This is a genomic window from Listeria costaricensis, from assembly GCF_900183385.1.
Taxonomy (GTDB): Bacteria; Bacillota; Bacilli; order Lactobacillales; family Listeriaceae; genus Listeria; species Listeria costaricensis.
In genome coordinates, this window is the sequence record NZ_FXUT01000006.1 from 120,876 (window position 1) to 233,957 (window position 113,082).

The following is a 113,082-nucleotide window of genomic DNA, read 5'->3' on the forward strand; positions in this document are numbered from 1 at the left end:
GGTGAAAAGAAATGAAGATAACAGAAATCGCTATTTTAGGCTACGGGAAATGGCAGAACACCACCTTTCGCGATATTCAAGCATTTCAAATGATCTATGGCGAGAATGAGGCTGGCAAGTCTACAATTATGGCGTTTATCCACAGTATTCTATTCGGTTTTCCAACGAAGCAGCAATCCATCCCGCGTATGGAGCCCAAAAATCAGGGCCCTTATGGCGGCCGGCTGACACTTTCTGAAACCAGTCTTGGAACGGTTGTTGTCGAACGACTGAAAGGAAAGGCGACAGGGGATGTCAATCTATATCTGGAAGACGGAACGATTGCTGGGGAAGAGCGACTAGCTGAAATTCTAGCAGATATGGACCGAGCTAGCTATGAAGCCATTTTTTCCTTTGATATTCATGGCTTGCAGCAAATCAACCAAATGAAACAAAGTGAATTTGAAAAATATCTGCTGCAGGCGGGGACTATTGGTTCCGATAAATTGCTGCGGGCAGTGGCCGATTTGGAAAAACAAATGGATCAGCTATTTAAACCTAGCGGACGCAACCCGGTAATCAATCAGCAGCTACAGCGTACAAAAGAAAGCCACCAAGCATACATACAGGCAAAATCAGCCAATCAAAAGTATCAGCAGCTGAAAAAAGAGCTGAATGAGATGGAGCAGCAATTGCATGAGAATCAAGCGGCGGCTACAGCCAATCAGCTGCAAAGGCTTGATTTAGAAACCTTGCGGCGCAAATGGCCGGTTTATGAGGAATGGCAAGGCCTGAAAAGTTTGACTGAAGCATATGGCGAGCAGGAGTTTCCAACAGATGGGGTGATTCGACTGGAGCATCTACTGACAGAACTGGGGCAGAAACAAAATCGACACATGCAGTTGAAAGAACGCCAGCAGACGCTTAAAGAAAACCCTGCTTTTGAACAGAAGGAAGAGGCAGATGCGCTTCTTATTCAGATTGAGACGAGCTTAAATGAATGGCCGCTTTATCAAGATAAAGCAAAGCGACGTGAAGAGCTAAAAAAACGTTTACGCGAAGAAACGATTCTTGAAGGACAATTGGCGAAAGAGATAGGCTTAACCGACTTTGATATTGATGTATCTCAAACGGCGTTACAACAGGCAGAAGAATTAGCAGTTGCAGAGCAAAAATATCAACAGCGGGCAGATCGGCTGAACACACAAAAAAGTGAGAAGGAACAGTTGATTCGCAAAAAAGAAATACAGCTTGAAAGAATCGAAGCTGAACTATGGCCTGCCGACAAGATCGCGCATTTTGAGGCAGAATATCAATCACGGCGGCGAACCAAAGCGATGCCACCAAATGGGCAAAAAGGCGCGATCATCAGTGGGGGAATGGGTGTCATCCTGTTGATTATGGCCAGTTTTCTTTCAGTATGGTGGCTCGGTCTGATTGGCGGTCTCGGTTTGTTAGTCAGTGCAGGCTTCTTTTTCAGCAATAGACCGAAAAGTGGGCAGGAAACAAGTCAAGTTGAAATGATGGCCTATTTTGAACAAAAACAAAAACGGCAGAATTGGCAAAATCTCCTTGCTGAAACGGACGAACTAGCCTTGGCGCTTGCAGAGTATGAAAAAGAGGCCGATAAACTAGCAGCAGATAGCCGAAAGCATCAAGTAGCTGAGCAACAATTTTTGGCTTCGTTAGGACTATCAGCCAAGGGGGAAGATTCACTTGTGCTGATCGCCCAAAAACGTCTCTCCTGTCAAGAATTCCATAAACAAAATCAGCAGAGACGGAAGGAGATTGAGCAAATAAATCTCTTTCAAAAAGAATGGGCGGCTGTGGTATCAGGTCTGTCTGTGACAACAACGAACGCACCTATAGAAGAGCAGGTAGCAGAAATGCGTCATTTTCTCAAACGAAATCGAGCTGAAGCGGAAGCTGGTATTAAAATCCAAGAAAAACTGGAGCAAATTGAGCAGGACATTCAATTGCTTGAACGAGATATGGATAGCTTGCTGGCCGCAAAACAGGCACTTTATCGTGATGCGAAGGTAAAGGATGAAACGAGTTTTCGACAAGCTGCAAAACAGGCACAGGATTATCTCCAAGCAAAAGAACGAATGCAGCTCTTAAAAGGCCAACTGCCCGATGAACAAGTTCTTCAATTGAGTCAGTATGATAGGCAGACAGAGCTTGAAAAACAGGATTTAGCACTTGCCGAGATAGCGAAAAGCTTGGCACAGGAGGAACATGATTTACGCAATGAGCGGATGAAAAACGTCCATCAAATCGAACAGCTAGAAGAAGGCGGAACATACAGCGAGCTAGTGCAGCACTACTATATGGAAAAGAATGAACTGCAGGAGTTAGCGGAGCAATGGATGGAGCTTAAGACGGCACAAGCCCTAATCTACGAGACAATGAACCATCTGCAGGAAGATAAATTTCCGAAAGCCCGCCAGTTTGCTGCCAACTACTTTGCAGAATTAACGAATGGCGCATACAAAGATGTCCGATTCCAAGATGAGAAGCTCGAAGTCGTGCGACAAGATGATCTTCATTTTCGACCGGAAGAATTGAGTCAGGCGACCAAAGAGCAGCTTTACCTAGCTGTACGCTTTACACTGATCGATATCATATCCGAAGACTATCCACTACCACTGCTTATTGATGACGGATTCGTTAATTTTGATGCCAAGCGACTTGATGCAATTATGAAGCTGCTAGAAAAACGCAAAGGAAAGAACCAGATTTTATTTTTCACTTGCCATAAGCAGGCAGATAAATATTTTTCCGAACAAGAGTCACTCGTGCTATACTAAAAGATGAAACCCAGCATGATATAGAAAGAAGGCGATGCAAATGGAAAAGAAATTACTTGATTATGAAGTAGGGGCTGGTGTGGATCTGTTTTTACTGATCAAATCCAGCATAAAAGGAATTGCAAGTAACGGGAAGCCATTTTTAAGTTTAGTTTTACAGGATAAATCAGGAGAGCTGGAAGCCAAACTGTGGGATGTATCGGATAACGATGAGACGAACTACGCTGCACAACAAATTGTTCATATTGTAGGAGACATACAAAATTATCGCGGTCGCAAGCAGTTGAAAATTCGGCAGATTCGGCAAGCGACTCCGGTTGATCATGTAAAGCCCGGTGATTTCATGGAAACAGCACCGATCGATAAAGATGAAATCGCAAATGAAGTGATGCAGTTTATCTTTGAAATGAAGAATGCCAATTTGGTTCGCATTACACGTTCTCTTTTAAAGAAATATCAGGATCGATTTTATGATTATCCAGCGGCCGTTCGACATCATCATGAATTTGTTTCGGGGCTTAGCTTCCATGTTGTGTCCATGCTTCGACTGGCAAAATCCATTGCCGATCTATATCCGACGGTCGACCGTGACTTACTCTATGCAGGTGTCATTCTACATGATCTTGGCAAAGTCATTGAGCTTTCGGGACCAGTTTCAGCTACCTACACACTTGAAGGGAATTTGATCGGTCATATTTCGATTGTAGTGGAGGAAGTAAGCAAAATGGCCGAAGAACTACAAATTGACGGAGAAGAAGTTGTCGTATTGAAGCATGTCCTTCTTGCACATCATGGCAAAGGAGAATGGGGAAGTCCCAAACCACCACTTGTTCGTGAAGCAGAAATCCTACATCAAATCGACTTGATGGATGCAACAATGAACATGATGGACAAAGCTTTGCGTCATACCAAACCGGGTGAATTCAGTGAGCGCGTTTTTGGTTTAGATAATCGTTCTTTTTATCGTCCTAATTTTGATCAGGAATAAAAAAATTATATAAAAAAATAAGAGCTTTGACATGCAGGTTCTAACTGTCCCGCATGCCAAAGCTCTTTTTTCTTGCATAAGAAAACCCCGGTCTCTTTTAGGGAGACCGGGGGAAGAAAAAGCTTATTTGCTGGAAGAACTGTCGTCACTCTTAGAGCTGTCATCGCTCTTAGATGAGCTATCGTCACTCTTTGATTTGGAAGAATCGCTAGAAGAGGAAGAGCTGCTAGTAGATGTATATTGGCTAAGAGCATCTTTCAAATCTTCATCTTCAATCTTCACGTTGGCTTCTTTTAGTTCTTTCGAGATTGCTTTTTGCATGTTTTCAGTCGTTAATTGACTTTGAACATAATCTTCTTTGACTTGTTTCTTATCTTTGTCATACGTTGTTTTTTCTGCTGGTTTGTCCATTTTGATGATGTGCCAGCCGTAAGAAGTTTGAACTGGGTCACTGATGTCACCTTTGTTTTTCAAGCTGTAAGCTGCTTTTTCAAAGGCTTCATCCATTTGTCCAGGACCGAATTCAGGCAATTTACCACCGTTGTCTTTAGTGTTGGTATCCGTAGAATATTCTTTTGCAAGATCATCCCAGTTACCGCCATCTTTAAGTTTTTGTTCCACTTCATTCGCTTTATCTTCACTGTCGACTAGAATATGAGAAACCGTAATTTTTGGTTCCCAAGTTTCATAATATTTTTTCAGTGTTTTGTCGTCAGTCTTCACATTTGCTTCAGTTGCCTTTTGAATTAACAAATTATAGCGGATGTTATCTTTGAAAGTCTCTTCAGTCAAGCCACTTTGTTGAAGAACCGCGCTGAATTGATCGCCATATTGTTTTTCGTATTCTTTGTACTTCGCATTGACTTCATCATCTGTCACTTTGTATTTATCAGAAAGGACTTTTTCGATAGTCAATTGTTGAACGGTTTGTTCACCGTACTTATCTTTCATTGCATCGTACATTTCATCTTTTGTTACATCTCCTGCGTCGGTTTTAACAACAGTACCGCCGCCCCCGCATGCAGCGAGTGAGAACATTGCCACAAGCATGACAAGTCCAAGTGCTAATTTCTTTTTCATATAAAAAAACACGCTCCTTAGTTGATTGGGAATAATCTCCATAAACACATAAATACTATACCATAAAAATCATGGAAAAAGAAAAGATGTTAAAATTTTAATCATATTCTCATCTCTAATCTGAGATTAAAATAGAGAAACCTCGTTCAGCATCTTCCACAAAACAGTTTCTTGGCATGTGCCAAAGTTTGCGAATGTGGATAAAGTCTGGATAACTCATGCCGATATGAACAGAAAGCAAAATCAAGAAAATCGGCGTATTATAGAGCGGATACACAACCATAAGACCAATCAAACACACAGAGATTAGGACGAATGGGAAAATGAGCGAGGCAATATAACGCCACTTTGGAATGATCCGGTGAATCCGTACTTGCATACATGGCATGATATAAAAGTGGCGTTTGAAATGAACAGCCACTCCTGCACGATATTTCCATGCAGCCAGGATGTGAAGCATTTTATGCAGCGGATAAATCAACAGTAAACCGATAAATGCCAAAAGGTTATACTTGGTTGAAAAATCATCATGTGTAAAGAAATTTCGAGCTAAAAAGATGATACAGAGTGCAGCAAGCCAGATTAACAGGCTTTTCAAGAAACGGCGGTTAAACTCATCGCGTCTCTCCGTATTCACCGATTTTAAGCAGCGCATTAAAAACAGTCCTCCGATAACAAGCAAAATTCATCTGCTCCCGCAAATGATACCATCATATTGTAGTATCATAGAACCGACTTTTCAACCTTTTTTTCCAAAAAAATAAATCTTTGGCGAAAGTGTAACAATTTCTTCATAAAAAAAACAGAAACTCCGTAAAAGGAAAACAAGTCCTTTTACAGAGTTTCTATTATTTTGCATCTTTTTTTAATGTTTTTTCAAGGTCAGAAATAGTTTTCTGCATGTCCTTGATTTCATCTTTCAGTCGCTTTTTCTCCGGCTCCATTTCTTCATTCCATTTGGCAACAGAATCTACAATATCGCTTGAAACGTCTTTCAAAAGTGTAGAGCCTTCATTGCCGAGAACTTGAATGGATTGAACCAGTTCATTGGCGTTGTATGCGAGTTCCTTTAAAATAACGCCAGCTTCACCTGATTTTTGTGCGAGATCTTCGCGCAATTCGCGTCCGGATTTCGGTGCAAATAGTATTGAAGCAGCAGCACCTGTTGCAGCACCTGCCAGAATTCCAAAAATAAATGATTTTTTATCCATAAGAATCACTCCTTAGAAAATATGAATCCATAAATAACCGATTGAACGGATCTTGTCTCTGAGCACTACTGAATGTGGGCAGCGATTGATTCAGCCAATTCCTGAAAACTCTCCTGTGTATAGGAACCAGAATTGTCCTTCCATTTTAAGCCAAAATCATCTTTTGCGGAGTAACGCGGCAACAAATGAATATGGGTATGGAAAACAGATTGACTTGCAACCTCTTCATTGTTATTCAAAACATTCAAGCCTTCCAGAGCCAATGTTTCTTTTAATGCATTCGCGATTTTAGGCACGCGGCGGAACACTTCAGCAGCCTCATCTTCCGGCAAATCAAAAATATTGCGCGCATGTGTTTTGGGAATGATGAGCGTATGTCCTTTTGTTACCTGACTAAGATCAAGGAACGCATAGACTTTTTCGTCTTCATAAACTTTAGCAGAAGGGATATCGCCCTTTGCAATCTTGCAAAAAATACAATCATCCATTAAAAAGGCCACCTCTCATTTCATATCTCTCCATTTAAATGTACCATACTTAGAGGCTAAAATCATTCCTCGAAGCTAAAGTTTTGGTAAATTTTTAGGGAAAAGATTCATTTTATGCTATGATGAAAGAAAACACCTGCATGCAGCTTGCAAAAAGCAAAGGAGGAAGTCGGCAGATGACTTTATTAGAAGTAGAACATTTAACGGGCGGCTATACAAAGCGACCGGTCCTTCAGGATATTTCCTTTTCACTCGATGAGAAGCAGATCACGGGTCTGATAGGGCTTAATGGCGCTGGTAAAAGCACGACAATCAAACATATAACCGGTCTGATGCAGCCAAAAGATGGAAGCATTAAGATTGAAGGGATTACACTTTCAGATGATGTCGAAGCGTATCGTTCTAAATTTGCTTATATTCCAGAAACCCCAGTGTTATATGAAGAATTGACACTAAAAGAGCATTTAGAGCTGACCGCGATGGCTTACGGTCTAACAGAAGAAGAACTTGAAGCAAGAATTCGACCGCTTTTGAAAGAATTCCGTCTTGAAAGTAAACTCAACTGGTTTCCGGCACATTTTTCAAAAGGAATGAAGCAGAAAGTGATGATCATGTCTGCTTTTCTTATTCAGCCGAAACTTTATATCATTGATGAACCGTTTGTGGGTCTTGATCCGCTTGGCATCCAATCGCTATTAGACTGGATTAAAGAGATGCGGGACAATGGGGCAAGCATTTTGATGTCCACGCATATTCTTGCTACAGCAGAAAAATACTGCGATCGTTTTATCATTCTTCATCAAGGCAGAATCCGAGCGGAAGGAACGCTGCGAGATTTGCAGGAACAATTCGGGATGAGCGGGGCATCTCTGGATGAAATCTATATTCAGCTGACGAAAGAAGAAGCCAATGAAACTGGAATTTAATAGTCGAGAGTTTTGGAAAAAACGGTTTTCCACCTATTCGGATGAAGTGGTCAAATATCTCCGCTATATTTTTAATGACCACCTGTTATTCGTTTTGATTATCGGCGTGGGGGCACTTATTTTCTATTACTCGGCATGGGTCAAAACTTTGACACCTGTTTTCCCGGCCATTCCTTTAATGGTCGTCATGCTGACCGCTGCTATTGTATTTGGCTCTGTTGCCACACTTCTCAAGCGTCCAGATGCCGTCTATCTGATTGTGCAGGAAAAAGAGATGGCGCACTATTTTAAAAAGGCCCAGATGACGAGCTTTTGGATGCAAGCTTATTTGTATATACTGGTTCTTTTGGCAGCCATGCCGATGTATGCGGCCGTGACCGGTTTTTCTTACGATCGTTTTTTCGTGCTGGTCGTCATGTTGGGACTTTTAAAATTATGGAATATCTTTTTTAGCTTTCAGGCGAGTAAACTTGAAGCAAGCGACACCGGCTGGCTATATTTCCGCGTATTGCTGACCGCACTGATTGTCTATTTGTTACTGGGTTTTTCGTTCATTTGGACGATTCCAGTGACGCTCGTATTGCTGTTCTCAAGCTATTATATGCTGCTGACTAAAACGCGGGAGCTTACGATTCGTTGGGAATACTTGATTGATAAAGAAGAGGCGCGGATGAACCGGTTCTACCGCTTGGTGAATTTGTTTGCGGATGTGCCGCATTTAAAAGGAACGGTCAAACGCAGAAGCTATTTGGATTTTCTTTATCGGCCGATTCCTTATGCAAAACGAAAAACATTCGCCTATTTGTTTAGCAGGACCTTTGTCAGAACGAATGAATATGTGGGGCTTTACGTGCGGCTCACCATTATTGCGGCCATCCTGATGATCTTTATTCAGGGATTTTATCTGAACATTTTATTCTCGCTCATCTTTTTATATCTGACGGGTTTCCAATTTATTCCGATGCTGAAACATTTTGACGGTCAGTTGATGTTGAAACTCTATCCAATTGATGATGCCTGGCGCAGTCGGAGCTTTATTCATTTTGTGCGGATTTTGCTTGCTTTTCAGGCAATCCTATTCGGCATCATTGGCATTGCTCAAAACGACTCCGTTAGCGGGCTGATTATTCTAGCCATCAACCTAGCATTCGTAGGGCTTTTTACTTTCTTGTATGTGCCATATCGTGTGAAAAAATTATTAGAACAATAGTGAAAAGCGCTGAACAAGATAGACAAATCGTCTGTCCGTTCAGCGCTTTTTTTGTATAGCTGAGAGGGTATGGCTCCCAGTCTTTTTCTAGTATCATTTGCTATCATGTGAGAATTCAGGGAAGTGATAGATATCAATGTGGGAGAAACCAATCTGTGAATTATTTTGTGTCATAATCTGAATCACTTCTTTATGGTATTTGGTTCCTTTCCACAGTTGATAGTCCCGCTCTGAATGCCAGAAAGTAACGACTAGAAATTTATTGTTTTTGGTGGACTGACCGAGTATCAAGGCCTGGAAACCAGTAGCGTCACGTAAATGCAAACGCAACCCCTGCACTGTTTTTAAGAAAAGAGGCGTTTCTTCATCGCGAACCATGATATATTCAAAAACGACGGTGCCAAATCCACGGATATCCCCTTGGCGCTGCAACTCACGATAGGTGGCTTCTTCGCGAAAAACACTTGGCCCGGCTGATTCGTGAAAGAGCAGTGACTGATGGAAGTTTTGCAGTAGAATAATCGGCTCATTCGGATGCTCTTGCAAAATTTGGCGAAGATAGTGTTCCGTTCCTGTCGTAATATACATATTTTTCATGATAAAGACTCCGTTCTGTTTATAAAATAATTAAGGATAATCCCATGATAACATTTATCTGACCCTTCTTTTCCACATTTGGTAGATTATAAACTTTTGCACAAGCAACATGTTTGGTTTTGAGTAAGGATTCTAGTATCCTAGTACTGAAGTAATCAGTAGAGATATGTGTGAAACTGAACATAAAGGAGCGAGAAGCTTTGGCAAAAAAAATCACCAATGATCTGTTTTTAAGAGCGGCGAGAAAAGAAGCGGTCGAACAGATTCCTGTCTGGTACATGCGGCAAGCAGGACGTTCTCAGCCAGAATATCGGCAGTTAAAAGAAAAGTACTCATTATTTGAAATCACACATGAGCCGGAATTATGTGCTTATGTGACGCGACTACCTGTAGAAAATTACGGGGTGGATGCGGCCATTTTGTATAAAGATATCATGACGCCGCTTCACGGAATTGGTGTAGATGTTGAAATTAAAAGCGGGATTGGGCCGGTGATTGGGCATCCGATCCGTCAGCTTTCAGATGTGGAAGCACTTGGCACGCTTTCGCCCAGTCGGGATGTTCCCTATATTTTAGAAACCATTCGTTTACTTGCAGAAGAGCAGCTAAATGTGCCGCTGATTGGCTTTGCTGGCGCTCCTTTTACGCTGGCCAGTTATTTGATTGAGGGAGGCCCGTCTAAGAATTACTACCAGACCAAAGCTTTTATGCACCAGGATCCATCTACTTGGCAGCTTTTAATGAAAAAACTGGGCACGATGACGACGGACTATCTGCTTGCCCAAATTGAAGCGGGGGCCAGTGCGGTCCAGTTATTTGATTCATGGGTGGGCGCTTTGTCGGCGGCAGATTATCGTACCTTTGTCCAACCAGTGATGACAGAAATTGTCGCGTCGATCAAGCGGGCGCATCCGGAAACACCTGTCATCATGCAGGCGGTTGCGTCTGGCCATTTGCTGACCAGTTTTAACGAGTTGGCAGTTGATGTCGTTGGCTTTGACTGGCGGACTTCTGTTGGGGATGCTCGGAATTTACTGCCTGACAAGGCGTTACAGGGGAATCTAGACCCGGCACTTTTGCTTGCTCCTCAGGCGTGCTTGGCGGAAACAGATCGAATCTTGCAGGAGGCAGTTCGACAACAGGGCTTTATTTTTAACTTAGGACATGGTGTTTTTCCAGAAGTATCTCCTGAAATGTTGAAAAAATTAACGGATCATGTACATCGTAAAAGTGCTGATTGGTTGCGGAAAGGTGAAGAGTCATGAAAAAAGTAGGCTTACTTGTAATGGCATATGGAACACCCTATCAGGATGCGGATATCGAACGCTACTATACGGATATTCGCCACGGACACAGACCCACGGAAGAAATGATTGCAGATCTGCGAGGTCGGTATCAGGCGATCGGCGGTCTATCTCCGCTAGCAAAAATTACAGAAGCGCAGGCAACGGGACTTGAAAAGGCGCTCAATGCGTATCAAGAAGAAGTCGTTTTCCACGTGTATATTGGATTGAAGCATATTGAACCATTTATTGAAGACGCGGTTCAGAAAATGCATGAGGATGGAATCACGGAAGCCATCTCCATCGTTCTCGCGCCGCATTATTCGAGCTTTAGTGTGGCCGCTTATAATAAACGGGCAAAAGAAGCTGCTGAAAAATTGGGAGGTCCTTCAATCAAAACGATTGAGTCATGGTATCAAGAGCCGAAATTTATTCAAATGTGGGCAGACCGGATCAATCATATAGCGGGGACGCTTTCAAAAGAGGCATTAGAAAAAACAGTGCTTGTTGTATCAGCACATAGTTTACCGGAGAAGATTAAACAGTTTGGTGATCCGTATCCGGACCAGTTGAAAGAGACGGCGGAATGGATTTTTGAGAAAACCATCGTGCCGCATTATGCACAAGGCTGGCAAAGTGAAGGGAAAACGGGCGAGCCGTGGCTTGGGCCGGATGTGCAGGATTTGACGCGTGAGCTATTTGAGACGCAGCATTATGAACATTTTATTTATGCGCCAGTCGGTTTTGTCGCCGAACATCTGGAAGTTTTGTACGACAATGATTATGAATGTAAAGTTGTAACGGATGAAATCGGTGCGAGCTATCATCGCCCGCCGATGCCGAATGCCGATCAAGAATTCTTAGAGCTTTTACGGGATAAAGTGTGGCAAGTTTATAAAGGCTAATAAAAGAAGATGATCAGAACTTTTCTGGTCATCTTTTTTTGGCGGAGACCCTTGAAAATCGCGGGGAATGTCTGATTTGTAAAGCGCTTCCAAAATTATTACCGTAATACTATTTGATTTTAATCACATTCTCATTTTCGATGGGCATAATAGAAAATGTAAAAACGAACGGGAGGTTCGGAAAATGAAAGTACTATCAGAAAAACAAAGAATCGCTGATAATGTTGCCATATATATAAAGTTAAATGCTTATACAAATAGAACGTTTGCCAAGGCAGTGGGTTTGTCGCAGAGTAATGTAACAAGTATTGTAAGTGGTAAGATGAGAAATGAGAAGAAATTTGCGAAATACATACGAACAATGACGGAACAACTAGGACTGGAAGAAAATTATTTCGTACAGCCGACAGAAAAAATTACTTCGCAGCCAATTAATTTTAGAGATACGGCTAAAATTGGCACAGATGATTCAAAACTTCAAACAGGCAATGAAAAATTCAATGCACTCAGCTTGATGTTGAAAATTGGCGAAATTCATTATGAATGACGACTAAATTAATCATGCTGGAGTCAGACGATCGTTTGATTCCAGCATGATTTTTTTGTATGATGAGAGAACCTATAACAGAGAAGAGGGACAAACTAATCATGAAGGTGAAAAATCTAGGGGATTTTGAGCATGTGCCGGATATTCTCCAGGCTATTTCCGCAGAAGATATTTTGCAGCTAGAAAAGAAACAGGCGGACGGCTGGGATATTTTGGCAGAAATCGAGCTCGATGAATATACAATCTATACGCCCGTCAATTTTGCGATTATGATGGATTGCTTTGCAGTCGTCAAATGGCTTGTGGAACGAGGGGCTGAACTAAATAGCAAAAAAGAACCGAGCTTTTTATTAGCAGTTCGATATAGTGAAAATGAGGCGATGATCCGTTATCTGGCAGATAAAGGGGCTGACATTCATGCAGTGAATAATGTGAAGTCAGAAGCATTTACAGAAGCTATCTACGGCAAAAAATTTCACAATCTGCCACTCATTGAAGCGTTAGGTCATTCAGTCGCTAAATACGGCGGAAAGGCATTTCGAAGTGCTGTGAGTGACAGAAATTATTCGCTGCTGGATTTCTTTATTGCGCACGGAGTAGACGTGGATTTTAATCAACCGGATATGGTTTATTCTTTTAAGCCGACTCCGCTTTGTGTGGCAGCAAGATATGTTGATTTAGAAATGTGTCGTTATCTGGTGGCGAACGGGGCAGATGTGAAATTGGCGGAAAAAGATGGCATGCGGCCTTATAGCATTGCTGTTGAACGCGGCGACGAAGAAATGGCCGCTTATTTTCGTGCACTGGAGCCGGTGGAATTTCATCAAAAAGAAAATAAGCTCTTAGCGCTGAAAAGTTATCGCTTGTCAAAAGATGTGAAGGAATTTTTACAAGGGGAGCAGCTGCATATCGAGTTGGAAGGGGATGTGGCGTTTGTTGACTTTTTTACCCTAACAGATACGATTGAAATGAAAATTGGACGGAAAAAATATTTACGGATTTCCAAAAAAGTCGATAATTATTCAGATTTGCACTTTCTTTGGAATCCCCGTACGAAAAAGATCGCCTGCTATGATGAGGAGCATTTAGAAGTAGTAGATATGGCACCTTTTTCCGCATTCATTCAGGATATTTCAGGGCTGATTGAGCGGCTATTTATGGGTGAATTTGACAACTGAGGCAGACGTAAAAATAATATTTTAAACGTGTAAGGGCTTTCTTTGAGAACAGCTATGACTTTGACGTTTTTTTAAAGTCTCGGTGCTTATTGACTAATCGGCTGTTTTCAACTAAAATGAAATCAATTTTTCCGTAACTATTCGATGAGGAGTGAAATCACTTGATTAAAAAGCTAACTGCATCAAATGAACAGGAAGTCATGGATTTATTGAAACCGGAGGCCTTGCAAAATTTATTTATTTTAGGAGATCTTGAAAATTTTGGCTATGAAACTGATTTTCTTGAACTTTGGGGAGACTTTGACGAAGCAGAAAATTTACGTGCCTGTATGTTGCGCTTTGGAAAAAATTTCTTGCCTTATTCGAAAGAGGATTCATTTGATGTGGCCGGTTTTGCAGAAATCATTAAAAATCGTGAAAATACCCCTCTCAATATTAGCGGTATTCCGCGCGTAACCAGTCAATTTGAAAAGGAACTGCCGGAGCTCGTATCGATGCGGCAGGATTCTCATTTTTGTAAGTGTACGAATGCAAGTATGATGAATGCGAATCGTGAAGTCATCATCCGATCAGCAAAGGCCGACGATGTAGCGGCCATTATCGAAATGCGTAAAGGGATTGAAGAATTCGGCGAGCGCAATGATAATGAAGCACTCATTATTGAACAGCTTGAACAAGGATCGAAACGAATCTATACCATTGAACAGCGCGGCGAAATTGTCTCGGTGGCAGAATCGTCTGCAGAAAACAGCTTTTCTGCAATGGTAACAGGTGTAGCAACACGCAAAGAATATCGTGGTCAAGGCTTTGCCAGTACGATCATGAAGCGGCTCTGCTGTGATTTGCTGGCGGAAGGGAAAACGCCTTGTTTATTCTATAACAATCCCGTAGCCGGAAAAATGTATCATCAAATCGGCTTTGAAGATGTCAGTGATTTCGTGCTGTATCGCTAAAGAGTAGCCTTTAAAGAAAGGGAAGAGGATTGTTGAAACCAGAAGCAATTTGTTTTTTTGATATGGATGGGACATTGCTGACTTCTGCATCGACCGTTTCAGCAAAGTCACTTGAGGCGCTGGACATGATGCGCCAAAATCGTGTTTTACCAATGATTGCGACAGGACGGACACTGATTGAGATTGATCATTTGATGAATGAAACGGGCATCGACTCGGCTGTGATCATGAATGGACAGGCAGTTATTTATCAAGGGGAAAAGGTGTATCAGGATGTTTTGGAGGAAGAATTGCTCGGCCGTTTGAAAGTGGCAGCAGATTCCCAAAATGTTCCGTTATGTTTTTATAATGAAACGAAAATCCGAGCAACACAAGATGGAGCGGCACTTGATAAGCACTTTGACTATCTGGGACAGCCTTCCCCAGCAGTTGATCCGAGTCTTTATTTAAAAGAAGAGATTAATATGGCACTCTTACTGCTTGAAAGCGGCGACGAATATTTCCCTGAGCGATTTCCTGAATTGCAGTTTGTACGAAATACGCCATTCAGTAATGATGTTCTTCGGAAAAATGGCTCCAAGGCACAAGGGATCACAGCAATGCTCGATGTGCTGGGGTATCAGGATGTTCCGACTTTTGCGTTCGGCGACGGCTTGAATGATTTGGAGATGTTCCAGGCGGTCGGCTGTGGGGTGGCCATGGAGAATGCAGTGCCTGAATTGAAAGAAAAAGCAACATTTATCACAAAAAATAATAATGAAGAAGGAATCTATTGGGGACTGAAACAGGCAGGACTAATTTGATACCTTTGAAAAACCCGTTTACTAGATGAACGGGTTTTTTTATGCTTTCTTTTGGCGTTTAGCTGAATTTTATTCTGAAAACGAAACTAAAACACGTACGAAAAAACGAGATGTGCAATAAATATTCGACTTTTTGCCAAAATAGGCTTGACTTCACTTTTGAATCTCTTTATCATAAGAAGTGGATTTAAAAAAGGCAAGGAGGATGAAGATGTTTTTCAAAGAGCAGTTTGCGGAAATGCAGACAATTGCTGAACAGATTTTCCATAATCCGGAATTAGGCTACAAGGAATGGAAAACCAAACAGTTAGTCGAACAGTTTCTGAAAAGTAAGAATAGTCAAATTGAATTAACACATTTTAGTACAACTGGCATAAAGACGTATCTATCGAAGGATAAACCCATGACAATGGCCTTTATTGCAGAACTTGATGCGGTTTATGCACCGACACATTTTTGCGCAGATAAAGAAACTGGCGCGGCACATAACTGTGGGCACTTTACACAAATTACGACCGCGCTTTCGTTATATGCCTACTTGGTTGAATCAAAAGCATACGAAAAATATGATTTCAATATTGCCTTTGTTTTTGTACCAGCGGAAGAATATCTCGATCTTGACTACCGGGAAAGCTTGCGGCAAGAAGGAACCATCACCTACTATGGTGGGAAACCGGAAGCGATGAAGCTGGGCGTATTTGATGATATTGATTTTGGGGTTTGTGTGCATTCGATTGGTGAAACTTTTGATGAACCGACGATCGAAATCGACTGCGACTTGGCGGGCTTTCTGTATAAACGCTATCATTTTGAAGGAAAAGCCACACATGCAGGGTTCGATCCATTTAGCGGCGTGAATGCCTATAGTATTTCCACATTATTCAATGTCACGCTTGGCCTTTTACGGCAGCAGGTGCGTGATGACCAACTAGTTCGTTTTAACCCGATCGTGATGGGTAGCGATATGTCGACCAATGTGATTCCCAATCGCATAACTGTAGGCACTGATTTGCGGACAAAAACGGTCGAATATATGCAAGAAACGGCGAAAAAATTAGATCAAGCAGCTATACATAGTGCAGCAGCGCTTTCTGGAACCGTTGCTACAGAGACCCAGATGGGCTATCTGCCATTTGTTCAGGATCGCTATTTAAATACTTTTGTCAAACAAGCTTTTGATAAAAATACAGAAATTACAGGGTTGATTGATGACCGCGGCGGCATTGCAGCAGCTGGCGATATTGGCGACCTGGCCTTTCTCTTCCCATGTATTCAAATTAGTTATGGCGGTTTTACAGGAGCCATTCATGGGGATGATTTCAGAATGATCGATGATCGTTTCGTGCTCGAACAATTTCCACGCTTTGTCAGTCAGGTGCTCGAGGAAATGAACGGACAACTGGACACATCGAAATTTTATAAACGAAGCTACCAAGAATATGAAAAATTGATCCAGTCGATCACAGAATAGGGAGGAAAAGATGAAAAAAGGGTTTATCTATTTAATTGCAGCAGTGGTAGTAATTATCACGATTTCAGAAATGATCGGTCTCCAAACGCTTCAATTCGGCAAAGTGACGGTCACGGTTTTGCCGCTAGTTTTTGCCGTGGCTATCGGAATGATCTTTGGGATTCCATTTTTCCGAAAAGGGATTTTGAAAAAAATCTATAGTAAAGAAAATGTTGGCTTTTCCGGGCAGTACTTGATTATCATCATGCTGCCACTAATGGCGCGTTACGGTGCGGATGTGGCGCCTCATATTAAAGAAATTCTTAGCATTGGCTGGGTGTTCATCCTGCAGGAATTAGGAAACCTAGGAACGGTTATTCTGGGCCTACCTGTTGCCATCATGTTGGGTCTTCGCCGCGAAGCAATCGGAGCGACACTAGGGCTAGGTCGTGAAGGGGAGCTTGCTTATATCTCCGAAAAATACACCCTTAATTCTCCAGAAGGACGCGGCGTTTTGTCTATCTATTTGATTGGGACATTGTTCGGTGCAATCTTCTTTAGTATTTTTGCGCCATTCCTGCTTTATTTAGGCTTTGATGTCAAAGCACTAGCGATGAGTTCAGGGGTTGGCTCTGCGAGTATGATGACAGCCGCTTCTTCTACATTGGCTGCGCAGGTACCAGATCAAAGCTCGACTATTTTATCCTATGCGGCGGCAAGTCAGCTTTTGACCAGCTTCCTGGGGACCTATACAATGGTCTTCCTAGCTGCGCCATTACAAGGATTTATGTATCGTACCCTAACTAGAGGAGGCAAACGTCATGCAGAACGAAACGCTTAGTCGTAAATATATTAAATTAGGTCTGATTTTAGTACTGAGTCTTGCACTCATCCTATTTACACAAGAAGTAAAATTATGGAAAAATCCCGCAAGCACGCCGATTACATCCGATACACTGATTGGACTGGTAGTTTTATGGTTGTTTGCTTTTCTGGGGATTATCATTTCAGATGTCATGAAAAAAGTGCCTGTTGGCTTTTTACGCAACTTTCCTGTGCTTGGCTGGGTGTCACTCGTGTCACTGATTTTCTGCTTAATGTCAAATTTCTTTGTTAATGCAATTGCTGCGGTGGATTTCTTATCTATCACAACACCAATTTTAGCTTTTGCGGGAATCTCCGTTGCCGATCATCTGGTAGACCTTTCCAAGACTTCATGGAAAATCGGCATTGTAGCCGTCTTCGTCTTCATTGGGACATACCTTGGCAGTGCGATTCTGTCACAATTTGGTCTTTGGGTGACAGGTTCTTTATAAGAAATACTTTTAAAACGTCAAATTTGTGCTTAATTTAAGCACGAATTTGACGTTTTTCTTCGTTCTCTGGTCGGATTGGCGAATGGTGGGATATTTGTTATACTTAAGGACAATAAGGATGTACAGGCTTTGTAGAGGAGTGAAGGAAAATGAATGAAACGAGTCATTCAAACCACCAAGCGATGCAAAAAGATCGCGTACAGGCGACCAAAGCAGAAATCATGCAAAAGACACTGAACTGGTTTGTTGTTTCGCTGTTAGTAGCAACGATTGGGGTGGCTTTTGGGAATCAATTGAATCCGGCGTGGTATTTGCCGCTTGTTATATTGGAGTTCGTCTTTTTGTTTGCGGCAATTTTTGCACGGCGCAGTGAAGCAGGGAAAAGGTTTGGCACTCCGCTTCTACTCGGCTTTGCCTTTGTGACGGGAGTGATGACAGGTCCAACGATTGCTTATTACTTGAACGCCGGGGCGGCTACAGCCGTTTTGCTGGCCTTTTCAACCGCAACAGTCACTTTTATTGTACTGGGATTTGTAGGTGCAAAAATCAAAACAGATTTACACTTTATGGGAAAAGCACTGCTTGCTAGTTTACTCATTTTGATCGTGATTTCCTTGTTTACCTTATTTGTGCCGATCAGTGGAGCATACACATTGATTGCTGGGGCGGGTACACTGATTTTCTCACTTTATATTCTGTTTGACTTTAATCAGATGATGAAGCGTGACATTACGATGGATGATGTGCCAATGCTTGCACTCAGTCTTTATCTCGATTTTCTGAATTTATTTCTGTATTTGTTGCAATTACTTACAGGCAGAGATTAAAAAAGCAGTTAATCACCAAAGGGGGCTATTCTTTGGTGATTTTTTTGTTTAAAAAACGTGAAAAAGGGAACATTTTTCATTGGACAAAGAAGGTCAGAAATTCTATAATAAGGTTAAAGGTCAAAAAAGGTCAAACTCATTAAAATGAAACTGTTTATGAAGAAAAAACCTTAGATTTGAGGAGGTAGACAGATGGATATGCAAAAATTTACACAACAAGTTCAGCAAATCATCGCTTCTGCTCAACAGTTGGCAATCCAAAAAGGACATCAGGCGATTGACGTTGCGCACGTCTTTCAAGCGCTGTTAACGGAAAGTGATTTTGCCAAGCGGGTATATGAAGTAGCCGAGGCAGACACAAAACGGCTGGAACAAAAAATAAAAGAAGCGATGGAAAAAACGCCAATCGTCTCAGGCACGAATATTGAATATGGCGCTTCGATGAGTCAAGCGCTGTACCAATTAATGATACATGCAGAACAAGAACAAAAAGAATTAGAAGACGAATTTGTATCAACGGAACATTTACTTCTGGCTGTGATGGACGATAAGAAAAATCCAGTGGCAGAAGAACTTTTAGCCCAGGGGATTTCAAAAAAGAAACTTCGTGAAGCAGTGTTGCAAATTCGAGGAGGGAAAAAAGTGACAAGTCAAAATGCAGAAGAAAATTATGAAGCTTTAACAAAATATGGCCGCGATCTAGTAGCGGATGTCCGCAGCGGCAAAATTGACCCGGTTATCGGTCGTGATACTGAAATTCGGAATGTCATTCGGATATTATCCCGCAAGACAAAAAACAATCCCGTATTGATCGGAGAACCCGGCGTTGGGAAAACAGCGATTGTCGAAGGGCTGGCTCAGCGGATCGTCCGTAAAGATGTGCCAGAAGGACTGAAAGACAAAACGATTATTTCACTCGACCTCGGGGCACTCATTGCAGGAGCCAAATATCGCGGTGAATTTGAAGAACGACTCAAAGCTGTTTTGCAGGAAGTCAAAGAATCGGAAGGACAGATCCTGCTGTTCATCGATGAAATCCACACGATTGTTGGCGCTGGAAAAACGGATGGCGCTATGGATGCCGGCAATATGCTGAAACCAATGCTGGCACGCGGAGAGCTCCATTGTATCGGGGCCACGACGCTTGATGAGTACCGTCAATATATTGAAAAAGATGCAGCGCTTGAAAGGAGATTCCAAAAGGTTCAAGTAGCTGAGCCGACTGTGGAAGATACCGTTTCGATTTTGCGTGGCTTGAAGGAACGCTTTGAAATCCATCATGGCGTCAATATTCACGACAATGCGCTGGTTGCTGCGGCCACATTATCGAATCGTTATATTACAGACCGTTTTTTACCGGATAAAGCGATCGATCTGATTGATGAGGCATGCGCGACGATTCGGGTTGAAATTGACTCGATGCCGAGTGAACTGGATGAAGTGACGCGGAAAGTCATGCAGCTTGAAATTGAAGAAGCGGCTTTAAAAGAAGAAAAAGATCCGGCAAGTGAACGGCGCCTAGAAATGTTACAGCGCGAACTGGCGGACTATAAAGAAGAAGCTAATAAGATGAAAGCCAAATGGGAAAGCGAAAAAGGCGAAATTAGCAAAATCCGTGAAATGCGGGAAGAGATCGATCAGATGCGTCATGATCTGGAAGAAGCAGAAGGCAATTATGATCTGAATAAAGCAGCTGAATTACGCCATGGCAGAATCCCGGCAGCTGAAAAAGCATTAGCCGAATTGGAAAAAGAAAACCGTGAAAAGGCTGCTACGGAAGAACGGCTCCTGCAAGAAGAAGTCACGGAGAATGAAATTGCAGAAATCATTGGCCGCTGGACAGGCATCCCCGTTGCCAAACTTGTCGAAGGCGAACGCGAAAAACTGCTTAAATTGGGTGACGCCTTGCATGAAAAAGTGATCGGTCAGGATCAAGCGGTTGAACTTGTCAGCGATGCGGTGTTAAGAGCGCGCGCCGGTATTAAGGACCCCAAACGACCAATCGGTTCATTTATTTTCCTGGGTCCGACAGGTGTTGGGAAAACCGAACTGGCTAAAGCACTGGCTTATAATATGTTCGATTCGGAAGAGCATATGATTCGGATTGACATGAGTGAATACATGGAAAAACATGCGGTATCTCGGCTGGTTGGGGCACCTCCCGGCTATATTGGTTACGAGGAAGGCGGCCAGCTGACAGAGGCTGTAAGGCGCAATCCTTACTCGATCGTACTGCTCGATGAAATCGAAAAGGCGCATCCTGATGTTTTCAATATCCTACTGCAAGTGCTTGATGACGGTCGGATTACAGATTCGCAAGGTCGCGTGATTGATTTCAAAAATACAGTGATCATCATGACCAGCAATATCGGTTCGACACTGCTACTTGAGCGGACAACGGAAGGCGAAATTTCCGAACAGCTGGAACAAGACGTCCTGCAAGTGTTGCAAGCTTCGTTCAAACCAGAATTTTTAAACCGTGTCGATGATATTATTCTCTTCAAACCACTCACACTTGAAAATATTAAAGGTATCGTAGAAAAAATGGTTGCAGAGCTGCAAGAACGTTTGGCCGCGCAGGAAATCACGATTACGATTTCTGAAGAAGCAAAAGCATTCATTGCCGAAGAAGCGTATGATCCAGTTTACGGGGCTCGGCCACTGAAACGTTACATTGTGCGTCATATTGAAACACCACTGGCACGTGAAATTGTAAAAGGAACAGTTTTACCGCATAGTAAGGTGGAAATCGGTCTAGAGGATGGCATTTTTACCTTTAACGTTTAGAATCAAGAAAGCCGGAAATCTAGCGGAGGCTATCCATTAGATTTCCGGCTTCTTTATGCTTGCCTGAATTTTTCTCTTAACTCTGTCAGCCATTCAGTCGCATTTTCATCGGGAAAAAGTTTTGCTAGAATTTCTTCGGTAAATGGTGTACCGTTCTGTAATTCTTCAAGTATACAACGGTGCCATTCAATCTCATAATAATCTATCAGCCATTCTTGATAAACTGTAAGATCACCAGCAAGCGCTAAGAAATCATCACTTCCATCAAATGTATCAAGTGTTTTCGGAACGGTTGCAAATTGCCAGTTCTGCCCATTAGATGTCCAGGTAACAAAAGTTACACATTCGGGCTCCAAAGCGGGATTCATTACGTCATCTTTTAACTGATCAGGTAAGCCAAGGAAAAAGTCGTGATTAAGCATCCACTCAGGACGGTGTGGGCAGTAAGGCGAGAGGGGACTTTCATGCGCAAATCCCATGATGACAGCAGCATCCTTTTCCATCAGCACATGAAAATGATCACCACTTCCATTATCTATTCGTATATAATCACCGTCAGTAAGCCAGTTTTTATCATCATAATGGTAGTAGGCATCCGCTTCGTTTTCTATGTTGAGCAAAAAATCCAGTTTGGCATAGAGCATCAACCTTCGACGGAGTGTTTCTAAGTTGGGTATTGATGTATAATTTTGAAGGATATTCATATTTTCATCTCTCTTTCAAATTGATTTTAACATAATCAGGTTTACTTTTAAAAGGAAATGGGAAAAATTTGAACGATGGAGAAAACAGGTATATGATGAAAGTATTGAAAAGATGGAAGGATGAGGAAAATGAAACTAGTATTAATTCGTCATGGACAAAGTGAATGGAATAAGCTAAATCTTTTTACAGGCTGGCATGATGTCGACTTATCAGAAGAAGGCGTTGTTGAAGCGCAAACAGCTGGTAAACGGATCAAAGAAGCAGGCCTTGAATTTGATCTCGCCTATACATCTGTTTTGACTCGGGCGATCAAGACTCTTAATTACGTGTTAGAAGGCTCCGATAAGCTTTGGGTGCCTGTATATAAATCTTGGCGGCTTAATGAACGGCATTACGGGGCGTTGCAAGGACTTAACAAGCAGGAAACGGCTGAAAAATATGGCGCAGACCAAGTGCAATTATGGCGTCGTAGCTATGATACATTGCCACCTCTTTTGGAAGAAAATGATGAACGTCATGCGAAAAATGATCGCCGCTACCAACTTTTAGATACACATGCTATTCCAGCAGGTGAAAATTTGAAAGTAACATTGGAACGTGTGATTCCGTATTGGATGGACACGATTGCACCTGAAATTAAGTCAGGTAAACGCGTGGTTATTGCAGCTCATGGCAATAGTTTGCGTGCACTGGTCAAATTCTTGGAAAACATTAGTGATGATGACATTATGGAAGTTGAAATTCCAACAGGTGTGCCACTGGTATATGAACTAGATGATGATTTAAAACCAGTGAATAAATATTATCTGGACAAATGAATCAAAGCGGCGGGGATGTAAACCTCTCCGCTGTACAAAAAAGGAGCGGCTCAATCAGTTGAGTCGCTCCTTTTTTCTTAGGAATGCTTATTTAATATCGTAAATCTCACTGTCTTTCGGCATAAGCAAAGGAATGATTATCATAAAGATAGAAATTCCTACTGTCAAAATAATTCCTCTAGTGAAATCGAATGGAACATATAGCATGGATGATAGAACAAACTCGGCCATCATGGACAAGAAGAACACCCAAATTACTGTTACGATATAACGCATTGCCAACACCTCATTTCACATTATCACGCAATAATTTTAGCACAAATTTCACCTAAATACCAGCTTCAATCATTGGCAAGTCACTTGAAACATTCATAAACTTGTCACATTTTTGTTGTAAGCGCTAAACATAAAGAATGGACTTGATCGATAGGTATAATTAAATAAAAATGAATTTATTTGCAATCTTTTTATCATTTATTCATGTTATTTATCTGTTAAACTAGCAAAAGTTAAATAAACAGGCAGATAAAGGATGTGTACCAAGCAAGAATGAAAAAAATCAAGCAACTAGTTTTGACAACTTCTGTGATTGGCTTATTATTTTCTCCGTGGACTTTTACAACAGTGAATGCGAGTGAAACAGAAGACAAACAAGTAGCAGTAAATTTGACGCAATTTTCATCCAGCCAGGCAGCATTTGTTCAGTCAATTTTACAAGAAGCCCAAGAACTTGAGCGACAAGAAGGAATTTTGACAAGTGTAACGCTTGCGCAGGCAATTTTAGAATCAAATTGGGGAGAAAGCGGCCTATCAGAACAAGCCAATAATTTGTTTGGGATTAAGGGAAGCTATCAAGGAAACTCTGTGGATATGCAAACGACCGAATATGTGAATAATGAACCCATTCAAACGGAAGCCACTTTTCGGGCGTATCCAGATCGAGCGGCCTCTGTAGATGACCATGCGCAATTATTCGTGAATGGTATCTCTGGTAACACGCAGCAATATGCAGAAGTTCTTGGTGAAAAGGATTATAAAAAAGCAGCCCAAGCCATACAAAATGCTGGTTATGCAACAGATCCAGCGTATGCGGAAAGTTTGATAAACACGATTGAAACCTATCATCTTGATCAATATGACCAAGTGTATGATGCAATTGAACAAGATCAGCAGCTGCTAGCCTATGCGACCATTTCAGAGCCAGATGATCATCAAATCTGGTCGGCGCCTTACGGAACAGAAGGTGCTACATTACAGGGCGACGCAGCTGATTATGCAGGGCAACAAGTCGAAATGATCGAAAAAGCGGTCACTAAACGAGCTACTTGGTATAAAATTGTGCAAGGAGATCGTGAAATCGGTTGGATAGATGCAAAGGCACTAACGATTTTCTATACGCCTGATATGGAACAAGCTGTAAAGCAGAAAAAATATGTAGCCAAAACGGAACAAAAAATCTATCGTTTGCCGGTGGAAGATCCTGCACTTGTAACAGGGGAGCTGAAGGATTATCAAGGCAAGCGAATGAAAATCGATCGTAAAGCAGAAGTTAGCAATGAAACGTGGTATCGAATCACCACGAATAATGGGCAGGAAATTGGCTGGACAAAAGCGGATGACCTTTCTAGTCATAAATAAATGAAAGAAACGGTTTGTGGGGAGCAAACCGTTTTTTTCTGATGTGAAAACTGAAATTTGCGTAAAGATGCTTTATCTGTTAATATTATGACCAGGTACTAATAATTGTGTCACTAAGCATAGGATTATAGGACATAGATGGAGGAGAAACAAATGAATGCAGGAATTTTAGGCGTTGGAAAATATGTTCCAGAACGCGTTTTAACCAATTTTGATTTAGAGAAAATGATGGAAACTTCTGATGAATGGATTCGCACAAGAACAGGCATTGAAGAGCGCAGAATTGCACGGGATGATGAATATACGCATGATATGGCTTATGAAGCTGCAAAAAAAGCAATCGAAAATGCAGGTTTGACGCCAGATGATATTGATTTATTTATCGTGGCGACAGTTACGCAGGAATCGACTTTTCCTTCAGTTGGGAATATCATTCAAGATCGATTAGGTGCAAAAAATGCAGCGGCGATGGATGTGGAAGCAGCATGTTCCGGCTTTACTTATGGCGTTGTGACGGCTTCTCAATTTATTCAAACAGGGGCTTATAAACATATCGTAGTTATCGGGGCAGACAAACTATCTAAAATTACGGACTGGGATGACCGCAGTACAGCCGTTCTATTTGGTGACGGTGCAGGGGCAGTCGTGATGGGCCCGGTTGCAGATGACAAAGGGCTGCTTTCCTTTGTGCTAGGTTCAGATGGTTCTGGTGGGAAGTACCTTAATTTGAAAGAAGAAAATGACAAACTTTATATGAATGGACGTGAAGTCTTCCGCTTTGCTGTGAGAAAAATGGGCGATGCTTCGATGCAGGTTCTTGAAAAAGCGGGACTTGAAAAAGAAGATTTAGATTTATTGATTCCACATCAGGCAAATATTCGCATTATGGAAGCTTCCCGTGAACGCTTAGGTTTACCAGAAGAAAAATTAATGAGAACGGTCCATAAATATGGCAATACATCTTCTTCATCGATTGCATTAGCGTTAATTGATGCGGTAGAAGAAGGGCGAGTTCATGATGGCGATAATCTCCTGCTAGTCGGTTTTGGTGCGGGGCTTACTTGGGGTGCACTTGTACTTCGCTGGGGAAAATAATGCAAAAAGAATAGGCGACATAAAAAGGTAAGGAAAACCTTGCCTTTTTATGCTATAATGTAGGCGACGCTTTTTTTGCTTCAGCGTTTGCTTAAATTGAATGAGGAAGGTGTACCTTTCGATCGCCATTATTTATATTTCTTTTTTGAAGCAACAATACTAGAATTGCTTTTGCCTAAAGGGGCAGAAGTTATTTTTTCGTGAGTCCGAAACTAAGGAGATGAAAACATGGAAAAGAAGAGAGTAGTAGTTACAGGGATTGGCGCTGTCACACCAATTGGTAATGACGCAGAAACATCTTGGGCAAATGCCAAAAAAGGTGTGAATGGTGTTGCAGAGCTGACTCGTTTAAATCCAGAAGAGTTTCCAGTGAAAATCGCTGCTGAGCTCAAAGATTTTGATGTTGAACAATTCATCGATAAAAAAGATGCACGTAAAATGGATCGGTTCACGCAATATGCCGTTGTGGGAGCAGACATGGCTCTTAAAGATGCGAATTTTACAATTGATGATTCAAATGCTGAACGTGTAGGGGTCTGGATCGGTTCAGGAATCGGCGGCATGGAAACTTTTGAGAATCAATTTGAAACCTTTTTAAACCGCGGCTTACGTCGTGTCAGCCCATTTTTCGTACCAATGATGATTCCAGATATGGCATCAGGTCAAGTATCCATTCGTTTTGGCGCGAAAGGAATCAATACGACAACCGTGACAGCTTGTGCAACCGGTACGAACTCGATTGGTGATGCCTTCAAGGTAATTGAACGCGGAGATGCCGATGTGATGATCACAGGTGGAACAGAAGCTCCGATTACACGTATGAGTATCGCTGGTTTTTGTGCCAATAAAGCCCTATCGCTAAATCCAAATCCAGAAACGGCTTGTCGTCCTTTTGATGTGGATCGTGATGGCTTTATCATTGGTGAAGGTGCCGGAATTATGATTTTGGAAGAATATGAGCATGCAAAAGCGCGCGGTGCAAAAATTTATGCAGAAGTTGTCGGTTATGGTGCGACAAGTGACGCTTACCATATCACGGCACCAGCTCCAGGCGGTGAGGGGGCAGCTCGCGCAATGAAAATGGCATTACAAGATGCAGATATGGCACCAGAAGCCGTTGACTATATCAATGCCCACGGTACAAGTACCCCGTATAACGATGATTATGAAACACAAGCTGTGAAAACAGTCTTTGGCGATGCAGCTTATAAACTGGCAGTCAGCTCGACAAAATCGATGACAGGTCACACACTAGGCGCATCTGGCGGCATCGAAGCTATTTTCTCTGTCTTGTCGATTCGTGACAACATTGTTCCTCCAACGATTCATTTGAAAAATCCGGATCCAGTTTGTGATCTTGATTATGTGGCGAATGAAGCACGTGAAAAAGAGGTTAAGGTTGCAATGAGCAATTCATTTGGATTTGGTGGACACAATGCAACACTTGTTTTCAAACAAATCGAAGAATAAATAGGTAGATTTATAACAGTATTTGGCGCATCATGACAATGTGATGGCAGCTAAATACTGTTTTTTTAATCAGCATAATGTTGCATTTACAACAATATTCGTTATAATAAAAGAAAGAGCGACACAGAAGAGGTGAAAGAATTGCAAGAAATCTTACGAGAAATTGGAAATATTGCGAGAGCTCTGGATTCCATCAGCAATATAGAATTTAAGGAATTTGATTTAACAAAAGGGCAATATTTGTACTTAGTCCGGATATGTGAAAATCCCGGTATCATACAGGAGAAGTTGGCTGAACTTGTACGAGTGGACCGGACGACAGTTGCAAGGGCAGTGAAGAAATTAGAAGTAAATGGTTTTATCGAGCGAAGAAGTGATCCGGCAAATAAGAAAATCAAAAAAATTTATCCCACGCAGCTTGGAAATGAAGTTTTCCCACATATTAAAGATGAAAATCATTACTCCAATCAAGTAGCGCTTCAAGGATTTTCAGAGGAGGAAATCGACCAAATCTATGCCTTGCTGCAACGGGTAAGCAGTAATATACAACAGGACTGGGAGTATGTAAAAAAGGGCAATAAACGAAATTATGGAACGAAAGCAGGGGAAATCATTGAGCATGATTAAAGAATGCCGGTTGGCGGAAATCGACCAGTTGCGCGCAATCAGTATAAAAACTTTTTCAGAAACTTTTAAAGAGCAGAATTCAAATGATAATTTGACCGCCTATTTGGAGGAGGCTTACAACCTGGAAAAATTGCAAAAAGAGTTATTAGAGCGCGAATCCAGCTTTTATTTTATTTTTGATAGCGAGTGTCTGGCCGGATATTTAAAAATTAATTGGAATGACGCACAAACAGAAATAATGGGTCTAAAGATGCTGGAAATAGAAAGGATCTATATTTTATCTGCTTTTAAAAGAAAAGGACTTGGACAAAAGCTTATTAACAAGGCTATACAACTGGCCAAAACAAAGAAAAAAGAAGCTGTTTGGTTGGGGGTTTGGGAAAACAATCAGTCGGCATTAAAATTTTACGAAAAAAATGGTTTCAAAGTGGTAGGCGCCCATTCTTTTTGGCTAGGGGATGACGAACAAACAGATTTCATCATGCAAAAGCAGCTTTTATAATAGTACATTCTTTTGCAAGGATGGTAACCAAGAAATCTAATATATGCTTTGAAAGAAGCAATATACTTATTTTATAATAGAGAATTAGTAAGAATAATTATAACTTTCTTCTTTCTTAAAGGTCTAAAATTTAAAAAAGAGGGTAAATAAATCAAAGCAACGGCTATTGGTGAAATGTAGCATGTCATCCATAGCTCACATGAGGATGTTACCTGATGACGAAGGCCAAGTGAATTTTTGCAAAGAAAGTAGGAGGAAAAAGCATGAAAAAATTATACGAAACGACAATCGTCAATACAGGCGGCAGAAGCGGAGAAGTACATTCGCCTGATAATGTCTTTTATTTCGATATTTCAGCACCGAAAGAACTTGGAGGAGAAGGTGGCGGCGGAACGAATCCTGAGCAACTATTTGCAGCGGGGTACAGTTCATGCTTTAACAGTGCACTAGAACTGGTACTTGGAAAAGAAAAAATCGATGCCAAAAGTACTGTTACAGCAACCGTTTCTTTATATAGCGATCCGGAAGACGGCGGCTTTAAAGTTGGCGTAGTTTTAGAAGTCGAAATTGATGGTGTGGAAAAAGACAAAGCAGAAGAGCTGGTCGAAAAAGCGCATCAGGTTTGTCCATATTCTAAAGCTACACGCGGTAATATTGATGTGGAACTGAAAATAATGAATTAATGCGTATAAAAAAAGCTGGACGGCCTGAATGGATCAGGTTATCCAGCTTTTTTCAGTGATTAACGGCGTTTTCTGCCAAGTCCCATGGCATTTTCCATTTTGCGTAATGTTTTATTCGCCACGCGAGACGCTTTTTCAGCGCCCTCATCTAAAATAGTATCAAGTTCTTTCGATTCAAGAAACGCATAGTAGCGCTCTTGGATTGGCGCAAGTTCAGCAGCAACAACTTCAGCTAAATCAGCTTTGAAATCGCCATAGCCTTTTCCGTCATAAAGGCTTTCAAGCTCTGCAATGCTTTTACCAGTTAGCGCGGAATAGATCGAGAGCAGATTTGAAATGCCGGGTTTATTTGCCTTGTCGTATTTGACGATACCTTCTGAGTCAGTCACGGCACTTTTGATTTTTTTGATGATGGTGTTTGGCGGATCAAGAAGATAAATGGCACTCTTTCGATTTTCATCAGACTTACTCATTTTTTTCGTTGGTTCTTGTAAAGACATCACGCGCGCGCCTTGTTTTGGCACATAGATTTCAGGAATGGTAAAGACTTCATTGTGTTTTTTATTAAAGCGTTCAGCTACATCGCGTGTCAGCTCGATATGCTGCTTTTGATCTTCTCCAACAGGTACCAGATCTGTCTGATAAAGCAGGATATCAGCAGCCATAAGCGGCGGATAAGTTAAGAGTCCCGTACTGACACCGGCCTTGCCAGCAGATTTATCTTTAAATTGTGTCATCCGTTCCAACTCGCCAATATAAATGTTACATTGGAGAATCCATGCGGCTTGGGCATGTGCAGCCACTTCTGACTGGATAAAAAGGGTCGATTTGGTAGGATCAAGCCCGACAGCCAGATAGAGAGCGGCGAGACTTCTTGTTTGCTGACGAAGCTTCAGCCGATCCTGAGGAACTGTGATGGCATGCTCGTCCACGATACAGTAATAGCAGTCATATTCATCCTGAAATTGTCCAAACTGCTTTAACGCCCCAATATAATTGCCAAGTGTCAGATCACCGCTTGGCTGAATGCCAGAAAAAATAACCTTTTTCATTTTAAAAATTCCTCCCTCTAATGGACTGATAAACGTGAAAAAACCGCCCATCCCTATAAAAAATAGGGACGAACGGTTTGCCGCGGTGCCACCCTAATACTCTTTGAAGAAGAGCACTCGGAAAGATAACGGTCTTTAGCCGCCAGTTGCTACTTATCGCGTTCACAACCAGTCCTCGGAAGTCCATTCATCATTTCATGCTTGATTGCTCTCACCAACCGCAATCTCTCTTAAAAGCAACGAAAATGATTACTACTCTTCCTCATCACGCATCAGTTATAATTAATTTTATTCTAACAATAGAATGTAAAAACGTCAATTACAGGTAATAAAAAAGCAGCGCTATTAGACAAGTTGCTAAAACAACTAGCGCACTAAATAAAATAGCATGGTAGCCGATTCCAACAAGCTCGGAAAGCATCATATCTGAGAAATCTGTTTCCTCCTCATCTTTCCGGCGCAAAATTTTCCGAAAGCTGTCATGTGTTCGATCCAAAAAACCGCTTTTCATAACATAAATGATTAATCCAACTAAGAAGAAGAAGAAGGAGACGCCAAAAGAGATATTGATATAGTGGAATAGAGAAACCTGACCTTCTTGAATCAACATCCAAATGAAAATTAAAACTTCTTGAATACCTGCATAAAGTAAAATACGTTTTAGCAAAATGGTTCACCTCAAAAATTCTGTTCTTACATACTTTACCATAAATGAAAAAAGTTGACTATTGGAGAGCGATCAAAAAAAGATTATGCAATATTAGGGTGTATTATTTTCCGAAAAATTAAAATAAAAGGGAAAAACGAACGATATTTTTGTTTCAACGCAAAAAAGTTCGTTCTTAGAGCGAAAAAAATTTAAAATCCGTAAAGACCCATTCTATCAGGCTTTCATTAGAAAATTAATAGATTTAAATAAATTTTTGGTGTTTTTATCTAGACAAAGCGCGAAAAAAAGTATATAAATAAATATAATCCTAAAATTTTTAGAGGATTAAGTCGCTTGTTGTTATACTTTTAGTTTTTTGTTTTTGCAATTCAAACTTGCCATTGACTAAAATGGAGAAGCAAGTTGTTAGACTAAACTGAACTTATTTTCAGAAAACTTAATTAACATTTTTCTGGAAATGATTCAGGAAATGAGTTGCTTGATTTGTTTAAGTGTTTATTCAGACTTTTCAAGGAATAATCTCATTGGTCACTAGCAGCCTACTTTATTTGTTTTAACCATATGCTTGTTTGATTTACAAAGAGGAAAAATTTAGAGTATAATAGTGATCGAACAAATTTTTCAGAAAAATAAAAAAGGAGGTATACTTAGTGAAGAAATCTAAATTATTTTTGACACTTGGATTTACACTATTACTAAGTTTAGTCTTAGTAGCATGTGGCGGGGGCAGTGATTCTTCTTCCGACTCAAAAAGCTCTAGCAAGGACTCAGGAAAACCATCAGGAGAGCAAGTACTTAATTTAGCTGAATCAGCTCTAATTCCTTCAGCAGACAGCTCAAAAGCGGATGACCAAGTTGGTTTGAACGTACTCAACCAAACGAATGAAGGTCTTTATGCACTTGATAAAGACGGCATTCCAGCAATCGCCGGAGCCGCTGAAGAACCAAAAATCAGCGATGACAAAACTGTTTATACCTTCAAATTACGCGAAGATGCGAAATGGTCGAACGGTGACCCTGTAACAGCAAATGACTACGTGTTTGCATGGCGTCGCGCTGTAGACCCAGCAACAACAGCAACATATTCTTACCTGTTTGATGCAATCAAAAACGGTTCTGAAATCGTAGCAGGCGAGAAGAAACCAGAAGAATTGGGCGTTAAGGCTGTAGATGACTACACATTGGAAGTTACTCTAGCTAAACCAACTACTTACATCAACTCGTTGTTCGCATTCCCAACATTCTTCCCATTGAATGAAAAATATGTAACTGAAAAAGGCGACAAATACGCACAAGATAGCGACAGCATCCTTTATAACGGTCCATTCGTATTAGAAGATTGGACAGGAACAAACAAAAAATGGACTTACAAGAAAAATGATAACTACTGGGATAAGAAAAACGTAACATTGAAACAAATCAATGTACAAGTTGTTCAAGATTCCGGTACTAGCTTGAACCTATACAACACTGGCAAGATCGATCGTGCGCTTCTAAGTGCTGAATATGCTGCACAAAACAAAGACAACAAAGACTACACAGTTGTGAACGATTCTTCTACTTTCTACATCAAATTTAACCAAAAACGTGATGGTAAAGCTACACCACTTGCAAACGAAAATATTCGTCGCGCATTGGCTCTTTCCATCGACAAACAAGCTTATGTAGATACAGTGCTTCAAAATGGTTCCACACCAGCAAATAACTTGGTGCCACCAGAATTCACATTTGATCCAGGTAACAAAGAAGACTATGTGAAAGAATCTGGCGCTCACCTAGAATATAATAAAAAAGAAGCTCAAAAATATTGGAAAAAAGGACTGGAAGAACTTGGTGTAGACAAGTTGGAATTGGAATTCACTTCTGATGACACTGAAAATGCGAAGAAATCTTCTGAATTCCTACAAAACCAATGGCAAACAAATCTTGAAGGCTTGTCAGTTAGCTTGAAGAGTGTACCATTTAAAGTACGTCTTCAAAATGACCAAGACCAAAACTATGACATGTCTATGAGCGGATGGGGACCTGACTATCAGGATCCATCGACATTCCTAGACCTATTTAAAACAGATGGTTCTCAAAACAGAATGAGCTATTCGAACAAAGATTATGATCAAATCCTTGAAGATGCTTCTGTAACTTATGCTGCAGATGATCAAAAACGCTGGGATGAAATGGTCGGCGCTGAAAAAATCCTTCTGGATGATGATGTAGCCATCCAACCACTTTATCACCGTGCAAATGCTTACCTTCAACAAAGTTACATCCATAATCTGCAGAAGAATCCATTTGGTCCAGACTATACTTACAAAAACGTATACTTGACTAAATAAGAATCTTTAAGAAATGCTTGATTTTAGAGAGAGTATATTTCGATATACTCTCTCATTTTGCTGATATTTTAGGCGGATCATTATTAGACAATTTAATTTCTATAATTTGACAATAAATGATAAAACTTAACTTAGAAAAATCGTTTGGTTTCAACTGGTTTCGCGTACGCCCGAGTATTGGGAAACAAGACGAGCCTTGAAATAAACTTGCGATATAAAAAATACTTAGGAGGTGTCGAGATAGATGGTAAAGTATACATTAAAAAGGCTGCTTTATATGTTCATTACATTGTTCATTATTGCTTCTGTTACGTTTTTCCTGATGAAGTTCCTACCCGGGACACCTTATCGTAATCAGGAAAAAATGAGTGATGAACAAATTCAAATGATGAATGAACAATACGGCTTGAATGATCCACTACCAGTTCAATATTTCGACTATATGACAGGACTACTGCATGGTGACTTAGGTGTGTCGTTCCAATTGGATAATCGTCCTGTATCAGAAATTCTTGGAGACTTGATTGGACCTTCCGTTCAACTAGCTCTAGAGGCAATGGTGTTTGGTCTTATTTTCGGGGTGATTCTCGGGATTATTGCGGCCATGTATCAAAATAAATGGCCGGATTACACCAGTACATTTATAGCAATTATCGGTAAATCGGTTCCATCGTTTGTATTCGCAACAGTCCTTCAATACTGGATTGGTGCCAAACTGCAATGGTTGCCAGTAGCTGGATGGGATGGTTTCTTATATACAATCCTACCTGCATTTGCACTGGCCATGTTCCCACTTGCAACAGCAGCTCGTTTTATGAGAACAGAATTAATTGATGTATTTGCATCTGATTATATCTTGCTTGCAAAAGCGAAAGGGAATAGCAAAATGTCGATTGCATTCAAGCACGCCCTTCGTAATGCACTCATTCCACTTATTACTGTGTTAGGACCACTTTCAGTATCCCTGATGACTGGTTCACTTGTTATTGAAAATATCTTTAGTATCCCTGGGATTGGTAGCCAGTTTGTTTCCTCGATTCAAACGAATGACTATCCGGTCATCATGGGAACTACTTTACTATTTGCGGCAATGCTCGTTGCGATTATTTTCGTAGTCGATGTATTGTATGGATTGATTGATCCTCGTATTCGTGTGTCAGGAGGGAAGAGCTAATGGCAGAACATAAGATTGCAAAAGAATTATTTCAGCCTGCTCACCTGCAGGACTCAGAAGCAGAAAAAATTCAACGTCCCAGTCTGACTTTCTTACAGGATTCATGGCTTAGAATTCGTAAAAATAAGGCAGCACTGATTTCCATCATTGTATTAGCGATAATTATTCTAATGGCTATTTTTGCACCAATTTTTCGCGGGCATGGTATTTATGATGAAATGGTTAATACCAATGCCAGCTTGCCGCCTAAAGTGCAAGGCTTTGAAAATATGCCTTTCTGGAACGGGAAGCAAAATATTGGCGGGACAGAAGTAGACGTATATAAACAAAAAAATATCGATAGTGATGTTTATTACTGGCTTGGAAGTGACACGCTCGGTCGTGACCAATTCTATCGTATTTGGGAAGGAACACGGGTTTCATTGCTGATTGCAGTAGTGGCGGCTCTTTGTGACCTTGTAATTGGGGTTGCATACGGCTTGATCTCTGGCTATGTTGGCGGTCGTGTGGATAACTTCATGCAGCGTGTTCTGGAAATTATTTCTGCCATACCAAACCTTGTAGTTGTTATTTTGATGCTACTCGTGCTCGATCCGGGGATTGCGTCGATTATTATCGCCATTGCCATGACCAGCTGGATAACCATGGCCAGGGTTGTGCGGGGGCAGGTGCTCAAACTCAAGAATCAAGAGTTTGTCATGGCTTCCGTTACACTGGGTGAATCTGCACCGAAAATTTTAGTTAAACACTTGCTACCGAACGTATCAGGGATTGTGATCATCAATGTCATGTTCAGTATTCCAAGTGCCATTTTCTTCGAGGCTTTCCTAAGCTTTATCGGATTAGGGCTTCCGGCTCCAGCAGCATCGCTTGGTACGCTCATTAATGATGGGTATAAGACGATGCAGGTGCTACCGTATATGGTTCTATATCCGTGTATCGTACTTTGTTTGATTATGATCGCTTTCAACTTGATTGCTGATGGCCTTCGCGATGCGTTCGATCCGAAAATGCGTGACTAAATGAGAGGTGAGGAGAAATGGAAAAACTATTAGAAGTGAAAGACCTGAATATTTCTTTCCACACATACGCGGGGGAAGTAAAAGCAATCCGTGGTGTGAGTTTCGACCTCTTTAAAGGGGAGACTCTCGCGATTGTAGGAGAATCAGGTTCTGGTAAATCCGTTACAACAAAAGCCATTATGCGTTTGTTGCCGGAAAGTAATTCAAAAATTAAATCGGGACATATTTTGTTTGATGGAAAAGATTTGGCTACTGCATCAGAAGCCCAAATGCAAAAGATTCGCGGGAAAGATATTGCGATGATTTTCCAAGATCCGATGACATCACTCAATCCAACGATGACAATCGGCAAACAAATTGCTGAACCGCTTATTAAACACCAAAAAATCAGCAAAAAAGAAGCGCATAAAACAGCACTTCGCTTGCTTCAACTTGTTGGGATTCCAAAAGCAGAAGAACGTATTAAACAATACCCGCACCAATTCTCTGGTGGTATGCGTCAACGGGTAGTTATTGCGATTTCACTTGCTTGTAATCCACAAATATTGATTGCTGATGAACCAACCACTGCGCTGGATGTAACCATTCAAGCACAGATTCTTGACTTGATGAAAGATTTGCAAAAGAAAATTGATACGTCAATCATCTTTATCACCCACGATCTAGGGGTAGTTGCGAATGTGGCTGACCGGGTAGCTGTTATGTATGCTGGTAAAATCGTGGAGATTGGTACAGTGGATGAAATTTTCTATAATCCGCAGCATCCATATACATGGGGACTCATCAGTTCGATGCCGACTCTTGATACGGATGATGAAGAGCTATTCGTTATTCCAGGTACGCCACCAGATCTATTGAAGCCGCCGAAAGGGGATGCATTTGCACCGCGTAACCAATATGCCATGCAAATCGATTTAGAGGAGCAGCCGCCAATGTTTAAAGTGTCTGATACACATTTTGCGGCAACTTGGCTTTTGCATCCGGATGCGCCGGAAGTAACACCGCCGGAAGCTGTTCTTAGACGGCAGGAAGAGTTTGCAAAGCTTCACCCGGGAATGCAAGCAGTTCATGCAAAGGGGGTAGAAGTCGATGAGTGAACGTGAAAAATTAGTAGAGATTCATAATTTGAAGCAATACTTTAATCAAGGGAAACCGAATGAAGTGCGTGCTGTTGACGATATTTCCTTCGATATTTATAAAGGAGAAACGCTGGGCTTAGTAGGTGAATCTGGTTGTGGGAAATCGACAACTGGTCGGACGATTATTCGTTTGTATAATGCCACTGGTGGAGAAGTCCTTTATAAAGGTAAAAATGTTCATGGGAAAAAATCGCGCAAAGAGATGCACGAATTCCGTCAAAAAATGCAAATGATTTTCCAAGATCCGTATGCGTCCTTAAATCCGCGGATGAAAGTTCGGGATATTATTGCTGAGGGAATCAATATTCATGAGTTGGCCAAGACGAAAGAAGAGGCAGATCAGCAAGTGTATCGCCTTTTAGAAACGGTTGGCTTGAGTAAAGAACACGCAGGTCGTTATCCACATGAATTTTCAGGTGGTCAAAGACAGCGGATCGGGATTGCCCGTGCCCTAGCTGTTCAACCAGATTTCATTATTGCAGATGAACCGATCTCTGCACTAGATGTGTCTATTCAAGCTCAGGTGGTCAACCTTTTGAAAGAGCTCCAAAAAGAAAAAGGCCTGACCTACCTGTTTATCGCCCATGATTTGTCCATGGTAAAATATATCAGTGATCGAATTGGTGTAATGTATTATGGTAAACTGGTTGAACTGGCAGATGCTGATGAACTTTATCGTGCGCCGCTTCATCCGTATACAGAATCGCTTTTGTCGGCGATTCCACTACCGGATCCTAATTATGAACGGACGCGTGTTCGGAAGACTTATGATCCGACTATTCATTCTTATCAAGAGAATGAAGAAGTTAAAATGCGAGAAGTTTCTCCAGGACACTTTGTTTTCTGCTCAGAAGCTGAACTTGTCACTTATAAGGAAAAACACGCTTCGCTTATTGCAGCGCAGCAAAAATAAATGGAATGGCATGCTTGGAAAATCTCTAAGCATGCTTTTTCATACTGTTTTCATTTATTTCTCATGATTTTCTCATTTTAAATGAAATTTTTTCATGTAATTCTCGTTTAAAGTGAGTATAGTAGGGGTAAGTTATTACTAACGGCTTACCTAGACAATTTCTGCATATTTAGGAAGAAATTTAAAATTAGTATATTTTATTTCACAAATTTAGTGTATAATGAAGGAGTGAATTCTTCTTTATTCTTCCAAATAGAGAAATGGATAGAATTTCGTTAAATGAATGAAACAATAAACCCTTATAAGGAGTGTGAATGTCTAATGGTAACGTTATACACTTCACCTAGTTGTACATCTTGCCGTAAAGCACGTGCATGGCTAGAAGAACACGAAATCCCATATAAAGAAAGAAATATTTTTTCTGAGCCGCTTAGTTTGGATGAAATCAAAGAAATCTTACGTATGACTGAAGATGGTACAGATGAAATTATTTCAACTCGTTCAAAAACCTTCCAGAAATTAAATGTCGATTTAGACAGTTTACCACTACAAGAATTATTTGAACTGATTCAAAAAAATCCTGGCTTGCTTCGTCGTCCAATCATTATTGATGAAAAACGCTTGCAGGTAGGGTATAACGAAGATGAGATTCGCCGTTTCTTGCCACGCAAGGTGCGTACTTATCAACTTCGTGAAGCTCAAAAATGGTTAATTAAATAAATAGTCGTTAAAGCTGTCGATTTCATAATTGGCAGCTTTTTTTTACTGATAAAAATTTTAAGCGGATATTCTTGTAATTTTAATTCTTTTAGTCTATATTAGGTTTCACCAAGGTTGCTGATAACTTATGGTGGTATAAATCCCAATTTTAGGCTACAATGAAAGAAGAAATAATATTTACCCTTCATTGTCAATGACTAAAGAGGAAGGGAGAGTGTGACGATGGAAATTGAACGCATTAATGAAGATACGATCAAGTTTTACATTTCTTATCTGGATTTGGAAGAGCGTGGCTTTAACCAAGAAGATGTCTGGTATGACCGTGAGAAAAGTGAAGAACTTTTCTGGGAAATGATGGATGAACTGAAGTATGAAGAAGAGTTCGCTCCTGAAGGTCCGCTCTGGATACAAGTACAAGCGCTGAAGCATGGTCTGGAGGTATTCGTTACAAAAGCCAGCATTGCAGGTAAAGCGGAAGGCGGTTTTGATATAAATATGCCGGAAGCTGGTGGTATGGCTGATGAGCGAATTGAAAAGTTGCTTGAAGAAAATTTCAATCCAAACAAAAAAGAAGAACCGGATGAAGAGGACACGCTAGAGTTTATTTTAGCGTTTAGCGATTTTGAAGATATTATCACGATGAGTCAAGCAACAGGTTTAAAAGGTATCGCTTCAAAACTCTATCATTATCAAGATAAATATTATCTGTATGTAGAATTCCCAGAAGCACAGTATGATGAATCAAACATTGACAATGCGGTAAGCATCTTACTAGAATATGGAGCCGAGTCGAATTTGACTGGTTACCTGCTAGAAGAATATGGTAAAGTTATTTTTGCTGATGAAGCTTTAAGCCAAATTCAGCAGTATTTTGGAAAATAATTCATTTTGACCCGATTTTTGCTTAGAAAAAAGCAGAAATCGGGTCTTTTTTTAACTTTGGCAAATTTAGAAGGAAAACAAAAAGAAAGGGGGAATTAATAAAGTAAAAGGAAAAGAGGCGAAGAGATGTTTACAGCACAGGATCATCAAGGCAGGTCTTATACGGTAACACGCGCGAATGTGGCCTATTTGAAGACGCAACAGAGTGCCTATTTTTGTCAGGCGTGTCAGGAGGAGCTAGTGATTAAGGCGGGGCCGCTTAAGACGCCTCATTTTGCTCATAAGCGTTCTTCAAAGTGCAGTTTTGCTTCGGAAGGAGAAAGTGAACGACATTTAAGCGGGAAGTGGTTGCTAGCGGATTGGTTTTTACGGCAAGGGCATGAAATTTCCTTGGAGCATTATTTGAAAACCATTGCGAGACAGGCGGATATATTAATTGATCAGAAAATAGCGATCGAATTTCAATGTGCGACAATTCCTATTAGCCAATTGATCGATCGGACACATGATTATATGCAAGCTGGACTTCGGGTTGAATGGATTCTTGGACAACCGCTTGAAATGTGTAAGGGTCGCTATCATTTAACCGCTTTTCAAAAGGCGTTTATTCGTAAGTCTGATGAGTGGGGGTATTATCTTTGGAGCTTCTCTGTCAGCGAGCAGTGTTTACGTCTTTATTATCATTTAACTTATGAAGGGGGCAACCGTTTTTTTGCTTCGGTGATGGATTTGCCGCTCGATTGGTGCGAGACGGATATGAAAAAAGCAGTGGGACGAATCCGGTTTCGTCAATTTTACTTAAAACAGAATCTGCAACTGGAGCGTCAAAAAACTTGTTATTACTATGCAAAATATAAAGCTAGAGGAAATTTTATGCGCACTTTATATGCAAGTGGCTTGACGCTGCATAGTTTGCCAAAAGAAATAGGCGTACAGTTAAATAGTCAATTTTTGGTTATTACTCCTGCAATTGAATGGCAGTATCAGCTTTATAGTCACTTTTTTGAGCAGTTATCCGCGGGAAATATTTTTACGAAACGACAGGTTGGGGCATGCTTTCAAAAAATTGTTCAGCCGATTAAAACCATTTATTTATCGGAGCGGGCTTGTTGGTCTTTGTTAGAAGAATATCTGCTTTATTTGGAGAAGCAGCAGGTGCTTGTGCAAATAGATGATGAGCAGTATTTGTTTAAAAGATTGATACAAAGAGCGAATTGGCATGCTAGCAAGTGAAAAATTCTGTTTTTTTGCAATTTCGCGTGTTTTGGCTCATAATTAATGAGAATATTGTTGTAGGGGAGTGATCGGCTGATGGCTGAAAACAAGGCAGCAGCTCTTCCATTGCGTGAAGAGGTGCCGGAAAAGATGAAATGGGATTTAACGCCTATTTTTGCTACAGATGAAGCTTTTGAAGAGGCTTTTAAACAAGTAGCAGCAAAAGGTGAAGAAAGCGCCGAGTGGCAAGGTAAACTAGGCGAAAGTGCAGAAAATTTATTAGGTGCACTAAAGTTTCGCGATGAGCTGTATGATCAGCTGGAAAATTTGTATGTTTATGCCCATTTGAAAATGGATCAAGATACGACGAATGCGGTATATCAGGGCTTGTACAGCCGAGTAGGCAGCCTTTTTACCAAAATTATCTCGGGTCTGGCTTACTTTGATCCAGAAATTTTAGCAATTGATGAGGCGAAGCTAGATGGGTTCTTAGAGGAAAATGAGGATTTACGTCTTTACAAGCATCTGCTGGAAGATTTAAATCTAAGTCGGCCTTATATTTTGAGTGAAAAAGAAGAAGCGATACTGGCAAGTGCTGGCGAAGTGATGGGGAATGCATCAAAGACTTTTAATACATTGAATAATGCGGATCTGAAATTCCCAACAATCAAAGGTGAAAATGGGGAAGAGATTGAGATTACACATGGTCGTTATGGAAAATTAATTGAAAGTAGTGATCGTCGGGTTCGTCAGGATGCTTTTAAAGGTATGTACGAGGTGTATGAAGGACTGAAAAATACATTAGCCTCGACACTTAGCGGTCAAGTGAAGAAATCTAATTTTTACGCATCGACAAGAGGCTATAAGTCGGCTAGGGAGGCAGCACTTTCTGGCAATTATATTCCAGAGACGGTGTATGATGCGTTACTGGATTCGGTCAATCAGCATATGTCGTTACTGCATCGGTATTTAAAATTGCGGAAAGAACTTCTGGGGCTAGAAGAGTTGCATATGTATGATCTCTATACGCCTCTTTCTAGTGAGGTTAAGATGGAATTCACTTTTGAGGAGGCCAAAGAGCTTGTTCTAGAAGGTTTAAAACCTCTTGGGGACGAATACCAGCAAATTCTTAGAAAGGCGTTTGACGAGCGCTGGATCGATGTAGTGGAGAATAAAGGAAAACGTAGTGGGGCCTATTCATCGGGTGCCTACAGTACGAATCCGTATATTCTGTTGAACTGGCAGGATAATATTAATAATGTGTTTACGCTGGCTCATGAGCTGGGACACAGTGTTCACAGCTACTACACGAGGAATTATCAGCCCTATATTTATGGGGATTATTCGATTTTCTTGGCAGAGATTGCTTCTACGACAAATGAAAACTTGTTAATGGATTATATGCTGAAGAAATATGAGGACAAAGAAGTTCGGGCTTACTTGTTGAATTATTATTTGGATGGCTTTAAGGGAACGGTTTTCCGGCAGACGCAATTTGCCGAGTTTGAGCATCAGATCCATGTAGCAGACCAAAATGGTGAGGCGTTAACAGCTGAATATTTAACGAACACGTATTTTGAAATCAATAAGAAATATTATGGGACGGAATCAATGACCTATGATGATGAAATAGGATATGAATGGTCGCGGATTCCTCACTTCTATATGAATTACTATGTATATCAGTATGCGACAGGATTTTCAGCTGCTTCGGCTTTAAGTGCCAAGATTTTGTCAGAAGGTGAACCGGCTGTGACTGGGTATTTGAATTACTTAAAGGCGGGAAGCTCAGATTTTCCAATCGAAGTTATGAAGCGTGCAGGGGTGGATATGTCGAAGCCTGCATTTGTTGATGATGCTTTGAAGGTTTTTGAGCAGCGTCTGGAAGAATTGGAAAGCCTCGTGAAATGATTGTGAAAAATATTTTTTTAGTAAAAATATGAAAAAAAGATAGCTACTTTCCAATGAAAACTGAGACTTTCTAAATGAGAAGTCTCAGTTTTTTTATATTAGGGGAATCTATTGTTATGATTTGAAATGGAGAGTGAAAAACACTTTTTTGGCTATTTAATGGATTGAGATGGAGTGCTGTTTTTTTGTTTTGAGATGAGGGTATAACAGTTGGAGGTTGTAGTAGTGATTTCTTTTTGATAATTGGAGTAAAATGCTAAGAATTATTAATGTTGGCTTTCAAAAAAAAGTTTGTGAAGTATTGAGTTTGTAAGGGAAATATGATATATTAGTACCGTGAAATAAATCACAAACAAATACCCCCTTTATTTGATTGTGTGAATTTCTCCTTTTGATTGCGCTGAAAGAGGCTGTGCCATTTGGTACAGCCTTTTTCGTTGTAGATGGATTGTTCTGTGTCACGAAAGAATTTAAACCGCTGTTTGAGGAAGTCAGGATTTCTCTCAAACAGCGGTTTTTTTAGATTTCATGATGATCTAGAACGACAAAGCTTCTAGTGTCATAGCGATGGCGTGAACGGGAATATTCAATTGGTCGGCCGTCTTTCAGATAGACGACTTGCTCAACTTCGAGAACCGGATCGTGTTCATCACAGGCTAAAAACTTTTGATCATAGTTGGAGGGTTTATCTGCGTTGATTTTTCGGAAGGCACCGCTCATTACAAGGCCTAAACCTTCTTTCAGATAAGCGTAAATCGAGCCTAAAAGAATGTCAGGGGTCAGATCTGGCACAAGATCCACTGGCATATAGGTGTGTTCCAAAACATATGGCTGACTGTCTAAAAGGCGTAATCGAATGAGGGAATAGACGGGCTGGCTGGTTTTGATGAGTAGTTGTTCGGCGATTCGCTCGTCGGGAAACAAAACGTCAAAACGAATGATTTTACTGGTGATGTGTTCTTTGCCCATCATTTTTGTCAGGCCGTTATATTCACGTAAGGTAATGTCTTTTTTATTGGCAAGCGCATTTTTCATGACATAAGTTCCTGAACCGCGCTGTCTGTATATGAGCCCTTCCATTGCCAAAATATCAAAGGCTTTTTTGATGGTCATTCTGCTACAGTCAAAAGTCTTGCAAAGAGTCAACTGATCAGGTAGCAGAGCTTCTGGCGGGTAGTAGCCTGAGTAAATTTTTTCACGAATATCAGCTGCGATTTGTTCGTATTTCACCATATGCTATCACCTAGCTTTCCGTAAGTTCATAAAATGTCTAGTCTTTTCTAGGCAAATTATAGCATAGGGGATTAAAAAAGCAACTATTTATCGTTTTCTGCAAGGGTCTCACGGGCTAAATTCGTTTTGTCGAGCACTTTTAGGAATGGATACCAGATGATAAAGACGATGAGAAAATCGACAATTTGTAATGCTCCGCCAAGCCAAGAGTTGGTGGCTAAAATACCATTGATGACGATTGGAACCGTCCAAGGAACGGAGACACCTGTTGGCGCTGGAACGAGTCCAATGCTCATGACAAAGTAGTTGAGTGCAGTGACAACTAGTGGCGCTAGGACCCATGGAATGAGGATGGTGGCGTTTAAAACGATTGGCAGGCCGAATAGGACGGGTTCATTGACATTGAAAAGTCCGGGGCCGAGTGCAAGTCGACCGATTTCTTTACTTTGTTTGCTCTTCATGAAGAAAGCAAGTGTAATCACGACGGCCAGTGTCATGCCTGAACCACCTAGTCCAACAGTGAAGACTTCCAGGAAGGGTTTTGAAATGATGTGCGGCAGTGCATCACCTGCTTTATAGGCGTCTAAATTTTCAAGCATTAGGGTATTCCAAATCGGGTCCATAACAGAGTTGACGATAATTTGTCCATGCAGACCGAAGAACCAGAGTACTTGGACAAAAAACAGGGCAATCAGTGTTGGAATGATGCCAGAACCTAGGCCAACGAGCGGTTTTTGGATGACAGAGTAGACGACATCATGCAGATTGGTTTGAAATCCAGCTTGGACAATAAAGTTGATGAGCAGGAAAATGGAAAGGGTCAATATGGCAGGAACGAGTGCTGCAAAAGATTTGGCAACTGCTGGCGGAACACCATCGGGCATTTTGATTGTCCAATTGCGGCGAACGAAAAAGCGGTAAATCTCAGCTGAAACAAATGCGGACAGCATGCCGATAAACATGCCTTTTGCACCCAAACGGTCGAGTGAAAGTGCGCCTGTGATGACTTCACCGTTCGGACTGTCAAAGTAAAAAGGTGTCAGAATAAGAAAACTGGCAAGGGCGATGGCACCGCCGAAGATGGCTTCGACATGATAATATTTGGATAAGTAATAGCCAATCCCGAACACAACGAATAGCGTCATAATGCTCATGGTGGCATTTTGGGCGTTTCCTAAGTATTGATTGAGTGTTTCGCGAAATTCATCACTCCAAAATGGCAGGTTGATCAAGACGACCGCAATGGATCCAAACATTGTCAGTGGAAATGCGAGCATGAATGCATCACGTAAAGTGCTGAGATAGCGGTTCTCTCCAAGCTTTGCTGCAATGGGCATTAATTTGTTTCCAAGCAGCTCCATAAATCGATTCATTTTAAAACTCCCCCAGTCAAGATAATCTGAAAACGTTTTCTGTTATAATTATACTCATTTATTTTTAAATGTCTAGTCTTTTTGTTTTTAATGAGTGGACAATTTTAAAAAGGGATAAAAAAAACAGAACTTTACTTGATCAAATTGAATGATCAAATAAAGTTCTGTTTGATGTGCTAGATTATTCGCGAACGATTTATTTGCCGAGAACGGCTACTGCTAGTGCTTTGTGGATATCATCTACATGTTTATCTTTAGAAAAAGTAAGGACTTCTGCTGGTTCAAGAGCACTCGAAATCCAGATTTTTAGTTCAGCGTCCAAATCAAAATGACCAGTTGTTTCTACGCTGAAACGGCTGATGCTTTTGAAAGGAATCGATTTATATTCTGTTTTCTTGCCTGTAACGCCTTGTTTATCAATCAAAATTAAACGATGATCGGTAAAAATAATCATATCTCGAACAAGTTTGTACGCCATTTCCACGTTCTCGCCGGGAATTAGTACATCTTTCAGTGCTTCTTCGGCATCATGAATCTCCATTCCGCCTGCGTTGCCTAATATGCTGTTAAATAAACCCATAATTGAAAAGCTCCTTTTGTGAAAAATTTAGATTACTGTTTTATTGTAGTGCAAAGAAGGCATGGGTGCAACTATTTGCCAAACAGATTTTTGACTGAATCGAGCAGTTCACCGGCTCCGTTCAGCTGGTCACCGGCTCCGTTCAGCTGGTCACTGGCTTGATCTGCTACTTGGCCAAAGTGATTCGCTGCTTGATCGATATAGGAAGTGGGATCGAGTTGGTCCTTCATTTGGGAAGCTCCTTCTTCGATGCGGTTGGTGAATTCTTCGGGGGGAAGCTGGTCGGTCAGATTTTGTGCTTCCTCAGTTACATTTGTTGCGGTATCTTGGATTTTTTCACCGCTGCTGTTCATAAAATCAGTCATTTTTTCCCCAGCCAGATTTTTGAAAAGGTCGAATAGGGGCATTAGAATTCCTCCTTTGGACTTTTTTTCATTATAGAGGAAATGGAGGAGCTTGAGGAACTTTATGCAAAGTTGTTAGTAATTGTAATGAAATTGTTAATAAATTTACAAAAAATAAAAAGAACCCCAAATCGCGTTGGACAATTTGGGGTGGGATATCTAATTAACGGATTCCTTCGCCTTTTTGGAAGTAGGCAATTTGAATAGTGTTAACAAAGTATGTGAGGTCGTATTTGGTCAGTTCAATGCATTTTTGGGCGAACAGCGCTTGAATTTGTTTATTTGTAAGCTCATGGATGAATGTGCCGTCAATTTTTGCATCATCGTCAAGGCGAATGGATTCACCGTTTGTTAGATAGATTTCGATATACATGACAAGATCCTCCTCAGAATTGTTACATGTCTTTGTAATTTTCTTTAAATACACCAAGCTTATTAAGTGCGACGATCGACTCTTGGGTAAATAGCGGTAAGGCACTGATTTGCTCTACATCGTCGGCATAGACAAATTGAGCCACCTGCTTGGCCAAAGTGTGAAATTCTTCTGTTAAGGCTTCGTTTTGCTGTTTCAGGGTGAAAATTTGCTGTTCAAGTTCGGCATTTTCATTTTGAAGTGTTTGGTATTTTCGATCGAGTTCCTCTTTTTGGACGGCTAGAGAGGAGAGCGAATAAATACTTTTCAGTAAATCATAGACGTTGTGGTTGCCGGTTGTTTCGCTTAAGATTTGGACGTTGCTTTTCATGCCGCTAAGCAGATCGACTAGATTTTTTTCCTTGTTCTTGTCGAAGTGAATCTTTTCTTTCAGCGACGAGGGTGTAGCCGATGAGACTGGAACTGCTTGTCCAAAAATATTTGTTTTTTGCTTTTTATCTTTTTCAGATTTTCTTTTGCGTCCAGGTTTGTTTTTTTGGATATCTTCAAATTGAATGATTTCTTTTTTTAACTTATAGTAGGTGTTTTGTAGCTGGCTAGGTGTTTTTGGAAAGATTCTAAGATCATTCAAGCTGAGCATCTCCGAAATATCCATTACTTTCATGTCATGTGAGATGGCAATTTGATAACAGGCGTTTAAGAGCTCAAGTTCGATTTTAAGCCAGCTGATGGATGAATGAATGTATTTTTCTATTCCGCCGCGATTTTCAACTTCTTTATAAAAATCGCCCATCATTTGGTATATGGCAGTGGCTTCATCCACATTTGTAGCAGTTTCACTTGCGATGTCTTTAATCTGCTGTTCGGGATTGGAACTGGGATTGTCTACCTGTTTTTTTATTTCATCGAGTAATTTTCTTATTTCAGTCTTAGGCATAGAATCACATACCTCTCTTATTATTATCAGTCGTAAATCTGCTTAGGTTAATAATACCAATATATGGAAGATGTGTAAAGTGAACACAGATAGTTAGTATGGTTTAGGTCTATTGAATTATTTTTAAAAATAAAATAAAAAAATAATTCAATAATAATAAAGCGGTTAAGCGGTTTAACAGGATAAAACCAGTTATTTTTATGTTTTTTCAATAGATAAGTATTTTTCAAAAAACAGTAGATTTTTTTCGTATTTGGTGTAAAATTTACTATTGCAACCACCAAATTGTGACAACTTGGTGACGAAATATAAAAAAACGTTAAATTATCGTTCTTGAGGGGAGGAAAGGGTGTTTTAATCATCATTTAAACATGGACTATTTTTTATCACTTGCAAAAATTATTCTGTTACTTGCATTTCTTGCTGGAATTTCCTATTTTCTTGTTAAAAAAAGTCAAAAATCAACTAAATTTAAGAAAAGTGAAAATGGTCAGTTGATTGTGAAAGATGCCTTGCCACTGTCACGAGATACACGTGCGGTGATTCTGGAAGTGAATGGAAAGGAATATTTAACGATTCTCTCACCTCATGCGATAAAAACGATGGATCTTCAGAAAAATGCTTCGTTTTCTGAGCGATTACGGGAAAGGGAGCAAGTTCATGAAGAAAGTTAATCGGAAGAAGAACGTGTTTTTTTTCACATGTATTTTTTGCTTCTCCTTTTTCAGTGGTTTGTTGTTATTTAGCCATCCGGTTCACGCGGCAGAATGGTTGGATTCGCTTGGGCTAGATGGAAGTGGCGGTTTTAGTTCGGGAGTGGGCCTTTTTGTTTTAGTAACCCTTCTTTCGCTTTCTGCCTCTATCGTATTGATGTTTACGCACTTTACTTATTGTGTGATTGTATTAGGCTTAACGCGGCAGGGGCTGGGGGCGATGAATCTTCCGCCGAACCAAGTGCTTGTCGGGTTGGCACTTTTTCTATCGATTTTTATGATGCAGCCGGTTGCTAATGAGTGGTATCAAGAGGTGTATAAACCTGCTGAAAAAAATAACTGGTCTGCTGAAAAAGTTTGGGATGAAACTAAACCGATTCTGTCAACTTACATGGCAAACAATACTTATCAACATGATATCAACATGATGTTAAAGGCTGAGGGTGAAAAACCGGTGAAGGATAAAAAGGATGCACCACTTTTGGCGCTGATGCCGGCTTTTATTTTAACGCAAATCACGCAAGGTTTTTTAACAGGGATGTTTATCTACTTAGCTTTTATTTTTATTGATCTGATTGTCAGCACGCTTCTTATGTATCTGGGGATGATGATGGTTCCGCCGATGACGATCAGTCTGCCATTTAAAATTTTGGTCTTTATATTTATTGGCGGATATGGACTGATTACCAATATGATGCTTGAGACGGTGCATTTTTAGAAAGGTGTGCAGAGGATGAATTTAACACCGATTACAGAAGTTTTTCAGCAATTTTTTTATGAAGCATTGATGTTGATTTTGCCGGTATCGATTGTGTGTATGGTGGTCGTAATTATTGTGGCAGTCCTGATGGCTATGATGCAGATTCAAGATCAGTCGCTCACTTTTTTACCGAAAATCATCGCTTTTGTGGTAGCCCTGTTCATTCTGGGGCCGTGGATGTTTGAGCATATGTCCGATTTATTTATCAGCATCTTTTCCAAAATACCCACGATGATTCAGGTGTAAACATGGAATTTCAGTATTTATTGCAGCTTTCGGTTGCTTTTTCTAGAATTGCTAGTTTTTTATTCTTTTTTCCGCTTTTAAAGGGGAGAGGGATTCCAAATAGTGTGAAAACGATTTTTGGGGTCGCGCTTGCGATGGCGGTGGCGGATCAGGTGGATGTTTCTAGTTTGAATAATCTGATTTCACTTTTTATTCGGATCGCGAGTGAGATTGTGTTCGGTCTGGCGCTGGCAAAATTGGTGGAAATGTTAGCGCTGGTGCCTAAAATGGCTGGCTTTATGATTGACTATGATTTGGGGTTTTCACAGGTGAATTTGATTGATCCGGCTTATGGGACGCAAAATTCGATTACGGCGGCTGTTTTGGATACCTTTTTTGTGGTCATTTTTCTGGCGCTGGGCGGGCTTGATTATCTGATTTATTATTTACTGCAGTCTTTTGCGTTTACAGCGAATATCGGGTTTTTATTTGAAAAAAGTTTTATCGATCTTTTGGCGGCTACACTGGCTTTTTCTCTTTCAGCTGCGGTATCACTGGCTTTGCCAATTATGGGGAGTATTTTTATTGTCAATACGATTCTGGCGCTGATTTCAAAGTCGGCGCCGCAGATCAATGTCTTTATGAATGCGTTTATTGTCAAGATCACTTTTGGGATTTTTGTTTTATTTTGCGCTGTGCCGATTCTCAGTCTGGTTTTTAAAAATTTGACGGATGAATTGATTCAGCAGTATATGCAATTTTTTGGAGCGCTGGTCTCGTAAAAGGAGTGGGGGTTTTGGCGAAGGACAATAAAACGGAAAAAGCGACGCCGAAACGAATCAAAAAAGCGCGGCAGGATGGTAATGTGGCGCGCAGTAAGGAAATGACGAATCTTTTTTCAACGCTGGTGATTGCGGGGCTGCTTTACTTTTTCGGGCATCTGTTTGTAGAAAATACGGTAACGGGGTTTCGGATGCTACTGGAAGAGAAGGCGAGTCTTGCGGGGCTTAGTCATTATGCGTATACATATGTAGGACTGCTTGTTCGGGTATTGTGGCCGGTGATGGCGATGGTACTTGTTCTTGGAATCGTCAATTATTTGGCGCAGGTGGGCTTTTTGTTTACTACAAAGGCGATCAAACCGGACTGGAAGAGAATGAATCCGGCGAATTATTTTAAACGGGTGTTTAGTTTGAAAGGGATTGTCGAGATTACGAAATCACTTTTAATCATTGGCTTGCTGACGTATGTGGCCTATGTGGGGTTTCGGGATCATCTGGATACACTGATCAGTTATACGGGGCAAAATTGGCTGTATTCACTGCAACAGATCATCGCGCTTTTTAAAAATGAGTTCTTGGCTTTGCTGCTGATTTTGGCGGCGATTGGTTTGCTCGATTATATCTATCAGAAATATGAATATAAAAAGGGTCTTAGAATGTCTAAGCAGGAAATCAAGGATGAGTTTAAGAATACGGAAGGGCGACCGGAAGTGAAGCAGCGGCAAAGGAGCATCGCACGTGGTCTTCTCCAAGGGGCGATTACGAAAAAAATGGCGGATGCGACGTTTGTGGTGAATAATCCGACGCATTTGTCGGTTGTGATGCGCTATGATAAAACGCGTGATCATGCGCCGTTTCTGCTGGCGAAGGGAGAGGACGAGTTGGCGCTTTTTATTCGTCAGGTTGCGGAAGCGGAAGGGGTGCCGATGATAACGAATCGGAGTGTGGCGCGGACGATTTACTTTACGATGAATCCGGATGAATACATAAATGAAGAGCTGTATGCTGCAGTGATTGAAATCATGAAGGAACTCATGGATCAGGGCGAGCTTAGCTTGTAAAAAAGGAGTAGGGGAAAAATGGCACAGTTGAAAAAATATTTTGCGATTCTTATCGCTGTATCATTTGTGATTGCGCTGATCGTACCGCTTCCGCCGTTTGTGCTGGATTTGGTGATTGTGACCATTTTGGCGCTTTCAGTGCTGGTTTATATGCGGGCAACTTCTATCAAGGAATGGAGTGAGCTCAAGAGTTTTCCTACTTTACTTCTGCTGATGGGAATTTTTCGGGTTTCCATCAATATTTCAACGACGCGAGCGATTCTGACGACGGGAGATCCGGGGCAGGTTATTCAGCAGTTTGGTAATTTTGTGATTGGCAGTAATTTTGTTGTTGGGATTGTGATTTTTATTATCCTGATCGTGTTTCAGTTTATTGTGGCGAATGGTTCGTCGCGAACGGCTGAGGTGGCGGCGCGTTTTACGCTGGATGCTTTGCCGGGGAAACAGATGGCGATTGATGCGGATTTGAATCAACGGATGATTACGGAAGTAGAGGCGCGAAACAAGCGGGCAAGTCTTAATATGGAGACGGAATTCTACGGTGCGATGGATGGCGCGGGGAAATTCGTAAAGGGGGATGTGCTCTTTACGGTGCTTCTGGCGATTGTCAACATTGTTTTTGGCTTAATTGTGGGAATGATGCAGGGGGGCCTGAGTTTATCAGAGGCAGTGATTAAATATACGGAGCTGACGATTGGAGACGGGATTGTTTCGCAGATTGGTTCCCTTTTAATGGCGATGTCAACGGGGGTTATCGTGACGCGGGTCTTTGATGGGAATGAGGATAACGTTGCGGTTGGTATTTTTAAGGAATTGATGAATAATGCGATCGTTGTTTATTCACTGGCGGGCATGTTTATTCTGATGGGTGTGTTTAGTCCGCTGCCGCTGGTTCCCTTTGCGGGGATTGGCTTGCTGCTGCTTGCGCTTGGTTACCGGACACAACAGGGGTTAAAGAAGGCGCATGAAAAGGAGCTTGCTGCTGAAATGGCGGAGATTCAAGCGGAAAATCGGCGTCAGGAGGAAGAACATCAGCAGGCATTTGGTGCGAGTCAGGAAAAATATCCGGTGGTCGTGGAGCTGGGACTGAATATTGCGGCACTTGTGAAGCAGAAGGTGCAGGGGGAGACGGCAAAGGATAAAGTGATTCTGATGCGGAAGTCGATCATGCAGGATTTGGGGATTGGCGTACCGGGGATCAATTTTAAAGATAATACGAGTTTTCGACCGCGCGGCAAATATGTGATCAAAATCAAGGGAGTCAAGGCGGCGGAAGGGGTGCTGAAAGCGGGGCAGCTGCTTGCGCTTAAGACGCCTGGCGTGATGGAAGAGCTGAATGCCGAGCCGACGAAAGATCCGATTTTTGGCGAAGAGGGCTACTGGATCATGCCGAATGATTTGGAAGAGGCGCAGATGAAGAATTATCAGGTGCTGGAGCCGCTGAGTATTTTGATTACCCATTTGGATATGACGGTGCGGAAGAATTTATATGACCTTTTGATGCGGCAACAAATTAAGGAGCTGCTTGACGGGCTGGCGGATGAGAATGAAGTACTGCTTGAGGAGATCAAGAAAAAAGAGATTGATTATGCGCTGATTCAGGGCGTTTTGAAGCAGCTTTTAAAAGAGGGCATCTCCATTCGCGACTTGCCGACGATTGTGGAGGGCATTATTGATGGACAGACGATCTATCCGAATGATCTGGATGGAATTACATCTTTTGTGCGGGAGCGGATTTCCAAATCGATTTGTGAACAGGCGAAAAATGCAGATGGGAAAATTTATGCCATGCTTTTGGATGACCAAATTGAAATGGAAAGTGAGATTGTTACGACGCCTTATTATGGCTATGCACTCAACTGGGAACTTGATAAAGAGCTTCGAGTGATGAAACATTTGCAGGAAAAGTTGGAAAAAGCACAGCTGACGGGACGGGAGCCGGTTGTTTTGACGAGAAGAAAAGATTTTCGCTTTGGTTTTGTTCGGGCGCTTGAACGGTATCAGATCGAGATTCCGGTCTTGTCGATCAGTGAGCTTTCGCCAGAGACGGAGGTTGAACAAATCGCGCTGATTGAGGCGACTTAGGGAGGTTTTGAAATGGCGACAGAAACGGTGGAACGTATTGAAATTTTTAAAGCGACGTCTAAACGCAAGCTGCATCAAAAGATTCGGGCGGTCTCAAGTGGGCCGTATAAAATCACGGATGAACGGGTGACAAGAGAGGGCTTTTTCAAAAAGACCTATGAAGTGACGGCTGTCATTACGCAATATGTGACGATTGCCCAGCCTTCTGCTGCGGGATTTGAAGAGAAGCTGGTGCAGGCGGCGATGCCCTCCTCAAAGCGAACCCAACCAGCCTTGCTAAAAAAAGAAAAATTGATTGAGATGTTGAAAAATGGAGCTGAATTGACACAAAGTACGCCGCTGCTTGAGAAAAAACGGCAGCAGGAGGAGGAACTGGCGGCACTCAAGGCGGAGCTGGCTAGTGCGAACCAGGTCCTTTCGGAAAAGCTGCGGACGGAACGGGAGGCGAATAGTGCTTTTGTTCGGCTGTTGCGTGATGCGGGCTTGGCGGATAAATATATTGCTGATTTTACTAAAGCGGGTCGCGTGGTTTTTCAATCGGTCGAAAATATGCATCCTGATGATATCGGGGAATGGTTTGTACCGTTTTTAACGGGCAGGCTTCCGGAAGAGGCGGCATTTGATTTAAAGAAGCACCGGGTGATTTCACTGGTTGGGCAAACGGGGGTCGGGAAGACGACGACGCTTGTCAAGCTGGGCTATCAGCTGATGAAGCAGGGGCGATCGGTGGGCTTTATTACGACGGATACGTTTCGTTCAGGGGCTGTCGAGCAGTTTAAGGGCTATACGGGAAAGCTTGATGCTGAGCTGATGGTGGCTGAGACGCCGGCAGAATTATACGAGGCGATTGACTATTTGAAATATGTACATCAGGTGGATCATATTTTAATCGACACGGTGGGGCGCAATTATTTGAAGGCGGAAGCACGAGCGGAACTGCTTGAATATAGTCGCGAGGTTCGGCCGGATTTGACCTGTTTTGTCTTTTCATCGGGTTCAAGCAGCCAGGATGTCTTGGAAATCTTGCCTAAATTGAATGAGATTCCGCTGGATGGTCTGATTATTACGAAAATGGATGAGACGAGGCGGTTTGGTGAAGTCTATACCGTGATGGAGGAGTGCTCAATGCCGGTTCTTTATATGACGGACGGGCAGAATATCAGTGCAGATATTTTTCAGCCGAAGCGGCGCTGGTTTGCCGAGGCGCTTTATCAGAATGCAAAGGGGGAGACGGTGACGTGAAAGGCTTATACATTGGCGCGGCAGGTATGATGACGAATATGCAGAAGATCAATGTCCGGTCGAATAATATGGCGAATAGCAGCACAAGTGGATTTAAATTCGATCAGATGACGACGACACCAATTTCTAAGAAGACGGTGATGTTTCAGGATAATGCGAGTAGACGCGCGATTGGGACGACAGAATATGCGGTTCGTCCGGAAGAAACATATGTGAATTTGAAGCCGGGTAGCACGTATATTACAGGGCGGGATCAGGATTTTTTTATTCGTGATCTGGATCCGGATGCTGGGGCAAGCTTTTTTGTCACGGAGCTTAGAGGGCAAACGTATCTGAGTCGTGGCGGTCAGCTCCATGTCAATGCTGATGGCTATTTGCATACGGTGGAGGGCGCTCATCTTTTGGATAAAAATGGTGCACAGATTCGTGTGGGTGTCGGGACAAAGCTGCAGGTTTCAGCGGATGGTCGAATTTATAATGCGGAAACGGGGGCCTTTTTGGCACAGCTGGCCACGAAGTTTGTTCAGACGGCGGATAAGGGGCGTTTGGTTCAGTTTAGCGGGGGCAAGATGCAGCTGGAAGGAATGGATACGCTTGCACTTCCGGATGGGCGCGGCACGATTCAAAATGGCGTTCTGGAAATGAGCAATGTGGATTTGGGTGCCCAGATGGTTGGACTGATGGAAGATCAGCGGATGGTGCAGGCTTCGAGCAATGTTATGGCAATGTTTGACAAGGTGTATGACAAGGAAGCGACGGGGCTGACTCGTCCGTAATTTAAAATGGAGAAAGGGGCCGCACATGTATACGGATATTCGGCAGGATTATGCAGTTTTTGCACAGGCGATCAAACAGGAGATGGGGCTGGATCTGACTTTTTATAAAGAAACACAGATGAAGCGGCGGATCATGGGGTTTATGGAGAAGAAGCAGATTAAAAATTACCATGCTTTTTTACGAAATTTACGGGCGGATTCGCAACTGCTGGCTGAGTTCATGGCGATGATCACGATTAATGTCACCCAATTTTTCCGCAATCGTGCCAAATGGGATACGCTGGAAAAACAAGTGCTTCCAAGGCTCATTGAGGAAAGATATGCGCGGCTTCGGGTTTGGAGTGCCGCATGTTCCAGTGGCGAGGAGGCTTATACACTTTCGATTATTTTGAAGCGCATGCAGGCAAATTTGAATTATGAAATCTTGGCGACTGATCTTGAGGCGGAGATTTTAAAGCGGGCGGTTTTGGGGCATTATTCAGAAAAACAATTGAGTGAAATGACGCATGCGGAGATTTTGACGAGTTTTGAAAAGAAACCGACCTATTATCAAATTAAGAAGGATCTTCAAAAACATGTGCGTTTTCAGAAGCATGATCTTTTGATGGACAGTTATGACAATGGGTTTGACTTGATTGTTTGTCGAAATGTGTTGATTTATTTTACGGCGGAAGGAAAAGAACTGGTGTATCAGAAGTTTCAGAAGGCACTTCGTCCGGGTGGTATCTTATTTATTGGCGGCTCGGAGCAGATTTTGAATCCGTCTAGTTATGGCTTTGAGTCGGTGGATAACTTTTTTTACCGAAAAATATGTTGAAACGGGAGGAAACACATGTTACGAGAAGAGAAGTTGGCGCAACTGGCAGTATTTGAGGACAAGCCGAATCTGCTTGAACAAGTATTAATGCTTGAATTACAAACGGGCGATTATTTGCCTAATCAATTTGAAACGGTACAGACGGCGGGCTACCATCTTGCGGAAAAGTTTATTCAGTTGGGGCGGGTGGGTTCCTTTTATTATTTGGGGATTCGCGGGGAAAGAGAGACGGAATTTCGCACGCAGGCTTTCCATGGGCCGGAAAATATCAAGAGTTTTTTTGTCCATTTGCCGGATATGGAGCAAAAGTTGCTGGCGTTTTGGCTGAATGAAGTAGAACGTGTAAGTTAAAAATAGCGGGAGAGGAATGAAAAAAATGGAGATCACGACGATTATTGGCTTGATTCTGGCAGTTTTGGTCATTGTTGCGTCGTTTACCATCCAGCATATTTCGCTGGCGATGCTTTTTAGTGCAGAGGCGCTGATTGTCATTTTGGTGGGGACGGCTACAGCTGTTTTGATGGCGCATCCGTGGAGTGATGTCAAGGTGACGCCGAAACTGTTTAAGATCTTGTTTATGAAAGATCGCGGGCCGTCAAAAGTAGATATTCTGAGGGATTTTAAGAATTATGCAGATACTGTTCGACGAAGTGGTGTGCTGGCGCTTGAAAGTGAAATCGAGGAAATCAAGGATCCTTTTATGAAACGCGGCATGCAGATGGTGGTGGACGGTCAGTCGACTGCTGAATTTTTGCGTGATGTCATGGAAGAAGATGTGGCCAGTATGGAGGAGCGACACGCCAGGTATGCTAAAATTTTTGCGTCGGCGGGGGCCTATGCGCCAACGCTTGGGGTGCTTGGGGCGGCGATGGGGCTCATTCATGCGATGGGGCAGATGTCGAATCCGGATAAGCTGAGTGAGGCGATTGCAGCGGCTTTTATCTGTACGATTTTTGGGATATTCACGGGGTATGTGATCTGGACGCCGTTCAGTAATAAGCTGAAGGTGAAGTCGGGGATTGAGGTTCATACGCGTTATATGATGATCGAGGGGCTGGTTTCGATTCAGGAACGAAATGCACCCAGAACGGTGGAGGAGCGCTTGCTGTCTTTTTTAAGTCCGAAAGAGAAAGAAGTGTTACTGAGTGGAAAAGGGGAGAAAACGAAAGAGATGGAGGGAACAATCGGTGGTCAAGAGGCGCAAGAAACCGCATGATGAGCATATTGACGAAACTTGGTTGATTCCTTACAGTGATCTTTTGACGCTGCTTTTGGCACTATTTATTGTGCTCTTTGCATCCAGCGCAATCGATGCGAAGAAATTTGAGCAGATGGGAAACGCTTTTAAAAAAATTGTGGAAGAAGGCAGCGCGGGGAATCAGGCGTATGTTTCCAAGGGGGATGCGCCAAATGATCCGAATGTGAATGCGGTGATTAAAGCCATGGAAGAAGAGGATAAGAGGAAAAAAGAAAAAGAGGATGAGGAGAAAAAGAAGGCGGCTGCAGATCTTGCCAAAAAAGAAAACGAGAAGCAGCTGGCAGATTTTAAAGCACAGCTGGATTCATACATAAAAGAGGCCCATTTGGAGGCGAAAATGACGACGAAGTATTCTGGGGAAGGGGTGCTGGTAACCATTCGGGATGATATTCTTTTCCAGTCTGGTAGTGCGGAGCTAAATGAGGACAAGCGGGCGATTGCAACGGAGCTGGGGAAAATTTTTGAAAAAGGCAACGGTTCGATGGAAGGGATCATCTCTGGGCATACGGATAATGTGCCCATTCATACGAGTCAGTACGGCTCAAATTGGAAGCTTTCGGCTGCGCGAGCGGTGAACTTTATGGAGGCGATTCTAACGGGGAACGAGCATCTCGATCCGGGGCTTTTTAGCGCTCGGGGCTACGGGGAGTTCAAACCGATTGCTGGGAATGACACAGCGGAAAATCGTGAAAAAAATCGACGTGTTGAAATTTTTGTTCGGCCGGTTGATCAAGCGAAGGAGTGAGGAGTGTGCAGGTTCTTCTGACGGGATCGCATCAATTGACGGAATTTGATCAGGCGGAAATTCAGGCGTATTTGAAAAAATATGCCTCGCAGAATCAGATTCATCTGCTCGCCTATAAATCAGTTGAAAATCCAGTGCTGACATTCTTTTTGGAAAATGAGGCACTGGCTCCGCGATTGTTTTTGTACACGCTGGCCGAAACGGAGGTTATGAGTGAGCCGTTCAAGACGTGCTTCACCTATTTGACGGCACTTGGCGCGACACATCAGGTATTCGGTACGTATAAAACGATGCTGGAGCGGTCGGTGTATGCGCATTTTTATGAGCAACTGATTGCGAAAATGGACTTGGTAACTTGTTTTTATAATGGGGATAAAGCGACTGATTTGATTGCAGTGGATCTTGCCAAAACGGCCGGGGTCCAGAGTATGATTGTTGATTTGCCAAAAACAAAAAAGCATCTGATTCATCGAAATGAATTGGATAAATTTAAGCTGATAAATTAAAGGAAAGAGGGAAAAAAATGCGGCCACTTGTTTCGATTTGTATGATTGTCAAAAATGAATCACATATTTTAAGGCAAAGCTTAGCCTCCTTTAGAAAATTTACGGATGAAATCATCATTGTAGACACGGGATCAGAGGATGATACAAAAGCAATCGCACGGGAATTTACGGAGCATGTCTATGATTTTACCTGGACGGGGAATTTTTCCGAAGCGCGAAACTTTGCTGCGGGAAAGGCTAGTGGAAAATGGATTTTGGCGCTGGATGCAGATGAATGTTTGGAAGAGGCGAGCTATCAGAAGATGGAGGCTGAGCTGCGTTCTGAGAATCGGGCGGATGCAGAAATTTTTGCGGTAGAGATCATTAGTTTTACGGGTGAAAAAGGGGCGCATACGGTTACGAGCAAGATGGCACGGGTGTATAAAAATAATCAGAAGATCGCTTTTTTCGGTGCGCTTCATGAACAGCTTGATCATGTGGACGGGAAAACGATGCCGCTATATGAGCTGGGCCTAAAAGTGTATCACTACGGCTATATGGTGAGTGTTGTTGATAAGCAAGGGAAATCGGAGCGCAACTTGAAGATTCTTGAAAAAGAGCATTCTAATAAACAGGGTGGCTTTCATCACTTTAATATGGGGCAGGAAATGCGCCGGTTAGGGAAAAATAAAGAGGCCTTGCAGTGCTTTACAAAGGCATTTAAGGCGCGTGAGCATAATCAGCTTATCTGGGCGAAGCTGAGTGCTTATTATATTGCAGAGCTGCTTGGTTTTGAAAAACGTTTTGACGAGGCTTTGCAAATTTTAGAGGAAGCGCGGATTATTTGGCCGGATGTACCGGAATTTCTGTTGAAAAAAGCCGATTTGTATGATGTGACGCACCAGTTGGAGGATGCCAAGGCGATTTATCATAAATTGATCGAGCCGGCAGATGTGACGTATCATCCAATCGTTTTGTATGAGGCAACGCGGTTTTTACCATACAAGAGGCTGGGACTTTTATACATGCAGGAAAAAGATTACACGCGTTCGATGAAATATCTGGCGCTTGCTTATCAGGAAAATAGTTCAGACTATGTGGTGATGTTCCAGATGATCACGCTTTTGAGCAAGTTTCACCGTCCGGATGAAGTGTTTGACTTTATCATTCGGCATCAGTTTGTGAAAAACCTGGATGTGGGGATTAAGCTGCTTTCCATGATTATTCAACAGGGGCTGACAGAGCTTTCACGACTGCTTTTCAATTCGCTGGAGGGGCTCGAACCGCTGCTTGTGGAAATTTTTCAGACGCGAATCGGGACGATGCAGGATTTTTATCCGGTCATCAGTGAACGGGCGGTGATTGCTGGGATCAAAACGAATTTGGTGGATGCGGGTGATTTGGCGATCTGGCAGTTTGAAAATCGGTCACTCCATTTAGATGATGTGATGAAAAATAGTAATGTGGGTTCGATCTATCGCTTTATTTTTGAACAGGGAAGCCAGGCGCCGCGGGACATGTATTTATTTGTGCTGGAACGGGCGATTGCTTTAGGAAAAGGGGCATTTGTCGATCATTTACTGACGTTTCGCGGGGTATATCCTGAGCAGATTCAGGCAGAGATTGCAGATATTTTCTTTAAATATGATTACTTTGATATTGCACTTGATCTTTATAATGTTGTGGATGCAGATGAGGTGACGAAGCAGGGCTATATCAATTTGATTGGTTACTTGACGGAACATGAGATCTATGACGAGGCGCTGGCCATTGCGGAACGCGGCTTGGAAAATTTCAGTGATGATTTTCGGTTTCATCGTTTTGCCATTCAGTTGGATGAGGAGAATCGGTTGAAGCGGATTGGCGAGGCGATCGATGCTTTTCCGAATAATCGCTATTTGGCAGAACTTTTAGATGCAGAAACAACGAGTGTCTATTAAAGGAGGAAAAAACATGAGTGAAGAAAAAGGAATTTTGTTACAAAGTGGTACAAATGAGCTTGAAATTGTTACTTTTACAATTGCAGAAAACCTATTTTGCATCAATGTCTTGAAAGTGAAGGAAATCATTCATCCGCTGGAAGTAACGCCGGTTCCAGAATCACATGCGGCGATCGAAGGTGTTACACAGGTGCGTGGCGAGATCATTCCGGTTGTGAATTTATCGCGGGTGATGGGGCTTCCGGAAAAAGAATTGGCGGATACTAAATTTATTATTACCGAGCTGAATAAAATGAAAATCGTTTTTCGTGTGGATGAGGTTCATCGGATTCAACGGATTTCTTGGGAACAGATTGAGGAGCCGGAAAAATTGTCGATCGGTTTGGAAGATCTGGCTGTAGGTCTTGTCAAGCTGGAGGGGAAAATTATTCTGCTGCTCGACTATGAAAAAATCATTTATGAAATTAGCGGTCATGGTGATTTTGCGATTACGGCGCGAGAAAAAGAAGGCGGACAGGTGAATCGGGCGGAGAAGGTCATCTATATTGCGGAGGACTCTCAAATGCTTCGGCAGCTTCTGGAAGATACGCTTCATGAGGCTGGCTATCAGAATCTGCATTTCTTTGTGAACGGGCTGGAGGCGGATGAGCATATCCAGAAATTGTTTGCTGAGCAGAAAATGAAGACATTCGATAATTTGCATCTTCTGATCACCGATATTGAAATGCCACAAATGGATGGGCACCATCTGACGAAAAAAATTAAGGAAAATGAAGTGGGGCGCAACCTGCCGATTGTTATTTTCTCTTCGCTGATCACAGAGGATCTTCATCATAAAGGAGAAAATGTCGGTGCTGATGCGCAAGTAAGCAAGCCAGATATTCATCAGCTGATTTCAATTGTGGACGATCTCGTATTATAAAATATAAAAAAATGGCGCTATCAAACGAATGATAGGTGCCATTTTTTTATTAAAAGTCCTATTTTTATATTTTTTAATAAAAATTATTGATTTTTTTAAAAAACAAATATATAATAGAGCATATAGAAAAGGAGCGATGCCTTTTCTAAACTGAATTTAGGAGGGAAAAATATGCAAGTAAACACGAATATTATCAGCTTGAAAACACAAGAATACCTTCGTAAAAATAATGAAGGTATGAATCAAGCGCAAGAACGTCTTGCATCCGGTAAACGTATCAATAGTTCACTAGACGATGCTGCAGGTCTTGCTGTAGTAACACGGATGAATATCAAAGCAACTGGCCTTGATGCAGCAAGTAAAAACTCTTCCATGGGGATTGACTTACTGCAAACAGCTGACTCAGCGTTAAGTTCGATGAGCTCGATCTTACAACGTATGCGTCAATTAGCTGTTCAATCTTCCAATGGTTCGTTCAGTGATGAGGACAGAAAGCAATATACATCTGAGTTCAACAGCTTGATTAAAGAGCTGGATCACGTGGCGAATACAACAAACTACAACAACATCAAACTGCTTGATCAAACAGGCGGCGGTAGTGCTACGGTTAAAGTTCAAGCTTCGGATAAAGCGAATGACACAATTTCTGTCAGCCTATTCGATGCAAAAGGCTTGTCGAGTGCAGAGCTTGAAGTTAGTGCAGCAACACCAACTGTTTACGAGGATCCAACAGGTGTTAATACAACAACAGTTGTCACTTCAGCAGTTGCAGCGGCGACAGTTGCCGGCTATAGTGCGCTTCAAGTGGGCACTGCAGAAGATGCTCAAAAAGCCACTCACGCAATCGATCAATTGATCAATAAGATTTCTGATGGTCGTGCGATTCTTGGTGCGGGCATGAGCCGTTTGAGCTACAATATCTCAAACGTTAACAACCAATCTGTTGCAACAAAACAATCGGCTTCTTCTATTGAAGATGCAGATATGGCGGCAGAAATGTCCCAAATGACGAAATACAAGATTTTAACGCAAACTTCGATCAGTATGTTAAGCCAAGCGAACCAAACGCCGCAAATGCTAACACAACTTATCAACAGCTAATTTTCGTTTTTATCTATAGAAAGTTCACCCACAATGGCCCCTTATCTCCCCGGATAAGGGGCTTTTTTACAAAAAAAGTAGCAAAAATAGAAGATATCCGTTATATTTTATTATTAAACATTATTTTTTTTATAAAAAGGTAGTAATTAATTTTCTTTTATTATAAAATGATATTATGAGGTTTATTGAAAAATAATTGAAAAATGTTGTTTTAAGGGAGTGTTTCTTTCGTGAAGTTGTTAATTGTTGATGATGCCATGTTTATGCGAACGATGATTAAAAATATTGTCAAGGATAGTCAGTTTGAAGTGGTGGCTGAGGCTGAGAATGGTCTTGAGGCGGTCAAAAAATATGAGGAATATAAACCGGATATTGTGACGCTTGATATTACGATGCCGGAAATGGACGGCCTTTCTGCATTAAATGAAATCATGCAAAAGGATCCAAGCGCTAAAGTTATCATGTGTTCGGCGATGGGGCAGCAAGGCATGGTTGTAGATGCGATTAAAAAAGGAGCGAAAGATTTTATCGTAAAGCCCTTTCAGGCAGAACGGGTATTAGAAGCGCTTGAAAAAGCAGCCAGATAAGAGGATAGGAGAGAAGTCAAGTGACAACAAATATGCTTGATTTATTTATCGAAGAGGCATCGGAGCATTTGCAATCGCTTAACGACAACATGTTGCAACTTGAAAAGGAACCGGAAAATGAGCTGCTTGTGAGTGAAATTTTTCGATCAGCGCATACGTTTAAAGGCATGTCTGCAACGATGGGCTTCCAAAATGTGGTCGATCTGACACATGCGATGGAAAATGTGCTGGATGCTGTTAGAAATCATGAACTAGCTGTCACGGAGCATTTAGTTGATATCATCTTTACGTGTACATCCCATCTGGAAGAGATGGTAGCGGATATCAGTCAAGGCGGGACGGGAATGATTCAAATTGATCGAACGGTTGCGGCACTGAATGAACTGCTGGCAGAAGAAGCTGCTCATTTGCCGGGGATGACGAATTATAAACTGACGATCAAAATTGATTCGGCGGCTGTTTTGAAAGCAGTGCGGGCAGTGATGTGTCTGGAACGGCTGGACGGGTTGGGCAACATTTTGGAGACTTCCCCGAGCGTGCAGGAAATTGAAGAAGATGCTTTTGGGGATTCCTTTATTGTACAGTTTGAATCGGAGTTTTCGGCGGCTGAAATTGAAGCGGCGCTACTAGATATCACCGAGATCGAGACGGCAGATGTCAAAGCGGAGGCGGATACCCATCTGGTGCAGCAAGCAACGAAAAGTCCGCTGCCTAAAACGGCGGTCAAAAAAAATGTCGCACATTTGGAAAATAAAACGATTCGCGTGCAGCTGGAAAAAATCGAAAAATTGATGAACATGTTTGAGGAAAGTGTGATCGAGCGGGCCCGGATCGATGAAATTGCTGCCAGTACGGATAATAAGGAACTGGTTGAGCATTTGACAAGGCTGGGGGCGATTTCCAAAGAAATTCAGAATGGGCTGCTCAACATGCGGATGGTTCCGATTGAAAATGTTTTCAACCGCTATCCAAAAATGGTGCGCGGGCTAGCCAAAGAGCTTGGCAAGAAGATCGAGCTGGAAATAACGGGTGCCGATACGGAAGTGGACAAGATTGTGATTGATGAGATTGGCGATCCGCTGGTCCATTTGATTCGCAATTCTGTTGATCACGGGGCGGAAACGCCAGATATTCGCCGGGCAGCGGGCAAATCGGAAACGGCTACGATTCGACTAGAGGCTTTTCATAGCGGCAATAATGTGATTATTCAAATCAGTGATGACGGCGCCGGGATCAACCGGAAGCGTGTGCTTGAAAAGGCGATCGAAAAGGGTGTCATTGACCGGGCAGATGCGATGAAGCTTTCAGACCGGGAAGTTTTTGAGTTGCTGTTTGACTCTGGTTTTTCTACGGCGGAGCAGGTTTCAGATATTTCAGGTCGTGGCGTTGGGCTTGATGTCGTACGTAATACGATTCTGAAAATCGGCGGCAAGATGACGGTCGATTCGGTGGAAGGCTCGGGCAGTACATTCCGGATTGAAATTCCGCTCACATTGTCGATCATTCAGTCGATGCTGGTCGAAACGCGGGAGCATCGCTATGCGGTTCCGCTTGCAGCTGTGCAGGAAGTCGTGACGATCGAGCGTTCCAGAGTGGAGAACATCCATGGCAAAAATGTGCTGCAGTACCGGGACTCGATTATCGAGGTGATCGATTTGAGTGAGCGGCTGCTTGAAGGACCACTTGAGGCGGCGGAAGAAGAGCTGCTCTTGGTCGTGAAGAATGCCGAGCGGACAATTGGTCTCAAAATCAGCGAGGTGATCGGTCAGCGGGAAATCGTGCTGAAAACGCTGGGCGGCTTCTTTAGCGAAGCAGAAATTGCTTTTTCGGGTGCGACTATCCTGGGAGATGGCCGTGTGGTGCTGGTCTTAAACTTAGAAACGTTTTAGGAAGTGAGTAGAGTGACGGAAGCTTATCATGTGGATCTGCCTGAATGGAATCTGGCAAAAAAGAATGAGGAAATGCCCTCCAAGGGAATCGAACAGGTAGAGAATATTGGCGTTCATTTGATCGTTCGGCTTGGGCGAAAGGAAATGACTGTTGGGGAAATTCGCGAGCTTTCCGTTGGTGATGTGCTGGAAGTGGAAAAAAAACCGGGTCACAAGGTGGAAATTTTTCTGGACAATCATAAGGCGGGGATTGGTGAAGCGATTTTGATGGATGAAAATTTTGGCATTGTGATTTCCGAAATCGACTAGGGGGAGGCAACATGAAAAAGGAGATACTGGAAGCGATTCAATTCAAAATCGAACAGGAAAAACAACAAGTTTCTGCAGAGCTGGCACTTTTACTCCAAAAAAAGGCGCAGAACGAATGCCAGATTGCCCATGAGGAGGCCGTGCTTTTTTCAAGAGAAAGAGGGATTGGAGCTGGTCGAGTCATGCGGGCGGGTGCATTGCAACTACATGGTTTTTCAAAAAAGAAATTTGATCAGCTGCAAAAAGAGGCGGAGCAACTGAAGCGCTATATTCGCCAAAATGAAGCCATCCTTTTGCAGTTGGACGAAACGGAACGAGAGGCATTAAAGCTTTATCAGACGGAAGCAGCCGTTTATATGCGGCAGGAAGAAAAGAAAGTGGAACAGGACCGTTTGGACATGCAGCTGATTTTAAACAAATAAAGAGGGGGAGAAGTTTTGAACTTGCCACCGATTCAATTAAAGGATTTTTTTGGAGAATTTGCAGCACTGGAAACGGAAGAACAGACAGAAAAGGGAGATGGGGTCAAAACAGACGGCTTTAACGGGCTTCTGGCAGAGCTTTTTACAGCGGAACAGAAACAAAATGCGGAGAAAATGCCACGGTCAGAAGAGAAAGCTGTTTCCCACCAGTTGGTGAAGGCGATTCCCGAAAGACAGGTTGAGCAGACGGAGCTGGCGGTTCTTTTTGCGGAAATTCTGCAGAAAACCGATCTTCAAACGTTTTCAAAAGGAAGTATGCAGCCTGTCCAGACAGAGAAAATAGAACTCGGGAAAGCGGGGCAAGTCATACCAACAACGTTAGAATCGGCGGGGAAACGGGATGAGACGGCGATTAAGCTGGCTATACCGGAGGATGTCCCTGAGCGACTGCCAGATGATCACAAACGAATGACGAAAATAACAGAGCCGGAAGTAAGAACAGACCGACTTTTGATGAAACAACCGGAAGAAACCATCCTTCTTTCAAAAAACGAGCTGGAAGCGGCAGTACCGTTGAAGCAAGCAGACATGGTGGTGCACAGCAGTCGGGCGGAACAGATGAAAGCGGCTCCTGCTGAAGCAAAAACGCTGGCAGAAGTGAAAAATGAGTTGGAAAAACAGGTGGCTGAGCTTGAAAAAATGAAGGTGGGGCGGGAGCAGTTGTTTATTCGCTTGAAGCCTGCGCATTTGGGGCAGATTGAGCTCATTTTGAAAAAGTCGGCCGACCAGCTGATCATACGAGCGGAGTATACGGAAAGCGGTGCGAAGGAAAAAGTGACGCAGGTGATGCAGGAGCTGCGGACGCAATATAAAGAAAAAGGGATGGATATTCAATTTGTCACAGCTGAACGTGTGCCGCCGTCTGCTTCAAAAGCGGAAGCCAGTCTGGTTGCGGAAGGGAATCAAAGACGTGAGCCGGATGGAGACCGCGGACAAAATGGTCGAGAGCAGCAGGAGAAGCGGGAGCATAGGGAGCAAGCAGAGAAAATAGAAGCGGATGAGGAGGAACAGGATTGGATTTTCCCGTTGTAGGTGCAGATAGTCAGACGAATAGTGTGACCACTGCTGGAACAAAGACGCTGGGTAAGGACGATTTTATGAAGCTGTTTTTGACAAGTTTGCAGTATCAGGACCCATCAAGTCCCATGGATACCAATGAAATGATGAGTCAGATGGCACAGCTTTCCCTGATGGAGCAGGTCGCCAATATGACGACGGCTGTGGATAAATTAGCAGAAACGACGCAAAATTCGACATTTCAACAGGCGGCTTCCTTTTTGGGGAAGGAAATCAAAGGGGTTGCCTTGAGTGGTGATATTATCAGTGGTGAAGTGGAAGGCATTCAGCAGACGATGAACGGCGTCATGTTGAAATTGAAAGGGAAAGAATCACTTGTACCACTGACGTATGTGACGGAAATCAAGCAAAAAAGCTGACAAAATTTAGGGTGAATTTTAAAGGAGTGGGTAAAAATGAATCAATCCATGTATACCGCAATTTCGGGGATGAATGCCTTTCAACGGGCACTCGCAGTAACATCTAACAACATTGCCAATGCCAATACAAGCGGCTATAAAAAACAATCGGTCGTTTTTAATGATTTGCTGTATCAAAATACGATGGGGTCTGTTGCAGGCAGCAGCTATGCTGGAACCAATCCGATGAGTATCGGCTCGGGGACCAAGATTGGCGCTGTCATCACGGATTATACGGCGGGTTCGCCAACAGCCACCGGGCGCAACAAGGATGCGGCACTTCAAGGAAAGGGCTTTTTCGTTGCAGGTGACAAAACGGGTGGCAACACGGTCTACACGCGAAACGGGGCCTTCTCGATCTCCTCGGATAATTATTTGACAACGCAGGGCGGGAAATATATTTTTGGCTATCCGACTGACAAAAATGGCAATGTGCTTAGTACGAATTTGCAGCCAATTCAAATTCCGCTCAGTGGGGCGATTCCAGGTGAAGCAACGAAAAATGGCAGTCTGAGTGGCAATATTCCGCTCGACTGGAAGGGGAAAGATACGATCACGACAGAGCTTTCGGTTTATGATAATGCGGGTGGCAAGCATAAGATGGGGCTTTCGATTAAAGCGGCAAAACCGGATGCAAGTGGCAATATTTCGTATGCATTTGAGATTCAAATGGACGGAAAGGCTTTGACACCGCCTGTGACCGGGACGCTTCAATTCAATGCGCAGGGGCAGCTGCAAAATCCGGATGTGCTTAAAGCGATCAATATTAATCAAACGGTGGGCGGCAAAACGATCAATTTGGACTTTGATTTGAGCAAGCTGACGAATTACGGGACGGAGCAGACTTTTACGCCGACGAGTGATGGCAAGGGTGCGGCAACTGTGAAGGACTATGCGATTACAGATGCGGGCTATATTGCGGTCAGTTATTCGGACGGGACGGTCGTTCCGGTGGCGCAGCTGGCAGTGGCTGTTTTTGCGAATGAAGACGGTTTGGTGAAGATGGGCGATGGGGAATATGTGCCGGGGCTTTCATCTGGAGATCCAACATTCGGAGTTGCGGGACAGAATGGCTCAGGCGGGATCAGCGGGTCAGCACTGGAAGGCTCGAATGTGGACTTGTCGCGGGAATTTGTAGACCTGATGACTTTCCAAAGTGGCTTTCAGGGGAATACAAAAGTCATCCGAATTGCAGATGACATTATGAAACAGATCGTCAACTTGATTCAATAGGAGCGGATGAGGAATGTTAAATAATCAGATTCCGCTTGTGATTGATTTTGAACTGGGCCGCACGAAGCAGCAGATCGGCAATTTGCTCGATGTAAAAAAAGGGACCGTCTATCGGTTGGAAGATTCTACGGCAAATGTGGCGAGTATTATGATCGGCGGTAAGAAAATCGGTTCAGGAGAAATTTTAACCAAAGACGGCAAACTGTTCGTCAAAATTACCGAACTGGGCAGTTGACAGGCGATGACGACAGGAGTGAAGCAAAAAAATGAGCGATAAATTAAGTCAGGAGCAGATCGACGCGCTGCTTACACAGATGAATGCAGGAGAAGTGGTGGACGAGAGCACGGAGATTGGCGACTTCGGCCGGCTGCACCCGTATGACTTCCATAAGCCGGAAAAATTTGCATCTGAGCACTTGGAAAGTTTGAAAACGGTCGCTTCGACTTTTGCTAAAAAATGTATGGAATATGTGGCTCAGCGAATTCGGATTCCGATTCACACCGAGGCGACACTCAGCGATCAGGTTTCATTTGCGAGTGATTATACGGACACAATGCCAAGCGACAGCTATTTATTTGTCACCTTTGATCTGGGGGATGATCGACTGGGAAAAGTGATCGTTGAACTGGATTTGTCTTTTATTATTTACATTCATGAATGCTTATCGGGCGGCAATCCCAAACGCAAGCTGAGCGAGCGCAGGCTGCTGTCGTCTTTTGAACAATTAACACTCGATCATTTATTGAGTAAATTTTGTGAGGCGCTAAAGGAAAGTTTCAAAGCCGTTTATCCGATCCATCCGACAGTGGTCAGTGTGGAAACCAATCCGGCGCTGCTCCGGGTCACGTCGGCCAATGATATGATGGCGCTTGTGAATGTGGATGTGAAGTCGGAATTCTGGATCAGCACTTTCCGGCTGGGCGTTCCGTTTTTCTCGGTGGAAGACATTATGAACAAGCTGGAAAATGTGGTCGAGTATACCTTTGATAAGCGGCAAAATTTTGATCAGGAAGTGGAAGAAGAGATCAGCCAGATTGAAAAAACGGCGAAAATTTCGCTTGGCACGGTCACGCTGACATTGAAAGAACTTTCCGAGCTGGAAAAAGACGACTACTTGCTGCTTGATACGCATGTGAGTGAGGCGCTTTCTGGTTACCTATCGGATAAAAGGAAATTTGAATGCCTGATTGGCAGAAGCGGGACGCAAAAAGCGGTAAAATTCAAGCGCCACTTTACGTGAGTGGAATGGGGAGATAGGAAAAGTGGAGCAAATGATCGAGAAAGAAAACATGCAAATGGAGCTGGATGTGATTGGTGAAATTGCCAATATTTCCTTTGGTTCCGCGTCAACCGTGCTGTCTAATTTACTCAATCAGCCGGTGACAATCTCGACGCCGCATGTCGAATTAGTCAATCTGTACGACACAACGGATACGGCCATTCCGCATGTTGTACTGGGCGTGGAATTCCATAAAGGCATCCACATGAGCAATTTATTTGTGCTCGAATCAAAAGTGGCCCTCCTGATCGCAAACTTGATGATGATGGGTGACGGGCAGGTGGCAGAAGATGCTGTGCTCACGGAGCTGGAGCTAAGTGCGGTTCAGGAAGCGATGAATCAGATGATGGGGCATTCGGCAACTGCGATGAGTGATGTCTTTCAAGATGTAATCGACATTACGACACCTGAAATCAAAATCGTTTCCATCCGTGAAGAATTGCAGGATTCCGAGATGCAGGAATTGATTCAGGTTTCCTTTGATCTGGTGATTGGTACGCTAGTGAAAAGTTCGCTTGTCCAGTTGATTCCTGTTCAAGAAGGGCTCCAGATGGCCAGAAAGCTTTTGGGCGAACCGGCTGCGGCTCTGGAGGCGGAGGAAATCGTGCCGGCTGTCAACCAAAAAACAGAAATCGATTTGACGCCGCTTGAACTGGATGTCTTTTTGGAGGTCTGCAATATCGGGATTGGTTCGGCATCCACCGTGCTGTCCAAGCTGCTCAACCGGAAAGTCTCGTTGCAGATTCCCACGGCGAAAATTATTTCTTCCAAGGAATTTGAGTACAATGAGCGGCCCTGCCTAATCACGACGGTGGCATTCGTGGAGGGGCTCAAGTCGAGCAATACGTTTATTATCAGTCAATCGGCGGCTTTGATCATGGCAGATTTGATGATGGGCGGCAGCGGAGAGGTCTCGGAGCAGCAAGAGTTGACCGATTTGGAAATCTCGGCTGTGCAGGAACTGATGAACCAGATGATGGGCTACTCAGCAACGGCAATGTCAGAGCTGCTGGGCATGACGATCGACATTAGCCCGCCAACGGTTGAGGTCTGTCTGCTCGACAATGATGTGATTGAAAAGGACATCCAAGAAGGCAAGACGGTCGAGGTGATTTTTCCGCTTGAAGTAGAGGGGCTGCTGAAAACGCCGCTGTATCAGCTTTTCAACCCTGAGGCAGCGCGCGAAATGGCGCAACTGATGCTTGCAGCACAAGGCGGTCTGGGAGAAGCGGATCAGCAGGTGGTCGAGAAGGACGCGGCGACTGAGAGGGAAATAACGGCTGATCAGCACACGCCAGATAATGCGAAAATGACTGCTGGACAGGGCGGGGCAACTGATGCGAAGGTGCACGCTGGAAGGGATGCATCCACTGGCGCTGGGGTAACTGCTGGGCAAAATGCAGGGGCACGGCGCGGTGATGGAGCGACTTTTTCGGCTGATCTGCCGGAGTTTCGTGCGGAACAGCCTGATTTCAAGGCCGGGGAAATGGATCAGATTTTAGGCGAGGTGCCGGTCGAGGTGGAGGTCGTTTTTGGGACAGCCAAAATCAAGCTGGATGAATTCATGCGTTTTCAAGAGGACGATTTACTCATTTTAAAAGAAAGTGTCTCTGAAACGTTGGCAATTTTGGCGAATGGCAAGTTGTTCGCATACGGGGAGCTTGTTAAGGTCAATGATCATTTTGCGGTAAAATTGACGGGAATTGTGGAGTAGATGATGCTGAAAAAATGGGTATTTATGGCAGTTTTCCTGATGATATTCGGAGGTGTCCAGCAGTCTGTTATAGCTGACGAAAACGCAATGCCGGTTCGTGTCTATCAAACGGGTGATGTGGTTTCCTTCGAGGTGGAGGTACATACAGGGCAGCTTCTTTTGAAAGGTGCGGCGGGGCAGGTGCGCTTTGTGTCTTTGGGAGAAGAGGCGACACCGAGCTATACGATCAGCCCGTATGATGAGAGCGGGCTCTGGACGGTCTGGCAGCAAAACGAGGAGGAGACGGTGGAAGTCGGTTCTTTTCAAGTGGCGGACCGGATGCGTGAAAAAGATGAAGTTCCGCCTACAATCGATGAGATGACTTGGCAGTTTGAAAGTGAGGACAAACTGCTGATCCGTGTTGCGGCAACTGACCTGGAAACCGGCGTGATGACCGTTCAAGCGGTTGTGAGGCCTGGAGAAGAGGCAGAGTCATTCAGTCGAAATGAAAAAACGGGTGCATTTGAGCTGTTGCTTGATGTGGGCACGCGGCAGGAGCGGCAGTTGCAGCTGGCAATCACAGTCAGCGATTTTGATGGGAATGTGACTCGTGAAACGAAGGAAATTCAGATTCCGGCGGCTGTTTTTGCTTATCAGTTGAATGGGCAAAAATTGGCGAAAGATGCGATCGTTACGGCGGGGGACCGCTTGCAGATTTGGACGAATCGGCCGAAGCAGGTGATCGAGCCGTTTTCCTATGTGTGGCAAACGGAGCCGCTAGCTGGGGACTATCTTTTCCCTAAGAGTCGGTTGGGGGAAGTCTTTACGTTGTCAAATGGCACGAAGCTCCTTTACCGTGAAAATCGGCAGCCGTTTCAGCGGATGTCACTGTTAAAAAATGGGCGACGCATTACAACAAGCAAGCAGGAAAGTTTTCAAAAATCAGATGGCTGGTCGCTTCGGGCTGTGTTGCATCCGGATTATTTGGAAACGACGGACTGGCGGCTCACAATCGGCGGGCACCCTGTCGAGCTGAAACGTCAAAACGACCAGCTGGCGGCGGATTTTCGCGGTCAATCGGGCGAACTCGCACTGCAGTATCGGGATTTTGATGGCAGCATGCATCGGCTGGTTCTAGTGGAAATGGTCGATCCGCTTCCTGTCACACCGGTCATTCAGCCAGAACTGCCACCTGTCGAGCCGCCCCCGCCCCAGCAGCCAGAAATCCAAAAGCCAGAGCCACAGCCGCAGATGAAACTTGGTCCAGCAGCCCAGCAGTACGCACTTGTCGAGCCGCCGGTGACTGAATCAGCCAAACATGCGGGCAAGCAGCCGGAACCTGCCAAGAAAAGCGCTTCATCTTCTATGCCTTTTCCGCTTTGGCTGCCGGTTGGAGTCGTTGTAGTCATTTTGATTTTTGCACAGAATAAAGGCAAATAGAGAAAAATGGGGAGGGACTTGGGATGAAAATTGAAGGAATCATGGAAGCGGAACAACTGAACCAAGAGAGCAAATTAGCCAGCACCCCGGAAGAACAGAGTGAATTAACTAGAAAAATGACGAAAGAGCCGAACCGTTTACCGCCTGTCTCCTTTTCAATCAATGATTTAACGGAGATGAAGTTGGCGGGGGAAAATCAGGAAATTGCCCTGCGAATCAAATTGATGATTAGTAATGCTACAAAAGCGGGCAAACTGATCGATTATTTGATGAAAGCGGGGGTTAAATACGCCACCGATTCGGCAAAATGGCAGCAGATTACACAGGAGATCAGTGGCCAGATTAGCACGATCCTGATGAAACAACGCAGTTTTAATGGGTATTTTACCACGGACGCCTTTGAAAAAAGTTTGCTCGCGGCGAATAATAAAATCACCGATGAGCTTAGCTTCCTTTTGACGAACATCCGCTCGCTGAAGTTCGATGTGACGGGAAAGGTGCCTTATTATAATATGCTGCGGCTGGCTGCGCGAAGTACGGAAAGTGCGATCGCGGAAATGAAGCAGTATGAAAATGAAAATGTGCCGCTCGAGGTCAGCAAACTGCTGGCAAAAGCGAAAGACGAGACGAGCTGGCTGATCAAATTAATGCGCGAATATAGTATTTTGTTTCACTCGCGGCATTTACTTACATATGAACTGCAGGCGGAAAATATCAATTTATGGAAGCTGGGCAATGAATATCTGAAAACGATGAATGAATGGCTGCCGATTTTTGCCAAACATCCCCATGAAAAGATGGGCGAGCTTAGCCGTGCTTCTGCTGGACCACTAGCTGATTTTCTACAAGAGCTTGAAACCATGGCGACAGGGCATCTCAGTCAAGGAAATATGGCGGTGATGATGGACCGCGTGCAAGGGCAGTTGCAGCGTCTGTTTGTCTATTTTCAAAAAATGGAGCAGCATATCGGGACGGGAATTGTGAGCTCGGATCTTGGTGCGACGGAGGCCGAACTTGCCAGCGACATGACGAAAATGATGATGATTTCGAGTCAGGAAATGAGCTTTTTTGATTTGTTATGGAAGGACTTTCGAACGGCTTATAAAGATCCAAGTGTCAGGATTATCAGTTTGGTTTTTTTAATGTTCATTTTCGTTTTATTATTAAAAATATTTTTTTAAAAAACCATATACATTTCTCTATTTCTTCCGTATAATAAAAGTATGAAACCCTTGGGGGAGAATGATGGATAGTATTTATATCAACCATATTTGGCAGGCAAATAAAGCCCAAAATCATCCACAAAAGCAGGCAGAGACGAATACTTTACAGTCAGGCGGTTTTTCGCTTGCGGCGCTTTCCAAAAAGCAGGACACTTCCAAGCTGCGCAGTCAGGAGATTGATCGACTGCTTGGTCAGGTGACAGAACAGAAAGAAAAAATCGAGCTTGAGATGACAGCTGAAAATGTCTTGCGTTATAAAGAAGCGGTGAAGGATTTTTTGAATTTTTATGTTAGCCAAGTGATGGATTATAAAGATTTGGAATCGCGCCATCCCAAATACGGCTACTTGCAAAAAATGACGGTTGCCAAGGAAATTGAGCAAAAAAATGAGCAGCTAGAAGACGTGCTGAATTTAATTGATACGCGGACTGGCCATTTGGATATGCTGAACCGAATCGGAGAAATCAGCGGACTGATCTTAAATATCGTATTGTAGGTGATAAAATTGGAAATCTTGAGGATACTGGAACAATTAGTCGAGCGGAACGAAGCCCTTTATGAAACGGCCGGGAAGCTGCAAACGGCCTATGAGCAAAAAGATGACAGTGCAGCTGAAAGCTATCAGCAAGAGATCGATCAAGAGCTGTTTGAACTGGAGAGAAGCTATCATCAAGTTGATGCCTGGCGCGTGCAGGTTGGGGTGTCAGGGATTGGCGCCTACATGGACCGGCTAGATGCGGCGACGCAAGAACGCTTTGCTACCTGCAAACAACGTCTTTTGGAAGCCGAGAAAAAGGCGCGCATCCAACTGATCACCAACAAAAAACTGATGGAACAAAAATTGACCTTTACGGAGCACTTGTTTGAGCTGACGGCAGGCCTGAACGGGTCGGCTTATCAGCAAAATGAAGCACGGATCATCAATGAAACTTTTTAAGGAGTGAGTAGTGATGCGACTGAGTGATTTTAATGCCTCACTTTCGGGCATGTCGGCGGCACAGATTGCCACTATGGTTGCCAAACAGAATATCAGTAATTTAAATACGGCGGGATACGTGCGGCAGACGGTCGAGCAAAAAGAACTTTTCGGCGACTCCGGCATGATTAGCGGACGCCAGACGGGATACGGCGTGAAAGTAACGGACATCAGCCGCGTTACGAATCAGGTATTGACGACTCAATTCGATGCGCAAATTGCCAAACAGTCGGCCGCGGCCTTCAAGGGCTCGACATTGGGGCAGATCGTCAATTTATTCGGCACGGTTGGGAAAAATTCACCCAGTGATTCGCTCGATCAATTTTTTACGGCATGGGGCGTGCTGACAAAGAATCCGGATCAGGAAACGAATGTCACGGCACTGCTTTCAAGTATGAAAGTTTTTACCGCCCAGCTGGGTCAAATTAAGGCGGGGCTGGATGATTTGAAAAAAACACTCACGCAGGATACGGCCAATCAGGTCAAGGGGCTGAATGATGTTTCGGCCAAACTGGCGGCGGTCAACCAGGCGATCGGTTCAGCTGGAAGCAATCCGCCGAACAGTCTCTTGAATGAACGGGATCTACTTCTAGGGCAGCTGTCACAGTTTGGGACGATCGAAACGACCAGCCATCCTGGTAATCCGGAGGTCTATGATGTGACATTCGGCGGAAAGCTAATCGTTCAAGGTGCCGAGGCTAGTCGAGTAGACATGACGCTGCAAGGGGATACCTATATTTTTTCCATTGACGGTCAGTCGTTTGATTTACCAACCGGCAGTTTAAAAGCCAGCAGCAGTGTGCAGGAACAGGAACTTGCACAGTATACGAACCAGCTGGCCGATTTCACGAAAAGCCTGAAAGCAAATGTCGACCAGCTGCAGGTCGGGAAAATGAACCGTTATTTGAGCGATATTGCGGCCATTAATGACAAGCTGAAAACGGATCCGACCAATGAAGCGCTATTGAATGAGCGTAAAAGTCTGTTGATCGAAATCGATAAATTTCCAAAAGTGACGGTCACAAATGATGTCGTGACGATCGGTGGGACGGATTATCCAGTGGACAGCATTGACAGTCAGGTGCAGGTGGCAAATGTCGACGAATTTTCTTTGTCCCTGTTTCAAGTGGATGCAAATGGCAATTTGAGCTTGAACAGCAAAATTGAAGAAACGGGCGACAATAAACGCTTCCTCGGTGTGATTGCAGCAGATATGAAAGCACTGAAAGATCAGTCGGCTATTGGCGGCATGACCTATTCGTCTTATATGGATAATTTGATCACGACGATTGCGACCGACGCATCGAAGGCGAGTGCAGAAGCCGTTGCCGAGCAGAAAGTGCTGGACGGCCTGACCAGTGCGAAGTCGTCGATGGAGGGTGTGAATCTGGACGAAGAAATGACGCATATTTTACAGTATCAAAGTTACTATGTGGCCAATACCAAGGCGGTTAATGTTGTGAATGAAATGTTCCAATCACTTTTAGGCATGCTCTAGTTTAGGAGGGGAAAAATGCGAATTTCAACCAATCAGCAAACGAATACGATCATTCAGCAGCTGAATAATGCCAGTGTCGAGCTGGCCAAATATCAAACGCAGGTATCCAGTGGGAAGAAATATGAGAAGATCAGTGATAATCCTTCGGCGACGGCACAGATCCTTTCTTACAATCATGTGCTGAGCCAGCTGAACCGTGAAAAATCAGATGTGGATGAGGCGCAGTCTCTTTTGACGAGTGCAGATACCGCCTTGTCGGGCATGAATAAAACCATGATGCGTATCAATAATCTGCTTCTTCAGGCAGTCAATGGAACGAATGATGAAAAAAATCTCAAGCAGACGGCGCAGGAAATCAAAGGGCTGCTTGATTCAATGATCTCACTTGCCAATACGGATGATGACGGCCGTTATATTTTTAGTGGAAGTAATACGACGGTGAAGCCATTTGTCGTGGATCAGTCGACAGGCGAGCTGACTTATCAAGGAACGACCACCCCTAAAAATTTCCAAGTGACCGATACGCATGAAGTGGAAGTATATCATAATGGCGATGTATTCACAGAGATGTTCCGAAATATCCAGGATATCGTCAAAACCATGGAAGCAGGCGACATCGATACCCTGCGAAATTTGCAAGGGAAGCATACCGAAAATGTCAATATTGTCACGGACTTGATGGCGACAGTCGGCGGCCATAAAACCGCGATTACCAGCTACAATGACCTCTTGGCGAATCGGGTGATCGATTATACAGAACGGCGCGCCAATGTGGAGGAAGTGGATATGCCAAAAGCAGTCAGCGATTTAAACAGGTCGACGATGGCGTTTCAGGCGGCCCTTCAATCCAGCATTATGGTCCAGAAGCTTAGCATTTTAAATTATATGTGAGGTGAATAAAAAATGGGCAGCTCCATTGCAAGCAGTTTAATGGATCCGACGCAGTACTATTCGCAGTTTATCCAGCTTGAACAGGCCAATTTGGCAAAAGCAAAAACGCCTTTTCAGCAGCAGATAAACGGCTACCAGACAAAGATTGATACATATAAGTCCTTGAAGAATGCGCTCGACAAGTCGCTTACAACGATCAAAGGATTTTCCACTTATGAGAGTGCGACCAAGCTGGCCACTTCTTCCAACGAAGCTGCATTTTCGGTTTCGGCAACGAGCGGTTCGATTAATGGCTCCTATTCGATCGAGGTGCTCAACTTGGCGACATCTGATACCTATAGTAAAGGTGTGCCAGACATTAACCAGCCGATTGGTGTAGCTGGAAAAGTCAAACTGAATGGGACGGAAATCGAAATCAATGCCACGATGACTTACAAGCAAGTGATGGAAAAGATCAACGCGGCGGGGGCCAAAGTGAATGCCTATTCACTCGGCGGCAATATGGTCATCAGTGCGAACAATACCGGCGTGGCGAATCAGCTTAAATTTGAAGGGGATGCGAATGTTCTTCAGGCACTTGGGCTCGACAAAAGTTCCGCTGGGTACATGGCGGCAAAAGATGCGACAGTCAAAATCAATGGGGCAACGGTCACAAGTGGTACCAACAAAATTACGAACTATATTCCCGGCGTGACCATCAACATCAAAAATCAGACCGAACGAAGCGAAACCTTGACCGTGCAAGATAAAAAAGATGATAATGCCGCAACGATGATCAAAAATTTTGTGCAAACGATCAACAATATGAACAGTATGCTCAAAGCTTATACAAGTAAAGGCGGGGCTCTTCAAGCGTCGGCCGTGGACCTTGAGACATCAAGAGCGCTAAATGCCATTTTTTCTTTTAGCCGTGGCGGACACACGCTGTTTGATTTTGGCATCAGTGTCGACAAGGACGGCGTCATGACTGTGAATGAAGAAAAAATGAAAGAAGTGGTTGCGGAAGATCCGGCCGCTGTTGAAAAATTCTTTTTTGGGATTGGCGGCGTGGGTGATACTTTATACCAATCACTCGACAAGGTTTTCGGCACATCAGGCTTTATCAGTGATGAAACCAGCTCGATGAACAATGAAATTACGAAGCTGAATAAAAAAATTGATGATATTGAAGCCAGAAATTCCAGCATGCTTGATAATATTACCTCACAATACAATAAATGGCTGAAAAGCATGCAATTGATGCAGTCAAACGCCATGACACTTGATGCTTTAATCGACGGGATGAATGGAAATAAAGATTAAATAATGGGGTGAAAAGGGATGCAGGCATGGAAAAGATATACACAGAATGAGTTTGAAACGAGCAATCCAATTAAAAATACCATTTACATTTATGAAAGATGCATCATTGAATTTAAAAAAATTGATCAGGCCTTTGCGGGGCTTCATTTCTCCACGGCAGATCTCCTTTTAGATAAAATGGAAAAGATTTTTGAAGAGCTTAAATTGCAGCTGAATCCAGAAGTAGACGCGGAGCTTTATGAAAATATCTACCGGCTGTATACTTGGATTTCCGAGCAGATTCGTGAAATGCAGGTGCTGCGCCAGGCGGTCAATATTGATCCAATCATTCATGTGATCACCCAACTCAAAGAGGGCTATGAAGGAGTCATGCAATATGCCAAAAACGACCACTATCTTGGCTGATTTTAGGCGCTGTTTTGATGAACAGACAGGCGCCCTGCTTGTAGCGGAAGAAGAATATAAATGCCGCTTTGAACGATTGAAAACAGAGGCGGTGAAACTAGACCGCGAAGAGGCACTCTGGACTTTAAAGCAGGCACGCGCATTTCTAGAAACAGCCATCCACGAAGCCGATTTAAAAAAGCAGCAGGCAAAGACCGCTTTTCAAAATGGTCGAAAACAAGACACAGCCAACCGCCAGTATGCCAAATTTTTTTAAGAAGAAGGAGTGCTTTGCTTGGAAAATTATACAGCGTCACTCGGCCACTATTTAAACTATTTGAACGCGTCCAACCAGCTGACCTCAGCCAATATCGCCAACAGCAACACGAGCGGCTACCGGGCGAAAGAAGCCAGTTTTGACGAAGCGCTGACAGGCGGGCTGTCAATGAATCGAACGCATCGAGGCCACATGGCGAAGAATGCAAGCGCAACCGCCTATACACGCGTCACGGAAAAGGGCGGCACGATCAACGAAGATGGAAACAATGTCAATGTGACGGATGAAATGATTCGCCTGACGAAAAATAACCAAATGTATGCCATCGCCGTAAACGCACTCAATTATGATTCCGGCATCAAGACGGCAGCGCGTGGAAAGTAGGAATGATCAATGTTTGAAGCAATCAATAGCAGCGGCTCAGCTTTGAATGCTGCGAAAACCTGGATGGAAATCAGCTCAAATAATATTGCCAATGCCAACTCGACAGCACCGGCCGGCCAATTGCCCTACATGCGCCGCCGGGTGGTGCTGGAAAATAATGCCTCGTTTAGCAATCAGCTGATGACTGGTGGCTCAAAAGGCGTCAAAGTTTCAGCCATCGAGACGGATACAGCGAATGTCAAAATGGTCTATGATCCAACCCATCCGCATGCCGATCAGGAAGGCTATGTGCGCTACAGCAACGTGGACTTGACCGCCGAAATGACCAACCTGATGATCGGTCAGAAAATGTATGCAGCGAATACCTCAGCCCTGCAAGCCAATGAAAAAATGATGGAAAAAGACCTGGAAATTGGTCGAAATTAAAGGAGAGAAAGAATATGGAACTAGCAGCTGCCGGACAGGTCACAGCACTTGCCAAGTCAAATTTGTCACTGGAAGGAAATCAGTCAGCCGCAAAAACAGGTGGAGCTGATCAATTTGCCGCCCTTTTTGACCAAATGAGCGGAGCAGAAAACAGCGCGCAAAATGCGGTCTACAAATTGCTTACAACAGGCGAAGGAAACGCAAGCGATGTGTTGATCCAAATGAAATCAGTCGAGTCGCAAATGAAAACGGCAGCTGTCGTGCGCGATAATGTCATTGAAAACTACAAGCAGCTTTTGAATACACAAATTTGAGGCTAACGGGGACTTTAGCCGAATGAACTTGCCGATAAGCCAAAACTTTATAAAAATTGGAGCGAAGGAAAGACATGGCAAAAATCAATTCGATGTATCAAAAATTAAAAGCTTGGCACAAAGCCGCGATAATCGTCGGCCTTTTTGTCGTTGTAACAATCGTTCTCCTTTATATGAACAAGCCGAGCGAAGAAGTCGTGCTTTACAAAAACTTATCGGAAAGTGCGTCAAGTGAGGTCACAACCGAGCTGTCCAAACTTGACGTCGACTACACCATCGATAAAGATGGAACGATTTGGGTGAACAAGCGTACAGAAACACTCGTCAGAAATACGCTGAATGAAAAAGGGATTCCCTATACGGGACAGGATGGCAGCGAAATTCTGCTCAATAATACGCTCGGAGCTAGTGAAGAGGATAAAAAAATGCAGGAAAAAGTCGGGACAAAGGTCAGCCTGGAAAAAGAGATCCTTCAAGGCTACGGCAATGTAGTCGACCATGCGACGGTCCAGTTGACACTTCCAAAAGCCAATTCGATTTTCGAGGAATCCAGTCAAAAAGGAAGCGCGGCCGTGACACTTAAGGTTAAAAAAGGCGAGACACTTTCCGCCAATCAGGTGGCAGGCATTCAGCGAACCGTCAGTGCAGCCGTACCGAATATCCAAGTGGATGATGTGGCGGTGATCGATACGACACGCGGCGTCATCAGCGAATCAGCGACAAATCAGCAGGAAGGCAGCACTGATTACAAGAATGAAGTGGACATTGAAAAAGGGGTTGGACAAAATATCCAGACAGAAATTGAAAGCACCCTGTCGAGCATTTTCGCCTTGGATAATTACCGCGTCAATGCCAATGTGACCATCAACTTTGATGAAATCAAGCAGCACACTGAAAGCTACCCAAATGACGGCAAGACGCGCAGCGAATCCAAGGAGAGCGCCAAGGATACCGCAAAGGGCAGCGGCAATAAGACGGAAGCCGGGACAAATGCCAATGCAGACGTGCCGAATTATACCGATGAAAATGGCAGCGGCAGTTCCGACTACAGCAGTGAGAAATCCTCTGAGACGCGCAACTATGAGCTGGACGCAACCATTCAGGAAATCAAAAAGCATCCGCAGCTGGTGAAAACCAATGTTGTCGTCTGGGTTGATCAGGCTGCACTCACAAAAAACAGTGTCGACATGAATGAATTCACAAAAGCAATCGGCGTTTCGGCAGGTCTGACACCGAATATGGAGACGAATGATCAGACGGCAGGCGCGGATGCAAAGAACCGGAAAACTTTCAGCGGCACCTTCCAAAACGGAGAGGTGACGATCATGCCGATTCAGTTTCTTGATCAGGAAAACGCGACAGAGAAGGCGCCGAAGAAGGAAGAAGAAACCAGCCGGGCGTGGATTTACTGGCTGATCGGTTCGCTGGCACTTGTCCTTGTGGCAGGCGGCGTGGTCGGCTATATGCTGTACTTGAAGCGGAAGGAGCAACTGGCCGAAGCGCTCGACGATGAGCAGTTTGGCGGACACGCGGAAACCGGGCCGGAAGAAGAAATCGAACCGGAGGCACGCGACCTCTTTTCCGAAAATATCGTCATGACCGAGCCGTATATGACTGCTCAAAAAGAAAATCTGCGGGCGCAACTGGCCGATCTTGCGAAAGAGGATCCGGCCCGAGCTGCCGCAGTTATCAGCAAATGGCTGAATGAAAGGTAGGGAGATTCATGGCTGAGACACTAGCCGAGGTGCTGAACGAAGAAGTTGAAAAAGAGGGACAGACAGAAGCAGAGGAAACCGTCAAAAAAGAAGAGGATGCCGCCTATGCCAAAATTTCAAAGCGTGAAAAAGCGGCGATGATCATTTGGAATCTGGATGAAGCGGTGGCTACAGAAGTTGTCGATCACCTGCCAGATCTCGCCAAGCAGCGACTTGCACGGGAAATGGCTAAAATGAAAGACATGGACGGGCAGACCGTCGATCAAGTCTCGCGGGAATTCATTTCAGAAGTTGAACTCTTGTCCGGCGGCATTGCCAAACTGGACCGCGAGCACTTGGCCCGACTTTTCCCTAACATGAGTGCAGAGGAACTGAATCAGCTGATTTACGGCGTGGAAGCCGAAGCAAGAATCGGCGAAACCGCCCTCGATATTTTGCGTGAGATTGATGATGTCGATTCCCTATTCACGATCATCAGTGACGAATCAGCCCAGACCATCGCGATGATCGCTTCTTATATGAGACCGGAAGAGGCATCCCAGCTTCTAGCACTCTTACCGGAAGAAAAAATGATTCATACCGTGATTGGGATTGCCAAACTGCAGCAATTCGACAGCGAAGTCATGCAAAATGTTTCCAATCTGCTGCGCATCAAGCTCGACACCATGGCCAGCAGCTCGCTCAATAAAACAGATGGCATTAAAAATGTCGCGAACATCCTGAATAATGTTTCGCGAGGACTGGAACGAAGCATTTTTGAATTTCTCGATGAGCACGATAAGGACCTTTCCGACCGAATCAAGGAGCGGATGTTTGTCTTTGAGGATATTCTGATACTGGACAACATGACCTTGCAAACCGTTTTGCAGGAAATTCAGGACAACAACAAAGTCGCCCGTGCGCTTAAAAATGAGAAAGAAGAACTCAAGGAAAAAATCCTTACCTGTGTCTCTAAAAATCGTCGCGATATGATCATAGAAGAAATTGAAGTTCTCGGTCCGATCCGCTTGTCCGATGTGGAGCAGGCGCAGCAGGACATTGCATCTGTCGTTAAAAATATGGAAAAAGACGGCAAAATCGTGATCGAGCGGGGTGAACAGGATGTCCTCATCTAGCCGGCATATCAAGAAAGAAGCGATTTCGCTGCAAAAGGAAGCCGTGGAACTCGTTTACTTGGAAGCCGTCCGGCCAGGTCAGGCGCCCCCAGAAGAAACGGATCCCCGTGAACGCGAATTCCAGCAGCTAGAAGCGAACGTAACCGCCGCAAAAGCTGCGCTGCACCAAGAAAAAGCCGCTTTTGAAGCCGAAAAAGCCCAGCTTCAGGCAAGTCTGGCAGCTGATCAAGCGGTACTCGCCCAGGCGCGCCAAAAACTATCTGCCGAACAGGCTGCCTTTGAAGCTGAAAAAAAGCAACTTTTCATCCAAATCAATGAATTTCTCTATGAAAAAACGATCGACCTTGCCGAACAAGTGGTTCATCAGGCACTCGACCAGCGGAGCTTGCAAGTAATGCCGCTGCTTGCCGAAACCATCGCCCAACTGCCAATATCCTTTGAACGCCTATCCGTCACCGTACATCCAGAAACGCTTGAAGCCCTGAAGCGTGAGGAAATGGATAGCCGATTTGGCTGGCTGTTTGAAAATATTGATTGGCATTTTGACCTGCGGCTCGCATTTGGCGAATTTACCGTGGAAGAAGAAAAAGAGTTCTTTGATTATCACTTTGGAGCGATTTTTGCCGCCCTACGTGAGCAGAATCAGGAACGTCTGCTAACAGGTGAGACGGATGACTAAAAAATTAGCCCCCGACTGGCCACTCGTCACCCAAGTTCCACCATTCATCCGTCGCGGCAAGATTCACACCATCCACGAGCAGGTCTACATTTCCAAAGGCCCGCAAGTCAAAATCGGCGACCTGGTCATCGTAGGAGAAAATCAAGTGCTCTGCGAAGTGATTGCGATCGAAAAAGAAAACAATCACCTGCTGCCATTTGGCCAGACAGACAAAGTCAGCTACGGGGATGCCGTCTTTTTGACCAGCAGCGCCTCCCTAATTCCCAATGATCACGACTTATTAGGCGCCGTCTTAAATGCCAAAGGAGAAGTCATCAATCGCCCGAAAACAGCGAATCAAAACGGCGGGCAAAGAGTCAGCATCGATTCACCGCCAATCAGCGCCTTCGATCGACTCGAAATTACAGACATTCTGGAAACCGGCATCAAAGCCATTGACGGCATGCTGTCGATCGGTATCGGACAGAAGATCGGTATTTTCGCCGGATCCGGTGTCGGCAAATCCACACTGCTCGGCATGATCGCCCGTAACGCCAAGGTCGACATCAATGTGATCGGTCTCGTCGGCGAACGGGGACGTGAAGTCAAAGATTTTTTGCGCAAAGATTTAGGCGAAGAAGGATTGAAACGCAGCGTGATCGTAGCCGCCACCTCGGATGAAAGCCATTTGATGCAGCTGCGCGCCGCAAGACTTGCCACCTCGATTGCCGAACATTACCGCGATCAGGGGGCGAATGTGCTGCTCATGATGGATTCCGTCACACGGTTTGCGGATGCCAGACGAAGTGTCGATATTGCCGTCAAAGAGCTGCCAATCGGGGGGAAAACACTCCTAATGGAAAGCTACATGAAGAAACTTTTGGAACGCTCCGGACGCACGGAAAAAGGCTCCATTACAGGCATCTACACCGTGCTCGTAGATGGAGATGATATGAATGGCGCCGTACCCGATCTGGCCCGCGGTATTTTGGACGGTCACATCGTTTTAAGCAGGGATTTGGCCACACTGAATCACTACCCGGCGATCGACGTACTCGGCTCCGTTTCCCGTGTCATGGAAGAAATTGTCACAAGCGAACATCAGCAGGCGGCGGGCAAAGTGCGAGAATATTTGAGTACCTACAAGGAAAATGAACTTTATTTTAAACTTGGAACCATCGAAGCGACCGAGCAAAACCAGTATATTTTCAAAAGCCGTGATAAAACGCTGCAAATCAACCCCTTTTTGAAACAAGACAGAAGTGAAGCCGTTCCGTTTAGCGAAACCGTCGCGGCACTTTCTGAAATCAGCGAGGTGAAATCATGAACCCAGTCGAACAGGCGCTCCAAACCAAACGAGCCGCCTTTGAAGCCGCTTTTCAACCCAGTCAGGAAGCAGCCCGTTCCAGCCATTTTTCCAGTGAACTAGCAGAAGCAGTCACCAGTCAAACGAGCACCAATGCCGCAAGCAGTCCAAACACCACTGATTTGAGCTACCAAATGGCCCGCGCAAAAGAAGTCTACGATAAACTGCTGCAAGGTGTGGCCGCCCCGCCTGCCAGTATAGCCAACCAGCCAGCTGCCGAAAAAACCGCCACATCCTCCAGCACAGACGACCGCTTCCAACCGATTTCAGCTCAAAATGAAGGCAAATATCAGGAGCTAATCGCTAAAGCCGCCGCCACCTACAACGTCCCGGAAGCACTCATCAAACGAATCATTGAAGTAGAGTCTGGTTTTAACCCGAATGCCGTCTCCAGCGCCGGAGCAACCGGTTTGATGCAGCTCATGTACGGCACGAATCGAACCGACCCGGAAACCAATATCATGCAGGGAACGAAGCAGCTGGCCGGCTATATCAAGCAGTACGATGGCGATTTGAGCCTTGCGCTGGCTGCCTATAATGCAGGGCCGGGCAATGTGAAAAAATACGGCGGCGTCCCACCATTCAAAGAAACCATTCAATATATCGATAAAATTTTAGCAAAATAAAGGAGGAAACCAGTTGGCAATTTGGCAGGATACATGGCAAAAATGGCGGGAGACAACCGCTGAAATGGAGACGGAAATTAAACGCGAGGCCGCTGAAAAAGTCAAGCAGGCCATCATGGCAAGCGATTTTGACCGTGCGACTGGCCTGATCGCGCAAACCAAGAACCTATTGCAAGAGCTGGATTTTGAGACGAGGCTGCAAAATATCGAATCCGAACTGGCGCGCTTTTCCGACAGCATAGCGGATACCAAGCCTTTTGAAGCGGCCCAGCTCAGTGGTGTCCATAAACCCGAACAACCGGCGAAAGACTTTCCGACATTTAAAAAGACCGCCCTGATGCAGCTCGGCAAAAATGATTTTCAGCTCATCCAAGAAGACGAGGCCAATCTGCAACTTTTGCGCGATAATCGCAATTATTATTTAACCCTAATTCAGCAATTCGATGCCGCAGCTCTACGCGAAACGCTCGCTGAAAAACAAAAATATAAAAATATCGGATTTATTTGCGAAAATGAACAGCTACGTGAAAAAGTAAAAGATTTAACACAAGATTGGCTAAAGACGATCGATGAAAGCAAACGAAAATTCCTCAAAATCAATCTGACTGACCTAGAACTATTACGTAAAAAACAAGACTTTATCGAATTGTAAGCAGGATGAAAAAGAAACATGGCTCATTTTCCATGTTTCTTTTATTTTTTTATTTGTTAAATTTTATAATAAAATATAGTATTTTTCTAAAAAATATGAGATAATAAATACGAAATTGAAAAAAGGAGTGAGACCGTTAATGGGGATTAATAAACTTTCAATTAAAGCAAAATTGCTGGCAAGTATGGTGCTAACCGCATTATTACTGGTGGGGCTGGCGGTCACGACTTATATTGGTTTTAATCACGTCGCCAAATTGAGCGATAATATGGTCGTCAATAATGTCAAACCCATGAAAGAAGTCGCAAGTATTCAGGACAACATGTCAAAAATCAATATCGATATTTTGACCATGTTCGATTCCATGTCTGAAAAAAATGCCATGATTCAAGACATCGACACGCTATATGCAGAAAATGAGGAAGCGCTGACAGCCTTCAAACAAGTCAATCTAACCAGCAGAGATAAAAAACAATTAGCGAGTTTTGAAGAGAAGTATCAGGACATGAAAAATGCCGCAGCCGAAGTCATTCGCGCAACAACAAGTGCCACAAATGACATTGAACTCCTAGATGCACAGAATACCTACTATACAAAAGTGAAAGCCAAATTTAACGATGCAACACGCCAACTTGCTGCAATCGATGAAATCAATTACCAGGAAGTCATCCGCTCATCTGATGCCATCGGTGACTTTGGCAATACCATCAGCGTCATCCTTTCCGCCGTTATTTTCGTCATCCTGCTCGCACTGCTCATTTTAAACAGCATTATCAGCTCGCGGATCGTAAAAGGCATCCAAGCACTCAAAGTTTCCGTCCACAAAATTTCAGACGGCGACCTCTCCTACAGAAGCAGCTATAAAAGTAAAGATGAGCTTGGCGAAATTTCCACTGAGCTCAATCTGATGTCCGAAAAACTCCGTCAAATGATGCTCGAAATGAAGGACGCTTCCCGAGCCGTCAAAGAATCCAGCGACAATGTCATCATCAATACCGAAATTATTTCGCAAATGACAACCGAAATGGATCAGGAAATGAATATGATGAGCGGTCAAATTACCAAACAAATCAGCAATATGACCGAAAGCACCTCCGCAATGAACCAAATGACAGAAGGTGTTCAGAACGTAGCTGAATATGCACTCAAAGTATCCGACCTCACGAAAGACTCCGCTGAAAAAACCGGCGAAGGCATTCAGGTTATCAACAATCTGGTCAGCCAGATGAACCGAATCAGTGACGTCATGCGCCAAAGTACCGATGTAGTCATCAAGCTCGTCAAACGCGTTGCAGAAGTTGAAAAAGCACTCGACACCGTGACAAGCATTGCCGACCAAACGAACCTGCTCGCCTTAAATGCAGCCATCGAATCCGCACGAGCAGGCGAACATGGCCGCGGTTTTGCCGTTGTGGCAGAAGAAGTGCGGAAGCTGGCCGAACAGTCTCGCCTTGCCGTAATCGACATTAACGGCGTCTTGAAAAAAATTCAGCTGGAATCCGAAGAAACGATTCACGTGATGAATACCGGACTCAATGAATCCGAAGCCGGCCAAACCATCATCTCCGAAACAGAAACGACTTTCCGCGATCTTTTGGAACGCGTCAATGAAATTTCCCGCCAAATGCAGAACGTCTCCCAGGAAACCGAAGAAATGGCGGCCGGAATCGAAGAAGTGGACAGCTCCATTACAGATGTGACCGGCATTTCCGAACAAATCGGTGAAAAATCCGTGACCGTGCTGGAATTCGCCAATATCAACAAGCTGAAAGTGGATGATCTCATGGGCGTATCCACAGAAATGCAGCAGATCTCCGAGACACTCGAAATGCAAGTCAATCAGTTCGTGACAGAACTAGAGGAAAAAGTGGTCGAACCGGAAGTAGAAAACGATCCACCCGAGTTAGCCCCAGAAGGACTCGTTTAAAAATGGCCAAAAAGCTTTTCAAACGGCTCCTTGTCGTGGCGCTCTTTGTCGGACTGTTTCAACTCAATCACGAAAAGCTTCCGGTCATTCAGCGCGAAGAGAAATTATCACGAGCTGAGCAGATTTACCAAATCACAGCCAGCAAACAGGCCTACGTCTTGGAAGTACCGCTTTACAACCAAATGGACGAACCGGCACTGTACAATGGTTGCGAGGTCACAAGCCTTGCCATGCTGCTCACATATTCAGGCCATACTGTCACGAAAAACGAACTCGCCGCCCGCATTCCCAAAGTCCCCTTGACGAATCGAGACGGCACAAAAGGCGATCCGCGCGAAGGGTTTGTCGGCAGCATCGAAGGCAAAAGCCGCGGCCTAGGCGTGTATCTGCCGCCGATCAAGAAGCTCACAGAAAAATATGTTGCCGCTGCTCAGATTGGCACCCTCGACAGTCTGGATGATGAGGCCGTCGAAAACTTGATCATGACCGGCCATCCCATTTGGATTATCACAACGACCGACTACGCCCCGCCCAAAACGAGCGAGAACTGGCAGACGAAAAATGGGGAAGTCCGCGTGACATATAGCATGCACAGCGTGGTAATCACAGGCTTCGATGATGAAAATTTTTACGTCAACGACCCCTACGGCTATAAAAACCGCCCAGTCGACCGCGCCCTTCTAAAAAGCAGCGTGTCCGCCATGGGCAATCAAATCATGTATCTAAATCGATAAGAACTGGAAGGCATCCGCTTTCCGGTTCTTTTCTTGTGTTATAATAATGAACGAAAAGGAGGCGAGCGCCATGCCAAAACGTTTTACCGACCTGACGCCTTACCAGTTCGACTATTATCAAATTTTGCGCCATGAAGAAATCCTCGTGACCTGCAAAAATGGCGATCATCCTGCCTATTTGACTGAAAGAAACGGCGAAAAAATGCTTTTCTGCCCGACCTGCGCCTATCGAAACCAGATTCAGCTGGAAAATCATCCACATATTGTCCACACATTCCGCTATCGTTTCACCTGCAAAAATTGTGGCAAATATCACCGTCATGATGAAACCAGCCGATCGACGCTTGCCAAAAGCCGCCCATGCCCCGCCTGTCGGCAAGAAAACCAACCATTCACCGTCGAAAAAGTCACCAGCCAGTTAGCCCACCCCGTCGCCAGCTACTTAAAAAGAGGCATCGACCCATGGGCCGCACGACCGCTTTACTTTCAGGATAGCATCCGCGGCGAGGTCTTTTTCGCCTACAACAGACGCCATCTGACCTACCTCAAAAAATACATCGAAGCGGATCTCCGTGAGCGTCCCATTTTCCCAGTAGCCAAAACGGCCGCCCACACGCTGCCCAAAAGCCTAAAACAAGCCAAAAACCGCCCCCAGCTGCTGCAAAAAATAGCAAAATTGGAACGAAAACTATAAAAACTACTGTTAATGAAATTCAACATACAATTTATAGAAGAAATAGAGCCGAATTTTTATAGGAGGGGCATTACTATGAATTTTATTGATAGAGCATTTCATCAAAATTTAACCGGGGATGATTTTTTACAGGCAATGTCGTCTATTTATGCAGAGCCAGAAGTCTATAAAATATTAAATCAATATCCGGCTTTTGTAGCAGATGTAATTTCGATTATTGACTATGATACGGTCATGCAAATGGACGGATTTGATGCTATGATAAATGGAAATCTAAGCGACTGGCATTTAGAAATCATACATGCACTTGATCGATGCGGGGCAGAACGTGAAGCAAGCATTTTGAGGGAAGCAAAAAATTTATCTGATCTGGATAAAGATCGTTATGAAGAGCAGTATGAAGAATTTAGTCATCAAATTGCTTTAAACAATGATTATGAGGACTTTTGGGACATCGTTAGAAGATATATTGATAGAAATTTGACTAAGACAAAGAAGGTGTAATAAAGGCAGACGAATATGATGTTCACTAGACCAACTTATACAGGGGAATACCAGATTTACCTAACTGCCGAATAGGATTCACACAAAAAAACTGGACATACAGCGAAAAAAATTTCTAAAAATTGTTTCTGCTGTATGCCCAATTTTAAAATTTTCAACTTCCAAAATAACTTTCCAACTGCTCGACCGGCATCAAATTGCCCACAAAAAACGAGCCGAATTCCGCAAAACGGGCACTTGATTCGTCAAAACGCATTTCCGTCACAATTCGCTTGAATTCCAGCGCATCATCACTAAAGAGCGTCACACCCCATTCAAAGTCATCCAGTCCGATCGAGCCGCCGATAATCTGCTGAACTTTGCCGGCATAGCTTCGACCAATTTTCCCATGTTCAGCAATCAAGCCTTGTCGTTCCTCCATCGAAAGCATATACCAATTGTCGGCACCCGTCCGTTTCTTATTCATCGGATAGAAACAGATATGCTTTTTCTGCGGCAGAGTCGGATAGAGCCGTGCCCGCACATGTTTATTCTGATAAGGATCTTCGCCGCCCGCCATATGATTCGCCAAATAGTTGCTCAGTTCCACAACGGATACATACGAATAGACCGGAAGCAGATAATCCGCAATCGCCAATTTATTAAAACGCGTTTCGATTTCATTCAATTCTTCCAAAGTAGGCCGGAGCGTCAAGAAAACGAAATCCGCTTTCTGTCCAACAATCGAATAAATCGTCTGATCACCCTCGCCAAATTTTTTCGTGATTTCCAAATCGCCCAAAAAATGACTAAACTCCGTTAAAATTCGCATCCGATCACTTTCCGCCACTTCCCGCCAAGCAGGCCAATCAACCGAACGAAAATCATGCAGCGTGTACCAACCATCCAATGTTTTGACAGCCTCGTTCATTGTATGCACGTCACCCCTTCTGTTTTGTAAAAATATTCACTAATAAAAGTGTAGCATAGCCGCACCCAAAAGTCCGTTTTTCTGTTTGTGAAAGCCAGATGTGCAAAAAAGATGATTTTCGCTTGACTTGGAGTGCACTTTAAGTGTTAGAGTGAACAAGGAAGTGAAAGGAGCGAAGCCATGAATATTTCAGAAGCCAGCCAAAAAGTCACCATGTCCGCAGATACATTGCGCTACTATGAACGAATTGGATTGATCCCGGCAGTTAAACGAACAAAGGGAGGCATCCGTAATTATAAACAGGAAGATTTGGAATGGATTGAATTTGTCAAATGTATGCGGCATGCAGGTCTTTCCATCGAAGTACTAGCCGAATATCTGACGCTTTATAAAGAGGGGGCCTCCACTTTTGAAACGCGAAAGCAATTGTTGATCGCTGAACGGAACGCCTTAAATGAACGAATCGATGAACTTTTGGAAACACGCGAACATTTGAATGCCAAAATTGCCCATTACGAAAATTCACAGAAATAAAAGGGGGGCTGTTTCAAAAATGGCGTCGCGATTGCCCTTTTAATGCTTATAAGTTACGGGTAAGTAGCCTAAAGAGAAGCTTCTTTCCTAGTGTTTCGGATTGGACAAGAAGTCGAGCAGCAGAATAAAAAAAGCCGCAAGCTCCGTGTAAAGGTGACTTGCGACTTTTCATTGAGATTTCTTTTGACAGGAAAATAAAATCCGGAGTCTAATTCCGACCATAGTGATATTTGCATTGCAAGATTTGAATACGAGTCCCATCAGAAGTACAGACAAGCCGATTAGTCTCATCAATTCTGCGACTCCAATAGTCTTGAAACTGATAACGGAGCGGCTCTGGCTTCCCAATACCAGCATCATTTCCATTTCGATCGATATCTTGAATCAGTTTATTGATCCGTTTGAGTGTTTTTTTATCTTCAATCTGCCAAGCGATATATTCTTCACAAGCATTGCTTGAAAAAATGATCCTTTTAGCCATTAATCCAGCAGCTCACTCTCAGTATATTTTCCTTACTCGAGCTGCTTCTTAGATTCCATCAAACGACTGTAGTTGGCTTGGTTACTAAGCAAATATAAGTTTTCTCGCATGTTATCATACTCATCTTGCGCGATTAATACAGCATTTTCGTTATTTTTTCGAGAAATAATAATCGACTCGCGATCTTCATTGGCTTTATCCATGAATTTTTCAGAGCTTGTCGTAATTCTGAATAAGTGACAACAGTCATAATCCATCACCTCTTAATTATATTGTACAATAAAGTAACTTTCTAATTTTCTTTGATCATATATTATAAAAAGCGAACCAAAAATCATGTAAAATTCACTCTGTAAAAATGAATCCTTAACTTGATTTTCGGTTCGCTTATTTTTATAGATGAAAGCTTTTCACTTAAGCTTCTTTAGGCGGATTAGAAGTGATCGCCGTCACGTTTCCGTCAATCGTGAAAGTAGCGATTGTATTTGGAATCAGGAAGTGATCGCCTTTTTTGATGGTTTCTTGCGTGTCACCGGCAGTTAGGACCGCTTCGCCATCTAAAATGCTGACCAGTGTATAACTAGCCTCTTGCTCGAAGGAAGCTTTGCCGTCAACTTCCCATTTATCCACACGGAAGAAATCATTATCCACAAAAGTCGTGACGGTTACACCGGCCAATTTTTGAATGGCAGGCTCAGCTTTGGCATCTGTATGCGGATAGTTTGTCACTTCGATCGCCTTGTCGAGATGCAGCTCCCGTTTATTGCCGTCCGCATCTGTCCGGTCATAATCATAAACCCGATAAGTCGTATCACTGCTTTGCTGCGTTTCAAGAACCAGCGTGCCCGTTCCAAGAGCATGGATGGTTCCGCTTGGCACATAGTAGAACTCGCCCGGCTTGATCGCCACTTTGCGTAAAAGAGCGTCCCATTTGCCCGCTTCTGCCAGTTCACGGAATTCTTCTTTTGAGTGGGCATTATGACCATAAATCAGTTCAGCACCAGGCTCGCAGTCAATGATATACCAGCATTCCGTTTTGCCAAGTTCGCCATTTTCATGGACTTTGGCATACGCATCATCCGGGTGAACTTGAACGGAAAGATCCGTATTGGCATCCAGAATTTTTGTTAAAAGTGGAAAAACATCTTGTTTTGGATGGCCGAATAAAGCCGGTTCCTCTTTCCAAAGCTCGATCAGTGTCTTTCCTTGATAAGCGCCATTTTTGACCACAGAAGGGCCGTGGGGATGCGCAGAAATTGCCCAGTCTTCGCCGGTATGATCTGAGGGAATATCATAGCCGAAATAAGTCTTCATTTTTGTACCGCCCCAAATGCGATCCTGAAACACAGGTTTGAAAAATAATGCTTCGTTCATCGTTCTCCTCCAGTTTCCTTTTGCTAAAGTAGTTTTATCCAAGTAAAAGTATATACTAACATGAAATGAAAAGCTACCGATTACCGCCTAAATATCCCTGCTTTTTGAGCGCTTCCGTAATGCCCGCATAGTAGGGCTGGTCATAAGATTTGGCAATTCGTTCCGTATAGCCGATACTGCCTTCCCGTTTTGAAAAAGGAATGATCTCCTCGTCGTATTTTTCAAGCAGCGGCCAAGTATCCGTCTTGTAAGTTTCCTCAAAGTAGACCGCTTCTTTTGGAAGACGCGGCTTCACAGGCGGATCGACCTCTGGATATCCCACACAAAGTCCGACTACAGGAAACACAAATTCCGGCAGTGCCAGAAATTCCGAAACAGCCGCGAGCTCCCGCCTGATCCCGCCGATGCAGACCGTGCCGAGCCCCAGACTTTCCGCAGCCAGAATCGCATTTTGACAAGCGAGCCCGACATCTGTTGCCGCTACCAGTAACAGATCCGGCTCCGTTTTAGCCCCAAAGCTTTTGCCATAGTGCTTGCTTGCCACGTCGACCCGATAAAAATCAGCCACAAAAACAAGAAAAACGGAACATTCCGCCACATAAGGATTGCCAGTCAATTCCGCCAATTTTTGCTTACGTTCCGGCTCCTTAATGCCAATCATCGAATACTGCTGACCGTTAATCCACGAGGGTGCACATTGAGCCGCCCGGATAATCGCGTTCAGTTGTTCTTCTGGAATCGTTTTACCCGCCTGATATTGACGAATAGAGCGATGCTGATGGATTTGATCAATAATAGGATTCAAGATAATTCCTCCTCTAAGCATGATACATTCAGTATAGCGTTTTTTTGATTCTTTGTTAACGACTGAAAGGAAAATTTTAAGGATACCGCTTGAATTTATCCGCAGAATTCCCTAAACTTAAAAAGGTAAGGGGGCATGCAGAGTGGGAAAGAATAAGCAACAGGAAGATTTTCGATGGTTAGAAGAAAATTTTTTCACATCAGAAGAAACCTCGCAGATTTTGGGGATTTCCAAGCAGGCCTTGGCATCACTCGTCAAACGAAACAAAATGCCTTGCGTGAAAAAAGGAAAAACCATGCTCTTCCACCGTTTAGATATCGAAAAACGAATGTCCGAACAAATGCAACTGCGCGACAAGTACCGACCGTATGAGCGATTTTGAGTACATAAAACAAAGATTTTTACAAGAACAGGAAAAAACATGAATAAATTTCATAAGAAAGAAATTGAAAAGTGCATCATGTAAGCAATAGATGGCAAAGTTTCTCCTAATTTGCCTGATGTCATCTACTCATTAGGATGAGATGCAAAGAATGAAGCGGAATATTCATACGCGTTTCATATGTTGATTTTATTAGCCAAACATCCATCTGTATGTGTCATCTCTGATATGATCAGGGCTTTCTATCAAGGGCAATTGGATAGGAAAAGTGTAGAACCTATCCTCCGAAAATCTTATAGAATAGCGGAAAATGAAGAGTGTGCAAAAATACAAGATGCCATTGATGATATTCAAGTTACATTAAAATGGCAGATTATTCTATGAGCCTTCTTGATGGACGATAGGCCATTTTACTCTTCCAACAAAAACTCCCACTTGACATAGACCTAACTCCAAGTGCTACAGTAAAATCAGCAACAGAAAGGAGCATGAGGATGGAATATACAAAACTTGGCCGTACCGGACTGGATGTTTCGCGAATCTGCTTAGGATCAATGAGCTTTGGCGATTCGAGCAATTGGATTCACAAGTGGCTCTTGAATGAGGAAGAAAGCCGCCCAATCATCAAACGGGCACTTGAACTGGGGATCAACTTTTTTGACACGGCAAATGTCTATTCATTGGGAAAAAGTGAAGAGATTCTTGGTAGCGCTTTAAAAGATTATGCCGACCGCGATCAGATTGTGCTGGCAACGAAAGTTCAGGGGAAAATGTTTGACGGACCGAATGGCTCGGGACTTTCTAAAAAGGCAATCCACGCACAAATCGATCATAGCCTGCGCCGACTACAAACGGACTATGTCGATCTGTATATCATTCACCGCTGGGATTATAACACACCGATCGAAGAAACGATGGAGGCCCTACATGAAATCGTCAAGGCGGGTAAAGTTCGCTATATTGGTGCTTCTGCCATGTACGCTTGGCAATTTCAGAAGGCTCAGCATATTGCTGAACAGCGCGGCTGGACAAAATTTGTTTCCATGCAAAACCATCTGAATCTGATTTACCGGGAAGAAGAACGGGAAATGCTTCCTTACTGCGGGGAAACGGGCGTAGCGATTACGCCATACAGTCCGCTTGCTTCCGGTCGGCTCACAAGAGAGGCTTCTGCCCATACGAAGCGATCGGATACAGATGAAATCGCGCGTTCCAAATACGACCAGACGGCAGACAAGGATCAGCTCATCATCGAAAGAGTGGCCGAACTTGCAGCGAGATATGAAGTCAGCCGCGTTCATGTGGCACTTGCCTGGCTACTTCAAAAACAGCAAGTGGCAGCACCCATCGTTGGCGCCACAAAACTTTCACATGTAGAGACAGCCGCGGATGCCGTACATTTTAAACTAACGGCCGCAGATGTCGCCTATCTGGAAGAACCCTATATCCCGCACAACATCGTCGGCTTCGCATAAAAAAACAGCCAGCAATTCGCTTGAACGGCGATCTTGCTGGCTGCTTTTTATTTTAAATGATCGGGAAGATGTGTTTCAGACTCACATTCGCAAATTTTTTCCAACTCGCAGGAAGCGCATTTGCCTGCTTTACTACGCTTGAAGAAACGAACCAGCGCATAAAACGTGTAACCGAAAATCAGCACGGCTAAAACGATATTGACAATCAGACTCATACAAATTCCTCCATTCTATGTAAATAAACTGCCGATCTGGTAAACACAAAAAACGAGTACATACGCCGTTACAAGCGGATAAATGACCGAGAAAGCCGTCCACTTCCATGAAGTCGTTTCCTTTCTGATCGCCGCGACGGTTGCCAGACAAGGAATATACAGCAGAATGAACAACATGAAACAATAAGCCGAAAGCGGTGTATAATGCGTGGAAAGAAGCGCCCCAAGCCCGTCCTCACTCACTGAATAAATGATCGCCATTGTCGAAACGACGACTTCTTTGGCCAGAAACCCAGGGATTAGAGTGGCCCCAGCCTGCCAAGTTCCAAAGCCGAGCGGTGCCAAAATAGGGGCAATAAAGCCGCCAATAATCGCTAGAAAACTTTCGCCCATCGGCACGTCAAATCCAGTTGGTCCCGCATAGTTGAGCAGCCAGATAATGACCGAACCGGCAAAAATAAAGGTACCTGCTTTTTTCAGGAAGCCTTTCCCTTTTTCCCATGTGCTGCGCCACAACGTTCTGGCAGAAGGCACGCGGTAGGGAGGCAGCTCGACAACAAAAACCGAATTGTCATTTTTGAGCAGCGTTTTGGAGAGGATTTTGGTCACAACGAGTGCGAGTACGATCCCAAGCACATAGAGTGACAATACGACAAGCGCCTGATACTGCTCGAAGAAAACGCCGACAAACAGCGCATAAACTGGCAGCCGAGCCGAGCAGGACATAAAAGGGGTCACGAGAATGGTTAGCATTCGTTCCTTGGATTCTTCGATCGAACGCGCCGCCATGATGCCCGGCACATTACAACCAAAACCAATGATCATCGGAATAAAGGCCTTGCCGTTTAGCCCGAACATTTCCATCACGCGGTCCATCACGACAGCAATCCGTGCCATATAGCCGGAATCTTCCAGCACCGAAATAAAGAAGAAAATAACGAGAATCTGCGGTACGAAAACAAGCACACCGCCAACACCGGCAATAATTCCCTGTGTGATCAGGTCGATTAGAAACTGCGTGGTCCCAATCGCCGTCAGCCCATTTGTGACCCAGTCCGTCAGTGTCCCACCAATAAATCCGTCAAGCAGATCCGAAAGCGGGGCGCCCACCCAGGTGAATGTTATCTGAAAAATCAGCCACATGATGCCGAGAAAGATCGGAATACCCAACCATTTGTGCGTCAAGACCCGGTCCAATTTATCTGAAAGCGGCACATTGGCCGAACGTGTATATTCGACTGAGCCGAGACAAACATCTTGAATATAATCTTCGCGAATCTTATTTAAGTGCTGTTCAATCGGGACATCCAGCTGATCCTGCGCCGATTGGGTAATTGTAGCGGCTGCATCCAGCTTGCCATGTTCTGCAAAAAATTCCTGCGCCACAGGGTTCCCGGCAAGAAGTTGAACCGCCAGCCAGCGCGCCCGCTTTTTGGCAATCAGTCCAGCCGCCAGCTCACTTAACTCACCGATGGCCGCCTCGACAGGTGCCCCGTATGGCAAAACGAGTGGTCGAGCCGGTGCTACCGTCTTGTCCGACAAAGCCGCCAGAATGTCATCCGTTCCTTTTCCTGAGCGGGCGATGATGGGCAGAATGGGCGTGCGAAGCTTTCTTGCGAGTGAAGGAATATCAAGTTTGATGCCACGGGAACCAGCCACGTCGACCATGTTCAGCCCCATGAGCATCGGCGCCCCGAATTCGAGCAGCTCAACCGTCAATTTTAAATTCCGTTCAATCTGAGATGCATCCACAATGTTCAGCATTGAGTCGAAGGAATCTTCCAATAAAAAACGCGTGACAACCGTTTCATCACGTGAAATTGGATTAAGATCGTAAATGCCCGGCAAGTCGATCAATTTACCCGCCTTGGAACGAAGCGTCCCGATTTTCTTCTCGACCGTGACGCCACTCCAGTTGCCAACATATTCATAAGATCCCGTCAAAGCGTTGAAAAGAGAAGTTTTTCCCGTATTAGGATTTCCCAACAAGCAAAACGTTTTATCCATTCATCTCCACCCTTATCTGGCAAGCATCGCAGTTACGAATGCTGATATACTGCCCCTTTGTTTCAAATGTGCAAGGTCCGCCGAATGCCCCTTTTTGTTTGACACAGATTTCACAACCCTCGTCACACCCTAGTGAACGAAGGCGACGTTGCAACATTTTACTTGCAAGGTTCAATTCGGTAATTTTGACCCGGTCTCCAATGGCCGTTTCATTCAGTTTCATCAGCTGCGCCTCCTTTTATAAAAGACTGACTATGAGAATCATTATCATTTGTTATGTTTATTTTATCACGAACGATCCATAATATGAAGTTTTTTTTGAAAAAAAGTTGTTTGCGTGAGTAATACAGTTTGAAAAACGCTTTTGAATAGAGGACAAAGAAAAAAGTCACAAACTTCACTTAGCTGTAATGATACAGCTGAAGCCTTCCAATTTCTGTTTTTATCCGTGTTTTTTCCCTGTTATCTTTGTGAAAACTATAGTATGATAATGAGTGGGAATAAAGAGTAATGGAGGAAATCAAATGAGCGACTTATTTACATCTATTAAAGAGCAAGTTTCTGGCAAAGGTGTTCGAATCGTATTGCCAGAAGGAAAGGACGAACGTATCGTTGGCGCTGCAGCACGTTTAGCCGCAGAAAAAGTCATCGTTCCAGTACTTCTTGGTGAAGAAGCTGAAATTGCCCAAGCGGCAGAAAAAGCAGGCGTATCTGTAGAAGGAATCGAAATCCACAATCCTGCCGGCGATCCATTGTTTGACGAATTGGTAGCAGCATTTGTAGAACGCCGTAAAGGCAAAGCAACCGAAGAAGATGCACGTAAAATGCTGGTTGATCCGAACTATTTCGGCACAATGCTTGTTTTCACAGGCAAAGCAGACGGCCTTGTCAGCGGTGCGATTCATTCAACAGGCGACACAGTTCGTCCGGCCTTGCAAATTATCAAAACAAAACCAGGCGTATCAAAAGTAGCTGGCGCAATGATCATGGTTCGTGACGCGGAACGTTATCTGTTCAGCGATGTTGCAATCAATATTGCCCCAACAGCAGCCGACTTGGCAGAAAATGCGGTCGTCAGTGCTGAAACGGCTCAAATTTTTGGTATCGATCCGCGTGTAGCCATGCTCAGCTTTTCCACAAAAGGCTCTGCAAAATCCGAAGAAACAGAAAAAGTAGTCGAAGCAACAGCACTGGCAAAAGAAAAAGCGCCAGAACTGACACTTGACGGCGAATTCCAATTTGACGCAGCATTCGTTCCATCCGTAGCCGCTCAAAAAGCACCAGGCTCGGTATTAAAAGGCGATGCGAACGTATTCATCTTCCCAAGCCTTGAAGCCGGCAACATTGGCTACAAAATTGCGCAACGCTTAGGAAACTTTGAAGCTGTCGGTCCAATCCTGCAAGGCTTAAACGCCCCTGTAAACGATCTGTCCCGCGGCTGCAACACAGAAGATGTGTACAACTTAGCGCTCATCACTGCGGCACAAGCAGTAAGTGAATAAGTAAAAAAGTAGCAGAAAGTCGTGTATGACTTTTTGGTGTTTTGAGACTGTTGACCGATTGCAGGTTGACAGTCTTTTTTTATGTTTACGTGTATTTTTGAGGAAAAGATGAAAATATTGTATCGTGAGCTCTCAGGATTAGAAAACGTTTGTAAGTGTTTAATAGCTTGTTTTTACTGAGAATCGACGTTTAGAATATCCGAAAAATAATAGGTATAAATTTCCCCACCTTGCCCCTCAAATCGAATTTTTTGCCCCGAATAATCAAACGAAATCGGGACAAGCGATTCATATACGGCGATGACTCCTTTGTCATCGTACCGCGTAAAATCATAGATATTTTTCGGTCTATAGTCTGTTTGCTCAAATACTTCAATCCGAACGGCTTTATGATGACTTTTCGCATCATTTAAAGTAAACATGAAGTCCTGCATAGCTTGTTCATCAGGAAAAGGGCGATCGACAAGCTCACGCAATTCCTCCGTTAATTTTTGCTGGTCGGTATGCTCACTTAGAATAAATCCTTGAAATTTTAACATACCTCGATCTTGATAAAGCATACCGCCTAATTTCGTTTCTGAAAAATCAAGATGCGAATAATGATCTTCATTCATCGCAATCACTCCTTGAAATCATTATACGAACACACGTTCTTTTTCTCAATAGGTCATTGGATTCAATTAGGATGTTGGCAAGAGAATACACAAAAAAAGATCTATTCGCTTTGGATAGATCTTTTTTTGCGTCTGTAATAGCAATAGGTGGCTTATAGTAAATAGCAACCAATCATTTTTCAAGCACCAGTTCAGCAAATGGACCGTACTGATGGATTTCTTTGAGCGTAAATCGTTTGAAAGCTTCCTTTTGTGTAAATAGCGGAACCCCGTCGCCCAGTAAAACAGGGGCAAATTGAAGCACCAGCTGATCGACAAGGTCAAGATCGAGCAGTGGAGCCAGAATCTGATTGCCGCCAACAATCCAGATATTTTTATCTGCCGGAAGACTGCGCACAAATGAAACGACATCTCCGGAGACGGGGGTAAATAAATCGGAAGAGAGTGCCTGCTGATGTGTGAAGACGTAGTTTTTCGTGCCGCCATAGAAGTCGGCTAAATTTTCAAGATCGGCAATTTCATCGAATGTTTTTTTGCCCATAATGGTAATGTCCATTTGTGCATAAAAAGCATCGTAGCTAGTTTCTTCAGGGGAGCCAGTTTCATACAGCCAGTCCAGCTGATGATTTTTATCCGCCAAGTACCCGTCGAGCGTGATACAACCATAGAAATAAATACTCATTTTCGTCCTCCTTTCAAATTGCGTTGTGAAAGGTATTATAGCATAATAGAGGCTGAGAAATAACTCTGGAAGGTGCCGCGATGAATTTAAAAGAACTAGAACAAACCCAAGAAATGCAAGAATTTATAAATAAAGTAAAGCCTTTCTTAGATAGTGAACTTTTATTTGGAAAATCTTTCATGGTTTATTATGTAAAGAAAAGATATGAAGATTACCTGATGATCATGGATAAGCCAACACAAAGCGAGCAGGAGATGGCGGAGTGGCTGTACCAATTTTTAGTGGCACAAAGCGAGCTAGCTTTTCGCTACGCAATTGAACGAGAGAAACTGAGTCAAAGAATTCATGCCGAGGAGCAAAAAAAGCACCCTGAGGACAACATTGAGGTGCTAGGAGTGCCTGTTGAAACACTTTATTTACACTTGATTGACCTAGCAATTTTGAATGAAAATGAAGCCAATCTGACAAAATATTTTAAGCGCGTCAAAATTCCCAATGCCGCAACGTTTAGCAAGGAAATTCAAACAATTTATCGCGAAGTGTTGGAGCGAATGACGAGATGAGAAGCGGAAAATTGAAAGATGTGAATGTATGAGGGGTTTTATCTGACTGGTTTAGTTAGTTGTAGGAATAATTTTAACGAAGTCTGTCACTAATTCTGGCAGATTTTTTATTTGAAATTTATTTAATTTGATGTGTAACTATAAAATTTCTGTCTGATAGCATTCTATTTATTCTACTAAGTTGAGGTTCAAAAAAATAGAAATCTTAATTAATGAACAAAAAATACGCAATCAGAAGTTGCTTTTAGTTTTCATTGAGACAAAAATGAATCTAAATATAACAATTTAATGAATTATCTAAAAACAATATCGAAAAGAAAGCGCTATCATAATATAATAAGTTATCTAAAAAAAGGAGATGAAAATGATATGTTAAAGAAAAAACAAAAAAGGATAGCTATGATTGTAGTCATGGTAGCAACACTTATTTTCATGCCCCTAGCCCCTTCAGCCACAGTTTTTGCAGATGAGTTACAAGCAGAGTCGAATGATGCGGAATTGATTGCATCGTTTGATTATGAAGTGGTAGACGACGAGATTGTTAGTGATGGTTATATTGCACCCTCCAGGCCTTTGTTGAAGAGTAATCAGACGACTAATGGTGGATCAACATATACTTTACAAACAAGAAAAGTAGTAAATATAAAATCCTATGGAACAGTTCATAATGCAGTTTTAGCAGCAGGATTATCATACGTATTTAAAGGTTTTACGATTGCCTCAACTTTAGCGGCAGGTATCGTGGGTTTTGCAGGTTCTTATAAATATATGCGTCAATCCATTTATAGTCGTAAAGATAAGAAATGGGTTTATTATAAAGTCATAAATGAGTTTTCAAATAATACATCAAATTTTAAAGGAGCAGTCACAACAAATTATTATAAAGTATCTCGTTAAAAGGGATTTGACTGAGTGAGCTAAATAGAATCAGAATACGGCTTTAGTATTTTTGCTGAATTCTGATTCTATTAATTTTTGACTTATTGGTCCTCTGAAATCATAAATGAGGTCAGTACGGCAACTATTACACCAAAAAAGGCAACTTCCAAAAGTGTATCAGTACTGATTTCGTAAATCCCCTTTGCATTTAAGATACCAATAATAATCGGTAATGAAAGTAAAATGGACATCCCAATATAAAATGAAAAACGATCTCTTCTTGCAAGATAGCGTTCATCTTTATGATGCGTTATTTTTACATTCGTAGTACGTACTCTAAAAGTGACAATGCTTACAATCACAATTCCCCAAAATAGATTTGTAACGGATAAAAAATCTGTTATTTTAGTAGCATGATTAAAGAGCCCCCCTACAAATGTTCCCCAACAAAACCAGAAAATACCTTGAAATGTACTGTAAAACCTCCTCATTTTTTGTTCACCCCTGAATAAAAATATGTTTTATGTTCGTTTGAAAATAGAGAGCAAGTTTAAACGTCAATTTAAGACTATATCTTCAGTACTCAATTAGAGAGGGCTAAAATGCCTGCGATAGATAATAGCTCTTCTTCTTTAATTCTTTTGATAAACATACATCCCTGACATATAAATAACGATAATAAAAGCTAACATTTTGACTAATGCAGTACTTTCTATTAAAGAAATACCAGATAAATTTGAAATAAAGATGGCAATAGGAACAAATATAAATAGCGCCATTAAAAAGTAAAATGAAAATCGGTCTCGTTTTGCCTTGTAGCGTTCATCTTCTTCATTTTTTTGCGCTCGTTTTTCAAGAATGCCTTTGAAGAAAGGACACAAAAATAGAAATACAATCACACTCGGAATCAGCACATACATATATTCTTTTAAAGCATTTTTTTGAAGAGATGAACCGCCCATCAAAAAACTTAAAGTCATTGCGTAGATAAAAATAAGCATATAAGGGATGTTTTTTCTCATTTTTCACTCACCTCTGAATAAAATATCGTCTATCTTCGTTTGAAAAGAGAGTAAGCTAACCAAAATTTTTATATACGATCTCGAAATTTTTTATAATCTAAACAAACGAAATAAATCACAGCCAGTAAGATTAGGATTGCACTAATCGTTTTGATAGATATCACTTCTATTTGAAAATAGCCAGCCACAATTAACCCTAACGGAACAAGAAAAGCAAGTGCACAAACAAATTGATAAGTAAACCTGTCACGCATAGCCCGGTAGCGCTCATCACGTTTGATTTTATCTGCCTGATGATTCTTTTTTAGCCGTTCTTTACTCCAAAAAATAGTCAGGATAACAGCTACAATAAAAAACAGACTTGTCATCAAAAGATTCGTAGTCAAAATTTCCCGCCCGTTTTTTAACGATAAAATCAAATCCGCGTATAAAAAAGCCGTAAAGCAGATAAAAATTCTTTTCAAGTAATATTTTCTCATTTTCCAGTCACCTCGGGGTAAAAAATATCTTCTATGTTTGTCTGAAAATAGAGCGCAATCTTAAAGGTCAATTCAAGGCTGGGATTATATTTACCGCGTTCGATCGCATTGATCGTCTGCCTCGAAACTTCCATGGCTTGGGCCAGGTCTCCCTGCGATAACTGGCGGGATTCGCGCAATTCTTTCAACCGGTTGGAGATTTTCATAAGCCACCTTCTTGTCAAGTTAACTTTACAAGCAGTATAAAATGAAATCGCTTTCCTGTCAAGGTAGCTTGACACAAAAAAGAGATGCGGACGAATCCAACATCTCTTTAAAATTCATAGACAATTCTTGATAAAAAATTCCATCAATCGTGCATCTCCCGTAAGCTCTGGATGAAAAGCCGTCACAAGGACATTGCCAGCGCGCAGAGCCACGATTTTTTCATCGACCTTTGCGAGAATTTCTGTTCCGGCACCGGCTTTTTCGATATAGGGCGCACGGATGAAAACCGCCCGAAACTTACCGCCAGACAGCCCCTCGATCGAGAGGTCCGCTTCAAAGCTTTCCTTCTGCCGCCCGAAGCCATTTCGCATCGCCTGATAATCTGCCAGATCGAGACTCTCCTCACCGCCTTCAATCGAGCGGGCGCTTAGAACCAGTCCGGCGCATGTGCCAAAGATGCCTTTTCCGGCTTGATGGAAGTCTTTGATCGGCTGAATAAACCCGTAGCGCTTCATCAGTTTGCGCATGGTCGTGCTCTCGCCGCCGGGGAGTATTAGCCCATCGATTGCCGCTAACTCTTCCGGATGCTTGATGATGACGGCCAGAGCGCCTGCTTGCCGGATCATTTCCAAGTGTTCGCTAATGGCGCCTTGCAGTCCTAACACACCAATCTTCATTTTACCAGCCCCGATCTTGCATCCGGTCTTCTGGTGCCAAATGGGAGATTTCAATGCCCTTCATGGCTGTGCCGAGTTCTTTCGACAGTTGGCCGATCAGTTCGTAGTCTGTATAATAGGTGGTCGCTTGGACGATGGCATTCGCAAATTTAGCCGGGTTGTCCGACTTGAAGATGCCGGAGCCGACAAAGACGCCGTCCGCGCCAAGTTCCATCATCAGTGCCGCATCAGCAGGAGTCGCAACGCCGCCAGCTGCAAAATTAACCACGGGCAGTTTGCCGAGTGCCTGCACTTCTTTTAGTAGTTCATAAGGAGCGCCTAAGTTTTTAGCCTCCGTCATCAGTTCTGCATCATCCATGTTTGTCACTTTGCGGATTTGACTGTTGACTTTACGCATATGGCGAACGGCTTCCACGATATTGCCGGTGCCTGGTTCGCCTTTTGTCCGAAGCATTGCCGCACCTTCACCAATCCGTCGCAGTGCTTCGCCAAGATCGCGGCAGCCGCACACGAATGGCACGGTAAATTCATTTTTCAACAAATGGAATTCATCATCAGCGGGGGTCAAAACTTCACTTTCATCAATATAATCAACGCCCATCGCTTCGAGGACACGGGCTTCTGTGATATGCCCAATCCGTGCTTTTGCCATGACCGGAATGGATACGGCATTCATTACTTCTTCCACAATTCGCGGATCGGCCATTCGAGCCACGCCACCAGCTGCCCGAATATCAGAAGGAACACGTTCAAGTGCCATCACCGCAACTGCCCCAGCCTCCTCTGCAATTTTTGCCTGTTCGGCATTTACGACATCCATTATGACGCCGCCTTTTTGCATTTGTGCCATCCCGCGTTTGACTCGTTCTGTACCAGTTGCTTTTTCCATTTTTCCTACCTCCAATAAAGTTGATTGTTGTTATTTGTTCTCTATGATATGCTAGGGGACAAAGAGAAGAAACGGCCAATTGGATGATTTTTAGACCATCCAATTTCGAGGAAGAGGTGTCAACATGTGGACGATGGAGAAAACGAAGGATTTGCCGCTGTATCAGCAAATTATGAAATTAGTCGAGGATAAAATTGAAAAAGGCCAATTGCTACCGGGCGAAAAACTCCCACCTGAACGAAAGTTGGCAGAGATGCTAGATGTCAACCGGTCGACGGTGGTGCGGGCTTTTGAGGAGCTGGCGGCACTGGGCATTGTGATTCGCAAAAGAGGCAGCGGAACGATTGTGAACGAAGAAAAATGGGGACAGATGGCCAGCCAAACGACCAACTGGCGGCATTATGTAACTAAAGCGGCCTTTCAGCAGGAAGTTCCGTACATCCGCTCAATCGGCGAACTAGGCAAGCGCTACCCGGATGAAGTCATCGATCTGGCAACTGGCGAGCTGCCCGTAGAGCTGGCGCCAAAGATCACGATGCCGCCTTTTTCCTGGCAGTCATTTCTAGAAGAGGAGGAGCGGGAGGATGCGCGCGGTTTCGAGCCGCTCAGACAGGTGATAACAGAGCAAATGCGGTGCCATTTAGGCATTGAAGCAAGCGGTGAAGAAGTGCTGATCACGTCCGGTGCCCAACAGGCGCTTTTTCTGATTACACAGTGTCTGCTTGAGCCGGGCGATGCGATTGCGATTGAAGCACCCTCCTATTTTTACTCCCTGTCGCTTTTCCAATCAGCCGGTCTGCGAATTTTCGCCCTGCCAATGAATGAATGCGGGATCGATCTGACGGAGCTGGAACAGTTGTACCGCAAGCACCGGATCAAAATGGTGTTCGTCAATCCCACCTTCCAAAATCCCACCGGTCAAGTGATGGCAGAACAAAAGCGGCGCGATTTTGTCACGTTATGCGCCCATCTCCAAATTCCAATTGTCGAAGATGACCCGTTTGGCCAGTTGACCTACGAGCTGCCTCATCAGCCGCCGACTTTAAAAAAATTAGGCGGTGAGAATGTCCTCTACATCGGCTCGCTTTCAAAAGTGATGGGCAGTACGACGCGGATTGGCTGGCTGGTCGGTCCGCCGGCAGTTACAAGACGGCTGGCACTGGCACGGCAGGAAATGGACTTTGGCCTGAGCATTTTTCCACAAGTACTCGCCCATCATGTACTCACTTCGACAAGCTTTGAAGCCCATCTGAAAACATTGCGGCAAACGCTTGAACAGAAGCGCGACTTGCTAGCAGCTGCCCTTAATCGAGCGGTTGGCTCCCAAATCGACTTTAAACTGCCACAGGGCGGCTTCCATCTTTGGATCAAGCTGCCGGCCTCCCTTGATCTAAAAGAATTCAATCGATTTCTTGAAAAAAAACTACTCGTCATGCCCGGCTTTTTGTTTGGCGTCCGAACGGCCCATCTTCGCCTCAGTTATGCTCGACTCGACCAGAAAAGCGCTGAAAAAGCCGCTCAAATTTTGGCAGACATCTTGGCAGCAGACGATTCCAAGTAGCTAAAACGGGTATGAAAGAAGGGGAGGAGGGGCAAAATGATGAAACGAACCTACCCGCTTTTCGCACTGTTTCCAGCACCATTTTTTTATTTTTATGCAGAATACTGGTCGATCGGTTGGGGCGTCTATCCCATCTACTTAATTCCGTTGGCGCTTTTATATGCCGCTCTGTGTGCCTATTTTGCCAAGTATCAAAAAGTCTGGCAGATGTTACTCTGGCACTTAGGCGGACTTGGTGTCACGCTTTTATGCGCCCATTTTTTTCTGCCGGATGATCCGAAATATTTTGCACCAATCGGTCAAACCCTGATGCTTACTTATAGCTGGTTGCTGTTCTTTATCATGGCGCTTTTCGGAAAACATGTCGTTCATTATTATGAGCAAAATATTCAGCGGAAAAGCTAAGCCGATTCGTTGACTTTTAGACGAAAACGGGTAAAATGAGAATTGTTGATGGTTACTTTTAGTAAGTAACATACTATATAAGAGCTTAAGAGGAGGACGAGAAAATGACAAAAGTAGGAATGATAGTCGGTAGTTTAAGAAAAGAATCTTATAGTAAAAAAGTGGCGAAATTGCTGGCAGAACTTTTACCGGAGGATTTCGAGGCGGTATTTATTCCGCTAGATGAACTGGCCATTTATAATCAGGATTTTGATGATGAAGGAAATGTTCCAGCCGCATGGACCCAATTTCGGGAACAGGCCAAGCAGTTGGATGCCGTAATTTTCGTGACACCAGAATATAATCGTTCCGTTCCAGCCGTTTTAAAAAATGCGTTGGATATTGGCTCACGTCCATATGGTCACAGTGTTTGGGATCAAAAACCGGCAGCCGTCGTCAGCGTATCGCCGGGCAAGCTAAGCGGATTTGGTGCCAATCATCATTTGCGGCAGTCGCTTGTTTTCTTAAATATGCCAATCATGCAGCAGCCGGAAGCCTATATTGGGGAAATCGGCCAGTTGCTGGATGAAACGGGTCGTTATCAAAATCCGGAACAAACACAAGCTTTCTTCCAAACTATTGTCGATGGCTTTGTGAACTGGACGAAGCAAAATTTATCAAAATAACTTGAAAAAGGCTGATATGTTTCTGAATAGTGCAGAATCATATCAGCTTTTTACATTCGATCACAAAAGTGTGTTATTTTAAAGCGAATAGGTATAAAATAGAACAATAAGTTGCAAAGTTCATATTGATTTTTGACTAAACATACTGGGAGGAATTGGATGAGCATCAAACAAAGAACGTTGATCATGACGAGTCTATTTTTTATCGCAGCCGTATTTTTAGCCCTTATTTATCAAAGAGAAATCATTGGACATTTTATCTCAAGTGCTTTTTCCTTTTCGGCTGAGAACGTGGTGTCTTGGCTCGCCGGACATGAATTACTGACCGTTTTACTAGGACAGATGATGCTTGCACTCAAGGAAACCATTTTCTTTATCGTTGCTGAAATCTTGATTGCGCTCGCTATCCCGACATTCCTTTTAGTACTGATCTTTCGGATACGCGCAAAAGAAGGCTGGTCGAAGCCGCTGGTATTTTTAGCGAGCGGTTACGGACTGTTTTTAACGGCTTTTCTTGGCTTTATGATTTTTTTCGGAGTGGAGTCTTTCCAAACCTATCAGGGAATCCAGTCCAACATTGATTCGCTGAAAAAAGCAGAGGTTGCCCAAAAATCAGCAGAGATAGAAGAGATTGTGCCGAAAATTCTTGAAGATCCGCAGGCAGCCATCCAAAAAATCAAATCGATCGCCAAACATTTAGAAGATCGCACCAGTATTTTCACAATGCTTTCGGAATGGATGGATCAGATGCTGACCGCTAGGGACCTCTTGATTGGCGGGGCAGTTATCGCTTTTATTTCCATTTTGATCGGCCATATTTTGCAGCTCTATACGCAGTGGAAAGCTGCCCCATAAAAAAAGAAGCACAAGATCCTCACGAGTGGGATTTTGTGCTTCTTTTTCACATATCTCCTTGCCAAAAACAGTTGCGCAGGACAACATGGCCGTTTTCCTTAAAGGGGACGCCTTCTTGTTCGAGCAGCATCCGTTGTTCATTCCAACCGGGAACGAGTCGACCGCTGCTATTCACGACGCGGTGGCAAGGCATGTTATTCAAGCCATGACCACTCTTTTTTAACACGGTACCAACCAGGCGGGCATTTTTAGGGCGCCCGATCATATAGGCGATTTGACCATACGTAGTCACACGGCCTCTTGGGATTTGTTCGACTGTTTGATAGACCGCTTCGACAAATGCTTGTTCAGGCATCGCCATCTGCCTCCTTTAAAAGGATAACATTCGCATCCTTCGTCTAAATTCATTATACTAAAAAAGCAGAAACTTTAAAGCAAAGGACGATGTCAATATGCCGGATTTTTCATATGCCAAAATTAATCAGCTGGTCGTACATTTCGTGGGCAATAAAGCACAGGAAGAGGGCTACGAAGCTGCTAACAATGTACTGAGCGAGATTGGCTCAGATTTGAATTTTAACTTGGGGACGATTTTTTTTGAACCTTTTACGAAAGAAAACTATTTTCACTTTACACATGAATCGGAGCTTTCTTTTAATGAAGTCTATACATACAGCCGTAATATCTTTAACGATCCCGAGCAGTTTTTAGAGGATTCGACGAGCATTTTGAAACACCTTTATAGCGAATCCACCCATCCCAATATTAAAAGCGGCGATTTATGGATTTTTACCGTGGAGAATGTCATTGTTGAAGGAGAAATGACCAGTGGCATAGGTATTTTTAAAGTTGAAAATAAGGAAATCTTCTTGAAAAATGACTTTCAGAATGCCGAGTTTGAGATCGGTTATGACAAAGGAATCAACGGCACCGATCTCGACAAAGGCTGTTTCATTTTTGATTTAGAGCAGGAGACGGGCGGCAAGCTGCTAATTTTGGATCGCCTCAATAAAAATGATTCCATCTACTGGAAAGACCGCTTCCTAAACGTGGAACAAACAGCAGACGAACGCTTTTATACCGAAAGTTTTGTCAACATCTGCACCGATTATATTAAACAAAAAGAAGAATCACTGATTGAAAAATCCAATTTTGTCAAGGCAACAAGCGAATATCTTCTTTCAGGCGCAGAGCTGGATATTGATGATTTTGCTGAAAAAACGCTGGAAAAACCTTACGAACAAGCTGAATTTAAAACGGTTGTCGAGAACTTTGAACGAGAAAACAACATCCAGTTCCCAGAAAAATTCGATCTTGATGAAGAAAAAGTCGAAAAACTATCTAAAAAAATCCGCAAAACATTGAAACTCGGTCGCAATATGGCCCTAGTCATCAAGGACCTCGAACAATTAGAGGAAAGCGATTTTGTGCAGGGCTATGACGAGCAAAAGGGTAAGCATTTTATGATTGTTTATTATGACTAAAGATAAGAAGGAGGTGGCTCTGTGGCAGATGAAAGATTTGAAAAAATATATACACAAGGAAAGTTGACGACCACGGAAATTTGGGTAGACAAAGAAACTGGCGTTCAGTACATGTATCATGCAGCAGGGTATTCAGGCGGATTGACTCCGCTTTTAGACAGCGCGGGCAGACCAATGCGCACAAAAGAGTTTGATGAATAAGTAAAAAAAGCCCGATCCTCTCAGGAAAAGAAAGAGGATCGGACTTTTTAGCTTGATTAACGATTTTGAATAACTTCTGTCTTGTAACCATCTGGATCAAGGATGAAATAATAAGTGGGTTCGCTTCCGGGAAGACCTTTTAGATCCGTCACTTCATAGCCAGCCGCTTTATGTTTATCGTGGGAAGCTTTGAGATCATCCACGCCGATTGCCAAATGGCCGTATCCGTCGCCCAGCGTATAAGGCTCTGCTTTATCATAATTGTAAGTCAGCTCAAGCTCGAAGTCCCCTTCTTCAAAAGCCATGTAAACCAGTGTAAATTCATGATCAGGAAAGTCCTTGCGTCGAACCTCCTTTAGACCAAATGCGTCGCTGTAAAAAGCAAGCGATTTATCCAAATGTTGAACGCGAATGCATGTGTGCAGCATTTTGTTTGCCATTTTATCTCCTCCATATGTAGCGTGATTTCGTCCTAATTGTATGATAATTGAGGCAGACTTTCAAGAAAACCGCTGTACAGGAACGATTATTTCCATTTCTTGACAGTGCTTGTTATAATTTGGATAAATAAACTAAAAGGTGTGACCATAAATGTTAAATGTAACGCAAATCGTAACCGGACCTCTAGAAGAAAACGTCTATCTGATCGACAACGGCCGTTCCCTTCTCGTGGTTGACCCGGGATCAGAAGCAGAAAAAATCGAGGCGGCAATTGAAAAAACAGGTGCTAAGCCAGTCGCGATCCTGTTGACACACTGCCACTATGACCACATTGGGGCTGTAACAGCTATTCGGAGCAAGTACGGGATTCCTGTCTATGTCAGCCCGAATGAACAGGAATGGCTCGGCAATCCAGCTCATAATGGCTCACAAGGCATGGCGGCTTACGGGATTCCAGAAATCAGTGTAGCGCCGGCTGAGTTTGAATTTGAACGAAAAGAGTATGACTTCGACGGCATGAAGTTTCGGGTTGTCGAAACGCCGGGACATTCATTCGGCAGTCTCAGCTTTATTTTTGACGACTTTGCCGTAGTCGGTGACGCGTTATTCAAGGGGAGCATTGGTCGAACGGACCTCTATACAGGTGATTCGGCTACACTGCTGGCAAGCATTGAACGCGAACTTTTCACATTGCCAGATGAAACGATCGTCTATCCAGGACACCGGGAAGAAACGACGATCGGACACGAAAAGGCGACCAATCCATTTTTCAATTGAACAGATGTTTGAAAATAGCGCTACGAGGTTATGAAAGAAATAAGATCAACCTGGGAGGCGAGCTAAATGGAAGAAAAAGAATTAGTAGAACAGGGCTACAGAAAGTATCATGGCGAAACAATCGATGTTTATTTTAATACGCATGTTTGTGAACACTCCGGCAATTGCGTCAAGGGAAATGGCGCCATTTTTGACTTGAAACGGAAGCCATGGATCGATCCTGATCAAGCGGCTAAAGAGGAAGTCATGCGCGTGATCGATACCTGTCCGAGTGGCGCTTTACAGTATATCCAAAAAGAGGGTGCAGAGAAATGATCGAATTCAAAGAGGGAAAAAATCGTATCTATGCAGTCAATGAGAACGGAGAAGAGCTTGGAGAAGTCACATTTGTGCCCACAGGGGAAGAAATGTTCATCATTGACCATACGGGTGTAAATGATCAGGCAAGAGGACAAGGCTTGGCAACGAAACTGGTGGCGCAAGCCGTTCAAAAAGCACGCGACGAACAGAAAAAAATCATCCCTTTATGCCCGTTTGCCAAAGCGGAATTTGAGCGAAAACCCGAATATCGGGAAGTTCAAGCCAACCGCTGATGAAGCAGGCACTCATTTTTGAAGAGCGAAAAGTCTCCTGGCTCGAGCTCTTCTTTGATTTGGTTTTCGTTACGGCAGTGGCTTCCACCACCCATCTATTACTATCGGTAGATCACCATCCAGAACGAACACTGCTCTATTTTGGGGAATATTTGTTGATGGTCACGCCAATGTTTTGGGCATGGGTCGGGCAAACCATGTTTTTCAATCGCTTTGGTGAGAAAATTTCTTTTCCCGCGTTTTATATGCTGCCACAAATGTTCTTTTTGGTGCTGATGACGGCAAGCTTCGATTTGGATTTTGATGATACTTTCTATACATTTATCATCGGCTATGCAGGTATCCGGCTGATCACCGTTTTGCAATATTTCATTGTCAGCCGTAAGGAAAGGAAGAAGCGCAAGCAAGTGGCACGACTACTTGGAACGATTTTTCTGGTGGGCATTCTGCTCTCACTTTCAGCCGTGTTTTTCACAGGTGTTTTGCGCTACTCGATTGTCTATGCAGGAATTGCAATCGATATCCTATTGCCGCTGCTTTTTACCAAAACACTGCGTCAGGCACCCGTCCATCTGCCCCATTTAGTCGAGCGCTTTGGCTTATTTGTGATTATCACATTTGGCGAAAGTA

At 43.4% G+C, this 113,082-nt stretch carries 127 protein-coding genes, 3 pseudogenes and 1 other annotated feature (2 of these 131 running past the window's edge); of the genes and pseudogenes, 97 read left to right on the forward strand and 33 right to left on the reverse strand.

The annotated features are described in order from the left end of the window. The 3 genes in view from CS921_RS05310 to yhaM are tightly spaced (at most 40 nt apart) and all read left to right on the forward strand, a layout consistent with a single transcriptional unit that may run on beyond the window. On the forward strand, nt 1-15 hold the 3' end of the coding sequence (locus CS921_RS05310) for a metallophosphoesterase family protein (RefSeq protein ID WP_099222022.1). Its footprint begins 1,221 nt before the window's first position; 15 of the gene's 1,236 nt are visible here — the last part of the coding sequence; its start codon lies off the left edge, out of view; its stop codon occupies nt 13-15. Next, nucleotides 12-2,789 carry an ATP-binding protein gene (locus CS921_RS05315; RefSeq protein ID WP_099222023.1) on the forward strand — a complete coding sequence of 926 codons (2,778 nt, stop codon included), beginning with the start codon at nt 12-14 and terminating at the stop codon, nt 2,787-2,789. Before CS921_RS05310 ends, CS921_RS05315 begins: the two co-directional genes overlap by 4 nt. A gap of 40 nt (nt 2,790-2,829) precedes the next feature. Further along, nucleotides 2,830-3,777, forward strand: coding sequence for a 3'-5' exoribonuclease YhaM (yhaM, locus tag CS921_RS05320; protein ID WP_099222024.1), 948 nt, complete (start codon nt 2,830-2,832; stop codon nt 3,775-3,777). A gap of 195 nt (nt 3,778-3,972) precedes the next feature. Here the strand turns inward: yhaM and CS921_RS05325 are convergent. The 4 genes and pseudogenes from CS921_RS05325 to CS921_RS05340 all read right to left on the reverse strand — a co-directional run. Further along, nucleotides 3,973-4,857, reverse strand: a pseudogene (locus tag CS921_RS05325) (peptidylprolyl isomerase); the annotation flags it as partial. Between the two features lie 115 nt (nt 4,858-4,972). Then, on the reverse strand, nt 4,973-5,512 hold the full coding sequence (locus tag CS921_RS05330) for a DUF3267 domain-containing protein (RefSeq protein WP_099222026.1): 540 nt from the start codon (nt 5,510-5,512) through the stop codon (nt 4,973-4,975). A 193-nt stretch (nt 5,513-5,705) separates the two neighbouring features. Then, nucleotides 5,706-6,068 carry a YtxH domain-containing protein gene (locus CS921_RS05335; RefSeq protein ID WP_099222027.1) on the reverse strand — a complete coding sequence of 121 codons (363 nt, stop codon included), beginning with the start codon at nt 6,066-6,068 and terminating at the stop codon, nt 5,706-5,708. A 65-nt stretch (nt 6,069-6,133) separates the two neighbouring features. Further along, complete coding sequence (locus tag CS921_RS05340; protein WP_099222028.1) at nt 6,134-6,556, reverse strand: HIT family protein; 423 nt, start codon at nt 6,554-6,556, stop codon at nt 6,134-6,136. Nucleotides 6,557-6,732: 176 nt separating this feature from the next. Between CS921_RS05340 and CS921_RS05345 the strand changes: the two genes are divergently transcribed. Beyond that, on the forward strand, nt 6,733-7,482 hold the full coding sequence (locus CS921_RS05345) for an ABC transporter ATP-binding protein (protein WP_099222029.1): 750 nt from the start codon (nt 6,733-6,735) through the stop codon (nt 7,480-7,482). Continuing rightward, complete coding sequence (locus tag CS921_RS05350) at nt 7,466-8,692, forward strand: ABC transporter permease (protein WP_099222030.1); 1,227 nt, start codon at nt 7,466-7,468, stop codon at nt 8,690-8,692. The genes CS921_RS05345 and CS921_RS05350 overlap by 17 nt, the downstream gene beginning before the upstream one ends. A 93-nt stretch (nt 8,693-8,785) precedes the next feature. Here the strand turns inward: CS921_RS05350 and CS921_RS05355 are convergent, their stop codons facing one another. Next, the gene (locus CS921_RS05355; RefSeq protein WP_099222031.1) at nt 8,786-9,289 is read right to left on the reverse strand and encodes an antibiotic biosynthesis monooxygenase family protein; all 504 of its coding nucleotides are present in this window, start codon (nt 9,287-9,289) and stop codon (nt 8,786-8,788) included. 200 nt (nt 9,290-9,489) lie between these two features. Between CS921_RS05355 and hemE the strand changes: the two genes are divergently transcribed. From hemE to clpB, 11 genes are all read left to right on the forward strand, one after another. Further along, nucleotides 9,490-10,554: a uroporphyrinogen decarboxylase gene (hemE, locus tag CS921_RS05360; RefSeq protein WP_099222032.1), complete on the forward strand. Its 1,065-nt coding sequence runs from the start codon at nt 9,490-9,492 to the stop codon at nt 10,552-10,554. Next, nucleotides 10,551-11,477 carry a ferrochelatase gene (gene hemH, locus CS921_RS05365; protein WP_099222033.1) on the forward strand — a complete coding sequence of 309 codons (927 nt, stop codon included), beginning with the start codon at nt 10,551-10,553 and terminating at the stop codon, nt 11,475-11,477. Before hemE ends, hemH begins: the two co-directional genes overlap by 4 nt. A 184-nt stretch (nt 11,478-11,661) precedes the next feature. Beyond that, nucleotides 11,662-12,024, forward strand: a complete 363-nt coding sequence (locus tag CS921_RS05370; protein WP_099222034.1) for a hypothetical protein — start codon at nt 11,662-11,664, stop codon at nt 12,022-12,024. A gap of 101 nt (nt 12,025-12,125) precedes the next feature. Next, complete coding sequence (locus CS921_RS05375) at nt 12,126-13,202, forward strand: ankyrin repeat domain-containing protein (protein ID WP_205527767.1); 1,077 nt, start codon at nt 12,126-12,128, stop codon at nt 13,200-13,202. 161 nt (nt 13,203-13,363) lie between these two features. Then, entirely contained in the window at nt 13,364-14,155 is a 792-nt protein-coding gene (locus tag CS921_RS05380) for a GNAT family N-acetyltransferase (RefSeq protein ID WP_099222035.1), read from the forward strand. 32 nt (nt 14,156-14,187) lie between these two features. Then, the gene (locus CS921_RS05385; protein ID WP_099222036.1) at nt 14,188-14,958 is read left to right on the forward strand and encodes a Cof-type HAD-IIB family hydrolase; all 771 of its coding nucleotides are present in this window, start codon (nt 14,188-14,190) and stop codon (nt 14,956-14,958) included. A gap of 211 nt (nt 14,959-15,169) precedes the next feature. Beyond that, nucleotides 15,170-16,429 (forward strand): M20/M25/M40 family metallo-hydrolase, encoded by a 1,260-nt coding sequence (locus tag CS921_RS05390; protein ID WP_099222037.1) that lies wholly within the window; start codon nt 15,170-15,172, stop codon nt 16,427-16,429. 10 nt (nt 16,430-16,439) lie between these two features. Then, entirely contained in the window at nt 16,440-17,249 is an 810-nt protein-coding gene (locus CS921_RS05395) for a DUF3100 domain-containing protein (RefSeq protein WP_099222038.1), read from the forward strand. Beyond that, nucleotides 17,230-17,724, forward strand: a complete 495-nt coding sequence (locus tag CS921_RS05400) for a hypothetical protein (RefSeq protein WP_099222039.1) — start codon at nt 17,230-17,232, stop codon at nt 17,722-17,724. The genes CS921_RS05395 and CS921_RS05400 overlap by 20 nt, the downstream gene beginning before the upstream one ends. Before the next feature lie 149 nt (nt 17,725-17,873). Further along, nucleotides 17,874-18,551 (forward strand): Bax inhibitor-1 family protein, encoded by a 678-nt coding sequence (locus CS921_RS05405; RefSeq protein WP_099222040.1) that lies wholly within the window; start codon nt 17,874-17,876, stop codon nt 18,549-18,551. 192 nt (nt 18,552-18,743) lie between these two features. Then, nucleotides 18,744-21,338 carry an ATP-dependent chaperone ClpB gene (gene clpB / locus CS921_RS05410; protein ID WP_099222041.1) on the forward strand — a complete coding sequence of 865 codons (2,595 nt, stop codon included), beginning with the start codon at nt 18,744-18,746 and terminating at the stop codon, nt 21,336-21,338. A gap of 53 nt (nt 21,339-21,391) precedes the next feature. On the opposite strand, the gene CS921_RS05415 is transcribed toward clpB, so the two are convergent. Next, the gene (locus CS921_RS05415) at nt 21,392-22,042 is read right to left on the reverse strand and encodes a hypothetical protein (RefSeq protein ID WP_099222042.1); all 651 of its coding nucleotides are present in this window, start codon (nt 22,040-22,042) and stop codon (nt 21,392-21,394) included. 129 nt (nt 22,043-22,171) lie between these two features. Here CS921_RS05415 and gpmA point away from each other — a divergent pair, with 129 nt between their 5' ends. Further along, nucleotides 22,172-22,861, forward strand: a complete 690-nt coding sequence (gene gpmA, locus CS921_RS05420; RefSeq protein WP_099222043.1) for a 2,3-diphosphoglycerate-dependent phosphoglycerate mutase — start codon at nt 22,172-22,174, stop codon at nt 22,859-22,861. An 87-nt stretch (nt 22,862-22,948) separates the two neighbouring features. Here the strand turns inward: gpmA and CS921_RS05425 are convergent, their stop codons facing one another. Continuing rightward, entirely contained in the window at nt 22,949-23,137 is a 189-nt protein-coding gene (locus tag CS921_RS05425) for a YjzD family protein (protein ID WP_099222044.1), read from the reverse strand. A gap of 273 nt (nt 23,138-23,410) precedes the next feature. On the opposite strand from CS921_RS05425, the gene CS921_RS05430 reads away from it, so the two are divergent. The 6 genes from CS921_RS05430 (at nt 23,411) to CS921_RS05455 (ending at nt 28,876) form a co-directional block, all read left to right on the forward strand. Continuing rightward, nucleotides 23,411-24,499 (forward strand): GW domain-containing glycosaminoglycan-binding protein, encoded by a 1,089-nt coding sequence (locus tag CS921_RS05430; protein ID WP_240422306.1) that lies wholly within the window; start codon nt 23,411-23,413, stop codon nt 24,497-24,499. Between the two features lie 153 nt (nt 24,500-24,652). Continuing rightward, nucleotides 24,653-25,594, forward strand: a complete 942-nt coding sequence (locus CS921_RS05435) for a beta-ketoacyl-ACP synthase III (RefSeq protein ID WP_099222046.1) — start codon at nt 24,653-24,655, stop codon at nt 25,592-25,594. 228 nt (nt 25,595-25,822) lie between these two features. Next, complete coding sequence (gene fabF, locus CS921_RS05440; RefSeq protein ID WP_099222047.1) at nt 25,823-27,064, forward strand: beta-ketoacyl-ACP synthase II; 1,242 nt, start codon at nt 25,823-25,825, stop codon at nt 27,062-27,064. A gap of 141 nt (nt 27,065-27,205) precedes the next feature. Continuing rightward, nucleotides 27,206-27,691, forward strand: a complete 486-nt coding sequence (locus CS921_RS05445) for a MarR family winged helix-turn-helix transcriptional regulator (protein ID WP_099222048.1) — start codon at nt 27,206-27,208, stop codon at nt 27,689-27,691. Nucleotides 27,692-27,701: 10 nt separating this feature from the next. Next, nucleotides 27,702-28,193 (forward strand): GNAT family N-acetyltransferase, encoded by a 492-nt coding sequence (locus CS921_RS05450; RefSeq protein WP_338037317.1) that lies wholly within the window; start codon nt 27,702-27,704, stop codon nt 28,191-28,193. Between the two features lie 263 nt (nt 28,194-28,456). Then, complete coding sequence (locus CS921_RS05455) at nt 28,457-28,876, forward strand: organic hydroperoxide resistance protein (protein WP_099222050.1); 420 nt, start codon at nt 28,457-28,459, stop codon at nt 28,874-28,876. A gap of 59 nt (nt 28,877-28,935) precedes the next feature. On the opposite strand, the gene trpS is transcribed toward CS921_RS05455, so the two are convergent. Both trpS and CS921_RS05465 read right to left on the reverse strand, forming a co-directional pair. Next, nucleotides 28,936-29,928 (reverse strand): tryptophan--tRNA ligase, encoded by a 993-nt coding sequence (trpS, locus tag CS921_RS05460; protein ID WP_099222051.1) that lies wholly within the window; start codon nt 29,926-29,928, stop codon nt 28,936-28,938. Between the two features lie 61 nt (nt 29,929-29,989). Beyond that, nucleotides 29,990-30,203, reverse strand: a binding site (T-box leader). Between the two features lie 44 nt (nt 30,204-30,247). Next, the gene (locus CS921_RS05465) at nt 30,248-30,538 is read right to left on the reverse strand and encodes a DUF3899 domain-containing protein (RefSeq protein ID WP_420843742.1); all 291 of its coding nucleotides are present in this window, start codon (nt 30,536-30,538) and stop codon (nt 30,248-30,250) included. Nucleotides 30,539-31,248: 710 nt separating this feature from the next. On the opposite strand from CS921_RS05465, the gene CS921_RS05470 reads away from it, so the two are divergent. The 9 genes from CS921_RS05470 to pepF all read left to right on the forward strand — a co-directional run bounded on the left by CS921_RS05470 (nt 31,249) and on the right by pepF (nt 41,907). After that, a complete protein-coding gene (locus CS921_RS05470) occupies nt 31,249-32,931 on the forward strand; it encodes a peptide ABC transporter substrate-binding protein (RefSeq protein ID WP_099222053.1) in 1,683 nt (560 codons plus the stop codon). A 244-nt stretch (nt 32,932-33,175) separates the two neighbouring features. Next, a complete protein-coding gene (gene opp3b, locus CS921_RS05475) occupies nt 33,176-34,105 on the forward strand; it encodes an oligopeptide ABC transporter permease (RefSeq protein WP_099222054.1) in 930 nt (309 codons plus the stop codon). Next, the gene (gene opp3C, locus CS921_RS05480; protein ID WP_099222055.1) at nt 34,105-35,127 is read left to right on the forward strand and encodes an oligopeptide ABC transporter permease; all 1,023 of its coding nucleotides are present in this window, start codon (nt 34,105-34,107) and stop codon (nt 35,125-35,127) included. Before opp3b ends, opp3C begins: the two co-directional genes overlap by 1 nt. Before the next feature lie 17 nt (nt 35,128-35,144). After that, complete coding sequence (locus CS921_RS05485; protein ID WP_099222056.1) at nt 35,145-36,224, forward strand: ABC transporter ATP-binding protein; 1,080 nt, start codon at nt 35,145-35,147, stop codon at nt 36,222-36,224. Next, nucleotides 36,217-37,179: an ABC transporter ATP-binding protein gene (locus CS921_RS05490; RefSeq protein ID WP_099222057.1), complete on the forward strand. Its 963-nt coding sequence runs from the start codon at nt 36,217-36,219 to the stop codon at nt 37,177-37,179. The genes CS921_RS05485 and CS921_RS05490 overlap by 8 nt, the downstream gene beginning before the upstream one ends. 321 nt (nt 37,180-37,500) lie before the next feature. After that, complete coding sequence (gene spxA, locus CS921_RS05495) at nt 37,501-37,899, forward strand: transcriptional regulator SpxA (RefSeq protein WP_099222058.1); 399 nt, start codon at nt 37,501-37,503, stop codon at nt 37,897-37,899. A 222-nt stretch (nt 37,900-38,121) separates the two neighbouring features. Then, the gene (gene mecA, locus CS921_RS05500; RefSeq protein ID WP_099222059.1) at nt 38,122-38,781 is read left to right on the forward strand and encodes an adaptor protein MecA; all 660 of its coding nucleotides are present in this window, start codon (nt 38,122-38,124) and stop codon (nt 38,779-38,781) included. A gap of 126 nt (nt 38,782-38,907) precedes the next feature. Continuing rightward, the gene (locus CS921_RS05505) at nt 38,908-40,014 is read left to right on the forward strand and encodes a competence protein CoiA family protein (RefSeq protein ID WP_099222060.1); all 1,107 of its coding nucleotides are present in this window, start codon (nt 38,908-38,910) and stop codon (nt 40,012-40,014) included. 78 nt (nt 40,015-40,092) lie between these two features. Continuing rightward, nucleotides 40,093-41,907, forward strand: a complete 1,815-nt coding sequence (pepF, locus tag CS921_RS05510; protein WP_099222061.1) for an oligoendopeptidase F — start codon at nt 40,093-40,095, stop codon at nt 41,905-41,907. Nucleotides 41,908-42,426: 519 nt separating this feature from the next. On the opposite strand, the gene CS921_RS05515 is transcribed toward pepF, so the two are convergent. The 6 genes from CS921_RS05515 to CS921_RS05540 form a co-directional block, all read right to left on the reverse strand. After that, entirely contained in the window at nt 42,427-43,140 is a 714-nt protein-coding gene (locus tag CS921_RS05515) for a GntR family transcriptional regulator (protein WP_099222062.1), read from the reverse strand. Between the two features lie 83 nt (nt 43,141-43,223). Continuing rightward, nucleotides 43,224-44,513 (reverse strand): PTS cellobiose transporter subunit IIC, encoded by a 1,290-nt coding sequence (gene celB / locus CS921_RS05520; RefSeq protein ID WP_099222063.1) that lies wholly within the window; start codon nt 44,511-44,513, stop codon nt 43,224-43,226. Nucleotides 44,514-44,709: 196 nt separating this feature from the next. Then, nucleotides 44,710-45,093 carry a PH domain-containing protein gene (locus CS921_RS05525; protein WP_099222064.1) on the reverse strand — a complete coding sequence of 128 codons (384 nt, stop codon included), beginning with the start codon at nt 45,091-45,093 and terminating at the stop codon, nt 44,710-44,712. Nucleotides 45,094-45,164: 71 nt separating this feature from the next. Next, nucleotides 45,165-45,500 (reverse strand): hypothetical protein, encoded by a 336-nt coding sequence (locus tag CS921_RS05530; protein WP_099222065.1) that lies wholly within the window; start codon nt 45,498-45,500, stop codon nt 45,165-45,167. Between the two features lie 160 nt (nt 45,501-45,660). After that, nucleotides 45,661-45,870, reverse strand: coding sequence for a lmo0673 family protein (locus tag CS921_RS05535; RefSeq protein ID WP_099222066.1), 210 nt, complete (start codon nt 45,868-45,870; stop codon nt 45,661-45,663). Nucleotides 45,871-45,892: 22 nt separating this feature from the next. Then, nucleotides 45,893-46,807, reverse strand: a complete 915-nt coding sequence (locus CS921_RS05540; RefSeq protein WP_099222067.1) for a DNA-binding domain-containing protein — start codon at nt 46,805-46,807, stop codon at nt 45,893-45,895. Nucleotides 46,808-47,178: 371 nt separating this feature from the next. Here CS921_RS05540 and CS921_RS05545 point away from each other — a divergent pair, with 371 nt between their 5' ends. From CS921_RS05545 to CS921_RS05780, 49 genes and pseudogenes are all read left to right on the forward strand, one after another. After that, nucleotides 47,179-47,481 carry a flagellar motor switch protein FliN gene (locus CS921_RS05545; RefSeq protein WP_099222068.1) on the forward strand — a complete coding sequence of 101 codons (303 nt, stop codon included), beginning with the start codon at nt 47,179-47,181 and terminating at the stop codon, nt 47,479-47,481. Continuing rightward, entirely contained in the window at nt 47,468-48,238 is a 771-nt protein-coding gene (locus CS921_RS05550; protein WP_099222069.1) for an EscR/YscR/HrcR family type III secretion system export apparatus protein, read from the forward strand. Before CS921_RS05545 ends, CS921_RS05550 begins: the two co-directional genes overlap by 14 nt. Nucleotides 48,239-48,253: 15 nt before the next feature. Continuing rightward, nucleotides 48,254-48,526, forward strand: a complete 273-nt coding sequence (locus CS921_RS05555; RefSeq protein WP_099222070.1) for a flagellar biosynthetic protein FliQ — start codon at nt 48,254-48,256, stop codon at nt 48,524-48,526. Nucleotides 48,527-48,528: 2 nt separating this feature from the next. After that, nucleotides 48,529-49,287: a flagellar biosynthetic protein FliR gene (locus tag CS921_RS05560; protein WP_099222071.1), complete on the forward strand. Its 759-nt coding sequence runs from the start codon at nt 48,529-48,531 to the stop codon at nt 49,285-49,287. Nucleotides 49,288-49,301: 14 nt separating this feature from the next. Further along, on the forward strand, nt 49,302-50,348 hold the full coding sequence (locus tag CS921_RS05565; protein ID WP_099222072.1) for an EscU/YscU/HrcU family type III secretion system export apparatus switch protein: 1,047 nt from the start codon (nt 49,302-49,304) through the stop codon (nt 50,346-50,348). Nucleotides 50,349-50,366: 18 nt separating this feature from the next. Next, nucleotides 50,367-52,433 carry an FHIPEP family type III secretion protein gene (locus CS921_RS05570; protein WP_099222073.1) on the forward strand — a complete coding sequence of 689 codons (2,067 nt, stop codon included), beginning with the start codon at nt 50,367-50,369 and terminating at the stop codon, nt 52,431-52,433. A 12-nt stretch (nt 52,434-52,445) separates the two neighbouring features. Next, on the forward strand, nt 52,446-53,675 hold the full coding sequence (locus tag CS921_RS05575; protein ID WP_099222074.1) for a flagellar biosynthesis protein FlhF: 1,230 nt from the start codon (nt 52,446-52,448) through the stop codon (nt 53,673-53,675). Beyond that, nucleotides 53,672-54,451 carry a flagellar hook-basal body complex protein gene (locus CS921_RS05580; RefSeq protein WP_099222075.1) on the forward strand — a complete coding sequence of 260 codons (780 nt, stop codon included), beginning with the start codon at nt 53,672-53,674 and terminating at the stop codon, nt 54,449-54,451. The genes CS921_RS05575 and CS921_RS05580 overlap by 4 nt, the downstream gene beginning before the upstream one ends. Before the next feature lie 25 nt (nt 54,452-54,476). Continuing rightward, entirely contained in the window at nt 54,477-55,268 is a 792-nt protein-coding gene (locus tag CS921_RS05585) for a CheR family methyltransferase (protein ID WP_099222076.1), read from the forward strand. Nucleotides 55,269-55,283: 15 nt separating this feature from the next. Beyond that, nucleotides 55,284-55,619 (forward strand): DUF3964 family protein, encoded by a 336-nt coding sequence (locus CS921_RS05590; RefSeq protein ID WP_099222077.1) that lies wholly within the window; start codon nt 55,284-55,286, stop codon nt 55,617-55,619. Between the two features lie 25 nt (nt 55,620-55,644). After that, nucleotides 55,645-56,484, forward strand: coding sequence for a flagellar motor stator protein MotA (motA, locus tag CS921_RS05595; protein WP_099222181.1), 840 nt, complete (start codon nt 55,645-55,647; stop codon nt 56,482-56,484). Further along, nucleotides 56,456-57,271, forward strand: coding sequence for a flagellar motor protein MotB (locus tag CS921_RS05600; protein WP_099222078.1), 816 nt, complete (start codon nt 56,456-56,458; stop codon nt 57,269-57,271). Before motA ends, CS921_RS05600 begins: the two co-directional genes overlap by 29 nt. 5 nt (nt 57,272-57,276) lie before the next feature. Beyond that, nucleotides 57,277-57,777 (forward strand): hypothetical protein, encoded by a 501-nt coding sequence (locus CS921_RS05605; protein ID WP_099222079.1) that lies wholly within the window; start codon nt 57,277-57,279, stop codon nt 57,775-57,777. A gap of 17 nt (nt 57,778-57,794) precedes the next feature. Beyond that, a complete protein-coding gene (locus CS921_RS05610) occupies nt 57,795-59,696 on the forward strand; it encodes a tetratricopeptide repeat-containing glycosyltransferase family 2 protein (protein WP_099222080.1) in 1,902 nt (633 codons plus the stop codon). Between the two features lie 13 nt (nt 59,697-59,709). Further along, the gene (locus CS921_RS05615; RefSeq protein WP_099222081.1) at nt 59,710-60,618 is read left to right on the forward strand and encodes a chemotaxis protein; all 909 of its coding nucleotides are present in this window, start codon (nt 59,710-59,712) and stop codon (nt 60,616-60,618) included. 171 nt (nt 60,619-60,789) lie between these two features. Beyond that, nucleotides 60,790-61,719, forward strand: a complete 930-nt coding sequence (locus CS921_RS05620) for a flagellin N-terminal helical domain-containing protein (RefSeq protein ID WP_099222082.1) — start codon at nt 60,790-60,792, stop codon at nt 61,717-61,719. A 230-nt stretch (nt 61,720-61,949) separates the two neighbouring features. After that, complete coding sequence (locus CS921_RS05625; protein WP_099222083.1) at nt 61,950-62,306, forward strand: response regulator; 357 nt, start codon at nt 61,950-61,952, stop codon at nt 62,304-62,306. A 20-nt stretch (nt 62,307-62,326) separates the two neighbouring features. Continuing rightward, complete coding sequence (locus CS921_RS05630) at nt 62,327-64,195, forward strand: chemotaxis protein CheA (RefSeq protein WP_099222084.1); 1,869 nt, start codon at nt 62,327-62,329, stop codon at nt 64,193-64,195. Nucleotides 64,196-64,207: 12 nt separating this feature from the next. After that, nucleotides 64,208-64,504, forward strand: a complete 297-nt coding sequence (locus CS921_RS05635; RefSeq protein ID WP_099222085.1) for a FliM/FliN family flagellar motor switch protein — start codon at nt 64,208-64,210, stop codon at nt 64,502-64,504. An 11-nt stretch (nt 64,505-64,515) separates the two neighbouring features. Beyond that, on the forward strand, nt 64,516-64,926 hold the full coding sequence (locus CS921_RS05640; protein ID WP_099222086.1) for a hypothetical protein: 411 nt from the start codon (nt 64,516-64,518) through the stop codon (nt 64,924-64,926). Between the two features lie 15 nt (nt 64,927-64,941). Then, nucleotides 64,942-66,018 carry a flagellar hook-length control protein FliK gene (locus tag CS921_RS05645; RefSeq protein ID WP_099222087.1) on the forward strand — a complete coding sequence of 359 codons (1,077 nt, stop codon included), beginning with the start codon at nt 64,942-64,944 and terminating at the stop codon, nt 66,016-66,018. Beyond that, entirely contained in the window at nt 66,000-66,422 is a 423-nt protein-coding gene (locus tag CS921_RS05650) for a flagellar hook capping FlgD N-terminal domain-containing protein (RefSeq protein ID WP_099222088.1), read from the forward strand. Before CS921_RS05645 ends, CS921_RS05650 begins: the two co-directional genes overlap by 19 nt. A 36-nt stretch (nt 66,423-66,458) precedes the next feature. Then, a complete protein-coding gene (locus CS921_RS05655) occupies nt 66,459-67,694 on the forward strand; it encodes a flagellar hook protein FlgE (protein ID WP_099222089.1) in 1,236 nt (411 codons plus the stop codon). 13 nt (nt 67,695-67,707) lie between these two features. Further along, nucleotides 67,708-67,929 (forward strand): flagellar motor switch protein FliN, encoded by a 222-nt coding sequence (locus CS921_RS05660; RefSeq protein ID WP_099222090.1) that lies wholly within the window; start codon nt 67,708-67,710, stop codon nt 67,927-67,929. Nucleotides 67,930-67,960: 31 nt separating this feature from the next. Beyond that, nucleotides 67,961-68,935: a flagellar motor switch protein FliM gene (gene fliM / locus CS921_RS05665; protein ID WP_099222091.1), complete on the forward strand. Its 975-nt coding sequence runs from the start codon at nt 67,961-67,963 to the stop codon at nt 68,933-68,935. Between the two features lie 22 nt (nt 68,936-68,957). Further along, entirely contained in the window at nt 68,958-70,688 is a 1,731-nt protein-coding gene (gene fliY / locus CS921_RS05670) for a flagellar motor switch phosphatase FliY (protein WP_099222092.1), read from the forward strand. A 3-nt stretch (nt 70,689-70,691) separates the two neighbouring features. Continuing rightward, nucleotides 70,692-72,107: a hypothetical protein gene (locus tag CS921_RS05675; protein ID WP_099222093.1), complete on the forward strand. Its 1,416-nt coding sequence runs from the start codon at nt 70,692-70,694 to the stop codon at nt 72,105-72,107. 23 nt (nt 72,108-72,130) lie between these two features. Then, nucleotides 72,131-73,288: a hypothetical protein gene (locus tag CS921_RS05680; RefSeq protein WP_099222094.1), complete on the forward strand. Its 1,158-nt coding sequence runs from the start codon at nt 72,131-72,133 to the stop codon at nt 73,286-73,288. A 64-nt stretch (nt 73,289-73,352) separates the two neighbouring features. After that, nucleotides 73,353-73,826 carry a YaaR family protein gene (locus tag CS921_RS05685; protein WP_099222095.1) on the forward strand — a complete coding sequence of 158 codons (474 nt, stop codon included), beginning with the start codon at nt 73,353-73,355 and terminating at the stop codon, nt 73,824-73,826. 9 nt (nt 73,827-73,835) lie between these two features. Continuing rightward, complete coding sequence (locus CS921_RS05690; RefSeq protein WP_099222096.1) at nt 73,836-74,267, forward strand: hypothetical protein; 432 nt, start codon at nt 73,836-73,838, stop codon at nt 74,265-74,267. Between the two features lie 13 nt (nt 74,268-74,280). Beyond that, nucleotides 74,281-75,804, forward strand: a complete 1,524-nt coding sequence (flgK, locus tag CS921_RS05695; protein ID WP_099222097.1) for a flagellar hook-associated protein FlgK — start codon at nt 74,281-74,283, stop codon at nt 75,802-75,804. A gap of 15 nt (nt 75,805-75,819) precedes the next feature. Further along, nucleotides 75,820-76,695, forward strand: a complete 876-nt coding sequence (locus tag CS921_RS05700) for a flagellar hook-associated protein 3 (RefSeq protein WP_099222098.1) — start codon at nt 75,820-75,822, stop codon at nt 76,693-76,695. A gap of 12 nt (nt 76,696-76,707) precedes the next feature. Continuing rightward, nucleotides 76,708-77,997 (forward strand): flagellar hook-associated protein 2, encoded by a 1,290-nt coding sequence (locus tag CS921_RS05705; RefSeq protein ID WP_099222099.1) that lies wholly within the window; start codon nt 76,708-76,710, stop codon nt 77,995-77,997. A gap of 18 nt (nt 77,998-78,015) precedes the next feature. After that, nucleotides 78,016-78,402, forward strand: a complete 387-nt coding sequence (locus tag CS921_RS05710; protein WP_099222100.1) for a flagellar export chaperone FliS — start codon at nt 78,016-78,018, stop codon at nt 78,400-78,402. Further along, nucleotides 78,374-78,658 carry a hypothetical protein gene (locus tag CS921_RS05715; RefSeq protein ID WP_099222101.1) on the forward strand — a complete coding sequence of 95 codons (285 nt, stop codon included), beginning with the start codon at nt 78,374-78,376 and terminating at the stop codon, nt 78,656-78,658. The genes CS921_RS05710 and CS921_RS05715 overlap by 29 nt, the downstream gene beginning before the upstream one ends. 18 nt (nt 78,659-78,676) lie before the next feature. Beyond that, nucleotides 78,677-79,042, forward strand: a complete 366-nt coding sequence (flgB, locus tag CS921_RS05720) for a flagellar basal body rod protein FlgB (RefSeq protein ID WP_099222102.1) — start codon at nt 78,677-78,679, stop codon at nt 79,040-79,042. 9 nt (nt 79,043-79,051) lie between these two features. Next, entirely contained in the window at nt 79,052-79,468 is a 417-nt protein-coding gene (flgC, locus tag CS921_RS05725; RefSeq protein ID WP_099222103.1) for a flagellar basal body rod protein FlgC, read from the forward strand. Between the two features lie 14 nt (nt 79,469-79,482). After that, complete coding sequence (gene fliE, locus CS921_RS05730) at nt 79,483-79,782, forward strand: flagellar hook-basal body complex protein FliE (RefSeq protein WP_099222104.1); 300 nt, start codon at nt 79,483-79,485, stop codon at nt 79,780-79,782. 74 nt (nt 79,783-79,856) lie between these two features. Further along, nucleotides 79,857-81,497 (forward strand): flagellar basal-body MS-ring/collar protein FliF, encoded by a 1,641-nt coding sequence (gene fliF, locus CS921_RS05735; RefSeq protein ID WP_099222105.1) that lies wholly within the window; start codon nt 79,857-79,859, stop codon nt 81,495-81,497. Between the two features lie 8 nt (nt 81,498-81,505). Beyond that, complete coding sequence (locus CS921_RS05740) at nt 81,506-82,612, forward strand: flagellar motor switch protein FliG (protein WP_099222106.1); 1,107 nt, start codon at nt 81,506-81,508, stop codon at nt 82,610-82,612. Continuing rightward, complete coding sequence (locus CS921_RS05745) at nt 82,599-83,291, forward strand: FliH/SctL family protein (RefSeq protein ID WP_099222107.1); 693 nt, start codon at nt 82,599-82,601, stop codon at nt 83,289-83,291. The genes CS921_RS05740 and CS921_RS05745 overlap by 14 nt, the downstream gene beginning before the upstream one ends. Further along, complete coding sequence (locus CS921_RS05750) at nt 83,284-84,597, forward strand: FliI/YscN family ATPase (protein ID WP_099222108.1); 1,314 nt, start codon at nt 83,284-83,286, stop codon at nt 84,595-84,597. Before CS921_RS05745 ends, CS921_RS05750 begins: the two co-directional genes overlap by 8 nt. Next, nucleotides 84,594-85,262 carry a lytic transglycosylase domain-containing protein gene (locus tag CS921_RS05755; RefSeq protein ID WP_099222109.1) on the forward strand — a complete coding sequence of 223 codons (669 nt, stop codon included), beginning with the start codon at nt 84,594-84,596 and terminating at the stop codon, nt 85,260-85,262. Before CS921_RS05750 ends, CS921_RS05755 begins: the two co-directional genes overlap by 4 nt. Nucleotides 85,263-85,275: 13 nt before the next feature. Continuing rightward, complete coding sequence (locus CS921_RS05760; RefSeq protein WP_099222110.1) at nt 85,276-85,914, forward strand: hypothetical protein; 639 nt, start codon at nt 85,276-85,278, stop codon at nt 85,912-85,914. A 139-nt stretch (nt 85,915-86,053) separates the two neighbouring features. Further along, nucleotides 86,054-86,830 (forward strand): annotated as a pseudogene (locus tag CS921_RS15850) (MCP four helix bundle domain-containing protein); the annotation flags it as partial. 249 nt (nt 86,831-87,079) lie between these two features. Continuing rightward, nucleotides 87,080-87,841: pseudogene (locus tag CS921_RS15855) on the forward strand (methyl-accepting chemotaxis protein); the annotation flags it as partial. Nucleotides 87,842-87,843: 2 nt separating this feature from the next. Continuing rightward, nucleotides 87,844-88,575: a C39 family peptidase gene (locus CS921_RS05770; RefSeq protein WP_099222112.1), complete on the forward strand. Its 732-nt coding sequence runs from the start codon at nt 87,844-87,846 to the stop codon at nt 88,573-88,575. Nucleotides 88,576-88,645: 70 nt separating this feature from the next. Beyond that, on the forward strand, nt 88,646-89,269 hold the full coding sequence (locus CS921_RS05775; RefSeq protein WP_099222113.1) for a hypothetical protein: 624 nt from the start codon (nt 88,646-88,648) through the stop codon (nt 89,267-89,269). 75 nt (nt 89,270-89,344) lie between these two features. Next, entirely contained in the window at nt 89,345-89,773 is a 429-nt protein-coding gene (locus CS921_RS05780) for a DMP19 family protein (RefSeq protein ID WP_099222114.1), read from the forward strand. Between the two features lie 154 nt (nt 89,774-89,927). Here the strand turns inward: CS921_RS05780 and hemQ are convergent, their stop codons facing one another. Next, entirely contained in the window at nt 89,928-90,683 is a 756-nt protein-coding gene (gene hemQ / locus CS921_RS05785) for a hydrogen peroxide-dependent heme synthase (protein ID WP_099222182.1), read from the reverse strand. Nucleotides 90,684-90,863: 180 nt separating this feature from the next. On the opposite strand from hemQ, the gene CS921_RS05790 reads away from it, so the two are divergent. Next, entirely contained in the window at nt 90,864-91,217 is a 354-nt protein-coding gene (locus tag CS921_RS05790; RefSeq protein ID WP_099222115.1) for a MerR family transcriptional regulator, read from the forward strand. 208 nt (nt 91,218-91,425) lie between these two features. On the opposite strand, the gene CS921_RS05795 is transcribed toward CS921_RS05790, so the two are convergent. The 4 genes from CS921_RS05795 to CS921_RS05810 form a co-directional block, all read right to left on the reverse strand. Further along, a complete protein-coding gene (locus tag CS921_RS05795; RefSeq protein ID WP_099222116.1) occupies nt 91,426-91,698 on the reverse strand; it encodes a Txe/YoeB family addiction module toxin in 273 nt (90 codons plus the stop codon). 32 nt (nt 91,699-91,730) lie between these two features. Further along, the gene (locus CS921_RS15860) at nt 91,731-91,955 is read right to left on the reverse strand and encodes a type II toxin-antitoxin system Phd/YefM family antitoxin (protein WP_420843739.1); all 225 of its coding nucleotides are present in this window, start codon (nt 91,953-91,955) and stop codon (nt 91,731-91,733) included. A gap of 157 nt (nt 91,956-92,112) precedes the next feature. Next, nucleotides 92,113-93,072, reverse strand: coding sequence for a mannose-6-phosphate isomerase, class I (manA, locus tag CS921_RS05805; RefSeq protein ID WP_099222117.1), 960 nt, complete (start codon nt 93,070-93,072; stop codon nt 92,113-92,115). A gap of 73 nt (nt 93,073-93,145) precedes the next feature. Then, entirely contained in the window at nt 93,146-93,877 is a 732-nt protein-coding gene (locus tag CS921_RS05810; RefSeq protein ID WP_099222118.1) for an NADPH-dependent oxidoreductase, read from the reverse strand. A 142-nt stretch (nt 93,878-94,019) separates the two neighbouring features. Here CS921_RS05810 and CS921_RS05815 point away from each other — a divergent pair, with 142 nt between their 5' ends. Beyond that, nucleotides 94,020-94,259: a helix-turn-helix domain-containing protein gene (locus CS921_RS05815; protein WP_099222119.1), complete on the forward strand. Its 240-nt coding sequence runs from the start codon at nt 94,020-94,022 to the stop codon at nt 94,257-94,259. 494 nt (nt 94,260-94,753) lie between these two features. Further along, nucleotides 94,754-95,734, forward strand: coding sequence for an aldo/keto reductase (locus tag CS921_RS05820; protein ID WP_099222120.1), 981 nt, complete (start codon nt 94,754-94,756; stop codon nt 95,732-95,734). A 47-nt stretch (nt 95,735-95,781) separates the two neighbouring features. On the opposite strand, the gene CS921_RS05825 is transcribed toward CS921_RS05820, so the two are convergent. The 3 genes from CS921_RS05825 to CS921_RS05835 are packed head-to-tail and all read right to left on the reverse strand — an operon-like array spanning nt 95,782 to nt 98,179. Next, the gene (locus tag CS921_RS05825) at nt 95,782-95,949 is read right to left on the reverse strand and encodes a FeoB-associated Cys-rich membrane protein (RefSeq protein ID WP_099222121.1); all 168 of its coding nucleotides are present in this window, start codon (nt 95,947-95,949) and stop codon (nt 95,782-95,784) included. 15 nt (nt 95,950-95,964) lie between these two features. Further along, nucleotides 95,965-97,956 carry a ferrous iron transport protein B gene (feoB, locus tag CS921_RS05830; protein WP_099222122.1) on the reverse strand — a complete coding sequence of 664 codons (1,992 nt, stop codon included), beginning with the start codon at nt 97,954-97,956 and terminating at the stop codon, nt 95,965-95,967. Continuing rightward, nucleotides 97,949-98,179 (reverse strand): FeoA family protein, encoded by a 231-nt coding sequence (locus tag CS921_RS05835; RefSeq protein WP_099222123.1) that lies wholly within the window; start codon nt 98,177-98,179, stop codon nt 97,949-97,951. Before CS921_RS05835 ends, feoB begins: the two co-directional genes overlap by 8 nt. Nucleotides 98,180-98,480: 301 nt before the next feature. Between CS921_RS05835 and pta the strand changes: the two genes are divergently transcribed. Next, nucleotides 98,481-99,458 (forward strand): phosphate acetyltransferase, encoded by a 978-nt coding sequence (gene pta / locus CS921_RS05840; protein WP_099222124.1) that lies wholly within the window; start codon nt 98,481-98,483, stop codon nt 99,456-99,458. A gap of 173 nt (nt 99,459-99,631) precedes the next feature. On the opposite strand, the gene CS921_RS05845 is transcribed toward pta, so the two are convergent. Both CS921_RS05845 and CS921_RS05850 read right to left on the reverse strand, forming a co-directional pair. Further along, nucleotides 99,632-100,072 (reverse strand): YolD-like family protein, encoded by a 441-nt coding sequence (locus CS921_RS05845; RefSeq protein WP_099222125.1) that lies wholly within the window; start codon nt 100,070-100,072, stop codon nt 99,632-99,634. 172 nt (nt 100,073-100,244) lie between these two features. Beyond that, nucleotides 100,245-100,754 carry a dihydrofolate reductase family protein gene (locus tag CS921_RS05850; protein WP_099222126.1) on the reverse strand — a complete coding sequence of 170 codons (510 nt, stop codon included), beginning with the start codon at nt 100,752-100,754 and terminating at the stop codon, nt 100,245-100,247. Between the two features lie 80 nt (nt 100,755-100,834). On the opposite strand from CS921_RS05850, the gene CS921_RS05855 reads away from it, so the two are divergent. Together CS921_RS05855 and CS921_RS05860 are read left to right on the forward strand one after the other, a co-directional pair. Beyond that, on the forward strand, nt 100,835-101,317 hold the full coding sequence (locus tag CS921_RS05855; protein ID WP_099222127.1) for a hypothetical protein: 483 nt from the start codon (nt 100,835-100,837) through the stop codon (nt 101,315-101,317). Nucleotides 101,318-101,686: 369 nt separating this feature from the next. Further along, nucleotides 101,687-102,214, forward strand: a complete 528-nt coding sequence (locus CS921_RS05860) for a hypothetical protein (protein WP_099222128.1) — start codon at nt 101,687-101,689, stop codon at nt 102,212-102,214. Between the two features lie 83 nt (nt 102,215-102,297). On the opposite strand, the gene CS921_RS05865 is transcribed toward CS921_RS05860, so the two are convergent. The 6 genes from CS921_RS05865 to pdxS form a co-directional block, all read right to left on the reverse strand. Next, nucleotides 102,298-102,687 (reverse strand): hypothetical protein, encoded by a 390-nt coding sequence (locus CS921_RS05865; protein ID WP_099222129.1) that lies wholly within the window; start codon nt 102,685-102,687, stop codon nt 102,298-102,300. 141 nt (nt 102,688-102,828) lie between these two features. Next, nucleotides 102,829-103,218, reverse strand: a complete 390-nt coding sequence (locus CS921_RS05870; protein ID WP_099222130.1) for a hypothetical protein — start codon at nt 103,216-103,218, stop codon at nt 102,829-102,831. 68 nt (nt 103,219-103,286) lie between these two features. Then, nucleotides 103,287-103,697 (reverse strand): hypothetical protein, encoded by a 411-nt coding sequence (locus tag CS921_RS05875; protein WP_099222131.1) that lies wholly within the window; start codon nt 103,695-103,697, stop codon nt 103,287-103,289. Continuing rightward, entirely contained in the window at nt 103,694-103,903 is a 210-nt protein-coding gene (locus CS921_RS05880; protein ID WP_205527769.1) for a helix-turn-helix transcriptional regulator, read from the reverse strand. Before CS921_RS05880 ends, CS921_RS05875 begins: the two co-directional genes overlap by 4 nt. 114 nt (nt 103,904-104,017) lie before the next feature. Then, on the reverse strand, nt 104,018-104,581 hold the full coding sequence (gene pdxT / locus CS921_RS05885) for a pyridoxal 5'-phosphate synthase glutaminase subunit PdxT (RefSeq protein WP_099222132.1): 564 nt from the start codon (nt 104,579-104,581) through the stop codon (nt 104,018-104,020). Nucleotide 104,582: 1 nt separating this feature from the next. Then, nucleotides 104,583-105,470: a pyridoxal 5'-phosphate synthase lyase subunit PdxS gene (gene pdxS / locus CS921_RS05890; RefSeq protein WP_099222133.1), complete on the reverse strand. Its 888-nt coding sequence runs from the start codon at nt 105,468-105,470 to the stop codon at nt 104,583-104,585. A gap of 124 nt (nt 105,471-105,594) precedes the next feature. On the opposite strand from pdxS, the gene CS921_RS05895 reads away from it, so the two are divergent. The 4 genes from CS921_RS05895 (at nt 105,595) to CS921_RS05910 (ending at nt 108,956) form a co-directional block, all read left to right on the forward strand. Further along, nucleotides 105,595-107,031, forward strand: coding sequence for an aminotransferase-like domain-containing protein (locus CS921_RS05895; protein WP_099222134.1), 1,437 nt, complete (start codon nt 105,595-105,597; stop codon nt 107,029-107,031). A gap of 36 nt (nt 107,032-107,067) precedes the next feature. Next, nucleotides 107,068-107,436, forward strand: coding sequence for a hypothetical protein (locus CS921_RS05900; protein ID WP_099222135.1), 369 nt, complete (start codon nt 107,068-107,070; stop codon nt 107,434-107,436). A gap of 104 nt (nt 107,437-107,540) precedes the next feature. Then, a complete protein-coding gene (locus tag CS921_RS05905) occupies nt 107,541-108,101 on the forward strand; it encodes an NADPH-dependent FMN reductase (protein ID WP_099222136.1) in 561 nt (186 codons plus the stop codon). 159 nt (nt 108,102-108,260) lie between these two features. Next, nucleotides 108,261-108,956 carry a hypothetical protein gene (locus CS921_RS05910; protein WP_099222137.1) on the forward strand — a complete coding sequence of 232 codons (696 nt, stop codon included), beginning with the start codon at nt 108,261-108,263 and terminating at the stop codon, nt 108,954-108,956. Nucleotides 108,957-109,002: 46 nt separating this feature from the next. Here the strand turns inward: CS921_RS05910 and CS921_RS05915 are convergent, their stop codons facing one another. Continuing rightward, nucleotides 109,003-109,311 (reverse strand): MGMT family protein, encoded by a 309-nt coding sequence (locus tag CS921_RS05915; protein ID WP_099222138.1) that lies wholly within the window; start codon nt 109,309-109,311, stop codon nt 109,003-109,005. A 97-nt stretch (nt 109,312-109,408) separates the two neighbouring features. On the opposite strand from CS921_RS05915, the gene CS921_RS05920 reads away from it, so the two are divergent. Together CS921_RS05920 and CS921_RS05925 are read left to right on the forward strand one after the other, a co-directional pair. Further along, entirely contained in the window at nt 109,409-110,440 is a 1,032-nt protein-coding gene (locus CS921_RS05920) for a nucleoid-associated protein (RefSeq protein WP_099222139.1), read from the forward strand. A gap of 21 nt (nt 110,441-110,461) precedes the next feature. Next, entirely contained in the window at nt 110,462-110,641 is a 180-nt protein-coding gene (locus tag CS921_RS05925) for a DUF6440 family protein (protein ID WP_099222140.1), read from the forward strand. Nucleotides 110,642-110,697: 56 nt separating this feature from the next. Here the strand turns inward: CS921_RS05925 and gloA are convergent, their stop codons facing one another. After that, the gene (gloA, locus tag CS921_RS05930; protein ID WP_099222141.1) at nt 110,698-111,081 is read right to left on the reverse strand and encodes a lactoylglutathione lyase; all 384 of its coding nucleotides are present in this window, start codon (nt 111,079-111,081) and stop codon (nt 110,698-110,700) included. 151 nt (nt 111,082-111,232) lie between these two features. On the opposite strand from gloA, the gene CS921_RS05935 reads away from it, so the two are divergent. The 4 genes from CS921_RS05935 to CS921_RS05950 all read left to right on the forward strand — a co-directional run. After that, nucleotides 111,233-111,859, forward strand: a complete 627-nt coding sequence (locus CS921_RS05935; RefSeq protein WP_099222142.1) for an MBL fold metallo-hydrolase — start codon at nt 111,233-111,235, stop codon at nt 111,857-111,859. A 66-nt stretch (nt 111,860-111,925) separates the two neighbouring features. After that, nucleotides 111,926-112,174 carry a (4Fe-4S)-binding protein gene (locus tag CS921_RS05940; protein WP_099222143.1) on the forward strand — a complete coding sequence of 83 codons (249 nt, stop codon included), beginning with the start codon at nt 111,926-111,928 and terminating at the stop codon, nt 112,172-112,174. After that, nucleotides 112,174-112,452, forward strand: coding sequence for a GNAT family N-acetyltransferase (locus CS921_RS05945; RefSeq protein ID WP_099222184.1), 279 nt, complete (start codon nt 112,174-112,176; stop codon nt 112,450-112,452). Before CS921_RS05940 ends, CS921_RS05945 begins: the two co-directional genes overlap by 1 nt. Next, nucleotides 112,452-113,082, forward strand: partial view of a low temperature requirement protein A gene (locus CS921_RS05950; RefSeq protein ID WP_099222144.1) — the 5' portion only. 503 nt of this gene lie beyond the right edge of the window; only the first 631 of its 1,134 coding nucleotides appear in the window; it begins with the start codon at nt 112,452-112,454; the stop codon falls past the right edge of the window. Before CS921_RS05945 ends, CS921_RS05950 begins: the two co-directional genes overlap by 1 nt.

What these genes read in the sequence shown, in the direction of transcription:
- CS921_RS05315 (WP_099222023.1), top strand. Translation starts at nt 12, where the DNA reads ATGAAGATAACAGAAATCGCTATTTTAGGCTACGGGAAATGGCAGAAC.
- yhaM (WP_099222024.1), top strand. Translation starts at nt 2,830, where the DNA reads ATGGAAAAGAAATTACTTGATTATGAAGTAGGGGCTGGTGTGGATCTG.
- CS921_RS05330 (WP_099222026.1), bottom strand. Translation starts at nt 5,512, where the DNA reads ATGCGCTGCTTAAAATCGGTGAATACGGAGAGACGCGATGAGTTTAAC.
- CS921_RS05335 (WP_099222027.1), bottom strand. Translation starts at nt 6,068, where the DNA reads ATGGATAAAAAATCATTTATTTTTGGAATTCTGGCAGGTGCTGCAACA.
- CS921_RS05340 (WP_099222028.1), bottom strand. Translation starts at nt 6,556, where the DNA reads ATGGATGATTGTATTTTTTGCAAGATTGCAAAGGGCGATATCCCTTCT.
- CS921_RS05345 (WP_099222029.1), top strand. Translation starts at nt 6,733, where the DNA reads ATGACTTTATTAGAAGTAGAACATTTAACGGGCGGCTATACAAAGCGA.
- CS921_RS05350 (WP_099222030.1), top strand. Translation starts at nt 7,466, where the DNA reads ATGAAACTGGAATTTAATAGTCGAGAGTTTTGGAAAAAACGGTTTTCC.
- CS921_RS05355 (WP_099222031.1), bottom strand. Translation starts at nt 9,289, where the DNA reads ATGAAAAATATGTATATTACGACAGGAACGGAACACTATCTTCGCCAA.
- hemH (WP_099222033.1), top strand. Translation starts at nt 10,551, where the DNA reads ATGAAAAAAGTAGGCTTACTTGTAATGGCATATGGAACACCCTATCAG.
- CS921_RS05370 (WP_099222034.1), top strand. Translation starts at nt 11,662, where the DNA reads ATGAAAGTACTATCAGAAAAACAAAGAATCGCTGATAATGTTGCCATA.
- CS921_RS05375 (WP_205527767.1), top strand. Translation starts at nt 12,126, where the DNA reads ATGAAGGTGAAAAATCTAGGGGATTTTGAGCATGTGCCGGATATTCTC.
- CS921_RS05390 (WP_099222037.1), top strand. Translation starts at nt 15,170, where the DNA reads ATGTTTTTCAAAGAGCAGTTTGCGGAAATGCAGACAATTGCTGAACAG.
- CS921_RS05395 (WP_099222038.1), top strand. Translation starts at nt 16,440, where the DNA reads ATGAAAAAAGGGTTTATCTATTTAATTGCAGCAGTGGTAGTAATTATC.
- CS921_RS05400 (WP_099222039.1), top strand. Translation starts at nt 17,230, where the DNA reads ATGCAGAACGAAACGCTTAGTCGTAAATATATTAAATTAGGTCTGATT.
- CS921_RS05405 (WP_099222040.1), top strand. Translation starts at nt 17,874, where the DNA reads ATGAATGAAACGAGTCATTCAAACCACCAAGCGATGCAAAAAGATCGC.
- clpB (WP_099222041.1), top strand. Translation starts at nt 18,744, where the DNA reads ATGGATATGCAAAAATTTACACAACAAGTTCAGCAAATCATCGCTTCT.
- CS921_RS05415 (WP_099222042.1), bottom strand. Translation starts at nt 22,042, where the DNA reads ATGAATATCCTTCAAAATTATACATCAATACCCAACTTAGAAACACTC.
- gpmA (WP_099222043.1), top strand. Translation starts at nt 22,172, where the DNA reads ATGAAACTAGTATTAATTCGTCATGGACAAAGTGAATGGAATAAGCTA.
- CS921_RS05425 (WP_099222044.1), bottom strand. Translation starts at nt 23,137, where the DNA reads ATGCGTTATATCGTAACAGTAATTTGGGTGTTCTTCTTGTCCATGATG.
- CS921_RS05430 (WP_240422306.1), top strand. Translation starts at nt 23,411, where the DNA reads ATGAAAAAAATCAAGCAACTAGTTTTGACAACTTCTGTGATTGGCTTA.
- CS921_RS05435 (WP_099222046.1), top strand. Translation starts at nt 24,653, where the DNA reads ATGAATGCAGGAATTTTAGGCGTTGGAAAATATGTTCCAGAACGCGTT.
- fabF (WP_099222047.1), top strand. Translation starts at nt 25,823, where the DNA reads ATGGAAAAGAAGAGAGTAGTAGTTACAGGGATTGGCGCTGTCACACCA.
- CS921_RS05455 (WP_099222050.1), top strand. Translation starts at nt 28,457, where the DNA reads ATGAAAAAATTATACGAAACGACAATCGTCAATACAGGCGGCAGAAGC.
- trpS (WP_099222051.1), bottom strand. Translation starts at nt 29,928, where the DNA reads ATGAAAAAGGTTATTTTTTCTGGCATTCAGCCAAGCGGTGATCTGACA.
- CS921_RS05465 (WP_420843742.1), bottom strand. Translation starts at nt 30,538, where the DNA reads ATGTTGATTCAAGAAGGTCAGGTTTCTCTATTCCACTATATCAATATC.
- opp3b (WP_099222054.1), top strand. Translation starts at nt 33,176, where the DNA reads ATGGTAAAGTATACATTAAAAAGGCTGCTTTATATGTTCATTACATTG.
- opp3C (WP_099222055.1), top strand. Translation starts at nt 34,105, where the DNA reads ATGGCAGAACATAAGATTGCAAAAGAATTATTTCAGCCTGCTCACCTG.
- CS921_RS05485 (WP_099222056.1), top strand. Translation starts at nt 35,145, where the DNA reads ATGGAAAAACTATTAGAAGTGAAAGACCTGAATATTTCTTTCCACACA.
- CS921_RS05490 (WP_099222057.1), top strand. Translation starts at nt 36,217, where the DNA reads ATGAGTGAACGTGAAAAATTAGTAGAGATTCATAATTTGAAGCAATAC.
- spxA (WP_099222058.1), top strand. Translation starts at nt 37,501, where the DNA reads ATGGTAACGTTATACACTTCACCTAGTTGTACATCTTGCCGTAAAGCA.
- mecA (WP_099222059.1), top strand. Translation starts at nt 38,122, where the DNA reads ATGGAAATTGAACGCATTAATGAAGATACGATCAAGTTTTACATTTCT.
- CS921_RS05505 (WP_099222060.1), top strand. Translation starts at nt 38,908, where the DNA reads ATGTTTACAGCACAGGATCATCAAGGCAGGTCTTATACGGTAACACGC.
- pepF (WP_099222061.1), top strand. Translation starts at nt 40,093, where the DNA reads ATGGCTGAAAACAAGGCAGCAGCTCTTCCATTGCGTGAAGAGGTGCCG.
- CS921_RS05515 (WP_099222062.1), bottom strand. Translation starts at nt 43,140, where the DNA reads ATGGTGAAATACGAACAAATCGCAGCTGATATTCGTGAAAAAATTTAC.
- celB (WP_099222063.1), bottom strand. Translation starts at nt 44,513, where the DNA reads ATGAATCGATTTATGGAGCTGCTTGGAAACAAATTAATGCCCATTGCA.
- CS921_RS05525 (WP_099222064.1), bottom strand. Translation starts at nt 45,093, where the DNA reads ATGGGTTTATTTAACAGCATATTAGGCAACGCAGGCGGAATGGAGATT.
- CS921_RS05530 (WP_099222065.1), bottom strand. Translation starts at nt 45,500, where the DNA reads ATGCCCCTATTCGACCTTTTCAAAAATCTGGCTGGGGAAAAAATGACT.
- CS921_RS05535 (WP_099222066.1), bottom strand. Translation starts at nt 45,870, where the DNA reads ATGTATATCGAAATCTATCTAACAAACGGTGAATCCATTCGCCTTGAC.
- CS921_RS05540 (WP_099222067.1), bottom strand. Translation starts at nt 46,807, where the DNA reads ATGCCTAAGACTGAAATAAGAAAATTACTCGATGAAATAAAAAAACAG.
- CS921_RS05545 (WP_099222068.1), top strand. Translation starts at nt 47,179, where the DNA reads ATGGACTATTTTTTATCACTTGCAAAAATTATTCTGTTACTTGCATTT.
- CS921_RS05550 (WP_099222069.1), top strand. Translation starts at nt 47,468, where the DNA reads ATGAAGAAAGTTAATCGGAAGAAGAACGTGTTTTTTTTCACATGTATT.
- CS921_RS05555 (WP_099222070.1), top strand. Translation starts at nt 48,254, where the DNA reads ATGAATTTAACACCGATTACAGAAGTTTTTCAGCAATTTTTTTATGAA.
- CS921_RS05560 (WP_099222071.1), top strand. Translation starts at nt 48,529, where the DNA reads ATGGAATTTCAGTATTTATTGCAGCTTTCGGTTGCTTTTTCTAGAATT.
- CS921_RS05570 (WP_099222073.1), top strand. Translation starts at nt 50,367, where the DNA reads ATGGCACAGTTGAAAAAATATTTTGCGATTCTTATCGCTGTATCATTT.
- CS921_RS05575 (WP_099222074.1), top strand. Translation starts at nt 52,446, where the DNA reads ATGGCGACAGAAACGGTGGAACGTATTGAAATTTTTAAAGCGACGTCT.
- CS921_RS05585 (WP_099222076.1), top strand. Translation starts at nt 54,477, where the DNA reads ATGTATACGGATATTCGGCAGGATTATGCAGTTTTTGCACAGGCGATC.
- CS921_RS05590 (WP_099222077.1), top strand. Translation starts at nt 55,284, where the DNA reads ATGTTACGAGAAGAGAAGTTGGCGCAACTGGCAGTATTTGAGGACAAG.
- motA (WP_099222181.1), top strand. Translation starts at nt 55,645, where the DNA reads ATGGAGATCACGACGATTATTGGCTTGATTCTGGCAGTTTTGGTCATT.
- CS921_RS05610 (WP_099222080.1), top strand. Translation starts at nt 57,795, where the DNA reads ATGCGGCCACTTGTTTCGATTTGTATGATTGTCAAAAATGAATCACAT.
- CS921_RS05615 (WP_099222081.1), top strand. Translation starts at nt 59,710, where the DNA reads ATGAGTGAAGAAAAAGGAATTTTGTTACAAAGTGGTACAAATGAGCTT.
- CS921_RS05620 (WP_099222082.1), top strand. Translation starts at nt 60,790, where the DNA reads ATGCAAGTAAACACGAATATTATCAGCTTGAAAACACAAGAATACCTT.
- CS921_RS05640 (WP_099222086.1), top strand. Translation starts at nt 64,516, where the DNA reads ATGAAAAAGGAGATACTGGAAGCGATTCAATTCAAAATCGAACAGGAA.
- CS921_RS05655 (WP_099222089.1), top strand. Translation starts at nt 66,459, where the DNA reads ATGAATCAATCCATGTATACCGCAATTTCGGGGATGAATGCCTTTCAA.
- CS921_RS05660 (WP_099222090.1), top strand. Translation starts at nt 67,708, where the DNA reads ATGTTAAATAATCAGATTCCGCTTGTGATTGATTTTGAACTGGGCCGC.
- fliM (WP_099222091.1), top strand. Translation starts at nt 67,961, where the DNA reads ATGAGCGATAAATTAAGTCAGGAGCAGATCGACGCGCTGCTTACACAG.
- CS921_RS05675 (WP_099222093.1), top strand. Translation starts at nt 70,692, where the DNA reads ATGCTGAAAAAATGGGTATTTATGGCAGTTTTCCTGATGATATTCGGA.
- CS921_RS05680 (WP_099222094.1), top strand. Translation starts at nt 72,131, where the DNA reads ATGAAAATTGAAGGAATCATGGAAGCGGAACAACTGAACCAAGAGAGC.
- CS921_RS05685 (WP_099222095.1), top strand. Translation starts at nt 73,353, where the DNA reads ATGGATAGTATTTATATCAACCATATTTGGCAGGCAAATAAAGCCCAA.
- flgK (WP_099222097.1), top strand. Translation starts at nt 74,281, where the DNA reads ATGCGACTGAGTGATTTTAATGCCTCACTTTCGGGCATGTCGGCGGCA.
- CS921_RS05700 (WP_099222098.1), top strand. Translation starts at nt 75,820, where the DNA reads ATGCGAATTTCAACCAATCAGCAAACGAATACGATCATTCAGCAGCTG.
- CS921_RS05705 (WP_099222099.1), top strand. Translation starts at nt 76,708, where the DNA reads ATGGGCAGCTCCATTGCAAGCAGTTTAATGGATCCGACGCAGTACTAT.
- CS921_RS05710 (WP_099222100.1), top strand. Translation starts at nt 78,016, where the DNA reads ATGCAGGCATGGAAAAGATATACACAGAATGAGTTTGAAACGAGCAAT.
- CS921_RS05715 (WP_099222101.1), top strand. Translation starts at nt 78,374, where the DNA reads ATGCCAAAAACGACCACTATCTTGGCTGATTTTAGGCGCTGTTTTGAT.
- flgC (WP_099222103.1), top strand. Translation starts at nt 79,052, where the DNA reads ATGTTTGAAGCAATCAATAGCAGCGGCTCAGCTTTGAATGCTGCGAAA.
- fliE (WP_099222104.1), top strand. Translation starts at nt 79,483, where the DNA reads ATGGAACTAGCAGCTGCCGGACAGGTCACAGCACTTGCCAAGTCAAAT.
- fliF (WP_099222105.1), top strand. Translation starts at nt 79,857, where the DNA reads ATGGCAAAAATCAATTCGATGTATCAAAAATTAAAAGCTTGGCACAAA.
- CS921_RS05740 (WP_099222106.1), top strand. Translation starts at nt 81,506, where the DNA reads ATGGCTGAGACACTAGCCGAGGTGCTGAACGAAGAAGTTGAAAAAGAG.
- CS921_RS05745 (WP_099222107.1), top strand. Translation starts at nt 82,599, where the DNA reads ATGTCCTCATCTAGCCGGCATATCAAGAAAGAAGCGATTTCGCTGCAA.
- CS921_RS05750 (WP_099222108.1), top strand. Translation starts at nt 83,284, where the DNA reads ATGACTAAAAAATTAGCCCCCGACTGGCCACTCGTCACCCAAGTTCCA.
- CS921_RS05755 (WP_099222109.1), top strand. Translation starts at nt 84,594, where the DNA reads ATGAACCCAGTCGAACAGGCGCTCCAAACCAAACGAGCCGCCTTTGAA.
- CS921_RS05770 (WP_099222112.1), top strand. Translation starts at nt 87,844, where the DNA reads ATGGCCAAAAAGCTTTTCAAACGGCTCCTTGTCGTGGCGCTCTTTGTC.
- CS921_RS05775 (WP_099222113.1), top strand. Translation starts at nt 88,646, where the DNA reads ATGCCAAAACGTTTTACCGACCTGACGCCTTACCAGTTCGACTATTAT.
- CS921_RS05780 (WP_099222114.1), top strand. Translation starts at nt 89,345, where the DNA reads ATGAATTTTATTGATAGAGCATTTCATCAAAATTTAACCGGGGATGAT.
- hemQ (WP_099222182.1), bottom strand. Translation starts at nt 90,683, where the DNA reads ATGAACGAGGCTGTCAAAACATTGGATGGTTGGTACACGCTGCATGAT.
- CS921_RS05790 (WP_099222115.1), top strand. Translation starts at nt 90,864, where the DNA reads ATGAATATTTCAGAAGCCAGCCAAAAAGTCACCATGTCCGCAGATACA.
- CS921_RS05795 (WP_099222116.1), bottom strand. Translation starts at nt 91,698, where the DNA reads ATGGCTAAAAGGATCATTTTTTCAAGCAATGCTTGTGAAGAATATATC.
- CS921_RS15860 (WP_420843739.1), bottom strand. Translation starts at nt 91,955, where the DNA reads ATGGATTATGACTGTTGTCACTTATTCAGAATTACGACAAGCTCTGAA.
- manA (WP_099222117.1), bottom strand. Translation starts at nt 93,072, where the DNA reads ATGAACGAAGCATTATTTTTCAAACCTGTGTTTCAGGATCGCATTTGG.
- CS921_RS05820 (WP_099222120.1), top strand. Translation starts at nt 94,754, where the DNA reads ATGGAATATACAAAACTTGGCCGTACCGGACTGGATGTTTCGCGAATC.
- CS921_RS05825 (WP_099222121.1), bottom strand. Translation starts at nt 95,949, where the DNA reads ATGAGTCTGATTGTCAATATCGTTTTAGCCGTGCTGATTTTCGGTTAC.
- feoB (WP_099222122.1), bottom strand. Translation starts at nt 97,956, where the DNA reads ATGGATAAAACGTTTTGCTTGTTGGGAAATCCTAATACGGGAAAAACT.
- CS921_RS05835 (WP_099222123.1), bottom strand. Translation starts at nt 98,179, where the DNA reads ATGAAACTGAATGAAACGGCCATTGGAGACCGGGTCAAAATTACCGAA.
- pta (WP_099222124.1), top strand. Translation starts at nt 98,481, where the DNA reads ATGAGCGACTTATTTACATCTATTAAAGAGCAAGTTTCTGGCAAAGGT.
- CS921_RS05845 (WP_099222125.1), bottom strand. Translation starts at nt 100,072, where the DNA reads ATGAATGAAGATCATTATTCGCATCTTGATTTTTCAGAAACGAAATTA.
- CS921_RS05850 (WP_099222126.1), bottom strand. Translation starts at nt 100,754, where the DNA reads ATGAGTATTTATTTCTATGGTTGTATCACGCTCGACGGGTACTTGGCG.
- CS921_RS05855 (WP_099222127.1), top strand. Translation starts at nt 100,835, where the DNA reads ATGAATTTAAAAGAACTAGAACAAACCCAAGAAATGCAAGAATTTATA.
- CS921_RS05860 (WP_099222128.1), top strand. Translation starts at nt 101,687, where the DNA reads ATGTTAAAGAAAAAACAAAAAAGGATAGCTATGATTGTAGTCATGGTA.
- CS921_RS05865 (WP_099222129.1), bottom strand. Translation starts at nt 102,687, where the DNA reads ATGAGGAGGTTTTACAGTACATTTCAAGGTATTTTCTGGTTTTGTTGG.
- CS921_RS05870 (WP_099222130.1), bottom strand. Translation starts at nt 103,218, where the DNA reads ATGAGAAAAAACATCCCTTATATGCTTATTTTTATCTACGCAATGACT.
- CS921_RS05875 (WP_099222131.1), bottom strand. Translation starts at nt 103,697, where the DNA reads ATGAGAAAATATTACTTGAAAAGAATTTTTATCTGCTTTACGGCTTTT.
- CS921_RS05880 (WP_205527769.1), bottom strand. Translation starts at nt 103,903, where the DNA reads ATGAAAATCTCCAACCGGTTGAAAGAATTGCGCGAATCCCGCCAGTTA.
- pdxT (WP_099222132.1), bottom strand. Translation starts at nt 104,581, where the DNA reads ATGAAGATTGGTGTGTTAGGACTGCAAGGCGCCATTAGCGAACACTTG.
- pdxS (WP_099222133.1), bottom strand. Translation starts at nt 105,470, where the DNA reads ATGGAAAAAGCAACTGGTACAGAACGAGTCAAACGCGGGATGGCACAA.
- CS921_RS05895 (WP_099222134.1), top strand. Translation starts at nt 105,595, where the DNA reads ATGTGGACGATGGAGAAAACGAAGGATTTGCCGCTGTATCAGCAAATT.
- CS921_RS05900 (WP_099222135.1), top strand. Translation starts at nt 107,068, where the DNA reads ATGATGAAACGAACCTACCCGCTTTTCGCACTGTTTCCAGCACCATTT.
- CS921_RS05905 (WP_099222136.1), top strand. Translation starts at nt 107,541, where the DNA reads ATGACAAAAGTAGGAATGATAGTCGGTAGTTTAAGAAAAGAATCTTAT.
- CS921_RS05910 (WP_099222137.1), top strand. Translation starts at nt 108,261, where the DNA reads ATGAGCATCAAACAAAGAACGTTGATCATGACGAGTCTATTTTTTATC.
- CS921_RS05915 (WP_099222138.1), bottom strand. Translation starts at nt 109,311, where the DNA reads ATGCCTGAACAAGCATTTGTCGAAGCGGTCTATCAAACAGTCGAACAA.
- CS921_RS05920 (WP_099222139.1), top strand. Translation starts at nt 109,409, where the DNA reads ATGCCGGATTTTTCATATGCCAAAATTAATCAGCTGGTCGTACATTTC.
- gloA (WP_099222141.1), bottom strand. Translation starts at nt 111,081, where the DNA reads ATGGCAAACAAAATGCTGCACACATGCATTCGCGTTCAACATTTGGAT.
- CS921_RS05935 (WP_099222142.1), top strand. Translation starts at nt 111,233, where the DNA reads ATGTTAAATGTAACGCAAATCGTAACCGGACCTCTAGAAGAAAACGTC.
- CS921_RS05940 (WP_099222143.1), top strand. Translation starts at nt 111,926, where the DNA reads ATGGAAGAAAAAGAATTAGTAGAACAGGGCTACAGAAAGTATCATGGC.